General features: G+C 32.3%; 83 protein-coding genes, 2 tRNA genes and 1 pseudogene. 52 read left to right on the forward strand and 34 right to left on the reverse strand.

Annotated elements, in window-relative coordinates; translation table 11 throughout:
• The first annotated feature begins 1995 nt into the window (after nt 1–1995).
• The 3 genes from B4H69_RS06450 to B4H69_RS06460 all read left to right on the forward strand — a co-directional run bounded on the left by B4H69_RS06450 (nt 1996) and on the right by B4H69_RS06460 (nt 4139).
• Nucleotides 1996–2160, forward strand: a complete 165-nt coding sequence (locus B4H69_RS06450) for a hypothetical protein (RefSeq protein ID WP_180905165.1) — start codon at nt 1996–1998, stop codon at nt 2158–2160.
• A 96-nt stretch (nt 2161–2256) separates the two neighbouring features.
• Nucleotides 2257–3039 carry an RNA polymerase sigma factor gene (locus B4H69_RS06455; RefSeq protein ID WP_180905164.1) on the forward strand — a complete coding sequence of 261 codons (783 nt, stop codon included), beginning with the start codon at nt 2257–2259 and terminating at the stop codon, nt 3037–3039.
• Nucleotides 3040–3041: 2 nt separating this feature from the next.
• A complete protein-coding gene (locus B4H69_RS06460; RefSeq protein WP_180905163.1) occupies nt 3042–4139 on the forward strand; it encodes a transposase in 1098 nt (365 codons plus the stop codon).
• 275 nt (nt 4140–4414) lie between these two features.
• Here the strand turns inward: B4H69_RS06460 and B4H69_RS06465 are convergent, their stop codons facing one another.
• Nucleotides 4415–4741 (reverse strand): Spy/CpxP family protein refolding chaperone, encoded by a 327-nt coding sequence (locus tag B4H69_RS06465; RefSeq protein WP_180905162.1) that lies wholly within the window; start codon nt 4739–4741, stop codon nt 4415–4417.
• A gap of 237 nt (nt 4742–4978) precedes the next feature.
• Here B4H69_RS06465 and B4H69_RS06470 point away from each other — a divergent pair, with 237 nt between their 5' ends.
• Nucleotides 4979–7501 carry an outer membrane beta-barrel family protein gene (locus B4H69_RS06470; RefSeq protein WP_180905161.1) on the forward strand — a complete coding sequence of 841 codons (2523 nt, stop codon included), beginning with the start codon at nt 4979–4981 and terminating at the stop codon, nt 7499–7501.
• Nucleotides 7502–7576: 75 nt separating this feature from the next.
• Here B4H69_RS06470 and mscL read toward each other — a convergent pair whose 3' ends face one another.
• From mscL to B4H69_RS06495, 5 genes are all read right to left on the reverse strand, one after another.
• Complete coding sequence (mscL, locus tag B4H69_RS06475; RefSeq protein ID WP_180905160.1) at nt 7577–7960, reverse strand: large conductance mechanosensitive channel protein MscL; 384 nt, start codon at nt 7958–7960, stop codon at nt 7577–7579.
• Between the two features lie 34 nt (nt 7961–7994).
• Nucleotides 7995–8888 carry a prolipoprotein diacylglyceryl transferase gene (gene lgt / locus B4H69_RS06480; protein ID WP_291093212.1) on the reverse strand — a complete coding sequence of 298 codons (894 nt, stop codon included), beginning with the start codon at nt 8886–8888 and terminating at the stop codon, nt 7995–7997.
• Nucleotides 8888–9121, reverse strand: a complete 234-nt coding sequence (gene yidD, locus B4H69_RS06485) for a membrane protein insertion efficiency factor YidD (protein ID WP_038332792.1) — start codon at nt 9119–9121, stop codon at nt 8888–8890. The genes lgt and yidD overlap by 1 nt, the downstream gene beginning before the upstream one ends.
• A gap of 98 nt (nt 9122–9219) precedes the next feature.
• Entirely contained in the window at nt 9220–9726 is a 507-nt protein-coding gene (locus tag B4H69_RS06490) for a thioredoxin family protein (protein WP_180905158.1), read from the reverse strand.
• 58 nt (nt 9727–9784) lie between these two features.
• A complete protein-coding gene (locus B4H69_RS06495; RefSeq protein ID WP_125349651.1) occupies nt 9785–10186 on the reverse strand; it encodes a hypothetical protein in 402 nt (133 codons plus the stop codon).
• A 116-nt stretch (nt 10187–10302) separates the two neighbouring features.
• Between B4H69_RS06495 and B4H69_RS06500 the strand changes: the two genes are divergently transcribed.
• The 3 genes from B4H69_RS06500 (at nt 10303) to B4H69_RS06510 (ending at nt 12583) form a co-directional block, all read left to right on the forward strand.
• Nucleotides 10303–11583: a replication-associated recombination protein A gene (locus B4H69_RS06500; RefSeq protein WP_180906865.1), complete on the forward strand. Its 1281-nt coding sequence runs from the start codon at nt 10303–10305 to the stop codon at nt 11581–11583.
• A gap of 213 nt (nt 11584–11796) precedes the next feature.
• A complete protein-coding gene (locus B4H69_RS06505; RefSeq protein ID WP_125349650.1) occupies nt 11797–12219 on the forward strand; it encodes a type II 3-dehydroquinate dehydratase in 423 nt (140 codons plus the stop codon).
• Nucleotides 12220–12259: 40 nt separating this feature from the next.
• Entirely contained in the window at nt 12260–12583 is a 324-nt protein-coding gene (locus B4H69_RS06510; protein ID WP_180905157.1) for a hypothetical protein, read from the forward strand.
• Between the two features lie 34 nt (nt 12584–12617).
• Here the strand turns inward: B4H69_RS06510 and yihA are convergent, their stop codons facing one another.
• Nucleotides 12618–13250, reverse strand: a complete 633-nt coding sequence (gene yihA, locus B4H69_RS06515) for a ribosome biogenesis GTP-binding protein YihA/YsxC (protein WP_084106860.1) — start codon at nt 13248–13250, stop codon at nt 12618–12620.
• 2 nt (nt 13251–13252) lie between these two features.
• Nucleotides 13253–14035, reverse strand: coding sequence for an alpha/beta fold hydrolase (locus tag B4H69_RS06520; RefSeq protein ID WP_038332809.1), 783 nt, complete (start codon nt 14033–14035; stop codon nt 13253–13255).
• A 262-nt stretch (nt 14036–14297) separates the two neighbouring features.
• On the opposite strand from B4H69_RS06520, the gene mraZ reads away from it, so the two are divergent.
• From mraZ to B4H69_RS06595, 15 genes are all read left to right on the forward strand, one after another.
• The gene (gene mraZ / locus B4H69_RS06525; RefSeq protein ID WP_038332815.1) at nt 14298–14759 is read left to right on the forward strand and encodes a division/cell wall cluster transcriptional repressor MraZ; all 462 of its coding nucleotides are present in this window, start codon (nt 14298–14300) and stop codon (nt 14757–14759) included.
• On the forward strand, nt 14752–15657 hold the full coding sequence (gene rsmH, locus B4H69_RS06530; RefSeq protein ID WP_180905156.1) for a 16S rRNA (cytosine(1402)-N(4))-methyltransferase RsmH: 906 nt from the start codon (nt 14752–14754) through the stop codon (nt 15655–15657). The genes mraZ and rsmH overlap by 8 nt, the downstream gene beginning before the upstream one ends.
• Before the next feature lie 9 nt (nt 15658–15666).
• The gene (locus tag B4H69_RS06535) at nt 15667–16026 is read left to right on the forward strand and encodes an FtsL-like putative cell division protein (RefSeq protein WP_052217625.1); all 360 of its coding nucleotides are present in this window, start codon (nt 15667–15669) and stop codon (nt 16024–16026) included.
• A complete protein-coding gene (locus B4H69_RS06540; RefSeq protein ID WP_038332822.1) occupies nt 16004–17986 on the forward strand; it encodes a penicillin-binding protein in 1983 nt (660 codons plus the stop codon). Before B4H69_RS06535 ends, B4H69_RS06540 begins: the two co-directional genes overlap by 23 nt.
• A complete protein-coding gene (locus tag B4H69_RS06545) occupies nt 17983–19446 on the forward strand; it encodes a UDP-N-acetylmuramoyl-L-alanyl-D-glutamate--2,6-diaminopimelate ligase (protein ID WP_180905155.1) in 1464 nt (487 codons plus the stop codon). Before B4H69_RS06540 ends, B4H69_RS06545 begins: the two co-directional genes overlap by 4 nt.
• A gap of 3 nt (nt 19447–19449) precedes the next feature.
• On the forward strand, nt 19450–20691 hold the full coding sequence (mraY, locus tag B4H69_RS06550; protein WP_125349644.1) for a phospho-N-acetylmuramoyl-pentapeptide-transferase: 1242 nt from the start codon (nt 19450–19452) through the stop codon (nt 20689–20691).
• 3 nt (nt 20692–20694) lie between these two features.
• The gene (gene murD / locus B4H69_RS06555) at nt 20695–22029 is read left to right on the forward strand and encodes a UDP-N-acetylmuramoyl-L-alanine--D-glutamate ligase (protein ID WP_180905154.1); all 1335 of its coding nucleotides are present in this window, start codon (nt 20695–20697) and stop codon (nt 22027–22029) included.
• 15 nt (nt 22030–22044) lie between these two features.
• Nucleotides 22045–23244, forward strand: coding sequence for an FtsW/RodA/SpoVE family cell cycle protein (locus B4H69_RS06560; protein WP_180905153.1), 1200 nt, complete (start codon nt 22045–22047; stop codon nt 23242–23244).
• A complete protein-coding gene (murG, locus tag B4H69_RS06565) occupies nt 23216–24322 on the forward strand; it encodes an undecaprenyldiphospho-muramoylpentapeptide beta-N-acetylglucosaminyltransferase (RefSeq protein ID WP_180905152.1) in 1107 nt (368 codons plus the stop codon). The genes B4H69_RS06560 and murG overlap by 29 nt, the downstream gene beginning before the upstream one ends.
• Entirely contained in the window at nt 24322–25662 is a 1341-nt protein-coding gene (gene murC, locus B4H69_RS06570; RefSeq protein WP_180905151.1) for a UDP-N-acetylmuramate--L-alanine ligase, read from the forward strand. Before murG ends, murC begins: the two co-directional genes overlap by 1 nt.
• A 1-nt stretch (nt 25663) precedes the next feature.
• Complete coding sequence (locus B4H69_RS06575) at nt 25664–26395, forward strand: cell division protein FtsQ/DivIB (protein ID WP_221627940.1); 732 nt, start codon at nt 25664–25666, stop codon at nt 26393–26395.
• Nucleotides 26382–27833: a cell division protein FtsA gene (gene ftsA / locus B4H69_RS06580; RefSeq protein ID WP_180905149.1), complete on the forward strand. Its 1452-nt coding sequence runs from the start codon at nt 26382–26384 to the stop codon at nt 27831–27833. Before B4H69_RS06575 ends, ftsA begins: the two co-directional genes overlap by 14 nt.
• Nucleotides 27834–27888: 55 nt before the next feature.
• Entirely contained in the window at nt 27889–29733 is a 1845-nt protein-coding gene (gene ftsZ / locus B4H69_RS06585) for a cell division protein FtsZ (RefSeq protein WP_125349666.1), read from the forward strand.
• Nucleotides 29734–29835: 102 nt separating this feature from the next.
• Entirely contained in the window at nt 29836–30288 is a 453-nt protein-coding gene (locus tag B4H69_RS06590) for a GatB/YqeY domain-containing protein (RefSeq protein ID WP_180905148.1), read from the forward strand.
• A 323-nt stretch (nt 30289–30611) separates the two neighbouring features.
• The gene (locus B4H69_RS06595; protein ID WP_180905147.1) at nt 30612–31133 is read left to right on the forward strand and encodes a septal ring lytic transglycosylase RlpA family protein; all 522 of its coding nucleotides are present in this window, start codon (nt 30612–30614) and stop codon (nt 31131–31133) included.
• Between the two features lie 140 nt (nt 31134–31273).
• On the opposite strand, the gene mqo is transcribed toward B4H69_RS06595, so the two are convergent.
• The gene (mqo, locus tag B4H69_RS06600) at nt 31274–32749 is read right to left on the reverse strand and encodes a malate dehydrogenase (quinone) (protein WP_180905146.1); all 1476 of its coding nucleotides are present in this window, start codon (nt 32747–32749) and stop codon (nt 31274–31276) included.
• 209 nt (nt 32750–32958) lie between these two features.
• Complete coding sequence (locus B4H69_RS06605) at nt 32959–34440, reverse strand: hypothetical protein (protein ID WP_180905145.1); 1482 nt, start codon at nt 34438–34440, stop codon at nt 32959–32961.
• A gap of 148 nt (nt 34441–34588) precedes the next feature.
• Here B4H69_RS06605 and B4H69_RS06610 point away from each other — a divergent pair, with 148 nt between their 5' ends.
• From B4H69_RS06610 to leuB, 4 genes are read left to right on the forward strand one after another with little or no spacing between them, the layout of a single operon-like run.
• Nucleotides 34589–35764 carry a 2-isopropylmalate synthase gene (locus B4H69_RS06610; RefSeq protein WP_180905144.1) on the forward strand — a complete coding sequence of 392 codons (1176 nt, stop codon included), beginning with the start codon at nt 34589–34591 and terminating at the stop codon, nt 35762–35764.
• On the forward strand, nt 35761–37146 hold the full coding sequence (leuC, locus tag B4H69_RS06615; RefSeq protein ID WP_180905143.1) for a 3-isopropylmalate dehydratase large subunit: 1386 nt from the start codon (nt 35761–35763) through the stop codon (nt 37144–37146). Before B4H69_RS06610 ends, leuC begins: the two co-directional genes overlap by 4 nt.
• 12 nt (nt 37147–37158) lie before the next feature.
• Nucleotides 37159–37761: a 3-isopropylmalate dehydratase small subunit gene (gene leuD, locus B4H69_RS06620; RefSeq protein ID WP_180905142.1), complete on the forward strand. Its 603-nt coding sequence runs from the start codon at nt 37159–37161 to the stop codon at nt 37759–37761.
• Entirely contained in the window at nt 37748–38872 is a 1125-nt protein-coding gene (gene leuB / locus B4H69_RS06625; RefSeq protein WP_180905141.1) for a 3-isopropylmalate dehydrogenase, read from the forward strand. The genes leuD and leuB overlap by 14 nt, the downstream gene beginning before the upstream one ends.
• A gap of 82 nt (nt 38873–38954) precedes the next feature.
• Here leuB and groL read toward each other — a convergent pair whose 3' ends face one another.
• The 9 genes from groL to miaB all read right to left on the reverse strand — a co-directional run bounded on the left by groL (nt 38955) and on the right by miaB (nt 48966).
• Entirely contained in the window at nt 38955–40580 is a 1626-nt protein-coding gene (gene groL, locus B4H69_RS06630; RefSeq protein WP_180905140.1) for a chaperonin GroEL, read from the reverse strand.
• A 109-nt stretch (nt 40581–40689) separates the two neighbouring features.
• A complete protein-coding gene (locus B4H69_RS06635) occupies nt 40690–40968 on the reverse strand; it encodes a co-chaperone GroES (RefSeq protein WP_180906864.1) in 279 nt (92 codons plus the stop codon).
• A 159-nt stretch (nt 40969–41127) separates the two neighbouring features.
• Nucleotides 41128–43374 (reverse strand): reprolysin-like metallopeptidase, encoded by a 2247-nt coding sequence (locus B4H69_RS06640; protein ID WP_244957968.1) that lies wholly within the window; start codon nt 43372–43374, stop codon nt 41128–41130.
• Nucleotides 43375–43379: 5 nt separating this feature from the next.
• Nucleotides 43380–43718: a hypothetical protein gene (locus B4H69_RS06645; RefSeq protein WP_152606104.1), complete on the reverse strand. Its 339-nt coding sequence runs from the start codon at nt 43716–43718 to the stop codon at nt 43380–43382.
• Nucleotides 43719–43906: 188 nt separating this feature from the next.
• A complete protein-coding gene (secG, locus tag B4H69_RS06650) occupies nt 43907–44257 on the reverse strand; it encodes a preprotein translocase subunit SecG (RefSeq protein WP_038332909.1) in 351 nt (116 codons plus the stop codon).
• 4 nt (nt 44258–44261) lie between these two features.
• Entirely contained in the window at nt 44262–45482 is a 1221-nt protein-coding gene (locus tag B4H69_RS06655; protein WP_280045238.1) for a tetratricopeptide repeat protein, read from the reverse strand.
• Between the two features lie 23 nt (nt 45483–45505).
• Complete coding sequence (locus B4H69_RS06660; protein WP_125349625.1) at nt 45506–46015, reverse strand: LptE family protein; 510 nt, start codon at nt 46013–46015, stop codon at nt 45506–45508.
• A 1-nt stretch (nt 46016) separates the two neighbouring features.
• Entirely contained in the window at nt 46017–47288 is a 1272-nt protein-coding gene (locus B4H69_RS06665) for a sigma-54 interaction domain-containing protein (RefSeq protein WP_125349624.1), read from the reverse strand.
• Nucleotides 47289–47520: 232 nt separating this feature from the next.
• Nucleotides 47521–48966 carry a tRNA (N6-isopentenyl adenosine(37)-C2)-methylthiotransferase MiaB gene (gene miaB, locus B4H69_RS06670; protein WP_180905136.1) on the reverse strand — a complete coding sequence of 482 codons (1446 nt, stop codon included), beginning with the start codon at nt 48964–48966 and terminating at the stop codon, nt 47521–47523.
• Between the two features lie 123 nt (nt 48967–49089).
• Here miaB and B4H69_RS06675 point away from each other — a divergent pair, with 123 nt between their 5' ends.
• From B4H69_RS06675 to gldN, 8 genes and pseudogenes are all read left to right on the forward strand, one after another.
• Nucleotides 49090–49884 (forward strand): hypothetical protein, encoded by a 795-nt coding sequence (locus B4H69_RS06675; RefSeq protein WP_180905135.1) that lies wholly within the window; start codon nt 49090–49092, stop codon nt 49882–49884.
• A gap of 85 nt (nt 49885–49969) precedes the next feature.
• Nucleotides 49970–52002 (forward strand): annotated as a pseudogene (topA, locus tag B4H69_RS06680) (type I DNA topoisomerase); the annotation flags it as partial.
• Between the two features lie 9 nt (nt 52003–52011).
• Nucleotides 52012–52494 carry a topoisomerase C-terminal repeat-containing protein gene (locus B4H69_RS06685; RefSeq protein WP_291093246.1) on the forward strand — a complete coding sequence of 161 codons (483 nt, stop codon included), beginning with the start codon at nt 52012–52014 and terminating at the stop codon, nt 52492–52494.
• Nucleotides 52494–53645 carry a hypothetical protein gene (locus B4H69_RS06690; protein ID WP_180905133.1) on the forward strand — a complete coding sequence of 384 codons (1152 nt, stop codon included), beginning with the start codon at nt 52494–52496 and terminating at the stop codon, nt 53643–53645. Before B4H69_RS06685 ends, B4H69_RS06690 begins: the two co-directional genes overlap by 1 nt.
• Nucleotides 53646–53753: 108 nt before the next feature.
• Nucleotides 53754–55193, forward strand: coding sequence for a gliding motility lipoprotein GldK (gldK, locus tag B4H69_RS06695; protein ID WP_280045239.1), 1440 nt, complete (start codon nt 53754–53756; stop codon nt 55191–55193).
• A 36-nt stretch (nt 55194–55229) separates the two neighbouring features.
• Complete coding sequence (gldL, locus tag B4H69_RS06700; RefSeq protein WP_125349619.1) at nt 55230–55901, forward strand: gliding motility protein GldL; 672 nt, start codon at nt 55230–55232, stop codon at nt 55899–55901.
• Nucleotides 55902–55950: 49 nt separating this feature from the next.
• Nucleotides 55951–57519, forward strand: coding sequence for a GldM family protein (locus B4H69_RS06705; protein WP_180905131.1), 1569 nt, complete (start codon nt 55951–55953; stop codon nt 57517–57519).
• A gap of 23 nt (nt 57520–57542) precedes the next feature.
• Nucleotides 57543–58445 carry a gliding motility protein GldN gene (gldN, locus tag B4H69_RS06710; RefSeq protein WP_038332933.1) on the forward strand — a complete coding sequence of 301 codons (903 nt, stop codon included), beginning with the start codon at nt 57543–57545 and terminating at the stop codon, nt 58443–58445.
• 166 nt (nt 58446–58611) lie between these two features.
• Here the strand turns inward: gldN and B4H69_RS06715 are convergent, their stop codons facing one another.
• On the reverse strand, nt 58612–59664 hold the full coding sequence (locus B4H69_RS06715) for an endonuclease/exonuclease/phosphatase family protein (protein ID WP_280045240.1): 1053 nt from the start codon (nt 59662–59664) through the stop codon (nt 58612–58614).
• A 73-nt stretch (nt 59665–59737) separates the two neighbouring features.
• Between B4H69_RS06715 and B4H69_RS06720 the strand changes: the two genes are divergently transcribed.
• Complete coding sequence (locus B4H69_RS06720; protein WP_291093224.1) at nt 59738–60796, forward strand: NAD(P)/FAD-dependent oxidoreductase; 1059 nt, start codon at nt 59738–59740, stop codon at nt 60794–60796.
• Between the two features lie 11 nt (nt 60797–60807).
• The gene (locus tag B4H69_RS06725) at nt 60808–61275 is read left to right on the forward strand and encodes a hypothetical protein (RefSeq protein ID WP_291093226.1); all 468 of its coding nucleotides are present in this window, start codon (nt 60808–60810) and stop codon (nt 61273–61275) included.
• Between the two features lies 1 nt (nt 61276).
• Here the strand turns inward: B4H69_RS06725 and B4H69_RS06730 are convergent, their stop codons facing one another.
• Complete coding sequence (locus B4H69_RS06730; protein WP_280045243.1) at nt 61277–61585, reverse strand: hypothetical protein; 309 nt, start codon at nt 61583–61585, stop codon at nt 61277–61279.
• A gap of 126 nt (nt 61586–61711) precedes the next feature.
• Between B4H69_RS06730 and B4H69_RS06735 the strand changes: the two genes are divergently transcribed.
• From B4H69_RS06735 to B4H69_RS06750, 4 genes are all read left to right on the forward strand, one after another.
• Entirely contained in the window at nt 61712–63628 is a 1917-nt protein-coding gene (locus B4H69_RS06735; protein WP_291093228.1) for an ABC-F family ATP-binding cassette domain-containing protein, read from the forward strand.
• Between the two features lie 76 nt (nt 63629–63704).
• Entirely contained in the window at nt 63705–64184 is a 480-nt protein-coding gene (locus B4H69_RS06740; protein WP_291093230.1) for a DNA-deoxyinosine glycosylase, read from the forward strand.
• A 169-nt stretch (nt 64185–64353) separates the two neighbouring features.
• Nucleotides 64354–64426, forward strand: a tRNA-Gly gene (locus tag B4H69_RS06745).
• Between the two features lie 23 nt (nt 64427–64449).
• A tRNA-Leu gene (locus tag B4H69_RS06750) sits at nt 64450–64533 on the forward strand.
• Nucleotides 64534–64658: 125 nt separating this feature from the next.
• Here the strand turns inward: B4H69_RS06750 and rho are convergent.
• Entirely contained in the window at nt 64659–66308 is a 1650-nt protein-coding gene (gene rho / locus B4H69_RS06755; protein WP_280045246.1) for a transcription termination factor Rho, read from the reverse strand.
• A gap of 174 nt (nt 66309–66482) precedes the next feature.
• On the opposite strand from rho, the gene B4H69_RS06760 reads away from it, so the two are divergent.
• The 5 genes from B4H69_RS06760 to B4H69_RS06780 all read left to right on the forward strand — a co-directional run bounded on the left by B4H69_RS06760 (nt 66483) and on the right by B4H69_RS06780 (nt 72380).
• Nucleotides 66483–66896: a DUF4293 domain-containing protein gene (locus tag B4H69_RS06760; RefSeq protein ID WP_038332961.1), complete on the forward strand. Its 414-nt coding sequence runs from the start codon at nt 66483–66485 to the stop codon at nt 66894–66896.
• A 264-nt stretch (nt 66897–67160) separates the two neighbouring features.
• The gene (locus B4H69_RS06765; RefSeq protein WP_180905123.1) at nt 67161–69347 is read left to right on the forward strand and encodes a glutamine synthetase III; all 2187 of its coding nucleotides are present in this window, start codon (nt 67161–67163) and stop codon (nt 69345–69347) included.
• 175 nt (nt 69348–69522) lie between these two features.
• Nucleotides 69523–70440 (forward strand): T9SS-dependent choice-of-anchor J family protein, encoded by a 918-nt coding sequence (locus B4H69_RS06770; protein WP_038332966.1) that lies wholly within the window; start codon nt 69523–69525, stop codon nt 70438–70440.
• 109 nt (nt 70441–70549) lie between these two features.
• A complete protein-coding gene (gene prfA / locus B4H69_RS06775; RefSeq protein ID WP_180905122.1) occupies nt 70550–71641 on the forward strand; it encodes a peptide chain release factor 1 in 1092 nt (363 codons plus the stop codon).
• A gap of 85 nt (nt 71642–71726) precedes the next feature.
• A complete protein-coding gene (locus B4H69_RS06780; protein WP_244957966.1) occupies nt 71727–72380 on the forward strand; it encodes a phosphoribosylanthranilate isomerase in 654 nt (217 codons plus the stop codon).
• 121 nt (nt 72381–72501) lie between these two features.
• Here the strand turns inward: B4H69_RS06780 and B4H69_RS06785 are convergent, their stop codons facing one another.
• Complete coding sequence (locus tag B4H69_RS06785; RefSeq protein ID WP_180905121.1) at nt 72502–73500, reverse strand: hypothetical protein; 999 nt, start codon at nt 73498–73500, stop codon at nt 72502–72504.
• A 446-nt stretch (nt 73501–73946) separates the two neighbouring features.
• On the opposite strand from B4H69_RS06785, the gene B4H69_RS06790 reads away from it, so the two are divergent.
• Both B4H69_RS06790 and B4H69_RS06795 read left to right on the forward strand, forming a co-directional pair.
• Nucleotides 73947–74630, forward strand: a complete 684-nt coding sequence (locus B4H69_RS06790; protein ID WP_180905120.1) for a DUF6261 family protein — start codon at nt 73947–73949, stop codon at nt 74628–74630.
• 149 nt (nt 74631–74779) lie between these two features.
• The gene (locus tag B4H69_RS06795; protein ID WP_180905119.1) at nt 74780–75886 is read left to right on the forward strand and encodes a TlpA disulfide reductase family protein; all 1107 of its coding nucleotides are present in this window, start codon (nt 74780–74782) and stop codon (nt 75884–75886) included.
• A gap of 74 nt (nt 75887–75960) precedes the next feature.
• Here B4H69_RS06795 and B4H69_RS06800 read toward each other — a convergent pair whose 3' ends face one another.
• The 4 genes from B4H69_RS06800 to B4H69_RS06815 are packed head-to-tail and all read right to left on the reverse strand — an operon-like array spanning nt 75961 to nt 80673.
• Nucleotides 75961–77532, reverse strand: coding sequence for a DHA2 family efflux MFS transporter permease subunit (locus B4H69_RS06800; protein ID WP_125349612.1), 1572 nt, complete (start codon nt 77530–77532; stop codon nt 75961–75963).
• 21 nt (nt 77533–77553) lie between these two features.
• Nucleotides 77554–78747 (reverse strand): HlyD family secretion protein, encoded by a 1194-nt coding sequence (locus B4H69_RS06805; protein ID WP_038332984.1) that lies wholly within the window; start codon nt 78745–78747, stop codon nt 77554–77556.
• A gap of 11 nt (nt 78748–78758) precedes the next feature.
• Nucleotides 78759–80054, reverse strand: a complete 1296-nt coding sequence (locus B4H69_RS06810; protein WP_180905118.1) for a TolC family protein — start codon at nt 80052–80054, stop codon at nt 78759–78761.
• A complete protein-coding gene (locus B4H69_RS06815) occupies nt 80044–80673 on the reverse strand; it encodes a TetR/AcrR family transcriptional regulator (protein WP_180905117.1) in 630 nt (209 codons plus the stop codon). The genes B4H69_RS06810 and B4H69_RS06815 overlap by 11 nt, the downstream gene beginning before the upstream one ends.
• 105 nt (nt 80674–80778) lie before the next feature.
• Between B4H69_RS06815 and B4H69_RS06820 the strand changes: the two genes are divergently transcribed.
• The 3 genes from B4H69_RS06820 (at nt 80779) to B4H69_RS06830 (ending at nt 84055) form a co-directional block, all read left to right on the forward strand.
• Nucleotides 80779–82050 (forward strand): DUF2851 family protein, encoded by a 1272-nt coding sequence (locus B4H69_RS06820; RefSeq protein WP_180905116.1) that lies wholly within the window; start codon nt 80779–80781, stop codon nt 82048–82050.
• Nucleotides 82051–82272, forward strand: coding sequence for a PspC family transcriptional regulator (locus B4H69_RS06825; protein ID WP_038332996.1), 222 nt, complete (start codon nt 82051–82053; stop codon nt 82270–82272).
• Between the two features lie 583 nt (nt 82273–82855).
• Entirely contained in the window at nt 82856–84055 is a 1200-nt protein-coding gene (locus B4H69_RS06830; RefSeq protein ID WP_291093236.1) for a helix-hairpin-helix domain-containing protein, read from the forward strand.
• A gap of 90 nt (nt 84056–84145) precedes the next feature.
• Here the strand turns inward: B4H69_RS06830 and B4H69_RS06835 are convergent, their stop codons facing one another.
• The 4 genes from B4H69_RS06835 to B4H69_RS06850 form a co-directional block, all read right to left on the reverse strand.
• The gene (locus B4H69_RS06835; protein WP_291093238.1) at nt 84146–87058 is read right to left on the reverse strand and encodes a M16 family metallopeptidase; all 2913 of its coding nucleotides are present in this window, start codon (nt 87056–87058) and stop codon (nt 84146–84148) included.
• Nucleotides 87059–87129: 71 nt separating this feature from the next.
• Complete coding sequence (crcB, locus tag B4H69_RS06840) at nt 87130–87507, reverse strand: fluoride efflux transporter CrcB (RefSeq protein WP_280062828.1); 378 nt, start codon at nt 87505–87507, stop codon at nt 87130–87132.
• Nucleotides 87507–87710: a hypothetical protein gene (locus tag B4H69_RS06845; protein WP_115001670.1), complete on the reverse strand. Its 204-nt coding sequence runs from the start codon at nt 87708–87710 to the stop codon at nt 87507–87509. The genes crcB and B4H69_RS06845 overlap by 1 nt, the downstream gene beginning before the upstream one ends.
• Nucleotides 87711–87783: 73 nt before the next feature.
• Nucleotides 87784–89352, reverse strand: a complete 1569-nt coding sequence (locus B4H69_RS06850; RefSeq protein ID WP_286475748.1) for an NAD(P)/FAD-dependent oxidoreductase — start codon at nt 89350–89352, stop codon at nt 87784–87786.
• A 105-nt stretch (nt 89353–89457) separates the two neighbouring features.
• On the opposite strand from B4H69_RS06850, the gene B4H69_RS06855 reads away from it, so the two are divergent.
• Nucleotides 89458–89850, forward strand: a complete 393-nt coding sequence (locus B4H69_RS06855) for a protease inhibitor I42 family protein (RefSeq protein WP_180905110.1) — start codon at nt 89458–89460, stop codon at nt 89848–89850.
• 49 nt (nt 89851–89899) lie between these two features.
• Here the strand turns inward: B4H69_RS06855 and B4H69_RS06860 are convergent, their stop codons facing one another.
• The 3 genes from B4H69_RS06860 to B4H69_RS06870 form a co-directional block, all read right to left on the reverse strand.
• On the reverse strand, nt 89900–91093 hold the full coding sequence (locus B4H69_RS06860) for an aminopeptidase C (RefSeq protein WP_180905109.1): 1194 nt from the start codon (nt 91091–91093) through the stop codon (nt 89900–89902).
• Nucleotides 91094–91525: 432 nt separating this feature from the next.
• Complete coding sequence (locus B4H69_RS06865; protein ID WP_180905108.1) at nt 91526–92041, reverse strand: hypothetical protein; 516 nt, start codon at nt 92039–92041, stop codon at nt 91526–91528.
• 38 nt (nt 92042–92079) lie between these two features.
• Nucleotides 92080–93708: a hypothetical protein gene (locus B4H69_RS06870; protein ID WP_180905107.1), complete on the reverse strand. Its 1629-nt coding sequence runs from the start codon at nt 93706–93708 to the stop codon at nt 92080–92082.
• Between the two features lie 108 nt (nt 93709–93816).
• Between B4H69_RS06870 and B4H69_RS06875 the strand changes: the two genes are divergently transcribed.
• Nucleotides 93817–94128, forward strand: a complete 312-nt coding sequence (locus B4H69_RS06875) for a DUF3817 domain-containing protein (protein WP_180905106.1) — start codon at nt 93817–93819, stop codon at nt 94126–94128.
• Nucleotides 94129–94239: the final 111 nt, after the last annotated feature.

Below are 94239 nucleotides of genomic sequence, written 5' to 3' on the forward strand. Positions count from 1 at the left end.
ATAATTATATGTTCATTTTTACCTTGACGCAAAAACGAACCAAAAAAATCAAGACTGAGATTTTCGACGTTCAATTCCCATCTCACGCACTAAAAAGATTAAATGATTCGCATACGCTCACTAATCCTTTTTACGCTTGTTTCAATGAATTGCAGCTCGTCTGCAAACCGTATGTCAACTCTAAAATTCGTTATTAAAAGTGGATTTGAGTATTGAAAAGGATAAAAAATGGCATTAAAACTCTCACGTTAAGAAAATGGTTAAATGGAGCGTTAAAAAGATTTTAGCCCGTAGGGTTTGTAAAATCTTTAGTGGAGTGAAGACATTTTTAGTAGAGAGGTTTACAGCCAAGTCTTTTTTCGTTAGTTTTTTTGACGAAAAAAAGTGACATTAAAGAAAAGGAATACCTAAGCCATGCTATGGCTTCTCCTTTTAATTTCAAATGTTTTTTGGATGAGCAAAAAATGAAAATAAAGAACAAATTTGAAATAAAAAAACAAAAAACCCCTTTTCCCAAAACAAAGTTGGCGCGATGTACTGGAAAGGATGGCTTTTAAAACTAATGTTGAATTTAAAAACTATGTAAAATTATGAGAAAATTTTACTTCAAATTCAGTAGGCAATCTTATGTTATGCTACTGGGACTATTTTGTGCTATACCTTTATATGCACAAATAAAAACCATGACTGACATGGTAAAAGAAATTCGAATCTTAGTGATGGATATACTACTAGTAGGAAGGAGAAATAGTGAACAAAATTATTAAGCAATAAAGACTCACATTTAATTCCCCGAAGACAACTTATAAGAGAGTGAATGATCTTCATAAAAGTAGTGTTAATTTTTATTTCATTTATTAATGTAATTTTTAAAACTGTCTAAGGGGAATTGTGGGTTTATGCCTGGTTTCATAATGACAAAATCCGTTGTCAAAATCGAATTAGAATTTTAATTAGAAAACCACGTAAAACGTTAAGTGTACAAGGTAAAACTTGATAAAAAACATTGTGGTTAGATAAATTAAGTGTTAAAAAGAGTTAAAATCCTGTATCGTTGTATATCGAAAAAGACACTTTTCTGTATCGGTTGTGTATCCGCGCTGTATCCATTCTATATCCATTGTATATGCGTTCCGTATGGTTTGTTCGGTGTTCGTGTATCGGTGTTTAGTTTGTAAAAAGTACTATGTATTAAGTAAAAAGTACAGATTAGATGTTAGATATGAGAATTGAGATTTTATAATTGTAAGATGTCTTATGTATTTGAGGATGAGGCTCTGTGACGAACTAAGAATAACAACGAATTCGAATATTGAAAAAGGATTATAAAAATGTCATATGATTTGGAGGCGAGTGTCAAAAAGTTGAAGTCATGGTTAAAATGTTTTACTGTTTGCGTAGCAAATGATTTAAAACATTCAATGGCTGAAACTTATTTTGGCCGTCGAAAATCAAAGACAAGAGTTTTTTGATTACTTTTTTGCTCTCTTCCCTGAAAGGTATATGAATTCAATATTCATAAAATAATAAAGACCATGAATAAAAAAGTGATAGAAAGGATTTCACATTCATTTTTGTCTTGACACAAAAACGAACCAAAAAAGTCAAGTCTGTGCTTACAAGTCGGTCAATAATGGCTATTCGCTAAATGCTTTAAATCATTCGCATATAAAATGCGAACAGTAAATCATTTTTAACGCTCCTTACGCCGAATTGACACTCGACTTTTCAGCAATGACGGTTTTGGAATTCGTTCTTGAAAGAGATAACGAATTTGAATATTGAAAAAGGATGAATAAACTGGTATTAAAACTCTCACGTTAAGAAAATGGTTAAATGGAGCGTTAAAAAGGTTTTAGCCCGTAGGGTTTGTAAAATCTTTAGTGGAATGAGAACATTTTTAGTAGAGAGGTTTACAGCCAAGTCTTTTTTCGTTAGTTTTTTTGACTGTTCCCCGAAGGGCATATGAATACCAATAATTAAAATAGATGTTCAATGAATAAAAAAAGTGACATTAAAGAAAAGGAATACCTAAGCCATACTATGGCTTCTCTTTTTAATTTCAAATGTTTTTTGGATGAGCAAAAAAATGAAAATAAAGAAAAAACAAAAACAAAAACCCCTTTCCTAAAAACAAAGTTGGCGCGATGTACAGGGTAAGGAGTGACTTTTAAAACTAATGTTGAATTAAAAAACTATGAAAAAACGTATAACGTAATACGCATCACGTAAAACATAATTAAAACCACCTTTATTATGCTAGAAAAAGAATATGAATTATTGAAAAAAGGCGATCCAAAAGCTTTGGAGCAAATCTATTCACGACATAAAAGACTACTTTTTTGGATTGGTAAACAAATAATTACGGATGAATTTGTTGTAGAATGTTTGGTACAAGATGCTTTTCTTAGATTATGGGAATATCGAGATAACATAGAAAGACCTGAACATATCTTTTATTTCACGCGACTTGTATTGAAACACAGTTGTTATTCTCATTATAAGAGTTCTAAAAATATATTTTTTAGGTCGGTGCATTCATTAGATAGTTACGAGAATTATGATAGTTATTTGACTGGATACGATCCGTTAGAGGTTGCAGAAAACATAAAGGATAAAGTAATACATGACCAACATTATGAAGAAATTAGAAAAATATTACCCTTATTAAGTGGTGAAAGAAAACATTTGATTGAACTCTGCTTGAAATATGGATTCAGATACAAAGCGATTGCCAATGCAATGGGAAAAAGAGTTTCAGAAACGAGTAAGGAGATTAAAAGTGCAATAGAGGATCTTAAGAACCTTATAAATAGTCATGATGTATTAGTGTCTAAAAAGAAAATAGTTTCTAAGGAAAAGGAACAAAATCAAATGACCGAAAAACAATCGTTGATTTTAAAACTTCGATTCGAGAAGAAACAATCGTTTACAACCATTGCTCAGACATTAGAACTTTCTCAGAAAGAAGTGCACAATGAATTTGTAGTTGCTTATAAATTGTCTCAACAAAATAAGTTTACCCCCCTAAATAACTAAATATGGAAAATTCTACAGTTTTTTTAACACGTAAAATACAGCTAATTACTGATTTACCGACTCAAGAAGAACGAAAAGAAGTTTTGAGTACGCTTTATAAATGGCAAAATAGATGTTTTATAGCGGCTAATTTGATTGTTTCTCATTTGTATGTGCAAGAAATGGTGAAAGATTTTTTTTATTTCTCTGACGGAATCAAATATAAATTAGTAGACGAAAACAAAGATGAAGATGGTATACTCAAATGTTCACGGTCGACTACCATTTATCGTGTACTCTCAAAACGTTTTAAGGACGAAGTTCCAATGTATATATTGTCTAGTTTGATGAATACGTTATACCTATCCTTCAAGAAGGATTGTGTCAGGTATTGGAAAGGTGAACTTTCATTAAAAATTTTTAAACGAGATATAGCAATTCCTTTTAATATAGCGAGGATAAGTAAATTCTCGTATGATACAGATAAAAAATACATTTATTTTAAACTTTATAAAATACCTTTTAAAACGTATCTTGGAAGAGATTATATTGATAATTATAAGCTATTGGAGCAAATAGTAAGTAAAGAAATTAGAATTTGTAGATCGCATATTAAATTAGAAAAAAATAAAATATTTTGGGTATTCACTGTAGAAATTGAAAAAGAAAAAAATCAATTACAACCCGATATTATTGCAGAAGTTTCCTTGTCGTTGGAATATCCGTTGGTTGTAAAAATAGGGAGATCTCAACTTACCATTGGTAGCAAAGAAGAATTTTTGTACAGAAGATTAGCGATACAAGCTTCTCGTAAAAGAATACTAGAAGGAGTGCCTTATTGCAAAGGAGGGAAAGGAAAAGCAAGAAAATTAAAAATAGCAAAAAAATTACAAAATACAGAGAGTAAATATGTTCATCATCGGCTACATGTTTACAGTAGAATGTTAATTGATTTTTGCGTTGAAAAAAAAGCAGGAACGATAGTTATTCTAGATCAAGAAGAAAAAATAGAAATAGCCAAAGAAGAAAGATTTGTCTTAAGAAACTGGAGCTATTATGAGCTCATAAATAAAATAAAATATAAAGCTGATAAAGCAGGTATTGAGCTTGTAACAGCTTAAACCATAATTTCGGAGGGTGATTTGTACACCCATAGGGTGAGGTAATTGTTAACGCTCATCAAATGTGAATAACATATACAAAACGGGGGGATTTTTTAGATTTTATTGAAACTTGCTAGATACTCCCAACATAAAGGCAGGATAAAGGCAACATAATGGCAGTAGAATGTATGTAATTATTTTTCTAACTTAGAATTGTGATGGTAATACAGTTGCTTTATACAAAAGCATAAACGTATTAAGTTACAATAATTATTAAAATAAAAAAGGAGCTATTAATTAGCTCCTTTTTTATTTTGATGTTTTTTGGCGTGCAATTCTTTCAATGTTGCTTTTTGTTCTGGCGTAAAAACAGCATTGATTTCATTAAATTCTTTTTCACGAACTTCTTTCATTTTTCGTTTCAATTCAATTTTTTCGTCTTTGTAGCTGTCTTCAATTTGTTTGATTTTGATGACTTGAGCATCTGTCAAGTTCAAATCTTTTTTTAATTGTTGTAATTTCTGCTCTCTTGATCCTTCATTTCTGTCTTGCGCTGAAGCAGTTGTTAAAGTGAAAGCAATTAATCCTAATCCTACATATTTATAAAATGCTGTTCTCATAATTATCAACTTTTTTTGTTTTATTTATTCTTAAGACTTCAAAAAAATAAAAAGGTTTAAAATGATAAATGTTAAAATTTTTCGGTAATGATGAAATCTTTTAAAAGATGTAACATTTGAGACGAATTATCGACCAATATTTTTTGAAATTATTTTTGAAATCGATTAAACCTTTTCCAAAAAGGATTGTCAAACAAGTTGTAAAATTATAAAACTACAAAACGAAAAATTAAACAAATGAGGTTAAGAAGTTTATTTGCTTTGATTTTTATTTGTGTTTGTGCAGGATTGAATGCGCAAGAGCTTTTAAAAATTAAAGGGAAAGTCTTATCAAGTGAAAACAAGCCTGTAGAATATACTACAATATCGCTTGAAAGCTCGGAAGATGGAGTTGTGGCAGAAGCGGCAACGGATGCAAAAGGAGAATTTACAGTAGAAGCAAAGGCAGGACAATATGTTATTGTGATTGAGCCATTGGGATACGATGTAATAGAAAAACAAGTTAATTTAGAGTCTGCATTAGATCTAGGTACTTTTACTGTAAAAACAACGCAAACTGTATCATTGGGAGCAGCAGTTGTAACAGCGGAAAAACCAATTTATAAGGTAGAATTGGACAAGAAAGTATATGATATGGCGAATGATCCAATGTCGCAAGGTCAAACATTGTCTGATGCTTTAGCAAATGTACCATCGGTTTCTGTAGATGCACAAGGAAACGTTTCATTAAGAGGGAATGATAATGTAAAGTTTTTGATTGATGGAAAACCTTCGGGAATGTTAGGTGTTTCTGATGTAGCAGAAGCTTTAAAAAATATTCCGGCCGAAAATGTTGAGCGTATCGAATTGGTGACAAATCCTTCTGCACGTTACGAGGCTTCTGGTTCTGCAGGGATTATCAATATTGTTTTAAAGAAAGGTTCTAATACAGGTTTTAATGGTTCTGTAACGTTAAATGGAGGAATTCCTAAAATGGTTGGAGGAAACGTAAACTTGAACTACAAAACAAAAAAATATAACATCTATACTACTTTAGGTACACGTTATATGGATAGAGAAGGAGAAGGGAATGCTTTGACAACAAACTATCCGAATGGAATTATTTCTGATTATAGAAAAACAGATACGAACAACAATAGAATTCGTAGAAACTATAATGCACGTTTAGGAGGTGAATATTATTTAGATGATAAAAATACATTAGGAGCTTCTGCAGGATATCGTTACAATAATGGAAATAATATTAATGATGTTAGATACTATTATTATGATGCATTATGGAATCAAACAGATAAAACTGCTCGTATCGAAAATGAAAAAGAGTTAGAAAAAAGTTTTGATGCGGATTTTAACTACAAACACGCTTTTGATACAAAAGGACATGAGTTTACTTTTACAGGACGTTACTCGTACCAAAAAGAAGACGAAAATGGAATTATTCGTAATTTAAATGCAAGTGATGTATTGACAGGAAATGAAAGAACATATAGTTTAGAAACTCAAAATTCTGCAGTTTTTACAGCAGATTATGTTCGTCCAATTGGAGAAAAAGGGAAATTTGAACTAGGTGCACGTGTTGATTTAAGCGATACAAAAACAAATAGTGGAAATAATACAATTAATACGTACGGAACAGAAACTCCAAATAAAGCTTTCTTGGCTGATATTGACAATCAACAAAATGTTTACGCTGGATATGTGCAATATGGAAATGCAATTGGAGAAAAATTCCAATACTTTGCAGGTTTACGTGTAGAAAGTTCTGATATGGAAATTGCAAATCATTCAGAAGGAAATACAATCTCAAAAAAATATACAGATTTATTCCCAACATTAACATTGAATTATAAATTGACAGATAAAAATGAGATGCAATTAAGCTATTCTCGTCGTGTTCGTCGTCCAATGGGATTCATGTTGATGCCATATTTTTCTAGTGTAAATGCATTAGATGTTCGTCGTGGTAATCCAGATCTTAATCCAACATATACTAATTCATTTGAATTATCGTATATCGCAACAGTTGGTAAATTGATGGTGACACCAAGTTTATTCTACCAAAGAACAACTGATGTGATTAATGATTTCCAAACATATAATTATATAGAGTCAGGAAATCCTTTAAAACCATATAATCAAGCATTCGAAACAATGCCAGTTAATGCAGGAAATGAAGATCGTTATGGTTTAGATTTAACTGCTACTTATCGTCCTTTCAAATGGTGGAATTTAATGTTTAATGTCAACTTATTTGGATACAATAGAACAGGTTCTTACTCAGCAACAATTTCAGATTATTTAAATCCAGATACAGGAGTTACAGAGTCGAAAGAATTTACACAAAGTTTCAAAGGAGATGGATTTAGTTCTCGTGGACGTTTATCATCAAACTTTATTTTACCAGCTGATTTAAAATTACAAATCGCAGGTAATTATATGGGAGGAATGAAAACTGCTCAACAAAAAACAGAAGATAACTTATCAATGGATTTATCTTTATCAAAAGATTTATTGAAAAAGAGAGCTTCATTAACATTAAATATTCGTGATGTATTCAATTCTCGTAAAAGAGAGCAAACAACTTTCTACGAAGAATCAGAAAACTATCAAAGTATGCGTTGGATGAAACGCTCTATTAACCTTTCATTTACGTATCGTTTCAAAAATACAAACGAGAAAGAGCAACGTGGTAAACAACAACGTTCAAATGGAGAAGAAATGGGAGGTGGAGAAGAAATGCAAATGCAATCAGCTTCTTAGTAGTTTGAAAATAATCGATAAAAAAAGGATCGCAATTGCGATCCTTTTTTGTTTTATTAATTGTTCGAAAAATGATTATTTGTTTTTTAACAAATCACGAATTTCAGCCAATAATTCTTCTTGTGTTGGTCCTGCAGGTACTGGTTCTTCAGCAGGAGCTTCTTTTTTCAATTTGTTAATTCCTTTAATCATTACGAATAAAGCAAATGCAACAACTATAAAAGAAATAGCAGCAGCTAAAAAGCTACCATATTTAATTGCAGTCCCTGGTATTACTAATGCAGCTAAATTTTCAGCGTTAATAGCTTTCAAGGCTGGATTTAAAATGGCTGGCGTAATGATATCTTCAACTAAAGAAGTAACAATTTTACCAAAGGCACCACCGATAACTACACCGACAGCTAAATCTACTACGTTACCTTTTACTGCAAACTCTTTAAATTCTTTAAAAAATCCCATAAGTTTAAAATTTATTTCTAAGTTTATAATAATTCTAAGGTTGATTGGTATCTAATCTATTTTTAGAAGAGATAAATAAGTATAAACCGATTAACATAAAAGGAATACTTAAGATTTGACCATTGTTTAATCCTATATTCAACATTTGAGCAACAGCTTCTTCACCTTGATTTTCTTTATAGAACTCAACAACAAATCGTATTAAAAATAATAAAAATAAGAATACGCCTAACAAGGCTCCTAAATATTTTCTCTTGTCTGTTTTGTTGTACATATAAAGCATGATAATTCCTAAGATAACATACCCTATTGCTTCATAAATTTGAGCTGGATGACGAGGGATTACTTCTCCATATCCCAAACTTTGTTGATGAAATTTTACTGCCCAAGGTAATTCTGATGCCTTTCCTACAATTTCTGAGTTGTAAAAGTTTCCAATTCGAACCGCAGCTCCACCAAAAGGAACAACAACAGCAATACGGTCTAATAACCATAATACATTGCGATGCAAATATTTTCTACTAAATAAATAGGAAGTTAAAATTACACCCAATGCTGCTCCGTGACTTGCAAGTCCACTAAATCCTACAAATTCGTAATCTTGTAATAGACCAAAGAAAGCACTTTGTCCTGGTGAATGTTGTACAGGNNAGAAAACTTCGATTGGTCGTTCGATAAACGCTGCTGGATCATAAAAAATATATTCTCCAAGTCTTGCACCTACAATTGCTCCAATAAATGTGTAAAGGAATAAAGGATCAAGTAATTCTTTTTTCTGATTTTCTTTCTTGAAAATGTTCGACATCAAATACCAACCTACGACAAAGGCAACTATCCAACATAAACTGTAAATATGTACTTTGAATCCTGCTATTTCAAATAAATAAGGTTTTGGATCCCAATCGATAAACGAAATTAAGTTAATCATTAATTTTTCTTTTTAGGTACAGGGTCGTATCCATGTCCTCCCCAAGGATGACAGCGACCAATTCTTTTTGTTCCGAGCCACAAACCTTTCAGTAAACCATGTTCTTTTAACGCCTCTATCATGTAAGAAGAGCAAGTTGGTTGAAATCTACAATTACTTCCCATCCAAGGAGAAATTGCTAATTGATAAAATCTTACCAACAGAATAAATGGTGTAACCAAAATTTTGTTCATCTTGCAAAGTTAATCAATAACCGAAATAAAAAAGAATCAATCTAAAAAGTTTATGCTTTTGCAGATTGATTCTCTATACGATACGTGCTTAACGCAGATTATTTTTTAGTATAACTCGCTGGATCTAATGCTTTGTAAGACCAGTTTTGTAAAAATTCTAACACAACTTTCGGATCGTGTCCTTTCACTTCTTTGCTTTCAAGATAAGCCGAATTTTGTGTGTGAATTAAATTTCCTTTCTCATCTAAAATCACAAAAACAGGAAACCCAAAACGCTCTGGATGTTTCAATGCAGCTAACGTTTCTTCGTTTTTATTTTTTGGAGAATAATTTACATGAACTACTTCATAATTATTCGCGATATAGTCTTTTACTTCTTGATTTTCTTTCGTCAATTTATCAAACATCACACACCAAGCGCACCAGTTACCACCAATTTGCAATAAAACGTGTTTCTTTTCAGTAGAAGCTTTTTGCACCGCATTCGCAATATCTACTTTCGGATTTGCTTCTTCGCTATAAATTTTTGGTTTTTCTGTTTGTTGACCAAATGCAAAACTTAATGATAAAATCATTAAGCTAAAAAACATAGTTAATTTTTTCATTTCAAATTCTAAATATTAAGTCGAATTTACAATAAAAAATTATGCCGAAAACGTTTTTCTACGAATTAATAATCGTGTAGTATAAATTTAGTTTTTCTTGAACTGAATTTATTTCATTATTTTTTTCGTTTTGATTAAATTGATTAATCATATTGATAGAGAATTTAGATTCAAATTCTAAACGATCCAATTCAATTTCATAAAAATTAATTTGATGATGAATTTGCGTGAAATAATAATTCACCAATTCAACATACATCAATCTAAGTTCTTGATTAACTCTGATAAATTCGACAAATTCTTGCAATTCGACCAAAAACTCAATCATTTGTTTATTGATTTCTGATTGTTTATCTTTTAGTTCAATCTTTTTCAAATAATCAGTTGATAAAGCAATTTTATCACCCAAAAGTTGGTGCTTTCTTGTTAAAATTAAAGCACATTCTAACGCTTTCTTCATCATTTTAATTTTTATTCTAACACAAAGAAAATAAATCTAAATGCCAAAATATGTCGTCCAAAAAATCATTCATTTTGACAAAACATTCCCTAACTTTGAAATCTAAACAAGATTTTATGAATGCGCCTTTAGCTGAAAGAATGCGTCCAAAAACGCTTGAAGAATACATTAATCAAAAGCATTTGGTGGGCGAAAACGGACCAATAAAAATGATGTTGCAACATGATATGATTGCTTCGATGATTTTTTGGGGACCGCCAGGAACAGGAAAAACGACACTTGCACAATTAATTTCCGAATTGACTGATCGACCATTTTATACGTTGAGCGCCATAAATTCTGGTGTGAAAGAAGTGCGTGAAGTAATTGAAAAAGCAAAGAATCAAAATTTGTTTTCGGGAACGAAAAATCCGATTTTATTTATAGATGAAATTCATCGTTTCAATAAATCACAGCAAGACAGTTTGTTGGGAGCGGTAGAAACTGGTTTGGTGACTTTGATTGGAGCAACAACCGAAAATCCAAGTTTCGAAGTTGTTCCAGCTTTGCTTTCGCGTGCGCAAGTTTATGTGTTGAAACATCTCGAAAAAGAAGATTTAGTTGATTTAATCGAACGAGCTATAGAAAAAGATAAGGTTTTATCTAAATTAAATATTGAATTAGTTGAAACAAATGCATTATTAAGATATTCGGGTGGTGATGCAAGAAAACTGTTGAATGGTTTGGAGTTGGTGATTAATAGTTTTTCTCCAACAGATAAAATCATCATCAACGATGAAATTGTACATGAACGTATTCAGCAAAATTTAGCGCGTTATGATAAAACGGGTGAACAGCATTACGATATTATTTCCGCTTTTATCAAATCGATTCGTGGTTCAGATCCGAATGGAGCGGTTTATTGGTTGGCTCGAATGATTGAAGGTGGTGAAGATTTGAAATTTATTGCGCGACGAATGTTGATTTCGGCTTCTGAAGATGTGGGAAATGCAAATCCAACTGCAATGATTTTGGCGAATAATACATTTCAAGCTGTTTCGGTGATTGGTTATCCAGAATCTCGTATTTTATTGAGCCAATGTGCGGTTTATTTGGCGAATTCTCCAAAAAGTAATGCGACTTATTTAGCGATTGGTAAAGCGCAACAAATCGTTAAACAAACGGGCGATTTACCTGTTCCGTTGCATTTACGAAACGCACCAACTAAGTTGATGAAAGATTTGGATTATGGAAAAGAATATAAATATTCGCACGATTTTCCAGGAAATTTTGCTGAGCAAGAATTTTTACCAAATGAAATTTCGGGGACGACTTTTTATGAGCCAGGAAATAATAAGCGAGAGCAAGTGGATAAACAATCGCTCAATCAAAAGTGGAAGGGAAAGTATGGGTACTAAAATTAAAAATCCCAGTTAATCATTTGTTAACTGAGATTTTAAGGTTTGGTTGATTTTTTTGGTTTAGATTGGTTTATATGATAATAGGTTGGTAATTGTATATATACAAGGTTTGTGCCAAAACTTAATAAAAAGTAAAAAATTGATTAAAAAAAAGAAAAAATTAAACTTTTTCGATCTAAAAAAGAGATTTATATTTATAAAATAAAGAAAATGAAACAAATACAAATTATAAACGGACCTAATTTAAATTTACTTGGCGTTCGCGAACCAGAAATTTATGGAACACAAACTTTCGAAGATTTTTTTGAACATGAATTGAGAAAGCAATTTCCAGAAGTTTCGTTGCATTATTTTCAATCAAATCACGAAGGAGATATTATTGATAAGTTGCACGAAATAGGTTTTAAATATGACGGAATTATCTTAAATGCTGGTGCGTATACGCATTATTCGTATGCGATTGCAGATGCGATAAAAGCGATTACGACTAAAGTGATAGAAGTTCATATTTCGGATATTTATGCACGCGAAGATTTTAGAAAAAATAGTGTAACAGGTGAAAGTTGTTTAAAAATTATTTCAGGAAAAGGTTTACCAGGTTATGTTGAAGCTGTGAATGATTTTGTGAAATAATTAATAGTCATTATCTTAACAAGATTAAAATCTATTACCTATGAAGAAAATTATTTTAGGATTAATCTTTGGATTAACCATTGTTAGCTGTAATTCGAAAGCTGATAAACATAATGCAGAACAAAAAGCTCAAGCAATGACGGCTTGTGAACAAGCGGCAATAACACTAGGGATATCTGCGGCTAAAAAAGAACTGATTACAAAATATTGTGACTGTTCGACAGATAAAATGATGGATGAATTTACGTATACAGAAATGATGCAAATGAATAATCCAACACCTGAATTACAAGAACGATTAATGAAATTAATAGAACCTTGTATCAATGATTTGAAAACAAAATCTGCTGAATTAGGAGAGTAATAAACAAAAAAGTCGGAACATAGTTCCGACTTTTTTAATATTCTTTTTTGTATTGTTCTTTCTTAAACTCGTCTACAAGATGTTCGTTCAAACTATCAATGTAGCCTAAGATTTCTAATTTACCAATTTTACTCGAAGCCGAACTTGTAAATATTTTTGGTAATTCTTCCCAAGTTTTTAATAACTCGTTTTTGTAATGATTCAAGTTTTTTTGCATTTGTGTACTCGTTAGTTTATCTAATTTTGTAAATACAATCGCAAACGGAATTTGTTTGTTTCCTAACCATTCCATAAACTGTAAATCTATTTTTTGAGGCGTGTGTCGAGAATCAATCAATAAAAAAACATTTACTAAGTTTTTACGAAACTCAATGTAATCATAAATCATTTTATTGAAACCACCACGGACACCTTTTGGTGCTTTAGCAAAACCATAACCTGGTAAATCGGCTAAATACCAAGTATCATCCATTTCGAATGTATTAATCAATTGAGTTTTACCTGGTGTTGCAGAAGTTTTAGCTAATGCTTTTTTATCTGCTAACATATTGATTAATGACGATTTTCCAACATTAGAACGCCCAATAAATGCGTATTCTGGTTTGAAAGGATCTGGACAATCTGTATATTTTTGCGAACTTTTTACGAATTCAGCTTTTTTAATCATAATTATGCTTTAGTGGCTGGATCTAATTGTTTTTCGATTAGCCATTTGTATAAAATTTCGTTGAATAATTCAGGGTGTTCCATCATTGGAGCGTGCCCGCATTTATCAATCCAAAATAAAGAAGCGTCTGGTAATTCTTCTTCAAATTCTATTGCAACTTCTGGTGGAGTTACATTATCTTGTTTTCCCCAAATCAAACAAACAGGCATTTTGATGTCTTTTAAATCATCTTTCATGTTAGATTTGATTGCGTCTCTTGCGATATATAAAGTTTTGATAGCTTTATTTCTGTCATTTACAGTGTCAAAAACATCATCTACAATTTCTTTTGTCGCGATAGCAGGATCGTAAAAAACTTCGCGCGTTTTACGTTCTACATATTCGTAATTACCACGTTTTGGGTAAGTTTCTCCAAAAGATTTTTCGTACAAACCAGAACTTCCTGTTAAACAAAGTGCTTTTACATATTCCGGATGTCTGTGACAAACCATCAAACCAATATGTCCTCCTAAAGAATTTCCAACTAAAATAGCTGGTTCTTTAACGACTTCTTCAATAAAATTTGCAACATGTTTTGCAATATTTTTGATATTAGTATTGATGACAGATAAAGAATATAATGGCAATTCTGGTGCGAAAACCTTATATCCTCTTTGTGCATAATAATTTGTAAGTGAGCTGAAATTGCTAAGTTCACCCATTAATCCATGAAGCAAAACAATTGGTTGTCCCTCTCCTTCTTCTATGTAAGAGAACTTATCTTTTTTCTTTAAGCTAAAAAACATTTACTCGATATTAAGTCGACAAATTTAATTAATTATATTTTTTATTTCGTGGTTTATATGAAAAACTTTAACAATCCATATTAATCACTTATCAAAACAAGGTCTATATAAACATTATTTCTCATTTTATACATGGGGTTTGCGTTAGAAAAAACATAACTATCTGATACTAAATTTTAAATTGTTGATAACTATTTCAATAAAAGTGGTAAAAAATGGTAATTTGTGGTAATATTTTCTTTATTTTTGGAAAAAATCTATCATGAATTCATTAATTGGAACATATGAGTGTAAGGTAGATACAAAGGGTAGGCTCCCAATACCAGCGGGTTTGAAGAAACAACTTGCTGAATGTTTGGAAGATGGCTTTGTGTTGAAAAGATCTGTGTTTCAAAATTGTTTAGAACTGCATCCAATGAAAGAATGGGAAAAAGTGATGAATGATTTGAATAAATTGAATCGATTTGTGAAGAAAAACAATGATTTTATTAGAATTTTTACGGCTGGATTAAAAATTGTCGAAGTTGATGCAAATGGAAGGCTACAGATTTCAAAAGATTTAGTGAAATTTGCAGAAATTAATAAAGAAGTCGTTCTAAATTCTTCTGTAAACATGATCGAGATTTGGGATAAAGACAAATATGAAGAGTCGATTAATGTAGATGATTTAGATTTTGCTTCTTTGGCGGAAGATGTAATGGGAAATTTAGGAGAAGATGAGTGAATATCATAATCCAGTATTATTAAAAGATAGTGTTGATGCGTTAATTATTAACGAATCAGGTATATATGTAGATTGTACGTTCGGGGGTGGAGGACACTCACGTGAAATATTAAGTCGTTTGGATCAAAATGGAAAATTATTTTCATTTGATCAAGATGTGGATGCTGTTCGTAATAAAATTGATGATGATCGATTTGAGTTAGTTGAGCAAAATTTTAGATTCTTGAAAAATAATTTAAGATTTCGTGGAATAAAACAAGTTGATGGTGTTTTGGGTGATTTGGGAGTTTCTTCTCATCAGTTTGATACACCAGAACGTGGTTTTTCAACTCGCTTTGATGGAGAATTGGATATGCGAATGAACCAGAATGCAAAATTATCTGCCAAAACAATTATTAACGAATACGAAGAAGAAGATCTTGCTCGTGTTTTTTATGATTTTGGAGAGTTGCAAGGTTCGTATCGCTTGGCGAGAGAAGTTGTAAAAGCAAGAGCTGATAAACAAATCAATACAATTGATGAGTTGAAGCAAATTTTTTCATTCATTCCAAAAATGAAAGAAAATAAATTTTTCGCTCAAATGTTTCAAGCGTTACGCATCGAGGCAAATGATGAAATGGCAGCATTGAAAGAGATGTTGACGCAATGTGGAGAAGTGATAAAGCCAGGTGGTCGCTTGGTTATTATTTCGTATCATTCGTTAGAAGATCGCTTGACAAAACGCTACATGAAAAACGGAATTTTTGAAGGAGAACCAGAACGTGACGTTTTTGGAAATTGGTCGGCGCCTTTCAAACCTTTACAATCAAAGGTGATTGTGCCAACGCAAGAAGAAATTAATGAAAATCCAAGAGCTCGTAGTGCGAAAATGCGTATTGCGGTTCGTAATGAGGATTAAGAAATAGGAATGGCAAAAAAGAAAAAAATATTACCAGAGAAAAAAACTTTTACAGGTTTGTTGAGAGGTGAGTTTTTAATTAAAACTGGCTCAGAACAAAACTGGAAGTTTATGTTGTATCTGGTAGGTTTGGCTTTTTTGAGTATTTCGAGTTCGCATTTAGTTGATCGAAAAGTGGTTCGAATCGCTGAATTGCAAGATAAAGTAGAAGATTTAAAATCTCAATATACAGATAAGCATCGCGATTTGATGCGTATGCAATTAGAAACGGAAATTTTGGAGCGTACGGCAGTGTATGGTTTGAAAATTCCAGATAAACAACCTTATTATATAGTAGACAAAGTTTATGACGAAGTCAGCGAAAAATAAAAACAATATTGTCATCAAAGGATGGGTATTTGCCGGCGCGCTTGCGATTTGGGCCATCTTTATTATTGTTTTTATGTTTCGAATTAATATTGTAGAAGGGGTTGAATTAGAGCGTTTTGCTGAAAAGAATAATTTTAGATTAGATACTGTTACGGCGGAGCGTGGTAATTTATATGCTTCTAATGGCGCATTAATGGCTACAACTGTTACAAAACACAATGTTTATGTGGATTTGACGGTGATCAAAGATGAATTATTCAAAACAGAAATGCACAATCTTGCCGATTCTTTAGGTAAGATGTTTACAAAATCTCCCTCTTATTTTTACGACAAATTTTCTACAGAACGTAAAAAGAAAAATCGTTACATGATGTTGGTGAAAGATTTGGATTATGAGCAATATCAACGCATCAAAAAATTTCCAATTTTCAACAAAGGTCAAAACAAAGGTGGATTTATTCATGAAACTGAATCAAAACGAGAATTAATTGTTCAAGATATTGGTGTTCGTACAATTGGTTACGATGATCAACGCGGAAAAGTAGGATTAGAAGGAGCTTATTCTGACTTATTAAGCGGTATTGAAGGTCGTCGTTGGGAGCAATTTATGGGACGTGGTAAATGGAAACCAATGAAAAGTTGGGAGCAAGAGCCTCAAGCAGGTTCATCTGTTTACACAACAATAGATGCCGATTTGCAAATGGTTGCTTACGATGCTTTGTACAAACAACTTTCTGAATTTGAAGCGCAACACGGAAGTGTGGTTGTGATGGAAGTTCAGACAGGGAAAGTTCGTGCAATTGTAAATTTATCTCGCAAAAAAGACGGAACATATATCGACGATTATAACTATGCGGTTGGTGAAGCTGCAGAGCCAGGATCTACTTTCAAAACAGTTTCGTTGCTTGCAGCAATGGATGATGGTTTTATCAATAAAAACTCAACTGTAGAAACAGGAGGTGGAAGTTATAAATTCTATGGTCGTACGATTACAGATACACACGGTTATGGAACATTGACTGTAGATGGCGTGATGAAAAAATCGTCTAACATTGGTACAGCAAAAATTATTAATAAATACTACGGAGAAAATCCAAAAGCTTTCTTCAAAAAAATGGATAAATGGCATATGACTTCGCCTCTTGGAGTAGATATTCTTGGAGAAGGAAGTCCAATTATGCACCGTCCAGATAGTAAATCTTGGAGTAATATTACGTTACCTGTAATGGGTTATGGATATGGTTTACAGTTAACTCCAATTCAAATTGTGACTTTTTACAACGCAGTGGCAAATAATGGTAAAATGTTGAAACCATTATTTATGGATAAAATCACGCGTAAAGGTGAACCTGATAAAGTTTTTGAACCTGTCGTTTTAGTAGATCAACTAACGTCTTTGGAAAATGTAAAACAGATGCAAGAAATGCTTCGTGGAGCAGTAGAACAAGGAACGGGACGTATTATTAGTAATAGTAATTACGATATTGCTGGTAAAACTGGTACTGCTCGTGTTGATTATTGGAAGCGAGATGGTAAAGGAATGCAATATCGTGCTTCATTCGCAGGGTATTTTCCAGCAGAAAAACCAAAGTATTCTTGTATCGTAGTTGTGCACAAACCAAATACAGCCAAAGGGTTTTATGGAGGTAGTGTAACTGCTCCGGTTTTTAAGAAAATTGCCGATTGGGTATATTCAAAAACTCCCATACCTTTGCCACGTGATTTAGTAAAAAAGAACGCGGTGAAAGAGTTTAAAAAAGGAGATGATATTAATGTTAGTAATTCTAAAAATATAGTGCCAAATGTGACTGGTCATACAGGATCTAAAGCAATTCCGGTATTAGAAAATTTAGGATTAGATGTGCAATATTCAGGGTTTGGAAAAGTAACAAATCAATCCATTCCTGCGGGAACAAGATTTAAGAAGGGTGAGACAATTTATTTAATGTTGGAAGGATGAGAAATTTAGTTGATTTATTATATAAAGTTTCCATCTCAGAAACGATTGGTTCAACAAAAGTTGAAGTCAATAATATTCAATTTGATTCAAGAAAAGTATCAAAAAATGATGTTTTTGTCGCTGTAAATGGAGTTACAGTTGACGGTCATCAGTATATAGAAAAAGCGATTGGTTTAGGTACTAAAGCAATTGTTTGCGAAGTTTTGCCAGAAAATTTAGTTGAAGGAGTAACGTATGTGAAAGTTGAAAATTCAACGATTGCATTAGGAATTTTAGCTTCTAATTTTTATGAAAATCCAACAAAAGATTTAAAACTTGTTGGAGTTACAGGTACGAATGGAAAAACAACAACGACAACTTTGTTGTACGAATTGTTTACAAAATTAGGTTATGCTTGTGCATTAATTTCGACGATTAAAATTGTAATTGATGGTGAAGTGATTCCGTCTACGCATACAACGCCAGATATTTTGACATTGAACAAAATGTTTCGCGAAGCGGTAGATAGAGGATGCGAATTTGCTTTTATGGAAGTTTCTTCGCACGGAATTCATCAAAATAGAATTGCTGGTTTGCATTTCGAAGTAGCTGGATTTACGAATATCACACACGATCATTTAGATTATCACAAAACGTTTGCAAATTATCTTGAAGCAAAAAAGAAATTCTTCGACGATTTGCCAAAAACGTCTACGGCAATTTCGAATGCAGATGATAAAAACGGAAAAGTAATGCTTCAGAATACAGTTGCTACGAAAAAATTGTATGCGCTAAAAACTGATGCAGAATTTAAAGGAAAAATTATTGAACACCAATTTGATGGAATGCAATTAGAATTCAATGGAAAAGAATTCTGGACATCATTAATTGGTCAATTCAATGCATATAATTTATTATTAGTTTTTGGTGTAGCGTCAATTTTAGGACAAGATGAGTTAGAAGTTCTAAAAGCATTGAGCACACTAGGAAATGTTGATGGTCGTTTTCAAACATTCAAAACGGAGTCAGGAATTATCGTAATCGTGGATTATGCACATACACCTGATGCGTTAGAAAATGTTTTGGATACAATAGAAGGAATTCGTACCAAAAACGAAAAACTAATAACAGTTGTAGGTTGTGGTGGAGATCGAGATAAAACAAAACGTCCTGAAATGGCCGATATCGCGAGCGAAAAATCTAATCTTGCCATTTTTACATCAGATAATCCAAGAACCGAAGATGCAGAAGAAATTCTTCGTGAGATGGAAGTTGGTGTAAAAGCGCAATTTTATAATCGCACCTTGAAGATTACTGATCGAAAAGAAGCTATAAAAACAGCACTTAAAATGGCCGAACCAAAAGATATTATTTTGATTGCGGGAAAAGGTCACGAGACGTATCAAGAAATTAACGGAGTAAGAACACATTTTTCTGATGTAGAAGTTGCATCAGAATTGAGTAAAATATTGAACAAATAAAGAATGTTATACTATTTATTTGATTATTTAGAAGGTATCCATTTTCCAGGAGCGCGTATGTTTCAATACACGTCTTTCCGCGCGGGAATGGCAATTTTATTGGCAATGTTCATCAGTTTGTTTTACGGAAAACGAATCATCAGTTATTTACGTAAAGAACAAATGGGAGAAATTGTTCGTGATTTAGGTTTAAAAGGACAAATCGAAAAAGCAGGAACGCCAACAATGGGTGGTTTAATCATCATTTTGGCAACGTTAATTCCTACTTTACTTTTTGCGAGATTAGATAATATTTACATTATCATTTTGTTGGTTTCAACAATTTGGTTGGGTGTGATTGGTTTTTTAGACGATTACATCAAAGTTTTTAGAAAAAACAAAGAAGGTTTACAAGGTAAATTTAAAATTTTAGGACAAGTTGGTCTTGGAGTTGTAGTTGGATTAATGCTTTATTTCAGTCCAACAGTTACCGTAAAACATCAAGAAAATAGAGTAAAAACGCCTGTAGGAACAGAACAAACAGAATACAGCCGACAAATAAAATTTGGTCCAGAAGAAAAAACGTTGGAAACAACAATGCCTTTCGTGAAAGGAAATGAATTTAACTATTCTGATATTTTATTTTGGATGGATGCGCAAGATCGACCAACATGGGCGGTTGCAGCGATTTTTATTTTTGCAGTAATTTTTATCATTACAGCAGTTTCGAATGGAGCAAATTTAACAGATGGAATCGACGGTTTAGCAGCAGGTAGTTCGGCTGTGATTATGGCAGCAATCTCGATGTTTGTTTTCGTTTCCGGAAATTTAATGTTCGCCGATTATTTGAACATTATGTTTATTCCGCGTTCAGAAGAAGTCTTGATTTTCTGTGGAGCTTTCCTTGGAGGTTTGATAGGATTTATTTGGTATAATACCTATCCAGCTCAAGTGTTCATGGGTGATACAGGAAGTTTAACAATCGGAGGAATTATTGCTGTTTTGGCAATTATCGTTCGTAAAGAATTATTACTACCAATTTTATGCGGAATATTTTTCGCAGAAAGTTTATCAGTAATGTTACAAGTGTCTTATTTCAAGTACACGAAAAAGAAATTTGGTGAAGGTCGTAGAATCTTTTTGATGTCTCCTCTACATCACCATTTTCAGAAGTTAGGTTATCACGAAAGTAAAATCGTGGTGCGTGCAATTATCATCGGAATCATTTTAGCGGTAATTAGTATTATTACCTTAAAGATTAGATAAAAAATGAAAAGATTAGTCGTTTTAGGAGGAGGAGAAAGTGGCGTAGGAACAGCTATTCTTGCGAAGAAAGAAAACTTTGATGTTTTTCTTTCGGACATGGGACAAATAAAAGACAAGTATAAACAACTTTTGGAGGAGCGCGGAATTGCTTATGAAGAAGGTCAGCACACAGAAGAATTAATTCTGAATGCCGATGAAGTAATGAAAAGTCCAGGTATTCCAAAAAAAGCAGCGCTAATTCAGAAATTAGAAGAAAAAGGAATTTCAATTATTTCTGAAATTGAATTTGCGTCTCGTTATACAGATGCAAAAATTATTGCGATTACAGGATCTAATGGAAAAACAACAACAACAAGTTTGATGTTCCATATCCTAAAGCAAGCTGGATTAAATGTAGGATTAGGTGGTAACATCGGAAAAAGTTTTGCAAAATCTGTAGCAGAAGACAATTTCGATTATTATGTATTAGAAGTAAGTAGTTTTCAGTTAGATGATATCAAAACAGATTTCAAACCGTATGTTGCAATTTTGCTGAACATTACACCAGATCATTTAGACCAATACAATTATCAGTTTGATTTGTATGCAAAGGCTAAATTCAGAATTACTGAAAACCAAGATGAAAACGATTATTTTATCTACAATTTGGATGATCCAAAAACAATGGAGATGATTGATCAGATTGATATTCGAGCTCATCGTAAACCGTTCACAATGATGGATGCAACAAATGAAGCATACGCAAACAATGAATTGTTCCGTGTGAACGATTCGAATGGTGATTTTACAATGTTAGTGAATGATTTAGGATTAATTGGAAAACACAATGTTTCTAACTCATTGGCTGCGGCTGTAGCCGCAAAAATTATTGATATTAATAATGAGGAGCTTAAAAAGAGTTTATCAGATTTCAAATCTGTTGAACATCGTTTAGAGCCTGTTTTGACAATTGGAGGAATTGATTTTATCAACGATTCTAAAGCAACAAATGTGAATGCAACATATTTTGCTTTGGAAAGTATGACGAAACCAGTTGTTTGGATTGTTGGAGGAACTGATAAAGGAAACGATTACAACGAAGTTTTACCTTTCGTGAAAAAGAAAGTGAAAGCAATTGTTTGTTTGGGTGTTGATAACGCAAAAATTGTTGATTTTTTCAGTCCATATATCGATACAATTGTTGAGACAAATACAATGAAAGATTGTGTAGAACAATCATATAAATTAGCAACAAAAGGAGAAACGGTTCTTCTATCACCAGCTTGTGCAAGTTTCGATTTGTTCAGCGGTTATGAAGATCGTGGAGATCAATTTAAAGAAAACGTACGCAAACTATAATAACAAATCTAACCAATGTCTAACATCGTACAAAAATATTTTAAAGGCGATAAACCGCTTTGGGCTTTCATTTTATTGTTAGCACTATTTTCGTTCTTACCAGTTTATTCAGCAAGTTCTAACTTGGTGTATACGGTAGGATCGGGTACTATTTTTGGGCATTTAGGTAAACACGCTGTGATTTTATTAATTGGTTTATTTATCATTTATGGATTACAACGTATTGATTATCGTTGGTTTGGTTTGTTTGCTTTAACAGCTGTTGTTATACTTTCTGGAGTTTTGGCAATAACACTTGTACAAGGACAGACCATTGGAGGTGCAAATGCTGCACGTTGGTTAACGATTCCGGGAACTGGAATTGGTATTCAGCCTTCGATGATTGCTTCGCAAGCGTTGTTGATTTATATAGCTCGTTATTTAACAAAAAATAGAGACAAAGAATATACGTGGAAAAATACAGCAGTTCCATTATTCTTACCAATTATTGTAATTGTAGGATTAATCTTTCCTTCTAATGGTTCAACAGCGTTGATGTTAGCTGGAATGTGCGGAATATTGTTGATTATTGGTGGATTTCCATTCAAATATTTATTTACAATTGCCGGGGTAGGTTTAATACTTGGTGGCGGATTTGTGTGGATGGCTTTATCTCGACCAGATTTAGTAACAAATTCTCGTGTGCACACATGGATGTCACGTATCGAGAAATTTAATGATGATTCTGGATTAGAAAGTTATCAAGTTTTACACGCAAAAGCTGCAATTGCAAGAGGATTGAATGAAATGGCTGGACCAGGAAAAAGTGTTTTCAAACAAACTTTACCTCAATCATCATCCGATTTTATCTTCGCGATTATTGTAGAAGAGTATGGTGCAATTGGTGCAATTCTATTAATTGGAATTTTCCTTCTGATTTTAATACGGATTTGTATCATCGCATCGAAAATTCATACTGTTTTTGGTACGCTACTTGTATTTGCAGTGGGCTTACCAATTATTATACAAGCAATGGTAAACATGGCTGTAGCGGTTAATTTAATTCCAGTAACAGGGCAACCATTGCCAATGATTAGTTACGGAGGAACATCCATTTGGATGACATGTATTTCGTTCGGAATAATTTTGAGTGTAAGTACTCAGATTAAATCGCAAGAAGAATTAGAACAAGATAGAAAAGTATTAAGTGAAGAATACATCGAAGACATCGCCTAAAGTTTTAATAAGTGGCGGAGGAACAGGTGGACATATTTATCCAGCTATTGCAATTGCAGACGAAATAAAAAGACGTTTGCCAGATGCGCAAATTTTGTTCGTTGGAGCAGAAGGAAGAATGGAAATGGAAAAAGTGCCAAAAGTTGGGTATGACATAAAAGGTTTACCAATTTCTGGATTTGATAGAAGTAACATGAAAGCGAATTTAAAGTTTCCTTTCAAATTGATAAAAAGCTTAAGTCTTGCAAAAAAAATCTACAAAGATTTTCAGCCAGATTTAGCTGTTGGTACAGGAGGTTATGCCAGTGGACCAATGTTGTGGGTAGCAGGAAGCAAAAATGTTCCGATTTTATTACAAGAACAAAATTCGTTTCCAGGAGTTACCAACAAAATTTTGAAAAATAAAGCCAGTGCAATTTGTACAGCTTACGAAGGAATTTCACAGTTTCCACAAGAAAAAGTGCATTACACAGGAAACCCTATTCGTGCTGAGATTTTTCAAAATTTACCATCAAAAGCAGAAGCAATTTTAGCTTTTGGATTAGATCCAGAAAAACCAACAATTTTATCGGTTGGTGGTTCACAAGGATCAAGAGCAATGAACAATGCTTGGTTAGAAAACCTTGACGAATTTGTTGCAAGTGGCGTTCAATTGATTTGGCAAACAGGAAAGTTAGATTATCAAAAAATCAAAAACTTGGTTGGTAATAAATATCCAACGATTCATGTAACTGAATTTATTTATAACATGAAAGATGCGTATGCAGCTTCGGATATGATTGTTTCTCGTGCAGGAGCAATGGCGATTTCTGAATTGTGTATTGTTGGAAAAGCAACTATTTTGCTTCCATTACCAACAGCGGCAGAAGATCATCAAACCAAAAATGCGCAAGCTTTGGTTGAGAAAGATGCAGCGATCATGGTGAAAGATGCAGATGCAAAACAAAATTTAGTCAAAGAAGTAATTGCTTTGGCGAGCAATGAAGAATTAAAAAATAAATTATCTCAAAACATTAAGCAATTAGGGAAACCGAACGCGACAAAAGAGATTGTAGATATATTATTGAATTTATTATAATGAATATTTTAGATAAAACATATTATTATTTCATCGGTGCAGGAGGAATCGGAATGAGTGCTTTGGAACGTTTCTTCAAGTCAATCGGAAAAGAAGTTGCTGGTTATGACAAAACGCAAACCGAGTTGACAACTGAATTGATTGCTGAAGGAATTGATATTCATTTCGAAGATAATATCGAATTAATTCCAGGAGGAATTAATGCAGAAAATACGTTGGTAATTTATACGCCAGCGATACCAAAAGATCATTCAGAACTAAATTATTTTTTAGTGAATGATTTTAAAGTCATGAAGCGTTCAGAAGTGTTAGGTGAAATTACCAAACATACATACAATATTGGTGTTGCGGGAACTCACGGAAAAACAACGACTTCGTCTATTTTAGGGCACATCCTAAAAGTTGCGAATGTAGAATGTACAGCTTTTTTAGGTGGTATTGCAGAAAATTACGATTCGAATATCATCTTAAATGGATCTAAATATACAGTTGCAGAAGCCGATGAGTTTGACCGTTCTTTCTTACGTCTTTCTCCAAAATTAGCGATTATCACAAGTGATGATGCTGATCATTTGGATATTTATGGAGAGCGTGATGAAGTGAAAAAATCGTTTCAAGAATTTGCAGCAATTGTCGAAGAAAAATTATTTGTTCACAAAGGTTTGCCTTTCGAAGGAGCTTTTACATATGGAGTGGATTTGGACGCAGATTACGATGCGCACAATGTAAGAATTATTGACGGACATTATGTGTTTGATGTAAAAACGCCAAACGGTTCATTGACAGATATCGGAATTTTATTACCAGGGCATCACAACATGGAAAATGCGGTTGCGGCTTTGGCTGTTGCTGATTATATGGGAGTTCCTCATGATAAAATAAAAGAAGCTTTATCAACTTTTGTTGGAGTTAAAAGACGTTTTAATCGTTTCGAAGCAAATGGAAAAATTTACATCGACGATTATGCACATCACCCAACAGAATTGAATGCAGCAATTCGTTCAGTTCGTGAACTTTATCCAGGTAAAAAAGTGTTGGGAGTATTTCAGCCTCACTTATTTACACGTACAAGAGATTTCGCAGAAGAATTTGGAGAAAGTTTATCGCAGTTAGATAGTTTGATTTTATTAGACATTTATCCTGCCAGAGAGTTACCAATCGAAGGAATTACTTCAAATTGGTTGCTAGAAAAGGTGAATTTAAATGAAAAAATAGTATCTTCATTAGAAGATAGTTTAGCAAACATCAAAAAACAAGATTTTGATGTATTATTGACTGTGGGAGCAGGAAATATTGATACAATTGTTAAACCAATAAAAGAGTGGTTAAGTGAAGCGTAAATTGAAAATCATAAAAGTGATTTTTGGAGTTGCCTTGCTAATCGGTTTGATTAGTTTTACGGTAATTAAAAATGCTTCGCGTACAGTGAATAAAATTGACGTGGCGTTTGTTCAGCCAGTTGATAATTATTTTATTAATGATGAATCGATAAGAGAAATTATCAACAAAGATGGAAAAGACATTCTGAAACAATCTCTACGAGAAGTGAATGTAAAAGAAATCGAACAAAAAGTAAGTGAGAGTCCTTTTGTGGATTCTGTACAAGTAAGTAAAGATATCAACGGACATTTACGACTTGACATAAAAGCAAACTCAGCAGTAGCAAGAATAAAGACGCTGAAAAATGAATTTTATTTGACAACAAAAGGCGGAAAAATGCCTTTATCTAAATTAAATTCAGCAGATGTAATCTTAGTTTCTGGTGATGTAAAACCGAATGAATATGAGGATTTGAGTAAATTTGTTCAAGCTTTGAAAGCAGACGATTTATTAAAAAATCATATCATAGCAATTCAAAAAGTGGGACAACGTTCTTTTAATTTAATTGTAAACACAGGAAACTATTATATAGAATTAGGAACTTTAAACAACTTTGAACAGAAGTTACATAATCTAAAATTATTCTATAATCAATACATTGATTTTATAGGAACTGAAGATTATGAAAAATTGAGCTTGAAATTTGTAAACCAAGTTGTAGCAACCAAACGAATAAAAAATGGAGAACAATAGTAAGATTGCAGTTGGCTTAGACATAGGGACTACAAAGATTGTAGCGCTTGTCGGACGAAAAAATGAGAACGGAAAAATCGAAATTCTTGGACACGGACAAGCAAAAAGCTTAGGTGTACACAGAGGTGTTGTAAACAATATTACACAAACCATTAACTCGATAAAAGAGGCAATTGATAAGGCTGAAAGATCATCTGGTGTCAAAATTACTGATGTTACTGTTGGTATTGCTGGACAACATATTCGTAGTTTACAACATAGCGATTACATTACTCGTACTAATTCAGAAGACGTGATTGATGATAATGATTTAAAGTTATTAACAAATCAAGTTTATAAGTTGGTGATGTTACCTGGAGAAGAAATTATCCATGTTCTTCCTCAAGAATTTAAGGTTGATAACGAAGGTGAAATTCGCGAACCAATTGGTATGTACGGAAGTCGTTTAGAGGCTAATTTCCATGTGGTTGTAGGACAAGTTTCATCTATCCGAAATATTGCACGTTGTGTAAAAGCTGCTGGTTTACGTTTGGCAAGTATTACTTTAGAACCAATTGCATCGTCTAGTGCTGCGCTTAGCGAAGAAGAAAAAGAAGCAGGTGTTGCATTGATTGATATAGGTGGTGGTACAACGGATATTGCAATTTTCAAGGATAATATTATTCGACACACATCTGTTATTCCGTTTGGAGGAAATGTGATTACAGAAGACATTAAAGTTGGATGTTCTATTATTGGAAAGCAAGCCGAAGCTTTAAAAGAAAAATTTGGTTCTGCTTGGCCAGGAGAAAATAAAGAAACTGAAATTGTATCGATTCCTGGTTTAAAAGGACGCGAAGCAAAAGAAATATCATTAAAAAGATTGTCACAAATTATTCATGCACGTGTGCAGGAAATTTTGGAACAAGTATATTTGGAATTGAAAAATTACGGTTGCGAAGATCAAAACAAAAAGTTGATTGCAGGAATCGTTTTAACAGGTGGTGGATCTAAATTGAAACACATTCGTCAACTTACAGAATATGTAACAGGAATGGATGTAAGAATTGGATATTCTAACGAACATATTGTTGGTGCAAAAGCTGAGGAAATTAGTGGACCAGAATATGCAACATCTGTAGGTTTATTAATGAAAGGTTTAGAGGAATTAGCGGCGAATTATCAGCACGAAATTTATGAAAAACCAGTTATTAATAATTTAAATAACCAAGAAGAATTAGAAATTGGAATTCAACCAACGCAACAAAAAAAGACTGTAAAAGCTGAAATTGTTGTTGAGGAAGAAATTATCCAAAAACCAAAAAGAGAAGAAGTAGTGGACGAATTCTTGGATCAAGAAATTGGAGAAAAGAAAGAAGCTAAATCTAAACCAGAAAAGAAAAATTTCTTTTCGAAATGGACGGATAAATTTATCCAAATGATCAACGAAACTGAATAATAAGAATAAACTAGAATAAATTACGAACCAATTTAATAAGAAGAATATGAGTGATATGTTAACAGGAGATATTGTGTTCAACTTACCAAAGAGCCGATCTCAAGCTATCAAAGTAATCGGAGTAGGTGGTGGAGGTAGTAATGCCGTAAACTACATGTTTGAACAAGGAATTGCAGGTGTAGAATTTGTAATTTGTAATACGGACTCTCAAGCATTAGCAAATAGTCCAGTACCAACAAGAATTCAATTAGGACAAGCAATAACAGAGGGTTTAGGAGCTGGAGCAAATCCTGAGGTAGGAGAGCAATCTGCTATCGAAAGTATGGATGATGTAAAAGCTGTTTTAGACGAAGGAACCAAAATGGTCTTTATTACTGCCGGAATGGGTGGTGGTACAGGAACCGGTGCAGCACCAGTAATTGCTGGTATTGCAAAAGAAATGGATATCTTAACAGTTGGGATTGTTACAGCGCCATTCTTTTTCGAAGGAAGAATGAGGTTGGAACAAGCCGAAAAAGGTATCGAAAAATTAAGACAAAACGTCGATTCATTAATTGTTATCAACAATGATAAATTACGTGAATTATACGGAAACTTAGGTTTCAAAAATGGTTTCTCGAAAGCTGATGAGGTTTTAACAACAGCAGCTAAAGGAATTGCAGAAGTTATTACTCAACACTATGCAATGAACATCGATTTACGTGATGCGCGTACAGTACTTAAAAATTCTGGTACAGCAATCATGGGATCTGCGCAAGGTTCTGGTGAAAACAAAGCGAAAGACGCAATTTCTTCTGCTTTAGATTCTCCATTGTTAAACAACAACAAAATTACAGGTGCACGTAACGTATTGTTATTGATTTTATCTGGTAATAACGAAATTACAATGGATGAAATCGGTATCATCAATGATTACATTCAACAAGAAGCTGGTAATAGTGCAAATATTATCATGGGTATTGGTGAAGACTTAGATTTAGGAGATTCTATCTCTGTAACTGTTGTAGCAACTGGTTTTCCTACAGAAGATCAGGCGTATACAGGAAAAGAGGAACAAAAAATTGTACATACATTAGAGGAAGAACAACCAATTAATAAAACGTTATCAGTTGAGCAACCTTTTGTGAATCGTGTAAAACCAATGACGTTAGATTTTGGTCGTTCTAATGCTTCTCAGCAAGCACCACAAACGCCTCAACAAAATCAAACGCCAGAGGCTCCTCAAAATAATTATCGTCAAGCAGATATTAACCAAAGTTTTCAACAACAAACTTATCACAATACGCCAGAAGAATCTTTCGAAGAAAATAATTCTCCAAAGCGTTATGTTTTAGATGATATTGATGATGAGCCAGTGCAAGAGAGACGTTCTTATGATGATTTCGAACCACGTTTGAAATCAGATTTTAATCGTCCGCAAGAACCAACGAATAATGTAAATAATAATCAAACATATAATTCATATTCTAATCCTGTAGCTTCAGAGCAGTCAAACTATCCTCAAAATAATTATGCTGGATATCAAGCTCCAAAGAACGAAGGATATGGAAATGTAGAGCCAGTTCAATCTAATGTAGCTCATTCTGTTGCTCCACAAGCTGAAGAATTACAAGTTGCTATAGATCCATTTAGTCAACCAATTGAGCAATCAAATGATCCTGAATTGAATAGTATGATTGAAGAAAGAAGAAATCGTTTGAAACAATTTAATTTTAAATTCAACAATACGATGACGAATTCTCAAGTAGACGAATACGAAGCAATTCCTGCTTACAAACGTCAAGGATTGAATTTATCTGATCGTAATGATAATCAATCTTCTGATTTTTCTGTCGGAACGAATCGTAACAACGAAACACAAATTCGTCCAAACAATTTTCTACACGATAACGTAGATTAATAAACGATCACTCGTAAAAAATATTCTTATTATAGAAAAGGTTCATTGCTTTTGCGATGAGCCTTTTTTTGTCTTAAATTTGTAGTCTAAAAAGCAAAACAAATGAATTTAGAAACTCAAATAATGGCACAGTTAAAAGAAGCGATGAAAGCTAAAAATACTGTTGCTTTAGAAGCTTTAAGAGCTGTAAAATCTGAATTATTATTAGCAAAAACATCTGGTGCTAACGGAGAATTATCAGAAGATCAAGAAATTGCTTTATTACAAAAATTAGTAAAACAACGTAAAGAAGCTGCTGAACAATTCGAAGCAAATGAACGTAAAGAATTAGCTGAAAAAGAATTGGCGCAAGCAGAAGTTATTCAACAATTTTTACCTGTTCAATTATCAGATGAAGAATTAACAGCTGCAATTACAGAAATTGTTGCAGAGGTTGGCGCTACTTCTCCAAAAGATATGGGAAAAGTAATGGGAGCTGCTTCATCTAAATTGGCTGGTAAAGCGGAAGGAAAATTAATTTCGGCTAAAGTAAAAGACATTTTAGCTAGTTTATAATTGATTTTTAAATCTTTAAAAATTAAGAAAAGGTAAAGTTTTATAAACTTTACCTTTTTTATTTCTTTATTTGATAAATTTCTTCAAATTATACAAAATCATTATTTATTGATAATCAATAACATATCCGATTTAAATAAATTATTGCCAAAAAAATTAGGATTACAAGTTTATTTTAACATTAAATTAACAAATCGCTGTAGGCATCTAAATTCGCAAAGTACAAGGGATTTTAGAATTAAAAATCAATCGATTAGAATAATTCTAAATAAGAAGGTGTTTATACCCTTAAATTTGCAAAGTAAATCAGAAATATCTAAAGGATGACGAAAAGCATTACAGCGTTTATAGCAATGTTAATGATTTTTCCAATAGCAAATGCTGATGGTAAAATTTTTAAGGATTCTGGTAATAATGATACAATTATTATGCCAGCTTCTGAGAAAAGATTTAGTAAAGATATTGATAATGATACCATCAAAAAAGATACATTATCAGTTGAAGATGAAAAGTTGGTTGGAGAACTTATCGAGAATAGCGCTCGAAAAATCTCGACAGGAGTTGTTTCTTGGTATGGAGACAAATTCCACGGACGCAAGACAGCTAGTGGTGAAACGTATGACAAACACGAACTAACAGCTGCCCATAAGTCTTTACCATTTGGTACGAAAGTAAAAGTTACGAATATCAGAAATGGTAAATCTGTGGTTGTAGAAATTAACGACAGAGGTCCATACGCTAAATCTAGAGTTTTAGACTTAAGTCAAGCTGCATTCAGCGAAATTGGTCACACCAACACAGGAGTGATGCAAGTTGAATACGAAATTATCAAAAGCGAAGACTAGAAAGGCTAAGATGTTCAGAAAAAATTAAAAGGTTTGAGAATTTATTCTCAAACCTTTTTTTATGTTCTTAAGTTTTGTGTAAAAATAAAATCCTGATAAATGAATATCAGGATTTATAATTATATGAAGTAAGAAAAATCTTAATCTAAAATTTTAAGCACTTTAGTTGTACGCGCTCTTGATGCTTCAACTAATTCAGCTTGTGCTAAATCTTCACCGTAAGAAGGAATCATTTCTTTGATCGCTTCGTTCCAGTTGTTTTTCATCAAGTCTGGGAAACATTGTTTCATCAAGTTCAACATTGCGCTAACAGATGTAGATGCTCCTGGAGATGCTCCTAATAAGGCAGACATTGTTCCATCTTGAGATGTAACGATTTCTGTACCAAATTTCAAAACTCCTTTTCCGTCTTGTTTTTCGATTACTTGAACACGTTGTCCAGCAGTTTGTTCGAACCAATCTTCTAATTTCGCTTCAGGGAAATATTCTTGTAAAGATTCTACCTTTTTCGCTTTAGACAACATTACTTGTTCTACCAAGTATTTTGTTAAATCGATATTGTTTAAACCACAATTCATCAAAAATCCTACGTTTCCTAAGTTTACAGATTTGAATAAATCACAATTAGATCCGTATTTTAAGAATTTTGTTGAGAATGTTGCAAATGGTCCAAATAATAAAGATTGTTTTCCATCAATAACACGTGTATCTAAGTGAGGAACAGACATTGGTGGTGCACCAATTTTTGCTTTTCCATATACTTTTGCATGATGTTTTTTGATGACTTCTTCGTTTTGACAAATTAACCATTGTCCACCAACTGGGAAACCTCCAAATTTTTTCGATTCAGGAATTCCAGATTTTTGCAATAATAAAATTGCTCCTCCACCTGCACCAATAAATACGAAATCAGCATTAAGCGCTTTGTTATTTCCAGATTTTAAATCTTTTACTTTAACTGCCCATTTTCCGTTGCTAAGACGAGTTAAGTCTTTTACTTCGTGTTCAGTTTCTAACGTAATTTCTTTTTTGTCTTGTAAACCTTTGAAAATTTGACGCGTTAATTCACCAAAATTTACATCAGTTCCTAAGTTCATATGCGTTGCCGCAACTTTTTCATTACCTTTTCTACCATCAACAATTAATGGAGCCCATTCTTTGATTTTAGAAACATCATCCGAATATTCCATATCCTTGAATAAAGGATGTTGAGATAATTTTTCGTAACGTTTTTTCAAGAAATTTACATCGTCATCGCCCCAAACAAAAGACATATGTGGAGTAGGACGTAAGAATTTTTCTGGAGAAGAAACGTAATTATTTTCGACTAAGTAAGACCAAAACTCTTTCGAAGTTTCAAATTGTTTTGCAATATTAATTGCTTTATCAATATTAACCACTCCATTTTTGTCCATTGGCGTATAATTCAATTCACAAAAAGCAGAGTGACCAGTACCTGCATTATTGAAAGCATCAGAACTTTCAAATCCAATCTTATCTAATTTTTCGAAAACAGAAATCTTAATAGCCGGATTTATTTTTTTAAGAAGTATGCTTAAAGTAGCACTCATGATACCAGCACCAACTAACACTACCTCTTGAGGTTGTTTTTCCATTTCTCAAAAATATATTTACGTTGCAAAGGTATTAATAAATAGCCTTTTTTGCGAAATAATACGCAGAAAAAACAATGATTTTTTACATAAATTATTGTTTTGAGATAAATTGAATAGATTTTATTTTATAGAAAATTATTGAACTCTAGATTTATTAATTGTCTTTACTTGATAAATAGAGAGAAATTATTAATTTGAATTCATGAAATTTAAATTTTATCTTCCATCCAACGTCTAAGATTGATGTAATTGGTATTTCTTCGCAACAAATTTTGATTGTCCGAATCTTTCAAGAAATCATCTAATTCTCGAAAAGCTTTCACTTTTTCATGCGGATACAAATCATTCAACTCAATAAAAAATAAACTAATTTTTCGTGTAATAATGTTACTATTTTTCATCTTTTTACAGAATTGATGCGTTTTGTACGAATACATATCCAATTCTTGATCGTTGCCAGAATCATATAAATTCATCATAATCAAAACCAAGGTGTAAAAATGTAAATCTTCTTGAATTGTAGATTCACTATTGATAATTTTTTGACAATAATCAAAGGAATTATCCCAATCTTTATTCAGAAAATAATACGCAGCAATCTTTAGATAAAGCACCAAAATATGATGATTATCGATTTTATGTTGATGCAATTTTATTTCGCGCAAAATATCTTTAATCAAAAATGGACTAATATTTTCTTTCGGATTAATGAAAAAATAATTCAGTTTACTATTAAATTTATTGATAAACCAAAGGGCTTCCACATTATCATTTTGAGGCAAAATCTCGTAAACAGATTCCAATTTATCAAACCAAAATTTGAATTCTTCTGAATTTTTTTTCAGATATAAAATTTTCAATAAATATGAATTTCCTTTGATAAACCAAACAGGATGACTAAGAATTCGATCTTTTTTCTCGTAAAATAACTCAACCCATTTTTTAGAAAATTCATAGGCAGAATGAAGGTTTTGCGTTAACATCGACAACCAAACATTTGCTTTATAAAACCATAATTTCTCTTTGAATTTTAATTTCTTAAAATCGATATTTTTTGTTTCCGAATCAAAGAAATTCTGAATTTTTTGAATTTCTTCATCATCTTTTGCATACCCATTTTCGAGCAAAATACTATATAATTTCAGCGATAAATTAGATAATTTACTCGCTTGTAAATTCTGTAAACTTAATTCTTCTGATTGTTCAATCAACTGATCTGCACGACCAGAAATACTTCGTGTAATAAATTGCGATTCGATAATTTTTTCGAGCTCTAAAATATCATAAGCAATAGCTTTTTCGTCAAAATCTAAGGCTTGAGTTTTGGCTTTGTCCAACATTTTTAGACTTTGCTTGTGCAAGCCTTTTTGGTATAAAATTGTAGCAAAATCAAATTGTTCACGTATTTGCATACGCGAATTCTGTTGCGAAGGATTCATCCTCAAGCTAAACAAAATTTGTTTGTACAAATGCGCTTTTAGATTTGATAATTGTTGTTTCGTGGTAATTTTTTTCTTTAAAATTAACGTTTCATCATATTCTTCCAACTTATCCAACGCTTCAAATAATAACAAAAATTTTGCATCTGCATTAATTTGCAAACGATTTACATAAAGCTTGAATTGACGTTTTTCGGAACGATTAAGCGACTTTATTAAACTAAATAGTGCGTCTTTGTTATGATTTGACATTGTAATTAAATTATGTATAATTGATTGAAAATAAAATGATTGATTAAAATATTTCGGCTTTAAGAATTGTAAAACCTATTTCAATTTGAAAAATTAAAGTTAGTACAATTTTAATTTTACATCACAATAACAAACAAAACTAATTGCAATGAGTGCTGAGAAGATTCAAATTTTTGATACGACACTGAGAGATGGAGAGCAAGTGCCGGGGTGTAAGTTAAACAAAAAACAGAAGTTAGAAATTGCGGCTCGATTGGACGAATTAGGCGTTGATATTATCGAGGCTGGTTTTCCAATTTCAAGTCCTGGAGATTTCGAAGCCGTAAATGCAATTTCAAAATTAGTGAAAAATGCCACAGTTTGTGGTTTAACTCGCGCAAACAAAAAAGATATAGAATCTGCTGCTAAAGCTTTGCAATATGCGGTAAAACCAAGAATTCATACCGGAATTGGAACTTCAGATTCTCATATTATTCACAAATTTAATTCGAATCGTGAAGCGATTATCGAACGTGCAGTTGAAGCGGTTGCTTATGCAAAAACATTTGTAGATGATGTTGAGTTTTATGCTGAAGATGCAGGAAGAACGGATAATGCTTTTCTTGCTCAAGTTTGTGCAGAAGTGATAAAAGCTGGTGCGACGGTTCTTAATATTCCAGATACAACGGGTTATTGTTTACCTTTTGAGTACGGAAATAAAATTAAATATTTGAAAGATCATGTTCAAGGGATTGATAATGTTATTATTTCTTGCCACAATCATAACGATTTAGGTTTAGCGACAGCGAATGCAGTTGCAGGAGCAATAAATGGAGCACGCCAAATTGAATGTACAATTAATGGAATTGGTGAGCGCGCTGGTAATACCGCTTTAGAAGAAATCGTGATGATTTTTAGACAACACAAAGAATTGAATTTTTATACAGATATCAATGCTCAAATGTTAACAGAATTAAGCCAATTAACTTCTGAAACAATGGGAATGATGGTACAACCAAACAAAGCAATTGTCGGATCGAATGCTTTTGCGCACAGTTCTGGAATTCATCAAGATGGTGTGATTAAAAACCGTGAAACATACGAAATTATCAATCCAGCTGATGTTGGTGTTAATGAATCCTCTATTATTTTGACAGCTCGTAGTGGACGTTCAGCGTTAGCTTATCGTCTGAAAGATATCGGTTTTGATACATCTAAAAATGAATTAGATATTTTATATGAACAATTTTTAGAAATCGCAGATTCGAAGAAAGAAGTTGTTCGCGAAGATTTACTTGGACTAATGCATCAGTTTAACCAATCAACACAAAGAAAATTCGCATGAGAACATTATTCGATAAAGTGTGGGATGCCCATGTTGTCAGCCAAGTAGAAAATGGACCACAAGTGATTTATATTGATAAACATTTAATTCACGAAGTGACAAGTCCGCAAGCTTTTGCAGAATTAGAAGCGAGAAATATTCCAATTTTTCGTCCAGATCAAATTGTAGCAACTGCGGATCATAATGTACCAACGATTAATCAAGATCAGCCAGTTCGAGATCCATTATCAAAACAACAATTAGAACAATTAGCAATTAATTGCGAAAAAAATAATATTACTTTTTATGGCTTAGGTCATCCGTATCAAGGAATTGTTCACATTATTGCGCCAGAATTGGGTGTTACGCAACCGGGAATGAGTATGGTTTGTGGTGATAGTCACACGTCTACGCATGGTGCTTTTGGAGCGATTGCTTTCGGAATTGGAACAAGTCAAGTTGCGCAGGTTTTTGCAAGTCAATGTTTGTTGATGAATAAACCGAAATCGATGCGAATCAAAGTCAACGGAAAACTGAATCCAAATGTTCAACCAAAAGATGTGATTTTGTATATCATTTCTAAAGTTGGAACAAATGCAGGAACAGGTTTTTTCTGTGAATATGCTGGAGATGTTTTCGAGAATATGTCGATGGAAGGTCGAATGACAGTTTGTAATATGTCGATTGAAATGGGCGCTCGTGGCGGAATGATTGCACCTGATGAAACGACTTTTGCTTATTTAAAAGATAAACCATTTACCCCGAAAGGAGAAGAATGGGAGCAAAAAGTAGCATATTGGAAAACGTTACCAAGTGATGCTGATGCGATTTTTGATGAAGAAATAGAATTTGATGCAGCGGATATTTATCCAATGATTACGTTTGGTACGAATCCGGGAATGGGAATTTCGGTGAAAGATATCATTCCGTCAAAAGATTCGTTAAGCGATAATGAAAAAGAATCGTTTGAAAAAGCATTGAAATATATGGGCTTCCAAGATAATCAATCAATCATCAATCATCCAATTGATTATGTGTTTATCGGAAGTTGTACCAATGCGAGAATCGAAGATTTGCGTGAAGTGGCGAATTATGTGAAAGGAAAACAGCGCAATGAAAATGTAACTGCGTGGATTGTTCCGGGATCGAAACAAGTAGAAAAGCAAGCGATAGAAGAAGGTTTGGATAAAATTTTTGAAGCTTCTGGATTCAAATTGCGCGAACCAGGTTGTTCGGCTTGTTTGGCGATGAATGACGATAAAGTTCCAGAAGGAAAATATTGTGTTTCGACTTCGAATAGAAATTTTGAAGGTCGTCAAGGTCCAAATTCAAGAACATTATTAGCTAGTCCTTTGATTGCTGCTGCTGCTGCAATTCACGGAAAAATTGTTGATATCAATTAAAATTTACTCAAAATGGATTCAATCAATCAACTAAAATCATCGGCTGTTCCGATTAAAATAGAAAATATAGATACCGATCAAATTATTCCAGCTCGTTTTTTGAAAGCGATTAGTAGAGAAGGTTTTGGAGATAATTTATTCAGAGATTGGCGATTTAATCAAGATAATCAATCAATTGAAAATTTTCCGCTGAATGATTCAAAATATGCTGGAAAAATATTAGTTGCTGGTAAAAATTTTGGTTGCGGAAGTAGCCGAGAACATGCTGCTTGGGCAATCAAAGATTACGGATTTGATGTAGTGATTAGTAGTTATTTTGCAGATATTTTCAAAGGAAATGCATTGAATAACGGAATTTTACCAATCGTTGTTTCAGATGAAATCTTAAATCAAATCTTTGAAATTATCGATCAAAATCCTTCAACAGAATTTGAAGTTAATTTAGAAAATCAAACCTTAAAAATTCAAGATCAAACCATTAATTTTGATGTTGATTCTTATAAAAAAATCTGTTTATTAAATGGATATGATGACATTGATTTTTTAATCAGTCAAAAAGATAAAATAGAAACTTACGAACAAAACCATAAATCTTTACAACATGAAAACGCATAAAATTGCAGTACTTTCTGGCGATGGAATAGGACCAGAAGTCGTTTCGGAAACAATAAAAGTTCTGAAAGTCGTTGAACAAATTTTTAAATATAATTTCGAATTTGAGGAAGCTTTGATTGGTGCAATTGCGATTGACGAAACGGGAAATCCTTTGCCTGATGCGACGTTGCAATTATGTAAAGATGCAGATGCGGTTTTGTTTGGTTCTATTGGAGATCCAAAATATGACAATAATCCGAACGCTAAAGTTCGTCCCGAACAAGGTTTGTTAAAGCTGAGAAAGGAACTTGGTTTATTTGCAAATATCCGTCCAATCAAGGCTTACGAATCTTTGTTAGGGAAAAGTCCATTGAAACGTTCGCACATCGAAGGAACAGATATGGTTATTTTTCGTGAGTTGATTAATGGAATTTATTTTGGAGAAAAATTTACAGCGCAAGATGGTTCGCATGCGTATGATACGTGTTCGTACAATAGAAAAGACATTGAGCAAATTACACATTTAGCTTTTCAGGAAGCAATGAAACGTCGCAAAAAAGTAACGTTGGTAGACAAGGCAAATGTGTTGGACACGTCTCGTTTGTGGCGAAAAGTAGCGATGGATATTAGCCAAGAATATCCAGAAGTTGAATTAGATTTCTTGTTTGTTGATAATGCAGCGATGCAATTAATTATCAATCCAAAACAATTTGATGTGATTTTGACAGAGAATATGTTTGGTGATATTATTTCGGACGAAGGAAGTGTAATTGGAGGAAGTATAGGTTTGTTGCCTTCGGCTTCTATTGGTACAGAAAATGCATTGTTCGAGCCTATTCATGGTTCGTATCCACAAGCAAAAGGAAAAGGAATTGCAAACCCGATGGCTTCTATTTTGAGTGCTGCAATGATGTTGCGTTATTTGGGATTAGAAGAAGGCGCGCAAGCAATAGAAAATGCGGTGGAAAATGCGATTAATAATTTGATTGTAACTTCAGATTTAGATGAAACGAGCGATTATTCGACATCTGTTGTGGCAAATTATATTGCGAAGATATTATTGAGCGATCATGATCATCATTCATATTTCAATTTTGAAAATGTATTGATGGGGAAATCGACGATTATATAGTTTTTATTATTTATGACTTAATGAAAAAGCCATTCAGATTTCTGAATGGCTTTTTCTATTGTATATTTTTATGAGTTGATGATTACATCATTCCTGGCATTCCACCTCCCATTGGCGGCATAGCTGGCTCATCTTTTTTAATTTCTGTAACAACCGCCTCAGTCGTGATTAACATACCTGCAACAGAAGCAGCGTTTTCTAATGCAACACGGGCAACTTTAGTTGGATCAATAACTCCAGCCTCGATCATGTTTACATATTCGTCAGTTTTTGCATTGTATCCGAAATCACCATTTCCTTCTTTTACTTTTGCAACAACTACAGAACCTTCACCACCAGCGTTGTGAACGATTTGGCGTAATGGTTCTTCAACTGCACGCGTTACAATTTTAACACCTGTCGCTTCGTCAGTATTTGTAGTATCAATTGTTAAGTTAGATAAAGCTCTAACAAAAGCAACACCACCACCAGCAACGATACCTTCTTCTACAGCTGCGCGAGTTGCGTGTAAAGCATCATCAACACGGTCTTTGATTTCTTTCATTTCAACCTCAGAAGCAGCACCAACGTATAATACAGCAACACCTCCAGCTAATTTAGCTAAACGCTCTTGTAATTTTTCGCGATCATAGTCAGAAGTAGTTGTTTCTACTTGCGCTTTAATTTGGTTAACACGAGATTTGATTTGTTCTGCATTACCAGCTCCGTTAACAATTGTTGTATTGTCTTTGTCGATAACTACTCTTTCTGCAGTACCTAACATTTCTAAAGTAGCAGTTTCTAATGTAATTCCTTGCTCTTCAGAAATAACAGTTCCTCCTGTTAAGATTGCGATATCTTGTAACATAGCTTTACGACGATCTCCAAATCCTGGTGCTTTAACAGCAGCGATTTTTAAAGATCCTCTTAAACGGTTCACTACTAAAGTAGCTAAAGCTTGACCTTCAACTTCTTCAGAAATGATTAAGAATGGACGTCCTGATTGAGCAACTGGCTCTAATAAAGGTAAGATTTCTTGTAAGTTAGAAATTTTTTTCTCGCATAATAAAATGTAAGGATTTTCTAACTCAGCAATCATTTTATCTGCATTTGTTACGAAATATGGCGATTGGTATCCACGGTCAAATTGCATTCCTTCAACAACGTCAACGTAAGTTTCTGTTCCTTTTGCTTCTTCAACAGTGATAACACCTTCTTTTCCAACTTTAGAAAAAGCTTCTGCGATTAATGATCCAATTGTATCATCGTTATTTGCAGAGATAGAAGCAACTTGTTTAATTTTTTCTGATGAATCACCAACTTCTTGAGATTGCTCTCTTAAGTTAGCAACGATTCCAGCAACAGCTTTATCAATACCACGTTTCAAATCCATTGGATTCGCACCTGCAGCAACGTTTTTCAAACCTTCGCGAACGATAGCTTGAGCTAAAACTGTAGCAGTTGTAGTACCATCACCAGCAACGTCATTTGTTTTAGAAGCAACTTCTTTCACCATTTGTGCACCTAAGTTTTCGATTGGATCTTCCAATTCGATTTCTTTAGCTACAGAAACTCCATCTTTTGTTACATGTGGAGCACCGAAAGATTTTTCTAAAACTACGTTACGACCTTTTGGTCCTAATGTTACTTTAACTGCATTTGCTAATGCATCAACACCTCTTTTTAAAGCGTCTCTTGATTCAATATCGAATTTAATATCTTTTGCCATTTTTATTTATGTTTTGATGTCTTAAGTCTTAAGTCTTAAGTCGAATATGATTAAAAATTAAAAAATAAGTTACTTTGTACTTAATACATTTTACTTATTACAACTAAATTTAGATGATTGCCAAAATATCAGCTTCACGCATGATTAAGTAATCTTTACCTTCTAATTTTAATTCAGTTCCTGAATATTTACCGTAAAGAACTTTATCACCAACTGTAACAGTCATTGGTTCATCTTTTTTTCCATTACCAACTGCAACAACAATTCCTTCTTGTGGTTTCTCTTTTGCTGAATCTGGGATAATAATTCCTGAAGCTGTTTTAGTTTCTGCTGGAGCAGGCTCAATAACCACTCTATCTGCTAATGGTTTAATGTTTAATTGTGACATATTTGTATTTTTTATTTTTTCTAAATTGATGATTTTTAACCAACGAAAAACGTGCCAATAGCCAATTTCTGCCATTATGGATAAGTTAATTGTAATGAGAAAAAATAAAAATGCCAAGCTGTCAGACAACTTGGCATTTAAAGTAATTTTTATGAATAATTATTTTTTAATAATCACTTTTTTCGTGAATTGTTCGTTGCCAGCTTCAATCGAAACAATGTAAACTCCATTTGATAAACTAGATAAATTAACTTGTTGAGATTTAGAAGAATTCAATTTGTTTGAGTAAACTGTTCTTCCTGCTAAATCTGTCACCGTAATTTTACCTGTTGTAAATGATTTTGTAAAATCTAAATTGATTATTCCATTTGAAGGATTTGGAGAAATTGTCGCTAAATCTTTTGAATTGATCTCAGAAGTTGCCAATTTATCAGAAATTTCAAAATTTGAAGCATTTACCGCTAAGAAAACATTATCAATTGCTTTAATCATAATGCGCGCTTCTTTTGTTAACGAAACATTCGTTGGAACTGTGAAATCATATTTTCCATTATTTGGAACTGATTCAGCTAAAACATAATCAAATGTTTTTCCACCATCAACTGATAATAAGATTTTTACGTTTTGTGTATCAATTCCGTTTGCATCCGTTCCCGCAACATCCCAAGTAATTGTAGCAGGATAATTTTGTGTCCAATAATCAGTTGTCGCTTGCGAAGTCACTTTGAATGGTCCGAAATCTTTTGTAACAAGAACAACATTCTTACGATCAGTTTGACCTCCTTTAGGATTGTTATCTCTAACTAAAAGAGAGAATTTTAGCGTACGAGCAACGCTTGGAATAACTTCCCAGTTCATAGGAGCTGGATTTGTCTCTAAAGTTAATTTACCATCAACAATTGATTGTAAATTAGGGAAGTATCTGTATCCTACTGTAGTTGGATTAAGAGATCGAAATGTTGGTCCATTTTTATTAGTAGATACAGGAGGTTGCGTAGCTATTTGTGTATCTGTTTGTTCCCAGTTGTATGTTATTGCATCTCCATCAGGATCAGTAGCTGTTGCTTCCAAAACAAAAGCAGTTGAGTGAGGAATGTTATATGACAATTTATCTAGAGCAATAACAGGCTCATTGTTTCCTGAATCAGTATTTACTGAACAACTTCCATTTGTAGAAGTAATAAAATTATATATATTACTAACACTTACAGTAGAAAAATAAGGGTCACTATTATTTTGTACATTAGGAGGACAAATACCAGCATAAGCCATAATGGTACTTCCACTACCAGGTTCAACAGCTGTAGCGCCTGAGCGATTTCCTCCACAAGAATTGTTAAAAGTATGTGGTGCTCCAAATTGATGTCCCATTTCGTGAGCTACATAATCGATATAGAAAGGATCATTTATTGGTGCTCCTAATCCAGTTACACCTCCTGCTTTAATTGTGCTACAAGGGCTTTGTAAGTAAGCTACTCCACCACCACCAGTAGAAAAAACATGGCCAATATCATAATTATCTACACCTATTTCTCTGTCTAAAACAATTTGATTTTCTTTTAGCATAGCACTTCCACTATTGTTGGTGTATTCATCTGTTGTAATAAAAATAATTTTATCATTATTTTCCACTAGTTCCATTGTTACACCAAACTCTTTTTCATAAACACCATTTACACGAGTCATAGCTACATTTATAGCTGAAATAACAGCTGCTAGTTTTTCTTCGTATGTACCAGATGATAATCCTGCTCTATTTACATGGTATCTAGAGTATTCTATAGTTGTCGCTAAAGCTAAACGGTATTTTCTCATTTTACCATCAATAGCAGTTTTATTCGTAGGTATATCATTTGTGATTTGATTGATTAATTTCTGTTGATATACATCATCTGTATGACAAGAAAAATTAATATTATCATCAACATTTTTTCTACTATAAGAAATGTAAGTTGACAAATCTTCCGTATAAGCATCAATATAAGAAATATCGTGACCATTCTGTATCATTGCACTAAAACCGTGATATGGAGAATAGCTAAAACGGATTGTAGCTTTTCCATCAACAGATTTCCCTACATAAGATTTAATAGTGTTATATTTCTCTTGTAATTTAGGCGCCATAATAGATGCTTCTTCAACAAGATATTTTGTTATTTCTCCATTTTCATTCGGAATGTTTACTAACTGAGCATTATTATTCCCTTTGTTGGCAATAGAATTTAAGTCATTAAGTAAACTTGTAACATCTAATTTAAATAATGTAAATTCTTTAGGAACAGTTGATCTTTCAACTAAATTAGTAGGTTGAAAATTTTTATTTTTCAATTCTTGCCAATGATTACTTTGCGCAAAAACCGAACTTCCTCCCATCAGAAGAGATAAGATAATAAATTTTGTTTTCATAAATTTCAATATTCTAGTGTTAAATAATTAATTTCTTTAGGTATTTCTATAAAAAATAAGTTGATAGATTTATCAGCTTCATCTTTATATTGATGTAGTTTTAAAATGTTTTTTTTAGAAGAACTAGTTAATTCTGAGATTTCGTAACGATCAATATCTTCTTTACAAATAACTGCAATATTTTTATTTGAGAAGTCAATTATTTCTAATGGAGCGTTTCGTTGTCCCGGAATAATTAATGACTTTTGAAATTCATCAAAATCTTTCATATTTGAGAAAACTTTTATTTCGTTTTTACACCCTTTGCCATCAAATGCAGTTCTAAAAATATTTAATTCATTCATAGAAATAGTTTTTAAAATTTTTTGTTGACCGCAATTAATAAGAAACAAAGATATTAAAGGTATAAAGAAGTAATAGTGTTTCATATTCAGTGTTTAGGACTAAATTATGAATAAATATTCAATATAAGGCATTAAAAAACGCGAATCATTCGATGATTCGCGTTTTTTAATTTATTTTCTTATCAAAATTACTTCGCTGGTTGAGCTGGTAATTGATTTTGACTTGCTCCGTTTGCAGCAGGTTGTGTTGGTAAATTATTAGCCGGTGCCGTAACATTTGGCTTAATTGGTTTTATCGCATTTGGATTTTCATGCGAAGCACTTGCTCCAATAATCAATACGATTACAGCGATAAATAATCCCCAAGTTGTGTTGTCTAAGAATTTATTTGTTCTTTGAACTCCAAACATTTGGCTTCCTCCACCACCTCCGAAAGTAGAAGATAATCCTCCTCCTTTAGGGTTTTGAGATAATACGATTAGTACTAATAATACACATAAAATCATGATAATAATCATGAAAAACTGAAATAGTCCCATTTTATTATTTAGAGTTTTTTAAATTTTCAATTTCTTTAATTCGATTTGCAAATAAACTATTTTTTTCTGGATATTTCAAAATTAATATCTTATAAGCTTTAATTGCCTTATCATATTTTTTTTGCTCAATATAAATCTGAGCCAAAGTTTCGGTCATCAAATCCGAATATTCTTCCGTGTTCTGAACGAAATTTGATGGTGTGCTGACTGGTGTAATATCCGTTTTTTTCATCGGAACGATTTTCGGATTTTTTTCCAAAAAGTCATCAATCAACTTATATTTTATTTCTCTTTCTGCAATTTCTTGCTCTTCTTCAATCTCTTGTTGTGTTTTTGATTGAGAAGGAACTTTTTTCAACCAATCTGAAAAAGAAAACGTCGATTCATCCGAATTATTTTCAATGATCTCTACTTTTTCTTCAACCATTTCAGGTTCAGATTCTTCAATTACTTCAGCATTTTCAGACAATCCTTCTACAATTTCTTCTTCCTGATTATCTTCTATTGTTACTATTGTTTTAATTACTTGCTGAGGTTCAGATTCAATAATTTCAATTCCAGAAGTTTGTTGAACAGCATTTTCGATATCATTCTCAGAAGTTAAATTTTCTTCTTTCGAATTATTTTCTACCACAACTTTATTCGTGATTTCAGCAACTTCGTTCAATTCTTCATCCGAAATAATATCAACAACATGATCTGTTCTCAATTCAGATTCTTCTGTATCATTTTCGATCATTTCGTCTACAATATCTTCATTGATTTCTTCTGAATTAGTTTCAGAAACAACTTCAATTTCTTGGTTTAATTCTTCTTCTTTTTCTTCAATGATTTCATCAATAACTTCAACTGTTTCGTTATTGTTTTCGATGATTTCAGAAGTAGAATTTTCTAAAATTGGTTCAGAAATAATTTCGTTTTCAACTAATTCTTCCATTATTTCTTCTTCCATTTCAGGAGAAATAGTTTCAGTTTTTGTTTGAATTTCTTTTTGAATTGGTTCTGAATTGATGTAATGATACAAATCGACACGATTGCTACTGTGAATTGAAGTTTTGTTCAAATAATCCTCAAAAGAAGGATGATTTTCCTTTTTTAAACCATAAAGTAATAAAGCGCGCAATGTGTAGAAATACGGATATTTTTCTACCTCTTTTTTAAGAAGTGGAATGTCCGATTTCTCAACTTCGTACGGATGTGCTACTAAATATTCAATTCTGGTCATTGCTCAAATATAAGGTTATTTTTTTACCAATCCATCGCAATAGACGCAAAAACTTGGTCGCGAATATCATCAATAATTAAAGGAACAATTGACGATTCTACAGCGCTTAACATTGCATTTCCGTCATATAATTGGAAAGCAGAAAATGTTCTGTCATAACTTTTTGATTCGTCTTTATTGTTGATGTATCGAACTTTTACATAAATCGTCAAACGGTTTTTTGCCGCAATATCATTTGATTGAATTGCTTCTGGAACAACATCGTATCCCGTAATTTCACCTTCGATAATTAAGTCAGAATTTTCATTCGAATTTAACTTTAACTTCGTTCTACTTCTAAAAATATCTTGAATCGCAATCGTTAAATCTTGACTCAAAGTAGGATTTTGTTGAGGTGCGTAATTCGGAAAAGTTGCCACATAAATTGTGTTCCAATCTGGTTGAATTGCTGCTCCCGAAAGTGAATATTTTATACATCCTGTTAAACTAAAAATAGCAAAAATACTAAGGACGAATAGTTTTATTTTGTTCATATTACAAATGATATTGTTTGATTTTTCGGTACAATGTTCGCTCAGAAATTCCCAATTCGTCAGCCGCCATTTTACGTTTTCCTTTGTGTTTTTCCAACGCCAATTTTATCATTTCCTTTTCATTATCTTGCAACGAAAGAGATTCTGGTTCTTCGATTGGACTTACATCATATACATCGTTCGAATAATCGTATTGCGATTGTTGATAATTTGGTGTAATTGGAGCAGATTTCGTTGGAACCAAATTATATTGACTTGGCACAAAATCTTCTTCTGGTTCGTTTTGATCTTGATAAACGCGCTGAATCAATTCTTGTGTATTGCCATTAAAATCTTCAACATCTTTGTGTTTGATTAAATCTAATGTTAAAGCACGTAAATCGTTCAAATCTTTTTTCATGTCCAATAAAACTTTGAACAATAATTCACGTTCCATAAAATCAGAAGAACTTCCATCTTTCGATTTATTTGTTACCGTCAACATTGTTGAATTATTGGGTAATAATTCCATGATTTTTTCTAACGAAATCACACGGTCTTTTTCCACAACAGAAACTTGTTCAGCAAAATTTCTTAATTGACGCACATTTCCCGGCCAAGGATAATTCGCAATATAATTTTGGGCTTCTGGAGAAAGCTCAATATGCGGCATTCTGTATTTATTTGCAAAATCTGAAGCAAATTTTCGGAACAATAAATTAATATCTTCCTTACGCTCGCGCAAAGCAGGAATATCAATTTGAACTGTATTTAATCGATAATATAAATCTTCACGAAATTTACCTTTTTCAACAGCTTCTTTCAATTTTACATTCGTTGCAGCAACAACACGAACATTTGTTTTTTGAAGTTCCGAAGAACCAACTTTCATAAATTCACCCGACTCTAAAATACGCAATAAACGCACTTGTGTAGCTAAAGGCAATTCACCAACTTCATCTAAGAAAATAGTTCCACCATCTGCTACTTCAAAATAACCTTTACGTGTTTGTGTAGCGCCTGTAAAAGCACCTTTTTCGTGTCCAAATAATTCAGAATCGATTGTTCCTTCTGGAATCGCACCACAGTTCACTGCAATATAATTGTTGTGTTTGCGTGCAGATTGATTGTGAATAATTTTCGGAATAAATTCTTTACCTACACCACTTTCTCCGATAACAAGAACAGAAATGTCTGTAGGTGCAACCTGAATCGCCTTTTCTAAAGCACGATTCAAGGCTATATTATTTCCAATGATTCCAAAACGTTGTTTGATAGTTTGTAAAGAATCCATTTTTTAATTTTTTAGGTTTTCGAAAAATGATTTATCAAATTTCAATTATTGTCTTATTAAAACCGACATTTCGAGTGAAATTCTTTAGAATTTTGTATCGAGAAAAAGGTTTTAAACTATTAAAATTCTATTCTCGATACAATTTTTAATCATTTTATTCATAAAAATCACTCGAATTGACGAATTTTATTTTTAGTATACAATTGACAGATTGATTGTTGAAAAAGATAAATTAATCTTCAATCATTTCACCAATCAAAGTTGCCGTTGTACAGCTATTTGCTTTTACGTTTACAAAATCACCAACTTTAGTTCCTTCTACTTTAGGGAAAACTAAAACTGCATTTTGCGTATTACGTCCGTACCAGAAATTTTCGTCACGTTTAGAGTTACCTTCAATCAAAACTTCATGAATTTTTCCAACATAACTATTCATACGCTCAGCAGAATGTTTTTGTTGCATTTCGATGATTTCTTGTAAACGACGTTTTTTATCTTCTGGTAAAACATCATCAGGCATTTTTTTGTGCGCTGGTGTTCCAGGACGCTCAGAATAAGCGAACATATAACCGAAATCATATTTCACATATTCCATTAACGATAATGTATCTTTGTGTTCTTCTTCTGTTTCGCCACAGAAACCTGCAATCATATCGTGAGATAAAGCACAATCTGGAACGATACGACGAATTTTATCAATTAATTCGAAATATTCTTCACGAGTATGTTGACGATTCATACGTTCTAAAACAGTCGTAGAACCCGATTGAACAGGTAAGTGAATGTATTTACAAATGTTTTTGTGTTTCGCCATCATTTCTAATACGCTTTCTTCCATATCTTGTGGATTAGAAGTTGAGAAACGTAAACGAATATTAGGAAACTGCGTAGCAACCATGTCTAATAATTGCGCAAAATCTACAGCAGTCGCTTTCTGAATATCAGTTGCATTTTTGAAATCCTTTTTTGGTCCTCCACCATACCATAAATATGAATCGACATTTTGACCTAAAAGTGTAATTTCCTTGTAACCAGATTCTGCTAATTCTTTACATTCATTCAAAATTGAGTGCGGATCACGAGAACGCTCACGACCGCGCGTAAAAGGTACAACACAGAACGTACACATGTTATCACAGCCACGAGTAATCGTAACGAAAGCTGTAACGCCATTTCCACCTAAACGAACAGGAGAAATTTCGGCATACGTTTCTTCTTTTGATAATTGTACATTTACTGCATCACGACCATCTTCTACATCGTTGATTAAGTTTGGTAAATCGCGGTAAGCATCAGGTCCAACAACGATATCAACTAAATGTTCTTCTTCAAGAAATTTATGTTTCAAACGTTCCGCCATACAACCTAAAACACCAATTTTAAGACTTGGATTTTGTTTTTTGATCGCGTTTAAAGTTCCTAAACGTTTACGAACTGTTTGTTCCGCTTTTTCACGAATCGAACAAGTATTTAAAAGAATTAAATCTGCTTCGTCAACTTTTTGAGTGGTTTGGTAACCTTCGTTATTTAGAATAGATGCAACAATTTCACTATCCGAGAAATTCATTTGACATCCGTAACTTTCTAAGAATAATTTCTTTGTTGCATTACGAGTAGGAGCAGTCATCAAAGCCTCTCCTTGTCTTGCTTCATCTATATGTTTTTCTTCTGTATGCATTCTAAAATGGATATTTTATCGTGCAAAAATAATAAATCTATGTGACATATTGGCAGTAAAATTTTCTTTTGCATTTTATTAACATTTTGTAGATTTGAGGAAATCTAAAAAAAATATAAAACTATGGATGATAGAATTAGACAAAGAATAGAAGAAATTAAGCAACGTGGAGTTAATATAAACGTTGGAGATATTTTTTCAAAATCATGGGAAATTTTTTCGGGAATCGCATTATATGCAATTCTTGCAATTGTAATTACATTCGCAATTAGCTTCACAATTAATTTTATTTTAGGATTAATCATTTCGGTACCTACTTTTGCTATTTCAGATATGTCTGATGTAGATGAAGTTTATGCGGAAGCTTTATCTCCTTTAGCGTGGGTGAGTAATATTGTTAGTATTGTAGTTGCAGCAGCTTTAGCACCGATTACAGTAAGTATTTTGACAATGGCTAAAAAATTTAATAAACATCAAAATCCTGACTTTTCAGATTTGTTTATTCATTATAAAGATGGAAAATTTGGGGTGATTTTTACAACATATTTAGCTGTTCAATTTTTAGGATTCATAGGTATTTTATTATGTATTGTACCTGGGTTCATTTTCTATGTTACATCAATATTAGCAATTCCGTTTGTTTTGTTTACAGGTTTTACAACAACGGAAGCTATAAAATCAAGTGTAAGTATTTTATTTAAAAACTTCGGATCAGCATTTGTTTTTTGTTTGGCTTGTTTTGGAGTCGCAATTTTAGGAGCACTTGCTTGTGGAGTTGGATTATTAGTAGCAATGCCTCTAATCTATATTGCGACATATGTTTTATATGAAACAGTTATAGGAACAGAAGACGACGAACAATCAGAAATAGACAAAATCGGAACAGATATTTACAAGGATAATCCTTACATGAAATAGATAAAAATACGGAGCAGTTGAAAATCATTTTTGGCTGCTTCATTTTTTTGTTATTAATTTTGCAGAAATTTTTTAAGAAAACAATATGTCTAAAAATCTCGTTATTGTTGAGTCCCCAGCAAAAGCTAAAACCATTCAAGGTTTTTTAGGTGATGATTTTATCGTGGAATCAAGTTTTGGTCACGTGGTCGATTTACCAAAGAAAGGAATGGGAATCGAAATCGAGAATCATTATAAGCCAATATACGAAGTAACACCTGATAAAAAGGAGGTTGTAAGTAAACTAAAAAAATTGTCTTCGAAAGCCCAAACAATTTGGTTAGCATCCGATGAGGACCGCGAAGGAGAAGCAATTTCTTGGCATTTGTATCATGTTCTAGGATTAGAAAAGAAAGATACAAAACGTATTGTTTTTAATGAAATTACGAAAAAAGCGATTCAACGTGCGGTAGAAAATCCACGTCAGATTGATGAAAATTTGGTTGATGCGCAACAAGCTCGTCGTGTTTTGGACAGATTAGTTGGTTTCGAAATGTCGCCAATTTTATGGAAGAAAATCAAACCAGGTTTATCAGCAGGACGTGTTCAATCAGTTTCTGTTCGATTAATTGTCGAACGTGAAAAAGAAATTCAAAATTTTGTTCCAGTTTCGTCATATAAATTCATTGCAATTTTTGAAACGAATGAAGGAAGAACCTTAAAAGCAGTTTTAACAAAAGAATTTTCAACGTTAAAAGAAGCCGAAGATTTCTTAGAAACCTGTGTTGGAGNNTAAACGATTTACAAAAGAAACCTGCAAAACGTACACCTTCTGCGCCGTTTACAACATCAACTTTGCAACAAGAAGCATCTCGTAAATTAGGTTTTTCAGTTTCGAGAACGATGCGTGTTGCACAACAATTATACGAATCTGGACATATCACATATATGAGAACGGATAGTGTGAATTTGTCTGATGACGCTTTAACAGCGGTAAAAGCTGAGATAGAATCTGCTTACGGAAACAAATATGTTGAGATAAGAAAATACAAAAACAAAAATTCATCTGCACAAGAAGCGCACGAGGCGATTCGTCCAACGCATTTTGAAAATCATTCGATTAATGCAGACGATTCAATGCGAAAATTGTACGAATTAATTTGGAAACGTACAGTTGCTTCTCAAATGGCAAATGCTGAACTGGAGCGAACTATCATTGATATTGATAACAACAAAAACAACTTTATTTTCCAAGCGAAAGGAGAAGTAATTGTGTTTGATGGTTTCTTAAAAGTTTACCAAGAATCGTTTGACGACGAGGATGCAGATGACGATAAAGTATTATTGCCAAGTGTGAAAGTTAATGAGCAATTGAAAGCAGATGAAATAAACGGTACTGAACGTTTTTCTCGTCCTGCGGCTCGTTATACAGAGGCATCTTTGGTGAAAAAATTAGAAGAATTAGGAATTGGTCGTCCGTCAACTTATGCACCAACGATTTCTACAATCCAAAATAGAGGTTATGTGGAAGTTGGTGAATTGGATGGTCAAGAACGAAAATATAATACCTTAACGTTAATTGATAATCAAATCAAAAAAGTTCAACAAAAAGAAATTTTTGGTGCTGATCGTCGCAAATTAATGCCAACGGATATCGGAATCGTGGTAAATGATTTCTTGGTTGATTATTTTACGAATGTGATGGATTATGATTTTACGGCGCGTGTCGAAAATAGTTTTGATGAAATTGCGGAAGGTAAATTGAATTGGACAAAAATGATTGATGAATTTTACACGAAATTTCATCATGTTGTAGAAGATGTTCAAGAAAATGCAGATCGTGCAACTGGAGAACGCGAATTGGGAATTGATCCTGTTTCGGGTAAAAAAGTGCATGCGCGTATTGGACGTTTTGGACCAATGATTCAGATTGGTGAAGCAGAAGATGAAGAAAAACCTCGTTTTGCAAGTCTTCAAAAACATCAATCTATTCATAATATTACCTTAGAAGAGGCAATGAAATTGTTCGAATTACCAAAAACTTTAGGTGAATATAAAGCGCACGAAGTGGAGGTAAATATCGGACGTTTTGGACCTTATGTGAAATTTGATGATAAATATATTTCTATTCCGAAAGAGGAAGATCCAATGGATTTATCATTTGATCGAGCAGTAGAATTAATTGAAGAAAAATTAAAAGCTGATGCGCCGATTGCACAATACGAAGGGTATGATGTAACAAAGGGAAAAGGACGTTTTGGACCGTTTATCAAATGGAACGAATGGTTTATTAATGTTCCGAAAAAATACGATTTCGATCATTTATCTCAAGCTGATATTATCGAATTGATTGAAGATAAAAAACGTAAAGAATCTGAACGTGTTGTTCGCGAATGGGCAGAACAGGAAATTCGTTTAGAGAAAGCGCGTTGGGGACGTTATAATTTGATTCAAGGAAAAATAAAAGTTGAGTTATCGAAAGAGACGAATCCAGAAGCGTTGACTTTGGCTGAGGTTGAAAAATTAATAGAAGCAGCAAAACCGAAAAAGAAAGCTGCGGCTAAAAAAGCACCAGCAAAAAAGACAACTGCGAAGAAAACGACAACTAAAAAAACAACGACTAAAAAGTAATGTACAACGACTTTTTAAAACCCGTTTCTGAAGAATTACAAGATTTTGCTAAATCTTGTAATTCTTTTGCGTTAGGACAAGCAATAAAATTCCGCGAAGATGTGATCGAAATCGATGAAAAATCGAACGATAAAATCGCAATTATTGGTGTGACAGAATCTCGTTCGAAACAAAAAGACTTGATCGAAGATGTAGATTTTAGCCTTGTTCGTACACAATTGTACGAATTGCAAATGGGAAATTGGTCGATAGATTTGTACGATTTTGGTGATGTTGTTTATTATGATGATAAAGCGGAAACCGAAAAAGTTTTTAGAGAAGTTACAAACGGATTAATTCGTGATGGATATGTCGTTGTTATTTTGGGTGGAAATCCAAGTTTAGGTTATCAACAATATCGTGCGTATGACGAAATTGTTGATAAAGTTTATTACCTAACAATCGATCATAAATTACGATTAGGTAAAGATGAAGCGCAAACAACAGAAAATAATTATTTAACAAAAATTATTTCGAATGAGCCTTTCAATTTATTGGATTATACGAATATTGGTTTTCAAACATATTTTGTTGCGCAAGAAAAATTAGATTTGTTAGATCAGTTAAATTTTGATGCTGTTCGTTTGGGGGTAATTTCCGAAAATGTAAAAGAAATAGAACCTTATTCTCGAGATGCTAATGCAGCTTTGCTTAATTTATCGAGTTTGCAAGGTTCGGATTTCTCTTCTTCAAAAAATATGACGCCAAATGGATTTTCTTCGCGCGAAATTTGTGCGTTGACAAGATATTTAGGTTTCAGCAATAAATTGACTTCACTTTACGTTTGTGATTATATCGAAAATTATAAAAAATTAGATCATCTATTAATTTCGCAGATGATTTGGTATTTTATTGATGGGAAAAATCATCGTCCAGAGATAAAAAGTTTTGGTGATGCACAATATTTTGAGAAAATTTTTGTTCCTACAGAAGGATACAATTATATTTTTTATCGAAATATATTAACCAATCAATTGTGGATAGAAGTTGATAACACTGTTGATGGAGAGCGAAAATTTGAAATTATTCCATGTTCAGAAAAAGATTATGAACAAGCCTTGAATGGTGAAATACCGAATAGGTGGTGGAAATATTTCAAAAAATTTTATTAAAAAATAAAGAACAATTTTAAAAATCAATTAATAAATTGCCTTAATTTGTAGCCTTATTAATTGAGAACTAAAAGTATAAAACCTGTATAAAAATAAATCTATAACAGAATGAATAGAATTTTGGTAAGTGCATTGTTGCTATCTCTTTCTTTATCATCATGTAAAATGTTGAAGAACAGAGGGAGTAGTGATAGAAATGATGGACAAATAGTTTCGAAAACATCTTCGGCTTGGACGCCAGTTCGTCCAAAGGGAATGGTTCCGATTCCGAGTGGATCGTTTGTTTTAGGACAAACCGATTACGATTTTACAAAAACAAATGATGCTCCAGTAAAAACGGTTACTGTTACAGGTTTCTTTATGGATGATACAGAGATTACAAATTCTGAGTATCAGTATTTTGTAAATTATGTAAAAGATTCTATCGCTCGTACTGCTTTGGCAAACAAGGCAGAATCATTAGGTTTTGACCCAATGAATCCAAATAATGGAGCTGGAGGTATTGGGGATTATGCATACATTTCTGGTTCACAAGATGGACAAGGAACGCCATATGACGAATATATTAAAAACAGTAATACAGGTCGTGATGGTCAATCTTTAGATGCAAAGAAATTAAATTGGAAACAGCGCTTGGAGTGGGATAAATACAAATATCCAGATGTAGATTATGCAGAGGTTATGGAAGGGTTATATTATCCACCAGAAGAGCGTATGAATGGAGAAAGACGTATTGATACACGTAAATTAAACTATTCTTATGTAACAGTTGACCAAACTGCAGCTGCAAAAAAACGTGGTACTTTCCGTGTAGATTTTCGTAAAGAATTTAGTTTAAATATCTATCCAGATACAACAGTTTGGGTAAGAGATTTCAACTATTCTTACAATGATCCAATGCACCAAGATTATTTTTGGCACAAAGCTTACGCAAATTATCCTGTTGTAGGTATTAACTGGAATCAAGCAACTGCTTTTTGTGATTTCCGTACAAGATATCATAATACAGCATTAAATAATAAGAAGAAAAGAGGAAGTCAAGTTAAAGTAATTAGCTACCGTTTACCAACAGAAATTGAGTGGGAATACGCTGCAAAAGGTGGTTTAGAAAATGCACCTTATCCTTGGGGAGGACCTTACTTGACAGATGATAGAGGTTGTTATTTAGCGAACTTCAAACCAAAACGTGGAGATTATTTAGAAATCAACGATGGTAAGAAAACAGGTTATATGTATACAGCTCCTGTAAAAACATTCCGTGCAAATGGATATGGACTTTACGATATGGCTGGTAACGTAGCTGAGTGGACAAGTTCTCCTTACAACAGATCTTCTTATACAATGTCTTCAACACTTAATCCGTCAATTACAATGTCTGGAGAAGTAAATAGAAGTGTAAGAGGAGGATCTTGGAAAGATGTTGGATACTTATTAATGACTTCAGCAAGAGATTGGGAACATAAAGATTCAGCAAGAAGTTTCATCGGATTCCGTACAGTTCAATCATTCCCAGAAGGATCAAAAGTAAATTTTAGAAAAACCAAATAACCTAATTAATAAAACAATTTAATAAAAAGCACTCTTATGGCAGTACAAGCTTCAAAACAAGAACGTCTTACAAATTTTTTGTATAATTTCTTTGCCGCAGTAGTAATTATCGGGGCATTATGTAAAATTACTCACACGAATTTAGGACCAATATCAGCCAATTTAATCTTAACAATTGGATTAGTAGCTGAAGCATTCGTTTTCTTTTATTCAGCATTCTTCGATAAACCTCAAGGAAGCTATGAATGGGAAAAAGCTTATCCAGAATTATTAAACGGAGAGCCAGTACAAAGAAAAACTGCGGCTGTTGCAACTGCAGGAAACAACTTAACTGCTGAGTTAGACAAAGTATTAGCAGATGCAAAATTAGACAAAGAAGTTTTCGAAAGATTACGTGGTTCTTTAGATAAATTTGGTTCAGCTGTTAATGAATTAAACACAACAACATCAGCTGTTGCCTCAACAGAACAATATAGCAACGAAATTGCAAAAGCATCAACTAATATCAGCCAATTAAATGCTGTATATGCTGAGCAAATTGTAAATAGCCAAAAACAAGTAGAATTAAATAAACAATTTATCGAAGAAATGCAAAAATCTTCAGGTAGTTCAGAGCAATTCTTGAAAGAAATGCAAGAGCTTTCTGCTAACATTAATGCATTAAACAAAGTATACGGAGGTATGCTTTCTGCAATGAAAAACAACTAATCATTGTACGATAAATTAAACTAATTATTCATTAATTCTATAAATTATTATGGCAGGAGGTGGTAGACTAACCGGACGTCAGAAGATGATCAACCTGATGTATCTCGTGTTCATTGCAATGATGGCTTTGAACGTGGATCGTGAGGTGTTGAGATCTTTCGAAACGATAAATACTTCTTTAGAGTCAACAACGACTTTAACGAAAACAAATAACGATACCTTCTATGGTCAAATTGATCTAAAAGCGAAGGATGATCCAACTTATGCAAAAACTCAAGCTGAGGCTGCAGAAGTTAAAAAGCAAACAAATGATTTTGTTGCTTATATCGATGGATTGAAAAAAGAATTAGCTGGTGCAGATTTTGTTTCTGGAGCAGAAGATACAGATTACAATGCATTGTCTAATACGGAGCCTGTTGTTTCTTTATTTTTTAAAGGAAAAGGAGGTGACAAAGGAAATGAGAAAGCACAAGAGTTTACAAACAAAATTGATGGTTTCAGAAATTTCTTAATGACTTTCGCTAAGCAAAGTCCTGATGCTAAAAATGCTGAAGCTCGTATCAACGAATTTTTTGGAACAACTCCAAAATCGAAGAAACAAAGTTGGATGCAAGAGAGATTCTATGATCAACCAATGGTTGCATCATTAACGAATTTATCTAAAATGCAAATGGATGCACGTACAGAAGAAGGTAACTTAGTAAGAGCACTATTATCTGGTAAATTAGAAGAAAAAATCGAGTTGGATGCTTTCCAAGGTTTATTCTTATCGCCAGGTGTTGTAAAAGTAGGTGACGAAGCTGTTCTTAATGTAGTTTTAGGAGCTTACGATAATTCAATCAAAGGTTCTGTTTCTACAAGTGTTGGTTCTGCTGCTGTTGTTGATGGTAAAGCATCTATTAAGTTGAATACATCTGCAGTTGGTATGCATCAATTAACAGGTAACATTACTTATGTGTCGAATGGAAAAACTAAAACGGTTAATATTGCACCTTCAACTTATCAAGTTGTAGCTCAAACATTAGATAAAAAAGCTGCAGAAATTATTGAAAAAGATCCAACAGGAGGTTCTATTGTTGCAGATAATTTACGTGTAGTTTACCGTGGAGTAACTAACCCAATTTCAGCTACAATCAACGGAGCAAATGGACCTGTTAGTTTAAGCGCTTCTTCTGGAAGTCCTTCTGGAGCGGGTGCTAACAAATGGAATTATACACCTGGAGGAGGAAACGAAGTGGTGTTTACGGCATCTGCAAGAGCAAGTTCTGGTAAAACATTATCAGTTCGCGAAACATTCCGTATCAAACCAGTTCCACCAGCACGTGGTGTAATTTTAGGAAATACAAGTCCAGCTATTCCAGATAATGGAATTGCAGCACAAACAATTCGTGTAGATTGGCCAGATTTCTTATTCCCAATTTCGGGAGAAGTAACATCTTTCAATGTTAAAGTTCCTGGTCAGGCAACGGCTCGTGTTTCTGGAAATAAAATGTCAGGAGCGGCTGGAGTTATTTCGAAAGCGAAAAAAGGTGATATTATTGGTGTTTTCGATATTAAATATCGTACAAATTCAGGAGCAACTGGAGAAGCATCATCTATCGCAATTCAAGTACAATAATTTAAAAAGTAAAAATTTAAAATATGAAGTATCTTTTGTTTGGTTTAATGAGTTTTTTCTCAACTCTTACAATGGCGCAAAATGTTCTTAATGCTGTTTCGCCTGAACAGTTAAGAAAAGACCGCGAAAATAAAACAAGAGTTGATGAAGCTGGAGATACAGTAAGTACGGCTCAAGATCCTATGAAATATGGCTTTATCGAAGATAAAGATGTTTTATGGTCGAAAGTTGTATGGGAAGTAATTGATTTGAATGAGCGTCTAAATCAACCTTATTATAGATCTGGTGATGAGTTAGTGCAAAATTCAAAATCATTATACGATGTATTGGTTGACGGAGTTCGTAGCAAAAAGATTAGAGAAGTTTACGACGATGAGTACTTTCAAACTAAAATGAGTTATGAGCAAATTATGGCTCGTAATGAGAAGAAAGATACACAACAGTATTACTACGATATGAAAGCTGCTGGAGAAACTCCTGACGAAGCTGCTATTTTTAATTATAAAATTAAATCTGACGATATCAAAATGGTAAAAACGAAAGGTCTTTGGTACATTGATCGTCGTTTAGGAGAATTAAAATATCGTTTATTAGGTTTAGCAATTATGGGACCTGATGCGCAGTCTTTAGGGACTGAGTTTGCTGACGGAGCTTTCGTAGATTTATTCTGGATTTGGTATCCAGATGCTCGTAATGTTTTGGTGAATGCAACGGTATTCAATCCAAGTAATTCAAATTCGGCAATTACATATGATGAGATGTTAAATGCACGTAGATTTAGTTCTATTATTTACAAAGCTCAAACAATGTATGGAACGAAAATGATTGATGATTACATTCCAAATGATGCGAAAGGTCAATTAGAAGAACATCACAAAATTAGAAATTCTATCATTCAGTCAGAAGCTGATATGTGGAATTACTAATCAGAATACAAAACAAAAAAAATCCAGTCATTTGACTGGATTTTTTTGTTTATATATTTATAAGAATTTAACTTTCTAAAATCTAAAATCTAAAATCTAAAATCTAAAATCTAAAATCTAAAATCTAAAATCTAAAATCTAAAATCTAAAATCTAAAATCTAAAATTTAATTCGCATCTCCTTTTTCAATTCCTTCCTCTATTTTTTCTTCAACTTCAACCTTCTCTTCATGGTCCAATTTCATTTCTCCCGAATCATCATCACTACGTAAAACAACTTGAATACTGATAGGAAAATGATCCGAACCAATATTTGGTTCTCGTATCATATCAATTAATCGAAATTGAGAACTCAAAAAATAATGATCCAAAGGCCAACGTAAGAACCAATGATGCGCATGAAAAGTATTGAACATTCCACGACCACGACGAGGATCTAAAAGTTGCGAAGTTTTCAAAAATAAACGTGTTGTTCTGCTCCACGCAACATCATTCAAATCTCCAAAAACAATACACGCTTTTCCATATTCTTTCGCTTGTTTTCCAATAATCAAAATCTCAGCATCGCGTTCAGCACTTTCTTCATTTTCTTGCGGAACTGGCGGAGTTGGATGTAAACCATACAAACGAACAATTTGATTATTATATTCGATATCAGCAATAATTGAAGGGATTTCTGTGCTGATTAAATAATTAATTTCTTGGTATTTTATAGGTAATTTAGAGTAAAACAATAATCCATAAGTATTTTCTAACGGAACTTCTATTTTGTACTCAAAATCGTTTGTAGCCTCTTTTATTTGTTCCATCCATTCGTTGTTCGTTTCTAATAAAAAAACGATATCAGGATTTCTTTTCTTAATTAATTCAACCAAATTTTGATATTTCGTATTGTCTTGCAAAACATTATAAACAAGTAAATCAAGCGGTTTTTCATTTGGTTTTAAGAATACTTGTTCAATCATTTTTTTACCAAAAGGAGAATAAGGAATAATGACCCAAAGCAAATAAATCGCAGCAAAAATCAAACAAATAAATAAACTTATTGTGACTGAAGTTTTAGGTACAAAAATGAATAAAATAGAAGTTACAATTACCAAAGCAAATTTTTGAAATCGAGGATAATCAAAAACTCTAACCGTCCAATGTGTATGTTTGATGAAAGGAATAATGACGGAAAGGATAATGAGGCAGGAAATTATGGTATAGAATATTTGCATAAAATGGTTGATTTTAAGAATAAAGATAAGTAAAACCGAAACATTATTTACCTTTGTAATCAAATTTTAGAAATTGAAAAAAGTAGAATATATCATCGTTGGTCAAGGTGTTGCAGGGAGTTGTATGGCGATGAAATTGTTGAAAGAAAAGAAATCTTTTGTGGTAATTGATAATCATTTTCACAAAGCATCGGCGATTGCTGCTGGAATTTTTAATCCTGTAGTGCTAAAACGATTTTCAATTGTTTGGAATGCAACAAAACAAATCGAACGATTACGCGAAGTTTTTGGTGATTTTGAACAATTATTAAACAAAAAATATATCTACAATTTTCCTGTTTATAGAATTTTTAATGACGAACAAGAGAAAAAAACGTGGCTGAAAAAAGCGACAACTCATCCAGATTTGATTGATTATTTAGCAACTGATACAGAACAATTGAATGATTTTTCTTCAATCAATTCTCCGATTGGTTCTGGCGAAGTTTTACATACAGGTCGTGTTGATTTGACAAATCTTTTGGCTGATTTTAAAGATTATTTAGTTGAAAATGATTTGTTTCTTGATGAGACTTTTGATTTTAATGAGTTAAAATTAGATGATAATCAAACGAGCTATAAAAATATCGAATCAACTAAAATAATTTTTGCTGAAGGTTATAATATTTTGAACAATCCTTATTTTAAAAATTTACCTGTAATTGGTGTAAAAGGTGAAGTGTTGAAAATTGAAACTGATGCCAATTTACCCGAAGCAGTTGTGAAAGGAAAAGAATTTTTGATGCCTTTGGAAAATAATCAATATTTTGTAGGTGCAACTTACGATCGCGATCATGTGAATTATGAAAATACTGAAGAAGCTAAGAAATATTTGGTTGAAGGTGTTCAGAATTTTTTCAAAGATGATTTTGAAGTTGTGGAGCAACATGCGTCAATTCGTCCAACTGTTGTCGATCGTCGTCCGATTATTGGAGCGCATCCAACGCATCAACAATTGATTTGTTTGAATGGAATGGGAACGCGTGGAACAATGTTGGCGCCTGTGATGGTGGATGATTTGTACGAATTTTTAGAAAATAATCAACCGATTGATAAAGAAGCGGACATTGCACGTTTCTATGATCGATTTTAAACCAATTCTGAATGAAAGATTTTAATATAAAAATATTCGCAATTCAACTCGTAGCAAGCGTTTTGTTATTCTTAGGAATTCAACAATTTTACGTTTTGGCTGAATTAGATTTGATTGAATTAGTTCATTCAATGGGTAAAGATAATTTTGCTTTTTTGGTCAGAAAAAGTGATGAATTCGGAATCAGCGAAAAACTAAAACATTTAGCTATAATGAAAACTATTTTGAGTTTTGTAGGAATTGTTTTAGCATATGTTTTATGTTCAGTTATCAATCACAAACGCAATTATGATTGGAAAATAGCTGTAACGATAGTTGTATTGTGTTTTTTTGTTTTTCAATTCAGATTAATCAATCTTCCAATTAATTTTATAGCAACAAAAAATCTTGCATTGGCTTATTTTGTGCCAGCAACTTTTTCGATTCTGATCAGTTTTGTATTATATTTTTTCAGTTACAAAATAAAGGTTAAGAATTAATTTATTTCAGTAAACTCGCAATTAAGTTAGAAACGCCATGAATGAAAAAGTTTGGTAAATCAGTCGATTTATTTGGGTTAGAAATATCATAATTCACTTTTCCAAAATTTGGATTATTCAAGTCTATTTTTCTGTTAGATGGAATTAGTTTTAAATCTTTTTCAAGATTTGTTTTATAAACAAAACGATTAAATTGATTAAAATTAGTTGTTTGTTTACTATTCAAAGAATCAATTTTTAAAGTGTAATTTTGAGAAAATGATGATGTCGCAATCATAACTAAAGAGAACAATGCAATATATTTCTTCATAACAACTTGTTTATATTTAGCTAAATATACATGATTATTAGAATTTATTTTTACTTTTTTCAGTTATCTTACAAAACCTTAAAGCACTAAGTTTTCATCTAACAAAAAACATTGTATTTTTGCAAAATGTTATTAGTACAAAATTTAGGAGTTTATTTTGCGGGTAGATATTTATTCGAAAACGTTTCGTTCCGCATCAACAAAGGAAACCGTGTTGGTTTGGTAGGGAAAAATGGAGCAGGGAAATCTACTTTGCTTAAAATATTAGCCAAAAGTCAGCAATCTTCAGAAGGTGAAGTTGTTTACGAAGGCGACGTTACAATCGGATATTTATCGCAAGATATTGATTTTGTACAAGGAAGAACGGTTTGGCAAGAAGCGGATTCTGCTTTTGAGCAATTGGTTGAAATTCAGGAACGTATTGATTTTGTAAACAAAGAATTAGCTGAAAGAACAGATTACGAATCTGATGAATACGGAAAATTAATTGAAGATATTTCGCATTTAACAGAACGTTTCGGACTTTTAGGAGGTTACACAAAAGATGCTGAAATCGAACAAATTTTAATTGGTTTAGGATTCAAAAATTCAGATTTTCATCGTCCAACAGAAGAATTTTCTGGAGGTTGGAGAATGCGAATTGAATTAGCAAAACTATTGTTGCAAAAACATGATGTAATGCTTTTAGATGAGCCTACCAACCACTTGGATATCGATTCGATTGTTTGGTTAGAAGATTTCTTGAAAGATTATCCTGGGGCTGTTGTGTTGGTTTCGCACGACCGTCAATTTTTGGATAATGTAACCAATCGTACCATCGAAATTGCGAATCGTCATATCTCAGATTTTAAGGCGAATTATACGCGTTATTTAGAATTACGTGAAGATCGTCGTGAGAAATTAGAGCAAGCGCAAAAAAATCAAGAGCAAATGATTAAGCACACGGAAGATTTGATTTCTAAATTCCGTGCAAAAGCGAACAAAGCTTCGATGGCGCAATCATTAATCAAAAAATTAGATAAAATAGAACGCATCGAAATCGAAAATGATGATGTAACGAAGATGAATATCCGTTTTGTGGATGCTGTTCAGCCAGGTAAAATCATTTTCGAATTAGATGATGTTGGAGTTGCTTTTGGTGATCATCAAGTTTTTGATCATGTTTCTTTTTATGTAAATCGTGGAGAGAAAGTAGCCTTTGTTGGTCAAAATGGTCAAGGAAAAACGACTTTATCGCGTGCGATTATCAACGAACAAGAGCATTCTGGTAAAATAAAACATGGACATAATGTAGAAATCGGATATTTTGCCCAAAATCAAGCACATGTTTTGAATGATAAATTAACGGTTTTAGAAGAAGCAGAAAATTCTGCAACAGAAGAAACACGAAAACATGTTCGCGATTATTTAGGAGCATTTATGTTTGGTGGTGATGCGGTAGAGAAAAAAGTTTCGGTTCTTTCGGGAGGTGAGCGAAATCGTTTGGCGTTGTGCAAATTGTTGTTGCGCCCATTCAATGTATTAATCATGGATGAGCCGACGAATCACTTGGATATTGTATCAAAAGAATTGTTGAAAAAAGCGTTGCAAAAATATTCAGGAACATTGATTTTAGTTTCTCACGACCGTGAATTTTTAGAAGGTTTAGTGGATAAAGTTTTCGATTTCCGTAATGGTCAAGTGAAGGAATATCTTTCTGGAATTGATGATTATTTAGCACAAATTAAAGCGGGAAGTTTCCGTGAAGTGGAGAAAGGAAATGGTTTGGCTGCACCAAAAGAAGAGAAGCCGATTGAGGTTAAGATAGAACAAGCTAAACGAGTTTTATCTTTTGAGGAAGAAAAAGAGCAAAAACGCCTTAAAAATAGATTATCAAGAATCGAAACAGAGATTTCTGATTTAGAAACGAAGATTGCGGATTTAGAAAATAAATTGCATTCAGGTTCGCAAACGCAGCAAGAATTGGACAAATATTCGAATCTGAAAAATGATTTAGATAAAAAAATGTTAGAGTGGGAGGAGGTTTCTGAACAAATTATCTAACGAAAGAAATAGAATAAAAAGTGCGACAATTTGTAGCACTTTTTTTTGTACATTATATTTTTTAGAATAAGACAAAATGCATAAACAATCTTTTGCTGCAATTATATCAGAACAACCAAAAATATTAATTCTTGGCTCTTTACCTGGTGATTTATCGTTAGAAGTCAATCAATATTATGGGCATCCACGTAATCGATTTTGGAAAATGATGTTTGAGATTTTCGTGACAGAATTTTCAGAAGATTATGAAGTGAGAAAACAACTTATTTTACAAAATAAATTAGCACTTTGGGATGTTGCACATTCTGCGGAACGAAAAGGAAGCATGGATGTAGATTTGAAAAATGTTTCGCCAAATCAGATTGATGAATTGTTGAATGAACATCCTACAATCGAGAAAATAATTTTCAATGGAAAGAAAGCAGAGCAATTATTTTGGAAATATTTTGATAAAAAAACATCCATTGAGTATATTTCCTTACCAAGTACAAGTCCTGCAAATGCTCAATTTTCTTACGAACGATTGATTGAAATCTGGAAGAATGCAATTATTTAAGATGAATTTTTAATGTTCAAAATAATTTAATCAAAAAAAAGTAAAATTATTTTAGTGCTTAAAAATATTATGATGAGAAACTTAGCTTTTGATGTGAAATAATTATGAAAAAAATGTTTCCTAAAAGTTTTGTAATTCAAAAAGTTGTTCTATATTTGCACTCACAATCGCGGGAATAGCTCAATTGGTAGAGCGTCAGCCTTCCAAGCTGAATGTTGCGAGTTCGAGTCTCGTTTCCCGCTCAACTTCTTTCTTAGAAGTGGATGCCTTGGTGGTGGAATTGGTAGACACGCAGGACTTAAAATCCTGTGTCCATTAGGACGTGCGGGTTCAAGTCCCGCCTGAGGTACACAACAAAGCTCAAGAATTTATTTTCTTGGGCTTTTTTTTATTGCTGTATTTTTTATAAAATTGGAAACAAAAAAACCACCTAAATAACTTTAGATGGTTTTTGAAATTATAAGTTGTAATAAATTACTTATTCATAGAGATTAAAAACTCTTCGTTAGAGCGCGTATGTTTGATACGATCGTGTAAGAATTCCATCGCTTCTACAGGATTCATATCCGATAAATGGTTGCGAAGAACCCACATCAATTGTTGTGTTTTGTCGTCTAATAACAAATCATCTTTACGCGTAGAAGAACTTACCAAATCAATCGCAGGGAAAATACGTTTATTCGAAATCTTACGATCCAATTGTAATTCCATGTTACCTGTTCCTTTAAATTCCTCGAAAATAACTTCATCCATTTTAGAACCTGTATCAATCAAAGCAGTTGCAATAATTGTTAAAGAACCTCCATTTTCGATATTACGAGCCGCTCCAAAGAAACGTTTTGGTTTGTGCAACGCATTTGCATCAACACCACCCGACAATACTTTACCAGAAGCTGGAGAAACAGTGTTGTAAGCACGTGCCAAACGTGTAATAGAATCTAAAAGAATTACAACATCGTGTCCACATTCTACCATACGTTTTGCTTTCTCTAAAACGATATTCGCAACTTTCACATGGCGATTTGCTTCCTCATCAAACGTAGACGCAATAACCTCTCCGTTTACCGAACGTTTCATATCTGTTACCTCTTCCGGACGTTCATCGATTAATAAAACAATCAAATAAACTTCAGGGTGATTTTGTGCAATTCCATTCGCAATATCTTTCAATAACGTTGTTTTACCCGTTTTTGGAGGCGCCACAATCATTCCACGTTGACCTTTACCTATTGGTGTAAATAAGTCAATCACGCGATTTGATAAAGATTTAGAATTACTTAAATTGAATTTCTCGTTAGGGAAAAGTGGAGTTAAATGCTCAAAAGCAATACGATCACGTACATAATCTGGCGTACGACCGTTGATTTCTTTGATTTTGATTAAAGGAAAATATTTTTCACCTTCTTTTGGAGGACGAACTTCTCCTGTAATTGTATCTCCCGTTTTTAATCCAAATAATCTAATTTGAGATTGAGAAACATACACATCATCAGGCGAAGACAAATAATTAAAATCAGATGAACGTAAAAAACCATAATTATTATCTGGTAAAATCTCTAAAACACCTTCAGTTTCAATAATTCCATCAAATTCATAATTCGCAGCGCGATATTTATTTTTTTGATTTTGATTGTTGTGGTGATTATTTTGTTGAGATTGATCGTTTTGATTACGATTATCAGATTGATTATTTTTCTTCTGATTCTGATTATTTTGGTTATTCTTTTTCAGATCTTGGCTTTTGTTCGCACGTTCCTGAAATTTATTAACGCGAGGATTATTTTCTTCTTTTTTTTCTGTAGAAGTATTTTCAACTTTTTCAGTTTTTACTTCTTCTACAACAGCCTCTTTTTGTTGAACTTCTCCTTCCGAATTCTGAACTCGTTTGCGTTTCGGTTTCTTTTCTTCTGTAGGTAGATTTTCAGCTTTATCTTTTTTGGCAGGTTTTGCATCTGCTTTAGCTTCAACTTTTTCCTCAACCTTTGGTTGACTGTTGATAAAACCTAAAACAGCGTCTAACAATTCGCCTTTTTTTAATTTCTTATACCCATCGATTTTCAGTTGCTCTGCAACTTGTTGTAAATCTGGTAATTTGAATGATTTTAATTCTTCGATATCAAACATAATCCTATAATGAAGGTATTAATGTGTTTATATTTTTTTATTCAATAAAGTAATTGGGAATCATAACAATAGAATTGTTATAAAGCGTATAAATTTGAGATTTATTAATGCAATAGTACGAATAATTATAAAAACTCAAAAAGTTTTTTTACATTTGTATTCGAAATTTAAGAAATGATTCAAAGAAAGCAAAGTATATATTTATTCTTAAGTGGAATAATTTCGAGTATATTCGCCATGAATTTTGATAAGCTGTTTGATATTCCATTAAATTGGTTACAAAATCCGGAGAAAGGAGATTACATTTTTTCGTTAGCCTTTTTCTCATCAGCTTTAATTTCATTTTTAACCATTATGTTTTTCAAAAAACGTAAGTTACAAATTAGCTTAGGATGGTTAAACATTATTTTGAATGTTTTATTAATTGGTTCTTTTGTATATTGTCTATTAACATTACCTGGAGAAGGAAATTCTGAGAAAGGTATTTGGGCATTAGTTCCTTTAGCTTCGATTGTGCTTCTGTCAATTGCCAATCGTTTGATTAAGAAGGATGATGATCTTGTAAAATCAGTAGACCGTTTCAGATAGACCAAAAACTTTTTATATTATGAGTGTCTAAAAGCAGTTTCAAGCAATTGAAACTGCTTTTTTCGTTTAAAGAAGTTTATTCGAATGTTAAATAAAAATTAATTTTATACTGATGTTTTAAAAGTTTATACTAAAACAAAGGGGGGTGTTGAATTTATTTGTAATTAAATTTCAATTAACCCCTAAAAAAATTAGGGGTATTTTTATTTTGCGTTTAATTTTTATTTATTTTTGCATCATAAAACAACACAAAGTAATTTTCTTATGACATCATTTCGTTTTGAAGCATTAAAAGCCGCAAGCAATCGCAAACCGGTAGCAGTTCCTGAATTAGGGAAAAAATCAGAAATTTTTGGAAGTAATGTTTTCAATGACAAAGCAATGCGTCAACATTTAACTTCAGAAGCTTATAAAGCCGTTCGTTCTGCAATGGATTATGGTACTAAAATAGACCGTAAAATGGCAGATTTTGTTGCTTTAGGAATGAAAGAATGGGCGATGAGCAAAGGTGTAACACACTATACGCACTGGTTTCAGCCATTAACAGGAACAACAGCAGAGAAACATGATGCTTTTTTCGAAACTTCATTTGATGGAGCAGATCCTGTAGAAAAATTTAGTGGATCATTATTAGTTCAACAAGAACCAGATGCATCTTCTTTTCCAAATGGAGGAATTCGTAATACATTCGAAGCACGTGGATATACCGCTTGGGATCCAACTTCACCAGCATTTATTTTTGGAACAACATTATGTATTCCGACAGTATTTGTTTCGTACACAGGAGAAGCTCTAGATAATAAAGCACCTTTGTTAAGAGCGCTTTTATCAATTGATGAAGCAGCTACAGAAGTAGCGAAGTTCTTCGATAAAAATGTGAAGAAAGTAACGCCGACTTTAGGTTGGGAACAAGAATATTTCTTAATTGATGATGCTTTAGCGGCTTCTCGTCCAGATATTTTACAAACTGGTAGAACATTGTTAGGACATGTTTCTGCAAAAGGTCAACAATTAGAAGATCATTATTTTGGTTCGATTCCTACACGTGTTTTAAATTATATGCGCGATTTAGAGAACGAATGTATGTTGTTAGGAATTCCTGTAAAAACGCGTCACAACGAAGTTGCGCCGAATCAATTTGAGTTAGCGCCAATTTTCGAAGAAACGAATTTAGCAGTTGACCACAATTCATTATTAATGGATGTGATGCAAAAAGTGGGTGAGCGTCATCATTTTAAAGTGTTATTCCACGAAAAACCATTCAAAGGAGTTAACGGATCAGGAAAACACAATAACTGGTCGTTAGCAACAGATACTGGAGTAAATTTATTAGCGCCAGGAAAAACACCAAATAGCAATTTACAGTTTTTAACGTTTTTTATCAATACCATCAAAGCAGTTTCAATTTACGAGGAATTGTTACGTGCTTCTATCGCTTCGGCTTCTAATGACCATCGTTTAGGTGCGAATGAAGCTCCGCCTGCAATTATTTCAATTTTTATTGGTCAGCAATTAACAAAAGTATTGGAAGAATTAGAAGGTGTTTCGACAGGGAAATTATCTCCAGAAGAAAAAACTGATTTAAAATTAAACGTTGTAGGTAAAATTCCAGATGTTTTATTAGACAATACTGACAGAAACAGAACTTCTCCTTTTGCTTTTACAGGAAATAAATTCGAGTTCCGTGCTGTAGGATCGACTGCAAACTGTGCAAATGCAATGACAACGTTGAATGCAATTGTTGCAAAACAATTGATCGATTTCAAAAAAGAAGTTGATGCGTTGATTGAAACAGGTTTGAAAAAAGACGAAGCAATTTTCAATGTATTACGTGAATATATCAAAGAAACAAAGAATATATTATTCGAAGGGGACGGATACAGCAAAGAATGGGAAGAAGAAGCGGCTCGTAGAGGATTGTCAAATCACAAAACAACTCCATCTGCTTTAAAAGCAAAAGTTTCTCAAAAATCATTGGATTTATTCTCGGAACTTAATGTAATGAACAACACAGAAGTTGAAGCGCGTTACGAAATCGAATTAGAAGATTACATCAAGAAAATTCAGATTGAAGGTCGTGTTTTAGGTGATATTGTGAGAAATCATATTATTCCGACAGCTTTCAAATATCAAAACATATTGATCAAAAACATTAAAGGATTCAAAGATATTTTTGGAGATGATTATGAAGAATATGCAGGCGAGCAATTAATTATTTTGAAGAAAATTTCGATGCATGTAAACGAATTAAACGCAAAATTGCACTTAATGATGGATGCACGTAAAGAAGCAAATGTGGTTGAATCTTTAGAAGAAAGAGCACATGCTTATTGTGATAAAGTAAAACCATATTATGACGAAATTCGTTACCACGCTGATAAGTTAGAATTAATGGTCGACAACGAATTCTGGGTTTTAACAAAATACAGAGAATTATTATTTACGAGATAATATTTTTAACAAAAAAACACAAAACCGATGATTTATCATCGGTTTTTTTATTCCAATAATTTATAAAGTAATTATTTTGAATAATTATAAAAAATACTTTTTAACACTATAATTTTGTTGTTTAAAGATATTTTTTTTAAGTTTATTAAATATTAACATTTAAAATGAATTACTTATGAAAAAAATTTTATTTTCTTTATTAACGATTGCAGCAGTTTCTGCAAATGCACAAATTTCAACTATTTTTGAAGATTCTTTTGAGACTTATACTGATTTTTCTGTAGGAGGTATAAATTCTATTGTAAGTAAAGGTAAAATAGGTGATTGGTCATTAGTTGATGGAGATAGGTCAACAACATATGGTTTCAATGGCATTACTTTTGCTAATTCGGGAAAACAAATGGCTTATATTGTGTTTAATTCAACTAAAACTACTCCGGTTATAACTCCTTCAGCAGGAAGTGATTGGACTGCTAGGACGGGAGAAAAAGCTATGGTTAGTTTTGCCGCTACAAAACCTAAAAATAATGATTGGCTAATCTCTCCTAAAATTAAATTAGCTGTTTCTGATAACGTTCTTAAGTTTTATGCAAAAGCAGGAGATGAAGAATATGGAATGGAAGAATTTAATGTATTAATTTCGACTACTGATACAAATACAACAAGTTTTACTAAATTAAAAAGTGAAGTAATTGATTATGATATTGAATATGCGGAATATTCATATGATTTATCAGCTTACAATGGGAAAGAAATTTATGTAGCTATTCAATGTGTTTCAAATGATCAATTTGGATTTATTCTTGATGATTTTAGTGTTTCAGGTAATTCATCATTAGCTACTTCTGACATTAATACAAAACAAGTTACTAACGTTTATCCTAATCCAGTTGAAGATTCTTTTAAAATTGATTTAGGTACAACTTTAAATAAAGCGAACGTTACAATTGAATTATATGATATGGTTGGTAAAAAAGTACAATCATTTGATTATGCAGATTCTTATAACATTTCTTCTTTACCAAAAGGAGTATATGTTTTAAAAATTAACGATGGAGCAACTAAAGTTGTGAAAAAGATTGTTAAAAAATAATTATATAACAACTAATAAATCACAAAACCGATGAGAAATCATCGGTTTTTTTTATTCAAATTTTCTGAATCCCTTGAGTTATTGTATCTTTGCAATCCAATAAAAGTATATGGCAGATTTAGGTCTATTAGATAAATTAAGAGCAATCAAACAACGTTTCGATGAGGTGGCAGATTTAATCATCCAACCAGATATCGTAACAGATCAAACTCGTTATGCGAAATTAAACAAAGAATATTCTGATTTGAAAGACTTTGTTGAAATGCAAAAACAATACGAAAACTTAATCAATGTAATTGAAGAAGCAGACGAAATTATTGCAGATGGTTCTGATGCAGAAATGGTTGAGTTAGCTAAAATAGAAAAAGACGAAGCAATCAATGCGATTCCACCTTTAGAGGAAGAAATCAAAATGATGTTGATTCCAAAAGATCCAGAAGATGAGAAAAACATCATTGTCGAGTTACGTTCTGGTACAGGAGGAGATGAAGCAGCGATTTTCGTAGAAGATATTTACCGCATGTATTCGATGTATTTCAAAGAAAAAGGATGGAAACACGAAGTATTAAATACTTCTGAAGCATCTGGAAAAGGATACAAAGAGTTGGTGATGCAAGTAGAAGGAAATGCAGTGTACGGAACAATGAAATACGAATCGGGTGTTCACCGTGTACAACGTGTTCCTGAAACAGAATCGCAAGGGCGTGTGCATACATCGGCGATTACGGTTGCGGTTTTACCAGAAGCAGAGGAGGTTGATGTAGTGATTAATCCAGCAGATTTGGAGTATCAAACAGCGCGTTCGTCTGGTGCGGGAGGACAAAATGTAAATAAAGTTGAAACGAAAGTTCAATTAACGCACAAACCTTCTGGAATTGTAATTGTTTGTCAAGAAGCGCGTTCTCAACACAAGAACCGTGAAAAAGCCTTACAATTATTACGTACAAAATTGTATGAAATTGAGTTTGAGAAAAAACATTCAGAACGTTCTGCTCAGCGTAAATCGTTAGTTTCTACTGGTGACCGTTCGGCTAAAATTCGTACATACAACTATCCGCAAGGACGTGTAACAGATCACCGTATCAATAAATCAATTTATAATTTGGATAACTTTATGAATGGAGATATTCAAGAAATGATTGATGCATTGAAAATGGCAGAAAATGCAGAAAAATTAAAAGGTTCGGAAGAAGATTTCTAAAATCAATTCTAAATCTTAGATCATACAAACACTTCAAGAAATTGAGGTGTTTTTTTATATATTTATAATATTAAAATCAAAACAAATGATGAAAACAAGAGTTAAAATTTGTTGTATTAGTAGTAAAGAAGAAGCGCAACAAGCAATAAAATATGGAGCGAATGGATTAGGTTTGGTGGGTAATATGCCAAGCGGACCTGGAGTAATTGGTGATGATTTAATCAAAGATATTACTAAAACTATTCCACCAACATTGGCTTCGTTTTTATTAACAAGTGAAACAACTGCAGAAGCAATTATTCAACATTATAAAAAAGTTTATACCAATACAATTCAGTTGGTTGATGAACTGAAAAACGAAGAATATCAAATTTTGAGAAACGAATTACCTTGGGTAAAGTTGGTACAAGTGATTCATGTGATTGATGAAAATTCGGTAACGGAAGCGGTAGAGAAATCTCAATTTGTAGATGCAATTTTGCTGGATAGTGGCAATCCAAATTTACAAGTAAAAGAATTGGGCGGAACTGGACGCACACACAATTGGGCGATTAGTAAAAAAATTAGAGAAGAAATTAATATTCCTCTATTTTTGGCTGGAGGTCTTAATCCTGATAATGTTCGTGAAGCGATTGATGCTGTTCAACCTTTTGGTGTAGATATTTGCAGTGGTGTAAGAACTGACGGAAAATTAGACGAAAAGAAATTAGACGCTTTTTTTAGAGCAGTTAATGGATAGAAAAAAAACACCTTGTCAAAGTTTTTGAATCTTGACAAGGAGTTTTTAGTTTGTGTTCTGTGATTTAAGAATATTCCTTTTGTTTATAGATAAGACACCTTAGTTATTAGCTGTAGTTTTGTTAAAAATTAATATCTATTTGATGATATGATATTGGTAAATTAAATTCTGAATTTAGGAATTTTAAATACTTTTGGGTTGATTTATCAATTGGATATTCGCCTGCAATTACAATTTCATCTGCATATTTTTTTCCGTCAAAGTAGGTATATTCAAATATTTGTCCAAGGGCTTCTCTAATACATTGTTTTGCTGAGTTGGAAGTTTTAATTTCATAAAAAGTAAATAAATTATTTATTTTTAAAACTAAATCTATTTTTTTTCCATTTAAAAATATTTCCATTCCAACAGTTTCTTCACCAAATACTGATGTTAGCTTTTTGTATAGTTTTTCTTGTAAGAACGAATGTCTTGCATTTACATTTATTTGTTGTTGGGTTCTTGTGTATTTAGTGCTTTGAGGAAGGTTTGGTCTTCCACTAGCAAATATAAATCCAGTTGTAGATTTTTGGTTTTGAGGTCCAATTGTAATGTTTTCATTTTCTACTTCGATATAGATGTTCAATAAATCATCAAAATCTTTAAGAATTTCAATTACATTAACATTATTATAATCAACTAATTTTCCTATAAAAATAAAAGTTCCAATTTTTGTTAGTTGTTCATTTATTTCAAATACATTGTTTATTACACTACGTTTTCCATTTTGCCAATACCACATTTTATAGTCAGAAAATAAATCAGGTTGATTTATTATTAGAGAATTTAAACGTAATATTTTTGGAAATAAATCTTGAATATTAGGTAATGATTGACTTGGTTCTAATGAAAATGCAATTCCATATCTAATCCCTTCATCTTCATTACCAATGTTGAATTGTAATTCTTTCCTTCCTCCATAATGGAACGCCCAATCATCAAATGTTGTTTTATCATTGAATATTTTTGAGCCAGGTTTTGCTTTTAAATTTTTTAGATTCTTTCTTATTTCTTGTAGATTTCCGATTTTGAAATTAGATGATAATTCATCAATTTTTAAAGCTAAGTCTTTTATATTCATATCACGAAAGAAATATTATAGCTAACATATTATTTTATAAAATATAGATTGGTATCTATATCTGTATTTTGTTCAATTACTCGCTAATATAATTATTTATAAACGAATTGTTTGATTAAAATATATTCCACCTTAGCAGAATTTTCATTTTATTATAAACAAGTGTGTTTTACCTTTCCCGAGCTCTCGGTTAATTATAAACAAGTCTGTTTTACCTTACCCGAGTCCTTGGTTTATTATAAACAGGTCTGTTTTAGCTTTCCCGAGTCCTCGGTTGATTACAAACAAGTCTGTTTTACCTTACCTGAGTCCTCGGTTGATTACAAANNATTACAAACAAGTCTGTTTTAATTATTTAGTTATAAAAACTATTGTTTGATAATAATATATTGATTAAGTTTATAAAACACTAACATTAAGTGAATTATAACCTAAAACAATCTACTATGAAAATTACATTAACTTCATTATCTACAAAAAATCTGGCGACATTAGCGCAGCGAATTATCAATTCTTCTCAAACTGGAAATTATACCATTGTAGAGAACCACCCTTTGTTGTTGTCGCTTATTGCGAGTTATCAAAACTACGATACGGTATACGCAAAGTTGACCTACAGTGGAAAAGGAAAAGAGGTGGCGACAGCAGATAAAGAGCGCGATGTTGCGTTTAGTAACATGAAGGCTTTCCTGAATGGTTACCGCAAATTGACTTCTGTCGCGAACTATCAAGATGCGGAAGCTTTGTACAAAGTTTTCCAAATGTTTGGACTGGATTTAGACAGATTGAGTTATTCTGCCGAAACAGCTCAATTGAAGAAGCTTATCGAAGAATTAGAAAAGCCAGATAATACATTGCGTATTATTAACTTATCGCTTGTATCAGCTTTTGATGATTTGAAAACAAAACATACCGATTTTGAGATATTATTTGCGCAACAAGCAGAGGCTAATGCAGATCTTCGTCAAATATCGAGTGCGTCATCTTCTCGAAAAGAATTGGAACAAGTACTGCGATCTTACCTCAATCTAATTACAGCAATGAAAGATGTACCGGATTGGTCTAATTTGTACCACGATTTGAATGAGATTGTGAAAGCAGCAAGAAATAGTGTGTTGCCTGCAAGTTGAACAAGTAAACAAACGAGCCGAAATTGTAAAAATACTAAACGTTAATTATTGAATAATAAAACCTCCACCCAAATTGCTTGGGTGGAGGTTTTTTTGAGATGATTTTTCGAAATATTTAATTAGATTTATAAATAATTAACTACATAATAATGACTAAACTATTAACACTAATTATCTTATTTGTTTTTACAAACTTATTTGCTCAAAAACAATTTACTATTTCTGGAAAACTTGATGGATTTGATGAAAATGCATTGGTCAAAATAAGTATTAATAATGCTCCTATTGATAGTGTCGTATTAGTTAAAGGGGGTTATAAATTAGAAGGAAAATTAAAAGAGGTTCCATCTTCGGTTTATATTACAGTCAAAAATGGAAAAGATTATCATTCTGCACTTCTTTTTATTGGTAATGAAAAAATTACACTAAATGCCACAAAAAAAGATTTTCCTTATGATGTAAAAACTTCTGGATCTGAGTATGACGAGATGAGGTATAAATATGCTCAGTTTGATAAAGATTATACGATAAAACGACGAGAATTTTTAACTGATATGATGTCGCTTCGTGAACAAAATAAATGGAATGATAGTTTACAAAAAGCATACTGGGGTAAAGTAGAACCTTATGGTAAAATAACTGCATTAGATAATGAATTTGCAAAGAATAGTCTTCAATTTTATCAAGATAATATAAATTCATACTATACACTTTCATTAGTTAATTCATACAAGACAGAATTGTCAAAAGAAGTTTTAATTGATTTGATGAATAAGTTAGAATCTAAATATAAAAAATCAGCCTATTACAAATCTATCATGACAGATATTAATACAGAAAAGTTAAATATTGGCGACAGTTATATAGATTTTATGGCGTATAATCAATCAAATAAAAAAGTTAATTTTTCAGATTATTTCAAAGGAAAATATGTGTTATTAGATTTTACAACTTTTTATTGTGGATTCTCTTTAGAATCTATTCCTGTTTTAGATCAAATAAAGACTAATAATCTTGATAAGTTAGAAATTGTAAGTTTCTATGTAGATAAAGAAGAAATTGGTTATAAAAACTTTCTTTTAAAACATGCAGAAGATTGGATTTCGCTTTGGGATAAAGAAGGTAGAACAGGAGGTACTTATACAAAATACAAGATTATCGGTACACCAACTTTTTATCTTTTTAATCCAGAAGGAAAACTTATTCTAGCAGATTTTGGATTAGATGAAAAGAAAATTACAGAATCAATCAAATAAAAAAAATCCATCCCAATAAATTGAGATGGATTTTACATTTATAAAAAACTGAAAATTAAAATAATTATTCTTTTTTAATGTCCTGCACTGATTACTTTACCTGCTCCTTTTTTGATAAAGAACAAAATAAATGGAATACAGATTAGGAAAACTACACCCAAATACAAGAAAACATCCATATAAGTTAACACAGTTGCTTGTTTGGTAACTTGTAAATCGAGTAGGTTATAGGCTTTATTTAAAGCTTCATTTGGAGCAAAACCTTTGCTCACGAAGCTCATTTGTAAATTCTGAATATGTTTTTGTACATCAAAATCGGATGTATCAAGATGCGAAACTAAATTTGTTCGGTGTCCAACTGTCCAACGAGAAATAAATGTTGTAATAATCGCGATACCAAAAGATCCTCCTAACTGACGCATCATACCTGTAAAGGCAGCTCCTTCACCAATTTGTTGCCCTTTCAAGCTAGAAAGTGAAAGTGTGGTAACGGGTACGAATAATAATCCTAATCCAACTCCACGTACAATTAATGGCCAGAAGAAATGTTCGGAACCTGTGTCTGGTGTTAAGATTTTGTATGACCAAAAACTGTAACAGAAAAAGATAAAGAATCCTCCTGCAACCATATATTTTGGTGGTACACCTTTTTGTAACATTGTTGCGATGATTGGCATCATGAAAGCAGTCATCAACGATGAAGGAATTAATAATAAACCTGCATCAGTAGCTGTCCATCCTAAGATTGATTGTGTATAAATTGGAATAACGAATGTCGATCCATATAATCCAAATCCTAAGATGAAGGATAAAATAGTACCAACTGCCAAGTTGCTATCTTTCAGTACACGTAAATTTACAATCGGATGTTTGAAAACTAATTCTCGCCAAACAAATAAAATGAATCCGAAGAAACTTGCAATACTTAAGGTTACAATTGTCGAATCTGAGAACCAGTCGTCTTGTTGTCCGTGTTCTAATACATATTGTAACGATCCAACTGCAATGGCTAACAAAATAATTCCCAAGAAATCGACTTGACTTAGTTTTGATTTCTCTGCATATTTTGGACTGCGAACAAATGATATCGTTAACAATACTGCAATAATCCCGATCGGAATATTGATGTAAAATATATATGGCCAAGACCAATTATCAATAATATAACCTCCTAAAGGCGGACCAAGCGTAGGACCAACAATAACTCCCATTCCATAAATTGCCTGCGCTAAACCACGTTTTTCGGGTGGATAACTTTCGGTAATGATGGTTTGCGAAGTTACTAATAGCGCTCCACCACCAAGTCCTTGTATAAATCGGAACAAGATAATTTCCCACAACGTTGTTGCATTTCCACAAAGAAATGAGGCAACTGTAAAAATGATAATCGAAGCCGCAAAATAATTGCGTCGTCCAAATTGTTGCGACAACCAGCTGGTCATCGGTACTACAATTACGTTGGCAATTGCGTAAGCGGTAACCACCCACGCAATATCAGTTAAAGAGACACCCAAACTACCTTTCATGTCATTCATCGCAACGTTTACAATTGTTGTATCAACAATCTCTAACAATGCACACATGATGGCGGTAATGGTGATGATTACACGTCTTGCACCATATTCAACTAAATTATTTTCTTCCATAATTTTTCTGAATAGGTGTTATTACTTTGCAGAAGTATTCGATTTTAAAAGAATATCAGCTTCCACGTTCATACCTGGACGAATCATTTTCAACATTTCGTCTTTTTGATCGATAAATTCGATTTTAATCGGAAGACGTTGAACTGTTTTTACGAAGTTACCAGACGCATTATCTGGAGGTAATAACGCAAATTTAGCACCAGTTGCAGGAGATAAAGACGTTACTTTCGCTTTGAATTCGTGGTTTGGATATGCATCTACTTTGATGATGGCTTCTTGTCCAACTCTAATTTTTTCTAATTGAGTTTCTTTGTAATTTGCCACAACCCAAATATTATTTGTTGTCACAATATTAAACAAAGATTGACCAGCTTGAACCAATTGTCCTGGTTGTAAATTAATTTTAGAAACTTGTCCATCTTCAGCTGCAATTACATACGTATAAGACAAATATAATTTTGCATTATCGATGTTTGTTTTGCTTTGACCAATTGCTGCTTCCGCAACTTTAATTTGTGCTTTTGAAGCATCAGCTTGTGCTTTCGAAGTGTTCACTTGTTTTGCTGTAGCTTGCGCTTGTTTTGCTGTAGAAGCTAATTGAGCACGAGAAACACCTAATTGTTCTTGTACAATTCGCAATTGCTTTTCAGCTGTTTCTTTTGCTGCTAAAGCTTGCTCGTATTGTTGTTTTGTGATCGATTGATTTTGGTATAATTTATTGTAACGATCAAAATCATTTTTCGTTCTCCAAACTTGTACTTTTGCTGCTTCTACATTTGCTTGAGCTGTATTAACACTTGCTTGAGCTGTTTCGATTGTTGTATTTGCTGCAACTGCACCAGCTTCTGTCACTCCAATAGCTGCACCAGCTTGAGAAACACCTGCGTGAGCAACTCCTAATTGACCTTCTGCTTGTAATAGAGCATCTTGCGATTGTTGCAATTTCAAGGCAAATTCAGATCCATCCAAAACAACTAATGTATCACCTTTGTGAACCATTTGGTTATCTTCTACTAAAATCTTCTGAATGTATCCTGAAACTTTAGGTATAACAGGTGTTATTTTTGATTCAATTTGTGCATCATCAGTAATTTCGTGCGCTTGTCCGTGTAAATATTTATAAACTCCATATCCACCTCCAAGGATGATTAATGCTCCTAAAACGATGATAAATTTTGAATTTATTTTTTTCTTTTCTTGATTATTTTCTTCCATATCGAGAGGTGTTATTGTACGTTTTCTAATAAAATTCCTGTAGTATAGTAATATTCGTAGATCGCTAATTGTTCGTCAGCATCTCCGACAACTTGATTGATTTTTGCTTGCAATTGTTGTACATCCGCTTCTAATAAATCGTCTGTATCAGCCAATCCGTTGTCATTTTTATCTTTTACAATTCTGTAGTTTTCGTTCGCTTGTTCTACAGCTTCTTTGTAAACATTATTTTTCTTTTTTGCTAAATCATACTTTTGAAAAGCTTCGTTCATTTCAACTTTAGCTTTATCAATTGTCGTTTCTTTTTGCATCTCATTTTCTAATTTCTGAGCTTTTGCAATTTCAACTTCTGCTTTATTTTTATACAAAGAAGATAAATCATATTTCAATCCGACACCAACATTTGTTGCATTTGTAACCGAAGCAACTTTATCAATATCCATCGCAATATATCCAGCTGAAACCGCTAATTGAGGGTAATAAGCTGCTTTCGCAATTTTGATTTGACTATCAGCAATCTGATTTTTTACATCATATGATTTAATATCTGTACGATTGACGTAATCTTGAGAATTTTGATTGATGGTTTTCAAGGTTTCTACATTATCAACATGAACGATTTTACTTTCGTCTTGTCCAGTCAATAAATTCAATCGGTAATTGATGTTTTTGTATTGCGTTTCGGCTTCATCAATTGCAACTTGCACATTCGATGCTTGCAATTTTGCTCTCAACAAATCATTTCTCGCGATGATTCCGTTATCCAAAAAGTTTTGAAAATCTTTCACACGTTGATTTGCTCTCACTAAGTTTTCATTCAACACATCGATAGAACGTTGCGTTTTGTACAATCCAAAATATAAATTAATAGCTTGCCAAACTACATTTTCTTTTGTTGCTTCGATTTGTAAGTTTGATAAATCAACCATCAATTCACTGCTTTTGATTGCATTTTTAATTTTAAATCCAGCAAAAACAGGAACAGAAGCACTTGCTTGTCCTAATAATAATTGATTTGGTTCAACTCCCATTCCTCCACCAGAAGATTGCATCGGAAGTTTGATGTCTACATTTGTTGTAGTAAACAAATGCATGTATTGTCCACTCAACGAAATGTCTGGTAAACGATTGTTTTTAGCGCTTTGTACTTTATACTCACTTGTATTTTTGGCAGCTTCGGCAACTTTCACAGATTTGTTGTTCTGCAAACTTTGTTGAATAACTTCCTGCAAAGAAACGTTGGTTTCCTGCGCATGAGCGAAAGTAGCAACAACTAAACAAATCGGTAAGAAAATTTTATTTTTCATCGTATAGTAAAATTGCTTTTAAAGAATCTATTAAATAAGGGTAATATTCTTCGTGAATATGTTCTGTAAACTCTTCATGAGAAGATAATCCCCATTGTTTCATATATGTTTTTTCGTTCAAAATCAAATAAGATGTTCCGCCAATAACTACCATTACAACAGCTTCGGCAGGAGCTTTTCGTTTAAAAACGCCTTCAGAATATCCTTCACTAATAATATTTGTGATATATTCTAAATTCATTGTTTTTAGCTCATTTACTTTGTTGTCAATCTCAAGAATAGAATCTCTTTTCGAATATTCTCTTGCCATAATTCGATGAAATTCAGGTTTATCCAAAATTCTATTCAAATAAGCTTTTAGGATTGACTGTAACTTTTCAAATGGAGAAAGTGTCGAATTTTGAGAAATCGAAGCCAATGATTCATTGAAAGTTGAGATACGCCAACTAAATAAATTCTCGACCAATTTATCTTTCGATCCAAAATAATAGCTAATCATCGCAATGTTAATGTTTGCTTCTTTTGCAATTTCACGAACACTTGCAGCGTCAATTCCACGTCTTCCAAAAACTCGTTCAGCCGCGCCCAAAATTTCTATTTGCTTTTCACTTAATTCCATCTTATAAAAATTGAACGCGCAAAGTTAAACAAACGTTTAATTAATTTTTAAAAAATAAGTATTTATTTTAATAATTTTTTATAATTCATTGATTAACTTTTGTCTATGAAAGAAATTTTTCTACATCATATTTGGAAATTGAATCAATTTTCACATCAAAGCTTACAAACTTTTCATGGAGATTTCATTGAAATTGTGAAAGTTGGAAAGTTAAATCATCATGCTGGACCAGATTTTTTGGAAGCTGAAATCATTATTGGTGACAAATTGTGGATTGGAAGTGTGGAAATGCATGTCAATTCTTCGGATTGGAATTTGCATCAACATTCGAATGATTTATCGTATCAAAATGTGATTTTACATGTCGTTTGGAATCACGATTGCGAAGTTGATATTTTGCGTCAACGTAATGTGCAAACTTTGATTTTACAAGATTTTGTAAAACCGGAAATTGTTTTTAATTATCAAAATATCATCAATTCTAAATTGGATAAAATTTATTGCGAAGAGTTTTTAAATTCAATTGATTTGAAACAGTTTTCTTTTTGGTTTGAACGAATTTTAATTGAACGTTTCGAAGAAAAAACAAATGATATTATACAAATTTTAGAACACAATAATTCGAATTGGGAAGAAACATTGTTCAGAAGTTTGGCAAAGAATTTTGGCTTGAAAGTGAATGTAGAAAGTTTTGAGATTTGGTCAAATTCTTTTCCGTTCAAAGTTTTGCAAAAAATACAATTTGATGCTCAAAAAGTTGAAGCCTTATTTTTTGGACAAGCTGGATTTTTAGAAGAAAATTATGAAAATGATTATTTTAAACAATTAAAAAACGAATATCAATTCCTGAAAAATAAATATCAATTACAACCAATTGAAAATAGTTTGTTTCGATTTTCGAAAATGCGACCAATTGGTTTTCCAACGATTCGCTTGGCGCAATTAGCATCGATTTATGTGAATTATCAAAGTTTGTTTTCGGAAATTATTCAGCCCAAAAATTTGAAAGAATTCTATAAAATCTTCGAGAAGTTGGAATTAAATTCTTTTTGGGAAACGCATTATACATTCAAAAATGAATCAAAATTTCAGCTCAAAAATCTTTCAAAAGATAAAATAAATAATTTGCTCATCAATTCAATTATTCCGATTCGTTACGCTTTTGAACGTCAAAAAGATGAGATAGAAATTGATTTTTATTTGGATTTATTGAATGAAATGGAAGCGGAAAATAACTCGATTTTAGATGAATTTGAACGAATTGGTTTCGAAAATAAATCGGCAAAAGATTCGCAACAATTAATTCAGCTCAAAAAAAGATATTGCTCCGAAAAAAAATGTTTAAATTGCGCTATCGGACAACAAATTTTACGTTAAATGAAAGATCAAATAAGGAATTTTACAGAAACAGAATGGTTTAATGTTATCTCTCGTTTTGCAGATAAATTAGGAATTCGTGTTGCAAAATTACGCTTGATTTTCATTTATTTAACCTTCGCAACTTTCGGTTTAACATTTGTTGGTTATTTTATTATGTTATTCTTTTTTTGGGTAAAAGATTGTTTTGTCATCAAGCGAAAATCTGTTTTTGATTTGTAATTAATTTATGAAACAAATGAACTTTAGAAAAATTGGTTTTTTAGGTGAAAGATCAATTTTTATAATTTGTTTTATATTCTACATAACAGTCTCTATTCTAGAAACTATTTTTTCTAATTGGACTTTTAAAGATCCTTTTCTAATAGATTTTTTTCATAGTCTTACAAGTTTTTCTCTAATTTTTATCTTATTTATTACTCCAGTTTTCCTTTTTCCTAAAACTAGAATTTTCTTTTATTTTCTAATATTAGCTTTGACTATCGTTTCTACATATTTAAATTTTAAACCAATTGATACATATTAAACACCTAAAGATTATAAAGTTTTAGATGTAAATAATCAAGAAGAAAAATTGATAATTCAATCGAAGTATAGCCTTAAAAATGATAGGATAAAGCATGATACAATATTGGTTAGAGATTATTTTATTTTTCGTAAAATAATCAAATAATCTATTTACAAATACTTAAAACCTATTATTTATTTTAGACTTCTTAACTTGTTAAATATTTGATGGTTATATTGTTTTTCGATATGGTGAGTGTATGATAAGGATTTTATTTTCATTTCTTTTTCAACCAAGATGAAATATTTAAAAAAATCTACTTTTTACCTGAATAAATCACAACGATTTGGCTTGTATTTATTATTTGTTTTGATTCTGTTATTTGAGATTTTTCAACATATTTCAGTTGAAAAAGAAACGTATCAATTATCAGAAGCAGATAAAGTTTTGCTAGCAAATTATCAAACAACTTCGAAGAATTATACATATAATTCTACTTCAAAAAAGCAATTAAAAGATTCAATCAAACCTTTTAATCCAAATGATTTGTCTTTAGAAGATTGGATGAATTTAGGATTTTCGGAACGTCAAGCCGAAGTTATTTTGAAATATAAAGGAATTGTTGGTGGAGAATTTACATCGAAAGAACAGCTTAAGAAATGTTATGTTATCGATGAAGAAAAGTACAAGGAATTAGCTCCTTTTATTCTTTTACCAGAACAATCTAAATCTAGTTTTATAGATTATTCATCACCAAAAACTAAAATCGTTTACAAAAATTTCAATCCAAATGATTTGCCACAACAAGGTTGGGAAAAACTTGGTTTTTCTCCAAAACAGGCAGAAGTTATCATGAAATATAAGCAGATTGTTGGAGGAAAGTTTACGTCGAAAGAGCAATTGAGGAAATGTTTTGTGATTGATGATGCGAAATATGTAGAGATGAAAACGTATATTTTGTTACCAGAAAAATCGAAGGAAGACGAAAGAAATGAAAAAAAACAAGGTGGAAAAAAGATTCAGTATGTAAAATTTAATCCAAATAATTTTTCTGAAAATGATTGGCAAAAAATAGGTTTTTCCTCTAAACAAGCTGCTTCAATTCTAAAATATAAAAATATTTTGGGAGGACAGTTTAAATCGAAAGAACAATTGAAAAAATGTTACATGATTTCCGACGAAAAATATGCGGAAATGGAACCTTATATTGATTTGCCTGAAAATATAATTTATAAAGTTGAACAGCCAAAAGTTGAGCAACCAAAAACAGAGGGAAAAGTAGTTGAAAAAATAGAAATAAAAGGCAAGTTTAATCCAAATAATTTGAGTCATGAGGATTGGATGAAACGTGGTTTTACAGAGAAACAAGCGAATACGATTCTTAATTTTAAACGTTCGTTGGGAGGTAGTTTTAAAGATGCAAAAACGTTGAAAAGATGTTACGGGATAAGTGAAGAAAAGTTTAAAGAAATTGAGCCCTATTTGGTGTTTGAATGATTATTATTCATTCATAGGTTAGTTTTTAAAAAGATAAACGCGTTATAGGATTTCCTAAACGCGTTTATTGATTGATATGATTTTAGCCGATTAATAATTGAATAAATCTTCTAAAGTCAATTCTTTTACTTGTCCTAATTTCTCTACAGAAGGCCAATCTAAGTTTGTTTTATTTCCTATTAAACCTACATTGTATTTCTGTCCTTTGATATGTTTGTTAAAGAAATCATTCAACTGATCTAATGTCAAAGTTGATGTTTGCGCATAAATATCTTTGTTGATATCATACGATAAACCGCGATCTTGTAACGACAACCAATAGAAGAAAATATTAGATTTTGTGTAACGTTTTGTAGCAATTTGTTTTAAAGCAGCTTGTTTCGAATTTTCAAATTGATTTGGTGCTTTTGGCATATTATTCATCAATTCGCTCATCGCTGCAACCGCTTGTGGCAATTTATTTGCTTGCGTACCAATATTCGCTCTTACGTAGTTGTATAAATCTTTTTTACCTGCATTTGCATAATTTGCACGAGCAGAATAAGCCAAAGATTTTGACTCACGAATTTCTTGGAAAACAATAGATGATAATCCTCCACCAAAATATTCATTGAAAATTCCAGAAGAAGTCAACAAGTTTTTGTCAAATTTGTTATCTCTTGCCACGAAATTAATTTCCGCTTGCACCATGTCGTAAGGAGCAAAATAAACTTTTCCGTCTGTAACAGGTTGTGGAAAATCTTTTTTCGCTGGATAATCTAATCCTTTTCCGAAATTGTGATATTGTTCTAATGCTTTTTTCGTTGCAGCTTCATCATTTCCATAATAGAAAATTTGATGCTTGTAATTCAATACATTTTTAATTAATTGCGTTAATTCAGTCGGATTAATTGCATTCAATTCTTTTTCAGAAATAATATCTCTGAAACGATTATTTTCTCCGTATTGCGCATAATTATTAAGCGCAACCGCAATTGCGTTTTTATTTTTCTTTGAATTTTCTCTCGATTTCAAGATCGTTTTTACATATTCTTGATACGATTGTTGATTCGCAACAGCATCATTCAATAAATGTTCAAATAACTTGATTCCTTCTGGTAAATTCTTTTGTAAACCTGTCAAATAAACAAAACTTCTGTCTGTTCCAGAATTTACATTGTACGAAACTCCTAATTTATAGAACTCTTTTTTCAACGCTTCTGGCGAATATTTAGACGTTCCTAAATAGTTCAAATAATTGATTGCTAAACCTAATTTTTTGTTGTGATCAGAGCCCAGATCCAAGATATAGTACACAGAACTTAGGTCATTTGTATTATTTTTGATCGAAGTAAACGCTGTATTTCTAACTTTACTTTCGTTCAATTCTTTTTTGAAATCAACAAAAACTGGTTGAATATCTTTTGTTTCAATTTTTTGGAAATCTTTGTAGAATTGAGATTCAGCATCACGATTCAATTGAATTGGCGTAATTCCAGGATTAGAAACACGAACCAAATCTTTGTTTTCACCTTGACGTTTGTAAACAATTACATAATTATTATTGTAATTTTTCTTCGCAAAATCCATCAATTGTTGTTTCGTGATTTTAGACAAATCGTCGTATTCACTTACCACATTCGACCAAGGCGTTTCGTTGATATACGCAGTATATAAGCTGGCTGCCAATGCACGAGAATTTTCCCACGATTGTAAACGTGATTTTTTCAAATCATTTACAACGGCATCAATCATCCAATCTTCAAATTTTCCTTGTTTGATATTTTCTATCTGACCTAAAATCAAATCACGAACTTCTTCTAAACTTTGACCTTGTTTTGGCGTTCCCGAAAAAGAATGCATTCCCAAATCACGGAAAAATGAAGCGCCACTTCCAGCTCCTAAAGCTTTTTGTTGTTGATTGATATTTAAATCAATTAATCCAGCCGTAGAATTGCTTAAGATATAATCAATTAACGTTACATATTTTGCATCGTCGCTATTTGCGCCATTAAAACGATAAGCAAATTGAACGCGCTCCGAAGATGGACTAAAAACTTCACTTGTTACGATAGATTTTATCGGTTCTTCTTTCGCTACATATTGCTGTGGAGCAGGTTTTGTAGCATAATTTCCGAAATATTTATCAATCATTGGAACAGCTGTATCAAAATCGAAATCACCAATCAACATCACAGCCATATTGCTCGCTACATAATATTTATTGAAATAATTATGAATGGCAACCATTGATGGATTTTTCAAATGTTCTGAAGTTCCAATTGTAGTTTGTGTTCCGTAATGAGATTTCGGAAATAACGTTTGCATTAGTTTATAGTAAACCAAACGTCCGTCGTTATCTTGCGCACGATTAAACTCTTCGTAAACGGCTTCTAATTCAGTATGAAAAAGGCGTAAAGTTAATTCTCCAAAACGCTCAGATTCTACTTTTAACCATTTTTCTAATTCGTTATTCGGAATATTATTATGATAAATTGTTTCTTCTAAAGATGTATGTGCATTAGTTCCTGATGCTCCCAAAGATGAAATTAATTTATCGTATTCATTTGCCACAGCATATTTGGATGCTTCTTGCGAAACTTGATCAATTTTTTTATAAATCTCAACTTTTTTTGCAGGATCTTTTTCTGCTTTATGTTGTTCGTATAAATCTGAAATTTGTTGGATCAAAGGTTTTTCAACAGCCCAATTTTGTGTTCCGATTTTTGAAGTTCCTTTAAAAACCATATGCTCTAAATAGTGCGCCAAACCAGTATTATCTTCTGGATCGTTGTTAGAACCTGTTTTTACAGCTATATGAGTTTGGATTCTTGGTTCGTCTTTTATTTGAGCCAAATAGATTTTTAAACCATTTTTTAGCGTATAAATTCTTGTATTCGAAGGATCATTTTCTACCATTTCGTAGGTATATCCTTTATTGTCAGTTTTTTTCACTGTTTTTAATTGTGCGTGAGTAAATACAGAACCAAAAATGATTCCGCAGATCAAAATAGATTTCCTCATGTATTATTTTTTTAAGTTGCTTAAAAGTAATACATTAAAACGAATAAGAGAAAACTATTTTCGATATAGAGTTATTTTGTTAATCTAAAACCAATCATTGTAAAGATTAATCCAATGAGTACACTTGAAAAAATATAAATAATTGGTGTGATATAATTTTGTTGTTGAATTAAGTTGAAATTTTCATACGAAAAACTAGAAAATGTGGTAAAACCTCCACAAAATCCTGTTATCAGTAAAAAATTGAAATAGGTATTTCCTAAACCATTTTTGATTGAATATCCATATAAAGCGCCAATCAAAAAACAACCGATAACATTTGTCAGAAACGTAGCAAATGGAAAAGGTTGTGAATAATATTTTCCGATTCCGTACGAAATTAAAAATCTTGCAACACTACCAAAAGCGCCACCTAAACCAACAAATAGTATAGATTTTAAGAGATTCATTAAATTCTGTTAACAATTTTAATCAAAGCTAAAAATAGTAAAATGATGAATGAAATAATTCCTAAAAAGAATAAACCTAATCCAAAATAAACAATTGTAATTGTTCCAATATTCCAACCGATTAAGTTGATTGAATAACCAATCAAAATCAGTACTACTGAAATCAATAAAAATTTGAAATTATTTACTTTTTTTAGATTCATCATTTATAAAGAAGCGAAGCTGAAACAAGTTCAGCTTGACATCCGTATTTTATTTTGAGTATTAAATATAAAACTATTTTTCGATAAAATTCTTCACAGCAATTGCAACTTTTGCTCCGTCCATTGCGGCAGAAATAATTCCACCAGCGTAACCAGCTCCTTCAGCGCAAGGAAATAAACCAGCAACTTGCGTATGTTCTAACGTTTCTTCATTTCTTGGAATACGAACAGGCGAAGAAGTTCTGGATTCTGTTGCGACAATATTTGCGTTTTCAGTATAGTAACCATTCATTTTTTTACCAAATGTTTGGAAACCTAATTTTAAAGATTGATGAACTTCTTTTGGTAAAACTTCGCTCAATAAACCTGATGTTAAACCTGGTAAATAAGAACAATCATTTAATGAATTAGATAATTTTCCTGAAACAAAATCGGTCATTCGTTGCGCAGGCGCTTTTAATTTACCTCCACCAACTTGCCACGCTTTTTGCTCGACCATTTGTTGAAACTTCATTCCAGCCAAAGGTCCAGTAAAACCATATTTAGCAAAATCTTTTTCATCAACTGTTACAACCATTCCCGAGTTTGCAAAGAAACCGTCACGTTTGGAAGGTGACCAACCATTTACCACCAATTCCCCTTCGTCTGTAGATGCGGGCGCGATAATTCCACCAGGACACATGCAAAAAGAGAAAACGCCGCGACCTGCTTCTTGCGAAACTAATGAATATGAGGCAGGAGGTAGAAATTCATTACGCTCCGTTCCAATTGGACAATGGTATTGAGCAGAATCAATCAAACTTTGGTGATGTTCTACACGAACACCCAATGCAAAAGGTTTTGCTTCAATTAAAACATTTTTTTCATCTAACATTCTGAAAATATCACGAGCCGAATGTCCCGTTGCTAAGATCAAAGAAGAAGTTTTAATTTTTTTATCATGATTGATTTCAATTCCTTTGATTTGATTATTCTCGATGATAATATCTGTTAGTTTTGTATCAAACCAAACTTCACCACCACATTCAATAATCGTTTCACGCATGTTGGCGATAATTCCAGGCAATTTATTCGTTCCGATATGTGGATGCGCTTCTTGTAAAATACGCTCTGTTGCACCGAAATGGACAAACCATTGCAAGGATTTCAGGATGTTTCCACGTTTTGTAGAACGCGTATATAATTTTCCGTCCGAATAAGTTCCAGCGCCACCTTCACCATAACAATAGTTAGATTCAGGATTTACTTTTCCTTCTTTATTCATTGCTGCTAAATCACGACGACGATCACGAACATTTTTACCACGCTCGATGATAATTGGTTTTAGACCTTGTTCTATTAATTCTAACGCAGCAAATAATCCAGCAGGACCAGCACCAGCAATATAAACTTCGTGTTTGTTTTCTACATTTTGAAGATTTGGATGAAACTCGAAAGCATCAGAGAATTCTTCATTTACAAAAACATTGACTTGTAATTGGGAAATAATATTTCGGCTTCGTGCATCTAATGAGCGACGAATAATTTGGTAAGCATTGATATTCTCCGGTTTTGTTTTAACAGCAGATGCTAAACGTTGTTTCAAAATTTTCTCGTTTGCAGCTTCTGTAGGAGAAATTCGTATCGTTACATTTTGAGGCATAATTATTGACTAAAAAATAAAGTACAAAATTAGTTGAAAAAGCGCTTAGTTGAATAGCTTTATAACTGTTTTTATCAAAAAAATAAATAAAATCATCCATCATAAATGAAAAAAACTTTATTACTAATAGGAAGTGCAACTTTGTTGACAGCGTGTGCGACAAATGCAAGTAAAGAACAAACGATCAATTTGGATACAATCGAAAATGTAAAAACGATTAAACTAAATGAAGGTGATCAGGTAAAATTAGAAGTTACTGCTAATCCTTCTACTGGTTATGATTGGTTTACTTCTGAACCAGAAGATTGTAGTGTGAAAATTGTTGATAAGTCAAATGTGAAAAATCAACAAGAAGGAGTGGTAGGCGCGCCGAGTAAAAATGTATATACTGTGAAAGCGGGAAGCAAAGGCGAATGTACAATTCAGTTTGATTACAAAAGAGGCTGGGAGGAAGCTGCGCCAGCTAATACAAAACAAATTACATTTATTGTGAAATAAAAAAAAATCCACTCATTGAGTGGATTTTTTTAGTTTATTATCTTACAAATTAGATTCCTAATTTTTTCAACGTTTGTTTTTGAACACCGTTTTTATGAACTAAAATATTTGTTGTTTTGTACTGAACAAATGCTTTTGTTACATAAAGATATCCTTCGTAATCGTTAGTTAAACCCCAAGAGTTTTTCACGATGTAGTAATCTTTTCCGTTTTGATCTTTCGCAATACCAACAATGTGCATTCCGTGATCATCAGTCGTTTGGTAATCATCAAAAGCAGCTTGACGCATATCTTCTGTAATTACTTTTTCTGGTTTTGGACCTTTGAACATATCTGCTTTTTGTTGTGCATTCATATCTGCAAAATCAACTTCTGGTACATAAGCCACACCATTTTTCCAGCTAAATCCTTTTTCAGAAACGTCTGTTGCCCAAGCAACTGTAAATCCGTTTTTCAAAGCATAATCAATGTTATCAGTCATTTCTGTCATCGGAACATTGTAGAAAGATTCGTACGCCCAGTTATCAGGAATCGCTAATACAAACGGTTTGTAATAGTCGTGATCTTTAAAAGATGTAATCGCAACATAATCGTTTGGATTAATTCCTACCACTTGATCAGCAAATGTACGTGGTGTGTATTTTTTTCCGTTATACGTGAATTCCTTTGGATATTCTCCTAAATAGCTATCCAAAACAGCTGTATAGGCTTTCTCCCAGTTTGGAGTTAATTTACCATTTGGATTTGCAACAACCGCTTTCAAAACTCCTTCTTGAATTGCAGCCATTTCACCAAATTGATTTGTTTTTGTTCCGTAATTCAAACCTGTGTATACAGATTCTGGAACAGCTCCATATTTTTTGATTGTATTTAAAACATCATAGAAAGAACCTCCATCACCTAAAGTTGTAGCGCCATGCATACGAACATATTGTTTTCCTTTTTCAACATATGTATTTCTGGCATTGAAAATTGGAGACAATTGAATAGGTTGTTTTCCCATTCTTAACATTTCTGATTCGAAGAAAGAATTTCCTGAATATGACCAACAAGTTCCTGATGAACCTTGATTTTCTACTGGAGTTTTAGCTAAATTGATAACATCAGTAAATTTGAAAGCTTCTTTACTATTTTCACTAACATTTTTGTTCAAAGAATTAACTAAATTGTCTTGTGCAGACACCAATTGAGCTGAAGCTAAAAATAAAGCAGAAGCTAAAACTGGATAAAAAATTTTACGCATTTTTAAATTTATTTTGTGTGAGTATTTTATAAGTAGCTAATTTCACGAAAATGTTAACAATAAACCTATAAAAATTTAAAGTTTTTTTAATAAAACTTCTTAGTATTCATTCACACAATACTTTTGGTAAGCTAAAACAGACTTGTTTGTGATCAACCGAGGACTCGGGAAAGGATAAACACACCTGTTTGTAATGAAATTTTCTTTACGGACATTGCAAACGGACATGTTTTAGATTAATGTAGCCTTACATTTATTATAAATAACCTTGTTTGTAATCAAATCTTCTTGACGAACATCGCAAACAGATATGATTGAGATAAACGTAAGTTAACATTTATTACAAACGAACATGTTTTAGATAAATGTAATGTCACATTTATTACAAATGAACTCGTTTTAGATATTAGTAATTAATAGAATTAAAAATAATTAATTAATTTTTTCTAATTCACATCTATATTTATTGTTATCAATCATTTTTATAAATATAAGTTCTTGTCTTTGATTATATTTCAAATCATAAGTAATAGATGCTATATAATTCTCACTATGATGTAAATCTAAGAAGTGTTCAATAATAAATTCAGGATAATTATTGTTATAATAAATGATTTCTACATCAAAATTACTTGCTTGATTATTGAAAGAATATTTTATTAGTCTATTATTTTGATCATAATATTCGACAATATATCCATCTTTTGTTTTGTTTACAAGAGGTCTTATTTCTTTCTTCTTTGATACTAAATGATTTGGAAATAAAGATGGAGTATAAGAATCATAGTGTTTATTATAGAATAATAAATTTAGTTTTTCTTTAGATTTTATAGTATCAATAGATTGAGTATGTATATCATCTCCTAAATAACATGTATTTTTGAATATATATTCTTGAGCAAAATTATTTATGGATATAAATAAAAATATAATTGATAAATATTTCATTATTAAATGTTTATAGAAATTAAAGTAAAATATTTTTTTTAAAACTGACTTAATATCCCAAAATGGATTTTAGATTCTTTGAAGTCGAAAGAAGTTTCGTCTGTTTTACCAACTGCATAACTCAAATTAAAAATTCCCATTTTCGTTAAAAAAGAAATTCCAGTTCCTAAACTTAATAAAGAAGTGTTCAGATTTGCGCGTTTGTTATCAATAAAACCATAATCGGCGAAAAGCCCAATATAAAAAGCTTCGCTTGGAACAAAACGATAATCTGCACTCAGAAATCCGTACATATTTGCCGTAATACTTTCTTCGTTAAAACCTCTAAAACTCCCGAAACCACCAATTCTGTACAATTCGTTTTCGGAAAAATCATCGTCTTTCGTGAGTAAACCTCTAAACTCTGCACCAGCTTTTAAGAAATGCTTTTTGGATAATTCGAACAAACGAAACGTTTTTAGACCAACTTCAACTTGATTGACGGTTTTATTTTCCAAATCTTCTGTCCACGAAAAATTCTTTTCTTTTTTACGAATCGAATTTACCGCAACATTCAACATCGATTTTCCTTCCATCAAACGAAAAGGATGTTTCAGGAAATAGTGATAACTCAAACCAAAACCAATTTTCGAATAATCGTCGTAGCTCGATTTTAGATAAGAATCATCTTCCAACAAAAAGTTAGACGATTGTATAATTCCGCTCACACCAATATTCGAGTTGAGGTTGAGTTGATAAAATAATCGCTCCGAAAAATCCAAATTCACAAAAACAGAATCTTGCTTGAAAAGCTTGAAATTAGTTTCCGAACCAATCGCAGATTTGAACAAATAAGGCACTTTAACACCAATATTCAACGACGTATTTTTATTCGCTGTTCCAATCCAATTTAACCTGATTTCCTCTAAACTATTGAACACATTATTTAACGAAAGTTGTACATTTCCGTTCAATCTAAAATCGCCGTTATCATCAGTTCCAAAACCTAAAACACCATCAAAATAATTTGAATTCACTTTGCGAGGATACAAATATAAAATCGTCGAATCGAGCTTAAATAAAGTTTGTGGTAATTGCGCTTCTGCAATATAATTGGTTTGTTGCATTAATGTCGAAATCGTTGCCAACTTCTGTTCATTGTAGACTTCGCCGGTTTTTATATTAAGTCCATGACGCAAATAACCTTTGGATAATTTTTCGTAACCAACCAATTTTACACCATCAATTTTGCGCTGATTTCCTTTGTCTAAAACCAATTCAATTTTCTGTTCATTTTCTTCAAAACCATTCGAAACAAGTTTTATTTGCGCAAACGGATAACCTTGATTAGTGTTGATTTTGGCGATTTTATTTAGAATAGAATCTAAATTATTTGTTGGGAAATAATTATTTTTATTTTCGAACAATTCATTGTTCTTCACCCAAATTGTTTGGTGCAATTTTCCTTTATTTAGATAAACTTTTTCATTTTTTATCGAATCAATCGTCAAAGTATAATAACCCGTTTTTTGAAGCGAATCTAAAGATGAATCAAGATTTTTGCTTTCGAAATCTTTTGTATACGATTTTGAATCATCATTATAACGAAAAAAATGATACGTTTTTTCTTGCCCAAAAAGCAAAATTGTTTGGAAAAAAAAGAGAAATATGTAAACTAAAAATCGCATTGTTGCTTATAATAACGTGTAAAATAGATGTTAAGTATTTGTTTTACTGATATCTATTAGTGTTCATTTGAAAATTAAAAATTATTTTTGACTTCAAATTTAAGATGAATGTTGAAATTATTTAAAATTACTGGATATTTAGAAGCTATTTCTGCGATAGTTTTGTTTTTTATCGCAATGCCAATGAAATATATTTGGGAAGATCCGACTTGGGTAACGTACGCAGGACGCGTACACGGAGGATTGTTTGTAGCTTATATTATATTGGTTTATTTATTGAAGGAAAAATACAATTGGTCTTGGAAAATTTTTATGATCTTTTTTGTTGCTGCAGTTATTCCTGGAGGAACAATTTGGGCAGAAAAAAGATTAATTGAAGGTAAAAAATACAAACAAATGTTGTCTGAAGAAGCGAAATAAGACAACAATTTAGATAAAAAAGTAAAACCTTAAACGTTATTGTTTAAGGTTTTTTTATGTTTTGGAATCAAATTTTTTCTAAATAAAAAAAGCCGAAGATTAATCTTCGGC

This window comes from Empedobacter sp. UBA6745 (genome assembly GCF_002453775.1).
Taxonomy (GTDB): domain Bacteria; phylum Bacteroidota; class Bacteroidia; order Flavobacteriales; family Weeksellaceae; genus Empedobacter; species Empedobacter falsenii_C.

Excerpts from the sequence above, each read along its gene's own strand:
- B4H69_RS06450 (WP_180905165.1), top strand. The coding sequence starts at position 1,996 with ATGAATAAAAAAAGTGACATTAAAGAAAAGGAATACCTAAGCCATACT.
- B4H69_RS06455 (WP_180905164.1), top strand. The coding sequence starts at position 2,257 with ATGCTAGAAAAAGAATATGAATTATTGAAAAAAGGCGATCCAAAAGCT.
- B4H69_RS06460 (WP_180905163.1), top strand. The coding sequence starts at position 3,042 with ATGGAAAATTCTACAGTTTTTTTAACACGTAAAATACAGCTAATTACT.
- B4H69_RS06465 (WP_180905162.1), bottom strand. The coding sequence starts at position 4,741 with ATGAGAACAGCATTTTATAAATATGTAGGATTAGGATTAATTGCTTTC.
- B4H69_RS06470 (WP_180905161.1), top strand. The coding sequence starts at position 4,979 with ATGAGGTTAAGAAGTTTATTTGCTTTGATTTTTATTTGTGTTTGTGCA.
- mscL (WP_180905160.1), bottom strand. The coding sequence starts at position 7,960 with ATGGGATTTTTTAAAGAATTTAAAGAGTTTGCAGTAAAAGGTAACGTA.
- yidD (WP_038332792.1), bottom strand. The coding sequence starts at position 9,121 with ATGAACAAAATTTTGGTTACACCATTTATTCTGTTGGTAAGATTTTAT.
- B4H69_RS06490 (WP_180905158.1), bottom strand. The coding sequence starts at position 9,726 with ATGAAAAAATTAACTATGTTTTTTAGCTTAATGATTTTATCATTAAGT.
- B4H69_RS06495 (WP_125349651.1), bottom strand. The coding sequence starts at position 10,186 with ATGAAGAAAGCGTTAGAATGTGCTTTAATTTTAACAAGAAAGCACCAA.
- B4H69_RS06500 (WP_180906865.1), top strand. The coding sequence starts at position 10,303 with ATGAATGCGCCTTTAGCTGAAAGAATGCGTCCAAAAACGCTTGAAGAA.
- B4H69_RS06505 (WP_125349650.1), top strand. The coding sequence starts at position 11,797 with ATGAAACAAATACAAATTATAAACGGACCTAATTTAAATTTACTTGGC.
- B4H69_RS06510 (WP_180905157.1), top strand. The coding sequence starts at position 12,260 with ATGAAGAAAATTATTTTAGGATTAATCTTTGGATTAACCATTGTTAGC.
- yihA (WP_084106860.1), bottom strand. The coding sequence starts at position 13,250 with ATGATTAAAAAAGCTGAATTCGTAAAAAGTTCGCAAAAATATACAGAT.
- B4H69_RS06520 (WP_038332809.1), bottom strand. The coding sequence starts at position 14,035 with ATGTTTTTTAGCTTAAAGAAAAAAGATAAGTTCTCTTACATAGAAGAA.
- mraZ (WP_038332815.1), top strand. The coding sequence starts at position 14,298 with ATGAATTCATTAATTGGAACATATGAGTGTAAGGTAGATACAAAGGGT.
- rsmH (WP_180905156.1), top strand. The coding sequence starts at position 14,752 with ATGAGTGAATATCATAATCCAGTATTATTAAAAGATAGTGTTGATGCG.
- B4H69_RS06535 (WP_052217625.1), top strand. The coding sequence starts at position 15,667 with ATGGCAAAAAAGAAAAAAATATTACCAGAGAAAAAAACTTTTACAGGT.
- B4H69_RS06540 (WP_038332822.1), top strand. The coding sequence starts at position 16,004 with ATGACGAAGTCAGCGAAAAATAAAAACAATATTGTCATCAAAGGATGG.
- B4H69_RS06545 (WP_180905155.1), top strand. The coding sequence starts at position 17,983 with ATGAGAAATTTAGTTGATTTATTATATAAAGTTTCCATCTCAGAAACG.
- mraY (WP_125349644.1), top strand. The coding sequence starts at position 19,450 with ATGTTATACTATTTATTTGATTATTTAGAAGGTATCCATTTTCCAGGA.
- murD (WP_180905154.1), top strand. The coding sequence starts at position 20,695 with ATGAAAAGATTAGTCGTTTTAGGAGGAGGAGAAAGTGGCGTAGGAACA.
- B4H69_RS06560 (WP_180905153.1), top strand. The coding sequence starts at position 22,045 with ATGTCTAACATCGTACAAAAATATTTTAAAGGCGATAAACCGCTTTGG.
- murC (WP_180905151.1), top strand. The coding sequence starts at position 24,322 with ATGAATATTTTAGATAAAACATATTATTATTTCATCGGTGCAGGAGGA.
- ftsA (WP_180905149.1), top strand. The coding sequence starts at position 26,382 with ATGGAGAACAATAGTAAGATTGCAGTTGGCTTAGACATAGGGACTACA.
- ftsZ (WP_125349666.1), top strand. The coding sequence starts at position 27,889 with ATGTTAACAGGAGATATTGTGTTCAACTTACCAAAGAGCCGATCTCAA.
- B4H69_RS06590 (WP_180905148.1), top strand. The coding sequence starts at position 29,836 with ATGAATTTAGAAACTCAAATAATGGCACAGTTAAAAGAAGCGATGAAA.
- B4H69_RS06595 (WP_180905147.1), top strand. The coding sequence starts at position 30,612 with ATGACGAAAAGCATTACAGCGTTTATAGCAATGTTAATGATTTTTCCA.
- mqo (WP_180905146.1), bottom strand. The coding sequence starts at position 32,749 with ATGGAAAAACAACCTCAAGAGGTAGTGTTAGTTGGTGCTGGTATCATG.
- B4H69_RS06605 (WP_180905145.1), bottom strand. The coding sequence starts at position 34,440 with ATGTCAAATCATAACAAAGACGCACTATTTAGTTTAATAAAGTCGCTT.
- B4H69_RS06610 (WP_180905144.1), top strand. The coding sequence starts at position 34,589 with ATGAGTGCTGAGAAGATTCAAATTTTTGATACGACACTGAGAGATGGA.
- leuC (WP_180905143.1), top strand. The coding sequence starts at position 35,761 with ATGAGAACATTATTCGATAAAGTGTGGGATGCCCATGTTGTCAGCCAA.
- leuD (WP_180905142.1), top strand. The coding sequence starts at position 37,159 with ATGGATTCAATCAATCAACTAAAATCATCGGCTGTTCCGATTAAAATA.
- leuB (WP_180905141.1), top strand. The coding sequence starts at position 37,748 with ATGAAAACGCATAAAATTGCAGTACTTTCTGGCGATGGAATAGGACCA.
- groL (WP_180905140.1), bottom strand. The coding sequence starts at position 40,580 with ATGGCAAAAGATATTAAATTCGATATTGAATCAAGAGACGCTTTAAAA.
- B4H69_RS06635 (WP_180906864.1), bottom strand. The coding sequence starts at position 40,968 with ATGTCACAATTAAACATTAAACCATTAGCAGATAGAGTGGTTATTGAG.
- B4H69_RS06640 (WP_244957968.1), bottom strand. The coding sequence starts at position 43,374 with ATGAAAACAAAATTTATTATCTTATCTCTTCTGATGGGAGGAAGTTCG.
- B4H69_RS06645 (WP_152606104.1), bottom strand. The coding sequence starts at position 43,718 with ATGAATGAATTAAATATTTTTAGAACTGCATTTGATGGCAAAGGGTGT.
- secG (WP_038332909.1), bottom strand. The coding sequence starts at position 44,257 with ATGGGACTATTTCAGTTTTTCATGATTATTATCATGATTTTATGTGTA.
- B4H69_RS06655 (WP_280045238.1), bottom strand. The coding sequence starts at position 45,482 with ATGACCAGAATTGAATATTTAGTAGCACATCCGTACGAAGTTGAGAAA.
- B4H69_RS06660 (WP_125349625.1), bottom strand. The coding sequence starts at position 46,015 with ATGAACAAAATAAAACTATTCGTCCTTAGTATTTTTGCTATTTTTAGT.
- B4H69_RS06665 (WP_125349624.1), bottom strand. The coding sequence starts at position 47,288 with ATGGATTCTTTACAAACTATCAAACAACGTTTTGGAATCATTGGAAAT.
- miaB (WP_180905136.1), bottom strand. The coding sequence starts at position 48,966 with ATGCATACAGAAGAAAAACATATAGATGAAGCAAGACAAGGAGAGGCT.
- B4H69_RS06675 (WP_180905135.1), top strand. The coding sequence starts at position 49,090 with ATGGATGATAGAATTAGACAAAGAATAGAAGAAATTAAGCAACGTGGA.
- B4H69_RS06685 (WP_291093246.1), top strand. The coding sequence starts at position 52,012 with ATGGATTTATCATTTGATCGAGCAGTAGAATTAATTGAAGAAAAATTA.
- B4H69_RS06690 (WP_180905133.1), top strand. The coding sequence starts at position 52,494 with ATGTACAACGACTTTTTAAAACCCGTTTCTGAAGAATTACAAGATTTT.
- gldK (WP_280045239.1), top strand. The coding sequence starts at position 53,754 with ATGAATAGAATTTTGGTAAGTGCATTGTTGCTATCTCTTTCTTTATCA.
- gldL (WP_125349619.1), top strand. The coding sequence starts at position 55,230 with ATGGCAGTACAAGCTTCAAAACAAGAACGTCTTACAAATTTTTTGTAT.
- B4H69_RS06705 (WP_180905131.1), top strand. The coding sequence starts at position 55,951 with ATGGCAGGAGGTGGTAGACTAACCGGACGTCAGAAGATGATCAACCTG.
- gldN (WP_038332933.1), top strand. The coding sequence starts at position 57,543 with ATGAAGTATCTTTTGTTTGGTTTAATGAGTTTTTTCTCAACTCTTACA.
- B4H69_RS06715 (WP_280045240.1), bottom strand. The coding sequence starts at position 59,664 with ATGCAAATATTCTATACCATAATTTCCTGCCTCATTATCCTTTCCGTC.
- B4H69_RS06725 (WP_291093226.1), top strand. The coding sequence starts at position 60,808 with ATGAAAGATTTTAATATAAAAATATTCGCAATTCAACTCGTAGCAAGC.
- B4H69_RS06730 (WP_280045243.1), bottom strand. The coding sequence starts at position 61,585 with ATGAAGAAATATATTGCATTGTTCTCTTTAGTTATGATTGCGACATCA.
- B4H69_RS06735 (WP_291093228.1), top strand. The coding sequence starts at position 61,712 with ATGTTATTAGTACAAAATTTAGGAGTTTATTTTGCGGGTAGATATTTA.
- B4H69_RS06740 (WP_291093230.1), top strand. The coding sequence starts at position 63,705 with ATGCATAAACAATCTTTTGCTGCAATTATATCAGAACAACCAAAAATA.
- rho (WP_280045246.1), bottom strand. The coding sequence starts at position 66,308 with ATGTTTGATATCGAAGAATTAAAATCATTCAAATTACCAGATTTACAA.
- B4H69_RS06760 (WP_038332961.1), top strand. The coding sequence starts at position 66,483 with ATGATTCAAAGAAAGCAAAGTATATATTTATTCTTAAGTGGAATAATT.
- B4H69_RS06765 (WP_180905123.1), top strand. The coding sequence starts at position 67,161 with ATGACATCATTTCGTTTTGAAGCATTAAAAGCCGCAAGCAATCGCAAA.
- B4H69_RS06770 (WP_038332966.1), top strand. The coding sequence starts at position 69,523 with ATGAAAAAAATTTTATTTTCTTTATTAACGATTGCAGCAGTTTCTGCA.
- prfA (WP_180905122.1), top strand. The coding sequence starts at position 70,550 with ATGGCAGATTTAGGTCTATTAGATAAATTAAGAGCAATCAAACAACGT.
- B4H69_RS06780 (WP_244957966.1), top strand. The coding sequence starts at position 71,727 with ATGATGAAAACAAGAGTTAAAATTTGTTGTATTAGTAGTAAAGAAGAA.
- B4H69_RS06785 (WP_180905121.1), bottom strand. The coding sequence starts at position 73,500 with ATGAATATAAAAGACTTAGCTTTAAAAATTGATGAATTATCATCTAAT.
- B4H69_RS06790 (WP_180905120.1), top strand. The coding sequence starts at position 73,947 with ATGAAAATTACATTAACTTCATTATCTACAAAAAATCTGGCGACATTA.
- B4H69_RS06795 (WP_180905119.1), top strand. The coding sequence starts at position 74,780 with ATGACTAAACTATTAACACTAATTATCTTATTTGTTTTTACAAACTTA.
- B4H69_RS06800 (WP_125349612.1), bottom strand. The coding sequence starts at position 77,532 with ATGGAAGAAAATAATTTAGTTGAATATGGTGCAAGACGTGTAATCATC.
- B4H69_RS06805 (WP_038332984.1), bottom strand. The coding sequence starts at position 78,747 with ATGGAAGAAAATAATCAAGAAAAGAAAAAAATAAATTCAAAATTTATC.
- B4H69_RS06810 (WP_180905118.1), bottom strand. The coding sequence starts at position 80,054 with ATGAAAAATAAAATTTTCTTACCGATTTGTTTAGTTGTTGCTACTTTC.
- B4H69_RS06815 (WP_180905117.1), bottom strand. The coding sequence starts at position 80,673 with ATGGAATTAAGTGAAAAGCAAATAGAAATTTTGGGCGCGGCTGAACGA.
- B4H69_RS06820 (WP_180905116.1), top strand. The coding sequence starts at position 80,779 with ATGAAAGAAATTTTTCTACATCATATTTGGAAATTGAATCAATTTTCA.
- B4H69_RS06825 (WP_038332996.1), top strand. The coding sequence starts at position 82,051 with ATGAAAGATCAAATAAGGAATTTTACAGAAACAGAATGGTTTAATGTT.
- B4H69_RS06830 (WP_291093236.1), top strand. The coding sequence starts at position 82,856 with ATGAAATATTTAAAAAAATCTACTTTTTACCTGAATAAATCACAACGA.
- B4H69_RS06835 (WP_291093238.1), bottom strand. The coding sequence starts at position 87,058 with ATGAGGAAATCTATTTTGATCTGCGGAATCATTTTTGGTTCTGTATTT.
- crcB (WP_280062828.1), bottom strand. The coding sequence starts at position 87,507 with ATGAATCTCTTAAAATCTATACTATTTGTTGGTTTAGGTGGCGCTTTT.
- B4H69_RS06845 (WP_115001670.1), bottom strand. The coding sequence starts at position 87,710 with ATGAATCTAAAAAAAGTAAATAATTTCAAATTTTTATTGATTTCAGTA.
- B4H69_RS06850 (WP_286475748.1), bottom strand. The coding sequence starts at position 89,352 with ATGCCTCAAAATGTAACGATACGAATTTCTCCTACAGAAGCTGCAAAC.
- B4H69_RS06855 (WP_180905110.1), top strand. The coding sequence starts at position 89,458 with ATGAAAAAAACTTTATTACTAATAGGAAGTGCAACTTTGTTGACAGCG.
- B4H69_RS06860 (WP_180905109.1), bottom strand. The coding sequence starts at position 91,093 with ATGCGTAAAATTTTTTATCCAGTTTTAGCTTCTGCTTTATTTTTAGCT.
- B4H69_RS06865 (WP_180905108.1), bottom strand. The coding sequence starts at position 92,041 with ATGAAATATTTATCAATTATATTTTTATTTATATCCATAAATAATTTT.
- B4H69_RS06870 (WP_180905107.1), bottom strand. The coding sequence starts at position 93,708 with ATGCGATTTTTAGTTTACATATTTCTCTTTTTTTTCCAAACAATTTTG.
- B4H69_RS06875 (WP_180905106.1), top strand. The coding sequence starts at position 93,817 with ATGTTGAAATTATTTAAAATTACTGGATATTTAGAAGCTATTTCTGCG.